The sequence below is a fragment of the Mesorhizobium sp. P3_A2 genome, from assembly GCF_056403115.1.
The window spans coordinates 1-115,343 of the sequence record NZ_JBFUGC010000005.1; the positions used below are offsets into that span (position 1 = coordinate 1).

General features: G+C 63.2%; 96 protein-coding genes, 3 pseudogenes and 1 riboswitch (1 of these 100 running past the window's edge). Of the genes and pseudogenes, 59 read left to right on the forward strand and 40 right to left on the reverse strand.

All coding sequences use genetic code 11. The features are described 5' to 3' along the window. From AC1DXM_RS12965 to AC1DXM_RS12985, 5 genes and pseudogenes are all read right to left on the reverse strand, one after another. On the reverse strand, nucleotides 1-1,229 hold a 1,229-nt coding region (locus AC1DXM_RS12965; protein ID WP_477233410.1), incomplete at its 3' end, for an NAD(P)-binding domain-containing protein. Further along, nucleotides 1,229-1,795, reverse strand: a complete 567-nt coding sequence (locus AC1DXM_RS12970) for an OsmC family protein (RefSeq protein ID WP_142867679.1) — start codon at nucleotides 1,793-1,795, stop codon at nucleotides 1,229-1,231. The genes AC1DXM_RS12970 and AC1DXM_RS12965, both read right to left, overlap by 1 nt. 492 nt (nucleotides 1,796-2,287) lie before the next feature. After that, nucleotides 2,288-3,634, reverse strand: a complete 1,347-nt coding sequence (locus AC1DXM_RS12975) for an NAD(P)/FAD-dependent oxidoreductase (protein ID WP_477233411.1) — start codon at nucleotides 3,632-3,634, stop codon at nucleotides 2,288-2,290. Between the two features lie 126 nt (nucleotides 3,635-3,760). Then, nucleotides 3,761-4,868, reverse strand: a pseudogene (locus tag AC1DXM_RS12980) (amidohydrolase). 103 nt (nucleotides 4,869-4,971) lie between these two features. Further along, a complete protein-coding gene (locus tag AC1DXM_RS12985) occupies nucleotides 4,972-5,994 on the reverse strand; it encodes a substrate-binding domain-containing protein (protein ID WP_455856921.1) in 1,023 nt (340 codons plus the stop codon). Nucleotides 5,995-6,358: 364 nt separating this feature from the next. Here AC1DXM_RS12985 and AC1DXM_RS12990 point away from each other — a divergent pair, with 364 nt between their 5' ends. The 5 genes from AC1DXM_RS12990 to AC1DXM_RS13010 all read left to right on the forward strand — a co-directional run bounded on the left by AC1DXM_RS12990 (nucleotide 6,359) and on the right by AC1DXM_RS13010 (nucleotide 12,948). Beyond that, complete coding sequence (locus AC1DXM_RS12990; protein WP_192249306.1) at nucleotides 6,359-7,714, forward strand: ABC transporter substrate-binding protein; 1,356 nt, start codon at nucleotides 6,359-6,361, stop codon at nucleotides 7,712-7,714. Between the two features lie 219 nt (nucleotides 7,715-7,933). Continuing rightward, nucleotides 7,934-8,947: a carbohydrate ABC transporter permease gene (locus tag AC1DXM_RS12995; protein WP_023668891.1), complete on the forward strand. Its 1,014-nt coding sequence runs from the start codon at nucleotides 7,934-7,936 to the stop codon at nucleotides 8,945-8,947. A gap of 1 nt (nucleotide 8,948) precedes the next feature. After that, a complete protein-coding gene (locus AC1DXM_RS13000) occupies nucleotides 8,949-10,103 on the forward strand; it encodes a carbohydrate ABC transporter permease (RefSeq protein ID WP_477233412.1) in 1,155 nt (384 codons plus the stop codon). Between the two features lie 5 nt (nucleotides 10,104-10,108). Continuing rightward, on the forward strand, nucleotides 10,109-11,770 hold the full coding sequence (bglA, locus tag AC1DXM_RS13005; protein ID WP_477233413.1) for a beta-galactosidase BglA: 1,662 nt from the start codon (nucleotides 10,109-10,111) through the stop codon (nucleotides 11,768-11,770). A gap of 65 nt (nucleotides 11,771-11,835) precedes the next feature. Then, entirely contained in the window at nucleotides 11,836-12,948 is a 1,113-nt protein-coding gene (locus AC1DXM_RS13010; RefSeq protein ID WP_477233414.1) for an ABC transporter ATP-binding protein, read from the forward strand. Between the two features lie 173 nt (nucleotides 12,949-13,121). On the opposite strand, the gene AC1DXM_RS13015 is transcribed toward AC1DXM_RS13010, so the two are convergent. From AC1DXM_RS13015 to AC1DXM_RS13025, 3 genes are all read right to left on the reverse strand, one after another. Beyond that, a complete protein-coding gene (locus tag AC1DXM_RS13015) occupies nucleotides 13,122-13,361 on the reverse strand; it encodes a DUF680 domain-containing protein (RefSeq protein ID WP_477233415.1) in 240 nt (79 codons plus the stop codon). A 123-nt stretch (nucleotides 13,362-13,484) separates the two neighbouring features. Beyond that, entirely contained in the window at nucleotides 13,485-13,688 is a 204-nt protein-coding gene (locus tag AC1DXM_RS13020) for a DUF680 domain-containing protein (RefSeq protein WP_192249324.1), read from the reverse strand. 80 nt (nucleotides 13,689-13,768) lie between these two features. Then, nucleotides 13,769-13,972 carry a DUF680 domain-containing protein gene (locus AC1DXM_RS13025; protein ID WP_112565560.1) on the reverse strand — a complete coding sequence of 68 codons (204 nt, stop codon included), beginning with the start codon at nucleotides 13,970-13,972 and terminating at the stop codon, nucleotides 13,769-13,771. Between the two features lie 501 nt (nucleotides 13,973-14,473). Beyond that, nucleotides 14,474-14,676, forward strand: a riboswitch (cobalamin riboswitch). Nucleotides 14,677-14,793: 117 nt separating this feature from the next. Here AC1DXM_RS13025 and AC1DXM_RS13030 point away from each other — a divergent pair. The 8 genes from AC1DXM_RS13030 (at nucleotide 14,794) to AC1DXM_RS13065 (ending at nucleotide 22,587) form a co-directional block, all read left to right on the forward strand. Continuing rightward, a complete protein-coding gene (locus AC1DXM_RS13030; protein WP_477233416.1) occupies nucleotides 14,794-16,041 on the forward strand; it encodes an aromatic ring-hydroxylating oxygenase subunit alpha in 1,248 nt (415 codons plus the stop codon). 78 nt (nucleotides 16,042-16,119) lie between these two features. Next, nucleotides 16,120-17,220, forward strand: a complete 1,101-nt coding sequence (locus AC1DXM_RS13035) for an FAD-binding oxidoreductase (protein ID WP_477233734.1) — start codon at nucleotides 16,120-16,122, stop codon at nucleotides 17,218-17,220. 161 nt (nucleotides 17,221-17,381) lie between these two features. Then, nucleotides 17,382-17,807: a PqqD family protein gene (locus AC1DXM_RS13040; protein WP_477233417.1), complete on the forward strand. Its 426-nt coding sequence runs from the start codon at nucleotides 17,382-17,384 to the stop codon at nucleotides 17,805-17,807. 58 nt (nucleotides 17,808-17,865) lie between these two features. Next, on the forward strand, nucleotides 17,866-18,915 hold the full coding sequence (locus AC1DXM_RS13045; RefSeq protein ID WP_477233418.1) for a serine kinase: 1,050 nt from the start codon (nucleotides 17,866-17,868) through the stop codon (nucleotides 18,913-18,915). Further along, nucleotides 18,912-19,655 carry a glycosyltransferase family 2 protein gene (locus AC1DXM_RS13050; RefSeq protein WP_477233419.1) on the forward strand — a complete coding sequence of 248 codons (744 nt, stop codon included), beginning with the start codon at nucleotides 18,912-18,914 and terminating at the stop codon, nucleotides 19,653-19,655. Before AC1DXM_RS13045 ends, AC1DXM_RS13050 begins: the two co-directional genes overlap by 4 nt. A 33-nt stretch (nucleotides 19,656-19,688) precedes the next feature. Next, entirely contained in the window at nucleotides 19,689-20,441 is a 753-nt protein-coding gene (locus tag AC1DXM_RS13055; protein WP_477233420.1) for a glycosyltransferase family 2 protein, read from the forward strand. Then, nucleotides 20,441-21,118, forward strand: coding sequence for a glycosyltransferase family 2 protein (locus AC1DXM_RS13060; protein ID WP_477233421.1), 678 nt, complete (start codon nucleotides 20,441-20,443; stop codon nucleotides 21,116-21,118). Before AC1DXM_RS13055 ends, AC1DXM_RS13060 begins: the two co-directional genes overlap by 1 nt. Then, on the forward strand, nucleotides 21,118-22,587 hold the full coding sequence (locus tag AC1DXM_RS13065; protein ID WP_477233422.1) for a nucleotidyltransferase family protein: 1,470 nt from the start codon (nucleotides 21,118-21,120) through the stop codon (nucleotides 22,585-22,587). Before AC1DXM_RS13060 ends, AC1DXM_RS13065 begins: the two co-directional genes overlap by 1 nt. Nucleotides 22,588-22,611: 24 nt before the next feature. On the opposite strand, the gene AC1DXM_RS13070 is transcribed toward AC1DXM_RS13065, so the two are convergent. From AC1DXM_RS13070 to AC1DXM_RS13095, 6 genes and pseudogenes are all read right to left on the reverse strand, one after another. Then, nucleotides 22,612-23,352: an FAD-binding oxidoreductase gene (locus tag AC1DXM_RS13070; protein ID WP_477233423.1), complete on the reverse strand. Its 741-nt coding sequence runs from the start codon at nucleotides 23,350-23,352 to the stop codon at nucleotides 22,612-22,614. Continuing rightward, nucleotides 23,349-23,960 (reverse strand): molybdopterin-dependent oxidoreductase, encoded by a 612-nt coding sequence (locus AC1DXM_RS13075; RefSeq protein ID WP_477233424.1) that lies wholly within the window; start codon nucleotides 23,958-23,960, stop codon nucleotides 23,349-23,351. The genes AC1DXM_RS13070 and AC1DXM_RS13075 overlap by 4 nt, the downstream gene beginning before the upstream one ends. Nucleotides 23,961-24,095: 135 nt before the next feature. Next, nucleotides 24,096-25,617: pseudogene (locus tag AC1DXM_RS13080) on the reverse strand (DegQ family serine endoprotease). A gap of 227 nt (nucleotides 25,618-25,844) precedes the next feature. Beyond that, a complete protein-coding gene (locus AC1DXM_RS13085; RefSeq protein ID WP_477233425.1) occupies nucleotides 25,845-26,594 on the reverse strand; it encodes an MBL fold metallo-hydrolase in 750 nt (249 codons plus the stop codon). Beyond that, a complete protein-coding gene (locus AC1DXM_RS13090; protein ID WP_477233426.1) occupies nucleotides 26,594-27,760 on the reverse strand; it encodes a diphosphate--fructose-6-phosphate 1-phosphotransferase in 1,167 nt (388 codons plus the stop codon). Before AC1DXM_RS13090 ends, AC1DXM_RS13085 begins: the two co-directional genes overlap by 1 nt. A 99-nt stretch (nucleotides 27,761-27,859) precedes the next feature. Next, nucleotides 27,860-28,624 (reverse strand): L,D-transpeptidase, encoded by a 765-nt coding sequence (locus AC1DXM_RS13095; protein ID WP_477233427.1) that lies wholly within the window; start codon nucleotides 28,622-28,624, stop codon nucleotides 27,860-27,862. Nucleotides 28,625-28,851: 227 nt separating this feature from the next. Here AC1DXM_RS13095 and AC1DXM_RS13100 point away from each other — a divergent pair, with 227 nt between their 5' ends. Further along, nucleotides 28,852-29,475, forward strand: coding sequence for a LysE family translocator (locus AC1DXM_RS13100; RefSeq protein ID WP_477233428.1), 624 nt, complete (start codon nucleotides 28,852-28,854; stop codon nucleotides 29,473-29,475). 33 nt (nucleotides 29,476-29,508) lie between these two features. Here the strand turns inward: AC1DXM_RS13100 and AC1DXM_RS13105 are convergent, their stop codons facing one another. Further along, on the reverse strand, nucleotides 29,509-32,175 hold the full coding sequence (locus AC1DXM_RS13105; protein WP_477233429.1) for an autotransporter family protein: 2,667 nt from the start codon (nucleotides 32,173-32,175) through the stop codon (nucleotides 29,509-29,511). A gap of 348 nt (nucleotides 32,176-32,523) precedes the next feature. Here AC1DXM_RS13105 and AC1DXM_RS13110 point away from each other — a divergent pair, with 348 nt between their 5' ends. Both AC1DXM_RS13110 and xylB read left to right on the forward strand, forming a co-directional pair. Further along, nucleotides 32,524-33,846, forward strand: coding sequence for a tetratricopeptide repeat protein (locus AC1DXM_RS13110; protein ID WP_477233430.1), 1,323 nt, complete (start codon nucleotides 32,524-32,526; stop codon nucleotides 33,844-33,846). Between the two features lie 82 nt (nucleotides 33,847-33,928). After that, nucleotides 33,929-35,383: a xylulokinase gene (gene xylB / locus AC1DXM_RS13115; protein WP_477233431.1), complete on the forward strand. Its 1,455-nt coding sequence runs from the start codon at nucleotides 33,929-33,931 to the stop codon at nucleotides 35,381-35,383. 197 nt (nucleotides 35,384-35,580) lie between these two features. Here xylB and AC1DXM_RS13120 read toward each other — a convergent pair whose 3' ends face one another. Further along, nucleotides 35,581-35,943, reverse strand: a complete 363-nt coding sequence (locus AC1DXM_RS13120; protein ID WP_477233432.1) for a nuclear transport factor 2 family protein — start codon at nucleotides 35,941-35,943, stop codon at nucleotides 35,581-35,583. A gap of 113 nt (nucleotides 35,944-36,056) precedes the next feature. On the opposite strand from AC1DXM_RS13120, the gene xylA reads away from it, so the two are divergent. Then, entirely contained in the window at nucleotides 36,057-37,382 is a 1,326-nt protein-coding gene (xylA, locus tag AC1DXM_RS13125; RefSeq protein WP_477233433.1) for a xylose isomerase, read from the forward strand. A gap of 205 nt (nucleotides 37,383-37,587) precedes the next feature. Beyond that, entirely contained in the window at nucleotides 37,588-37,791 is a 204-nt protein-coding gene (locus tag AC1DXM_RS13130) for a hypothetical protein (protein ID WP_475454560.1), read from the forward strand. 61 nt (nucleotides 37,792-37,852) lie between these two features. Here AC1DXM_RS13130 and AC1DXM_RS13135 read toward each other — a convergent pair whose 3' ends face one another. Then, nucleotides 37,853-38,833, reverse strand: coding sequence for a GlxA family transcriptional regulator (locus AC1DXM_RS13135; protein WP_181056733.1), 981 nt, complete (start codon nucleotides 38,831-38,833; stop codon nucleotides 37,853-37,855). 79 nt (nucleotides 38,834-38,912) lie between these two features. Here AC1DXM_RS13135 and bcoG point away from each other — a divergent pair, with 79 nt between their 5' ends. From bcoG to AC1DXM_RS13180, 9 genes are all read left to right on the forward strand, one after another. Further along, the gene (bcoG, locus tag AC1DXM_RS13140) at nucleotides 38,913-39,836 is read left to right on the forward strand and encodes a 3-dehydrocarnitine:acetyl-CoA trimethylamine transferase BcoG (RefSeq protein ID WP_203277694.1); all 924 of its coding nucleotides are present in this window, start codon (nucleotides 38,913-38,915) and stop codon (nucleotides 39,834-39,836) included. Between the two features lie 14 nt (nucleotides 39,837-39,850). After that, entirely contained in the window at nucleotides 39,851-40,477 is a 627-nt protein-coding gene (locus tag AC1DXM_RS13145; RefSeq protein WP_203277695.1) for an HD domain-containing protein, read from the forward strand. Nucleotides 40,478-40,479: 2 nt separating this feature from the next. Beyond that, nucleotides 40,480-41,574, forward strand: coding sequence for a carnitine 3-dehydrogenase (locus tag AC1DXM_RS13150; protein ID WP_477233434.1), 1,095 nt, complete (start codon nucleotides 40,480-40,482; stop codon nucleotides 41,572-41,574). A gap of 5 nt (nucleotides 41,575-41,579) precedes the next feature. After that, on the forward strand, nucleotides 41,580-42,743 hold the full coding sequence (locus AC1DXM_RS13155) for an acyl-CoA dehydrogenase family protein (protein ID WP_477233435.1): 1,164 nt from the start codon (nucleotides 41,580-41,582) through the stop codon (nucleotides 42,741-42,743). Between the two features lie 67 nt (nucleotides 42,744-42,810). Beyond that, nucleotides 42,811-44,889, forward strand: coding sequence for an acetate--CoA ligase family protein (locus AC1DXM_RS13160; RefSeq protein WP_477233436.1), 2,079 nt, complete (start codon nucleotides 42,811-42,813; stop codon nucleotides 44,887-44,889). Beyond that, nucleotides 44,882-45,664 (forward strand): carnitinyl-CoA dehydratase, encoded by a 783-nt coding sequence (locus AC1DXM_RS13165; RefSeq protein ID WP_477233437.1) that lies wholly within the window; start codon nucleotides 44,882-44,884, stop codon nucleotides 45,662-45,664. The genes AC1DXM_RS13160 and AC1DXM_RS13165 overlap by 8 nt, the downstream gene beginning before the upstream one ends. Nucleotides 45,665-45,881: 217 nt before the next feature. After that, the gene (locus tag AC1DXM_RS13170) at nucleotides 45,882-46,817 is read left to right on the forward strand and encodes an alpha/beta hydrolase (RefSeq protein WP_477233438.1); all 936 of its coding nucleotides are present in this window, start codon (nucleotides 45,882-45,884) and stop codon (nucleotides 46,815-46,817) included. A 457-nt stretch (nucleotides 46,818-47,274) separates the two neighbouring features. After that, entirely contained in the window at nucleotides 47,275-49,236 is a 1,962-nt protein-coding gene (locus tag AC1DXM_RS13175; protein ID WP_477233439.1) for a YncE family protein, read from the forward strand. Between the two features lie 10 nt (nucleotides 49,237-49,246). Beyond that, nucleotides 49,247-53,086, forward strand: a complete 3,840-nt coding sequence (locus tag AC1DXM_RS13180) for a DUF7929 domain-containing protein (RefSeq protein WP_477233440.1) — start codon at nucleotides 49,247-49,249, stop codon at nucleotides 53,084-53,086. A gap of 97 nt (nucleotides 53,087-53,183) precedes the next feature. Here AC1DXM_RS13180 and AC1DXM_RS13185 read toward each other — a convergent pair whose 3' ends face one another. Further along, on the reverse strand, nucleotides 53,184-53,738 hold the full coding sequence (locus tag AC1DXM_RS13185; protein ID WP_477233441.1) for a dihydrofolate reductase family protein: 555 nt from the start codon (nucleotides 53,736-53,738) through the stop codon (nucleotides 53,184-53,186). Between the two features lie 189 nt (nucleotides 53,739-53,927). Here AC1DXM_RS13185 and AC1DXM_RS13190 point away from each other — a divergent pair, with 189 nt between their 5' ends. From AC1DXM_RS13190 to AC1DXM_RS13205, 4 genes are all read left to right on the forward strand, one after another. After that, nucleotides 53,928-55,886: a hypothetical protein gene (locus AC1DXM_RS13190; RefSeq protein ID WP_477233442.1), complete on the forward strand. Its 1,959-nt coding sequence runs from the start codon at nucleotides 53,928-53,930 to the stop codon at nucleotides 55,884-55,886. Nucleotides 55,887-56,026: 140 nt separating this feature from the next. Then, the gene (gene rpe, locus AC1DXM_RS13195; protein ID WP_477233443.1) at nucleotides 56,027-56,704 is read left to right on the forward strand and encodes a ribulose-phosphate 3-epimerase; all 678 of its coding nucleotides are present in this window, start codon (nucleotides 56,027-56,029) and stop codon (nucleotides 56,702-56,704) included. Between the two features lie 368 nt (nucleotides 56,705-57,072). Then, the gene (locus AC1DXM_RS13200; protein ID WP_477233444.1) at nucleotides 57,073-57,804 is read left to right on the forward strand and encodes a GntR family transcriptional regulator; all 732 of its coding nucleotides are present in this window, start codon (nucleotides 57,073-57,075) and stop codon (nucleotides 57,802-57,804) included. Between the two features lie 92 nt (nucleotides 57,805-57,896). Further along, on the forward strand, nucleotides 57,897-59,411 hold the full coding sequence (locus AC1DXM_RS13205) for a malonate--CoA ligase (protein WP_477233445.1): 1,515 nt from the start codon (nucleotides 57,897-57,899) through the stop codon (nucleotides 59,409-59,411). A gap of 62 nt (nucleotides 59,412-59,473) precedes the next feature. Here AC1DXM_RS13205 and AC1DXM_RS13210 read toward each other — a convergent pair whose 3' ends face one another. The 6 genes from AC1DXM_RS13210 to AC1DXM_RS13235 form a co-directional block, all read right to left on the reverse strand. Further along, the gene (locus AC1DXM_RS13210; RefSeq protein ID WP_477233446.1) at nucleotides 59,474-61,525 is read right to left on the reverse strand and encodes an ABC transporter ATP-binding protein/permease; all 2,052 of its coding nucleotides are present in this window, start codon (nucleotides 61,523-61,525) and stop codon (nucleotides 59,474-59,476) included. A 66-nt stretch (nucleotides 61,526-61,591) separates the two neighbouring features. Then, entirely contained in the window at nucleotides 61,592-62,704 is a 1,113-nt protein-coding gene (locus tag AC1DXM_RS13215; protein WP_477233447.1) for an NAD(P)/FAD-dependent oxidoreductase, read from the reverse strand. 9 nt (nucleotides 62,705-62,713) lie between these two features. Beyond that, complete coding sequence (gene nagA / locus AC1DXM_RS13220; protein WP_477233448.1) at nucleotides 62,714-63,889, reverse strand: N-acetylglucosamine-6-phosphate deacetylase; 1,176 nt, start codon at nucleotides 63,887-63,889, stop codon at nucleotides 62,714-62,716. Next, nucleotides 63,886-64,917 (reverse strand): SIS domain-containing protein, encoded by a 1,032-nt coding sequence (locus AC1DXM_RS13225; protein ID WP_477233449.1) that lies wholly within the window; start codon nucleotides 64,915-64,917, stop codon nucleotides 63,886-63,888. Before AC1DXM_RS13225 ends, nagA begins: the two co-directional genes overlap by 4 nt. After that, complete coding sequence (locus AC1DXM_RS13230; RefSeq protein ID WP_477233450.1) at nucleotides 64,914-65,696, reverse strand: GntR family transcriptional regulator; 783 nt, start codon at nucleotides 65,694-65,696, stop codon at nucleotides 64,914-64,916. Before AC1DXM_RS13230 ends, AC1DXM_RS13225 begins: the two co-directional genes overlap by 4 nt. After that, nucleotides 65,693-66,571 (reverse strand): glucosamine kinase nucleotide-binding domain-containing protein, encoded by an 879-nt coding sequence (locus tag AC1DXM_RS13235; RefSeq protein ID WP_477233451.1) that lies wholly within the window; start codon nucleotides 66,569-66,571, stop codon nucleotides 65,693-65,695. The genes AC1DXM_RS13230 and AC1DXM_RS13235 overlap by 4 nt, the downstream gene beginning before the upstream one ends. Nucleotides 66,572-66,769: 198 nt before the next feature. On the opposite strand from AC1DXM_RS13235, the gene AC1DXM_RS13240 reads away from it, so the two are divergent. The 6 genes from AC1DXM_RS13240 (at nucleotide 66,770) to AC1DXM_RS13265 (ending at nucleotide 73,313) form a co-directional block, all read left to right on the forward strand. After that, complete coding sequence (locus tag AC1DXM_RS13240) at nucleotides 66,770-67,726, forward strand: N-acetylmuramic acid 6-phosphate etherase (protein WP_477233452.1); 957 nt, start codon at nucleotides 66,770-66,772, stop codon at nucleotides 67,724-67,726. A gap of 1 nt (nucleotide 67,727) precedes the next feature. Then, nucleotides 67,728-68,987, forward strand: coding sequence for an ABC transporter substrate-binding protein (locus AC1DXM_RS13245; RefSeq protein WP_436257783.1), 1,260 nt, complete (start codon nucleotides 67,728-67,730; stop codon nucleotides 68,985-68,987). A gap of 229 nt (nucleotides 68,988-69,216) precedes the next feature. Next, nucleotides 69,217-70,146: a carbohydrate ABC transporter permease gene (locus tag AC1DXM_RS13250; protein ID WP_477233453.1), complete on the forward strand. Its 930-nt coding sequence runs from the start codon at nucleotides 69,217-69,219 to the stop codon at nucleotides 70,144-70,146. A gap of 10 nt (nucleotides 70,147-70,156) precedes the next feature. Further along, complete coding sequence (locus AC1DXM_RS13255; RefSeq protein ID WP_454575885.1) at nucleotides 70,157-70,996, forward strand: carbohydrate ABC transporter permease; 840 nt, start codon at nucleotides 70,157-70,159, stop codon at nucleotides 70,994-70,996. A 240-nt stretch (nucleotides 70,997-71,236) separates the two neighbouring features. Then, nucleotides 71,237-72,298, forward strand: a complete 1,062-nt coding sequence (locus AC1DXM_RS13260) for a Gfo/Idh/MocA family protein (protein WP_477233454.1) — start codon at nucleotides 71,237-71,239, stop codon at nucleotides 72,296-72,298. 16 nt (nucleotides 72,299-72,314) lie between these two features. Beyond that, nucleotides 72,315-73,313, forward strand: a complete 999-nt coding sequence (locus AC1DXM_RS13265; RefSeq protein ID WP_477233455.1) for an ABC transporter ATP-binding protein — start codon at nucleotides 72,315-72,317, stop codon at nucleotides 73,311-73,313. Between the two features lie 19 nt (nucleotides 73,314-73,332). Here AC1DXM_RS13265 and AC1DXM_RS13270 read toward each other — a convergent pair whose 3' ends face one another. Genes AC1DXM_RS13270 through AC1DXM_RS13290 form a run of 5 tightly spaced genes read right to left on the reverse strand, consistent with a single transcriptional unit; the run spans nucleotide 73,333 to nucleotide 78,189 of the window. Then, the gene (locus tag AC1DXM_RS13270; RefSeq protein WP_477233456.1) at nucleotides 73,333-74,226 is read right to left on the reverse strand and encodes an ROK family protein; all 894 of its coding nucleotides are present in this window, start codon (nucleotides 74,224-74,226) and stop codon (nucleotides 73,333-73,335) included. After that, nucleotides 74,223-75,026: an alpha/beta fold hydrolase gene (locus AC1DXM_RS13275; RefSeq protein WP_477233457.1), complete on the reverse strand. Its 804-nt coding sequence runs from the start codon at nucleotides 75,024-75,026 to the stop codon at nucleotides 74,223-74,225. Before AC1DXM_RS13275 ends, AC1DXM_RS13270 begins: the two co-directional genes overlap by 4 nt. Beyond that, nucleotides 75,023-75,859, reverse strand: a complete 837-nt coding sequence (locus AC1DXM_RS13280) for a sugar phosphate isomerase/epimerase family protein (RefSeq protein WP_477233458.1) — start codon at nucleotides 75,857-75,859, stop codon at nucleotides 75,023-75,025. Before AC1DXM_RS13280 ends, AC1DXM_RS13275 begins: the two co-directional genes overlap by 4 nt. After that, nucleotides 75,859-76,938 carry a Gfo/Idh/MocA family protein gene (locus tag AC1DXM_RS13285; protein WP_477233459.1) on the reverse strand — a complete coding sequence of 360 codons (1,080 nt, stop codon included), beginning with the start codon at nucleotides 76,936-76,938 and terminating at the stop codon, nucleotides 75,859-75,861. The genes AC1DXM_RS13280 and AC1DXM_RS13285 overlap by 1 nt, the downstream gene beginning before the upstream one ends. 15 nt (nucleotides 76,939-76,953) lie before the next feature. Beyond that, nucleotides 76,954-78,189 (reverse strand): ROK family transcriptional regulator, encoded by a 1,236-nt coding sequence (locus AC1DXM_RS13290; RefSeq protein ID WP_477233460.1) that lies wholly within the window; start codon nucleotides 78,187-78,189, stop codon nucleotides 76,954-76,956. Between the two features lie 139 nt (nucleotides 78,190-78,328). Here AC1DXM_RS13290 and AC1DXM_RS13295 point away from each other — a divergent pair, with 139 nt between their 5' ends. The 7 genes from AC1DXM_RS13295 (at nucleotide 78,329) to AC1DXM_RS13325 (ending at nucleotide 84,481) form a co-directional block, all read left to right on the forward strand. Beyond that, complete coding sequence (locus AC1DXM_RS13295) at nucleotides 78,329-79,072, forward strand: ATP-binding cassette domain-containing protein (protein ID WP_477233461.1); 744 nt, start codon at nucleotides 78,329-78,331, stop codon at nucleotides 79,070-79,072. Between the two features lie 52 nt (nucleotides 79,073-79,124). Continuing rightward, entirely contained in the window at nucleotides 79,125-80,105 is a 981-nt protein-coding gene (locus AC1DXM_RS13300) for an ABC transporter permease (RefSeq protein WP_477233735.1), read from the forward strand. Nucleotides 80,106-80,182: 77 nt separating this feature from the next. Further along, a complete protein-coding gene (locus tag AC1DXM_RS13305) occupies nucleotides 80,183-81,193 on the forward strand; it encodes a sugar-binding protein (RefSeq protein WP_477233462.1) in 1,011 nt (336 codons plus the stop codon). 116 nt (nucleotides 81,194-81,309) lie between these two features. After that, nucleotides 81,310-81,696: a hypothetical protein gene (locus tag AC1DXM_RS13310; protein WP_477233463.1), complete on the forward strand. Its 387-nt coding sequence runs from the start codon at nucleotides 81,310-81,312 to the stop codon at nucleotides 81,694-81,696. A 105-nt stretch (nucleotides 81,697-81,801) separates the two neighbouring features. Continuing rightward, a complete protein-coding gene (locus tag AC1DXM_RS13315) occupies nucleotides 81,802-82,287 on the forward strand; it encodes a hypothetical protein (protein WP_477233464.1) in 486 nt (161 codons plus the stop codon). A gap of 164 nt (nucleotides 82,288-82,451) precedes the next feature. After that, on the forward strand, nucleotides 82,452-83,891 hold the full coding sequence (locus AC1DXM_RS13320) for an aldehyde dehydrogenase family protein (protein WP_477233465.1): 1,440 nt from the start codon (nucleotides 82,452-82,454) through the stop codon (nucleotides 83,889-83,891). A gap of 8 nt (nucleotides 83,892-83,899) precedes the next feature. Then, entirely contained in the window at nucleotides 83,900-84,481 is a 582-nt protein-coding gene (locus AC1DXM_RS13325; protein ID WP_477233466.1) for a DUF1349 domain-containing protein, read from the forward strand. A 20-nt stretch (nucleotides 84,482-84,501) separates the two neighbouring features. Here the strand turns inward: AC1DXM_RS13325 and AC1DXM_RS13330 are convergent, their stop codons facing one another. Beyond that, nucleotides 84,502-85,281, reverse strand: coding sequence for a helix-turn-helix transcriptional regulator (locus AC1DXM_RS13330; protein WP_477233467.1), 780 nt, complete (start codon nucleotides 85,279-85,281; stop codon nucleotides 84,502-84,504). Nucleotides 85,282-85,391: 110 nt separating this feature from the next. On the opposite strand from AC1DXM_RS13330, the gene AC1DXM_RS13335 reads away from it, so the two are divergent. The 5 genes from AC1DXM_RS13335 to AC1DXM_RS13355 all read left to right on the forward strand — a co-directional run bounded on the left by AC1DXM_RS13335 (nucleotide 85,392) and on the right by AC1DXM_RS13355 (nucleotide 92,737). Continuing rightward, entirely contained in the window at nucleotides 85,392-87,533 is a 2,142-nt protein-coding gene (locus tag AC1DXM_RS13335; protein ID WP_477233468.1) for a hydantoinase/oxoprolinase family protein, read from the forward strand. Nucleotides 87,534-87,545: 12 nt separating this feature from the next. Beyond that, nucleotides 87,546-89,750, forward strand: a complete 2,205-nt coding sequence (locus AC1DXM_RS13340; RefSeq protein ID WP_477233469.1) for a hydantoinase B/oxoprolinase family protein — start codon at nucleotides 87,546-87,548, stop codon at nucleotides 89,748-89,750. After that, entirely contained in the window at nucleotides 89,747-90,232 is a 486-nt protein-coding gene (locus tag AC1DXM_RS13345; RefSeq protein WP_477233470.1) for an acetone carboxylase subunit gamma, read from the forward strand. Before AC1DXM_RS13340 ends, AC1DXM_RS13345 begins: the two co-directional genes overlap by 4 nt. Before the next feature lie 96 nt (nucleotides 90,233-90,328). After that, on the forward strand, nucleotides 90,329-91,156 hold the full coding sequence (locus AC1DXM_RS13350) for an SDR family NAD(P)-dependent oxidoreductase (RefSeq protein ID WP_477233471.1): 828 nt from the start codon (nucleotides 90,329-90,331) through the stop codon (nucleotides 91,154-91,156). Nucleotides 91,157-91,453: 297 nt separating this feature from the next. Further along, nucleotides 91,454-92,737 carry an O-antigen ligase family protein gene (locus AC1DXM_RS13355; protein WP_477233472.1) on the forward strand — a complete coding sequence of 428 codons (1,284 nt, stop codon included), beginning with the start codon at nucleotides 91,454-91,456 and terminating at the stop codon, nucleotides 92,735-92,737. A gap of 650 nt (nucleotides 92,738-93,387) precedes the next feature. Here AC1DXM_RS13355 and AC1DXM_RS13360 read toward each other — a convergent pair. The 3 genes from AC1DXM_RS13360 to AC1DXM_RS13370 form a co-directional block, all read right to left on the reverse strand. Then, nucleotides 93,388-94,479 carry an acyltransferase family protein gene (locus AC1DXM_RS13360; protein WP_477233473.1) on the reverse strand — a complete coding sequence of 364 codons (1,092 nt, stop codon included), beginning with the start codon at nucleotides 94,477-94,479 and terminating at the stop codon, nucleotides 93,388-93,390. Nucleotides 94,480-94,595: 116 nt separating this feature from the next. Next, on the reverse strand, nucleotides 94,596-95,846 hold the full coding sequence (locus tag AC1DXM_RS13365; RefSeq protein WP_477233474.1) for a polysaccharide biosynthesis/export family protein: 1,251 nt from the start codon (nucleotides 95,844-95,846) through the stop codon (nucleotides 94,596-94,598). A 175-nt stretch (nucleotides 95,847-96,021) separates the two neighbouring features. Then, entirely contained in the window at nucleotides 96,022-96,699 is a 678-nt protein-coding gene (locus AC1DXM_RS13370) for a sugar transferase (protein ID WP_477233475.1), read from the reverse strand. Between the two features lie 532 nt (nucleotides 96,700-97,231). On the opposite strand from AC1DXM_RS13370, the gene AC1DXM_RS13375 reads away from it, so the two are divergent. Further along, a complete protein-coding gene (locus AC1DXM_RS13375; protein WP_477233476.1) occupies nucleotides 97,232-97,579 on the forward strand; it encodes an exopolysaccharide production repressor exox in 348 nt (115 codons plus the stop codon). A 46-nt stretch (nucleotides 97,580-97,625) separates the two neighbouring features. Here AC1DXM_RS13375 and AC1DXM_RS13380 read toward each other — a convergent pair whose 3' ends face one another. The 6 genes from AC1DXM_RS13380 to AC1DXM_RS13405 form a co-directional block, all read right to left on the reverse strand. Further along, entirely contained in the window at nucleotides 97,626-99,461 is a 1,836-nt protein-coding gene (locus tag AC1DXM_RS13380; protein ID WP_477233477.1) for an ABC transporter ATP-binding protein, read from the reverse strand. Nucleotides 99,462-99,466: 5 nt separating this feature from the next. Further along, on the reverse strand, nucleotides 99,467-100,444 hold the full coding sequence (locus AC1DXM_RS13385; RefSeq protein WP_477233478.1) for a phosphoenolpyruvate carboxykinase (ATP): 978 nt from the start codon (nucleotides 100,442-100,444) through the stop codon (nucleotides 99,467-99,469). Next, a complete protein-coding gene (locus AC1DXM_RS13390) occupies nucleotides 100,441-102,360 on the reverse strand; it encodes a lasso peptide isopeptide bond-forming cyclase (RefSeq protein WP_477233479.1) in 1,920 nt (639 codons plus the stop codon). The genes AC1DXM_RS13385 and AC1DXM_RS13390 overlap by 4 nt, the downstream gene beginning before the upstream one ends. A 3-nt stretch (nucleotides 102,361-102,363) precedes the next feature. Beyond that, complete coding sequence (locus AC1DXM_RS13395) at nucleotides 102,364-102,783, reverse strand: lasso peptide biosynthesis B2 protein (RefSeq protein WP_477233480.1); 420 nt, start codon at nucleotides 102,781-102,783, stop codon at nucleotides 102,364-102,366. Continuing rightward, nucleotides 102,764-103,033 (reverse strand): PqqD family protein, encoded by a 270-nt coding sequence (locus AC1DXM_RS13400; protein ID WP_352582279.1) that lies wholly within the window; start codon nucleotides 103,031-103,033, stop codon nucleotides 102,764-102,766. Before AC1DXM_RS13400 ends, AC1DXM_RS13395 begins: the two co-directional genes overlap by 20 nt. A gap of 176 nt (nucleotides 103,034-103,209) precedes the next feature. Continuing rightward, nucleotides 103,210-103,362 carry a lasso RiPP family leader peptide-containing protein gene (locus AC1DXM_RS13405; protein ID WP_023684233.1) on the reverse strand — a complete coding sequence of 51 codons (153 nt, stop codon included), beginning with the start codon at nucleotides 103,360-103,362 and terminating at the stop codon, nucleotides 103,210-103,212. Between the two features lie 497 nt (nucleotides 103,363-103,859). Between AC1DXM_RS13405 and AC1DXM_RS13410 the strand changes: the two genes are divergently transcribed. The 9 genes from AC1DXM_RS13410 (at nucleotide 103,860) to AC1DXM_RS13450 (ending at nucleotide 114,510) form a co-directional block, all read left to right on the forward strand. Continuing rightward, nucleotides 103,860-104,987 (forward strand): nucleotidyltransferase family protein, encoded by a 1,128-nt coding sequence (locus AC1DXM_RS13410; protein ID WP_477233481.1) that lies wholly within the window; start codon nucleotides 103,860-103,862, stop codon nucleotides 104,985-104,987. Between the two features lie 145 nt (nucleotides 104,988-105,132). Beyond that, a complete protein-coding gene (locus AC1DXM_RS13415; protein WP_477233482.1) occupies nucleotides 105,133-106,155 on the forward strand; it encodes a glycosyltransferase family 2 protein in 1,023 nt (340 codons plus the stop codon). 127 nt (nucleotides 106,156-106,282) lie between these two features. Next, a complete protein-coding gene (locus tag AC1DXM_RS13420; RefSeq protein WP_477233736.1) occupies nucleotides 106,283-106,678 on the forward strand; it encodes a hypothetical protein in 396 nt (131 codons plus the stop codon). A gap of 122 nt (nucleotides 106,679-106,800) precedes the next feature. Then, on the forward strand, nucleotides 106,801-107,682 hold the full coding sequence (gene exoK / locus AC1DXM_RS13425; RefSeq protein ID WP_477233483.1) for an endo-1,3-1,4-beta-glycanase ExoK: 882 nt from the start codon (nucleotides 106,801-106,803) through the stop codon (nucleotides 107,680-107,682). 55 nt (nucleotides 107,683-107,737) lie between these two features. Beyond that, nucleotides 107,738-109,069 (forward strand): UDP-glucose dehydrogenase family protein, encoded by a 1,332-nt coding sequence (locus AC1DXM_RS13430; RefSeq protein WP_477233484.1) that lies wholly within the window; start codon nucleotides 107,738-107,740, stop codon nucleotides 109,067-109,069. Nucleotides 109,070-109,100: 31 nt separating this feature from the next. Beyond that, on the forward strand, nucleotides 109,101-110,180 hold the full coding sequence (locus AC1DXM_RS13435; RefSeq protein ID WP_352582270.1) for a glycosyltransferase: 1,080 nt from the start codon (nucleotides 109,101-109,103) through the stop codon (nucleotides 110,178-110,180). Nucleotides 110,181-110,417: 237 nt separating this feature from the next. After that, the gene (locus AC1DXM_RS13440) at nucleotides 110,418-111,659 is read left to right on the forward strand and encodes a glycosyltransferase (protein ID WP_477233485.1); all 1,242 of its coding nucleotides are present in this window, start codon (nucleotides 110,418-110,420) and stop codon (nucleotides 111,657-111,659) included. Between the two features lie 107 nt (nucleotides 111,660-111,766). Beyond that, complete coding sequence (locus tag AC1DXM_RS13445) at nucleotides 111,767-113,050, forward strand: glycosyltransferase (protein ID WP_477233486.1); 1,284 nt, start codon at nucleotides 111,767-111,769, stop codon at nucleotides 113,048-113,050. Further along, entirely contained in the window at nucleotides 113,047-114,510 is a 1,464-nt protein-coding gene (locus AC1DXM_RS13450) for a lipopolysaccharide biosynthesis protein (RefSeq protein ID WP_477233487.1), read from the forward strand. Before AC1DXM_RS13445 ends, AC1DXM_RS13450 begins: the two co-directional genes overlap by 4 nt. Before the next feature lie 225 nt (nucleotides 114,511-114,735). Here AC1DXM_RS13450 and AC1DXM_RS13455 read toward each other — a convergent pair. Then, nucleotides 114,736-115,343, reverse strand: a pseudogene (locus AC1DXM_RS13455) (polysaccharide pyruvyl transferase family protein) (its annotated part continues 442 nt past the right edge of the window); the annotation flags it as partial.

The window sequence follows — 115,343 nt, forward strand, 5'->3', positions numbered from 1 at the left end:
TGCGCTGTGAGTTCGCGCGCGTCATCCTCGGCGCCGTGGATGAAGCTCGATTTCCGGCGACGCAGATATGGCAGACCCACCACATAGACCCCGGGAACGTCAGCAACGCCTCGATCGTGCTTCAGGTCGCCCTTGCGATCGAAGATCGGCAAATCCAGCCATGAAAAATCCGGCCGAAAACCGGTGGCCCATAGCACCGTGCGAACGTCTTCGCCGAGTTTGAGTTTCAGTTGCGGCGCCGCGTCGATTGCAGTGGGGGCAAAACGCTCGATGGGACCGACGCCGGACGGTGCATTCGCCTCTGCCCATTCGTCGATCGATGCGAGCAGCCGGTTCATCTTCAGGTCGGCAAGCGCGCAGACGTTGCGAAGCGTTCCTGAAAACTGGGCTGTTGCGTCGCGAATGCCCATCAGGCGTCCGACGATTTTAACGCCTTGCCCCTTCAGGACATTGAGGTCGAGCGTGGTCCGGTCTGATCCGCCGATAAGCTGCGGCGACGGTACTCTTCGAGCGCGGTCGGGGTCGTCTGCCTCTTCGATACGTTGGTCAAGCACGCCCGTTGCAAGCATCCACCATTGAATATCGCGACCTCGATAGACGCGCGGCAGCCGGACGTGTTCGCCCACCGCGAGCGTGACAGGCCGGCCGCTRAGCTGGATYTCCTGCGCCAATTGCAGACCTGTCGCCGATGCCCCRACCACCAGCACCCCGCCAGGGACAAGCTGCCCGGGATTGCGGTAGGAGTGAGCCGASAGCTGTTCGAKGGYSGCTGGCATGGCATCGGCCAATCGCGGTATGRCCGGCTTGTTGAAGCCGCCAGTGGCGAGCACCACGGCTCGGCACAGCCAGTCCCCATTTTGGGTTTCCACCCGAAASCCGTGGCTGCTCTGCGCAACTCTGTTGACTGCGGTGCGCGTTAGAACCGGTGCTGATGTGTATGTGGCGTAATCGGAAATGAAATCGGCGATCTGCCCGGCGCTCATGTAGCCGTCMGGRTCGTCGCCCTGGTATGGGTAGTCGGGGAGCCGCGCCATCCAGTTGGGCGTGAGCAAGCGCAGCGAATCCCAACGTTCCGTGCGCCAGCTATTCGCGACCTCGCCTCGCTCGAGAACCACATGTCTGAGCGAGTGCTGCCCCAGCAGATAGCTTATCGCCAGGCCTGAGTGACCGGCACCGATGACGACGACGTCAACGGTGCCGGCGATCCCGCGCGATGCGCTTTTGCTCATCAGGACTTGCTCGAGGTGACCGTTACATCGGTCGGGTTGGTGATCACGTCAAAGACGGCTGAGCGCTTCTGCGACTGCGCGACGAGAGCGGCGATGTCTTCCGCGCTGGCGTCCGCGTCAATATCGTAGTGCACTTTGATGCCGTCGAAGCCGTTGCGCACGTCCGGATCGATGCCGAGGATGCCCTGGATATTCATGCCCGCTTCGAGCGTGGCCTTGACCGAGTGGAGCTGGATGTTGCGATTTTGCGCAACAGCCGCGATGCCCGCGGTCAGGCAGCCTGCCAGGCCGACCAGCACAAACTCGACGGGTGTCGCCCCCTTGTCCTCGGACGCAAAGATTTCCGGATGATCGGACTCGAACTTGTAGGTCTGGCGATGCTTCTGTTCTGCGCCCAGGCCGAAGAATCCGTCCACGGTAGCTCGGTTGTGGGTTCCCTTGACCCACTCACTCGTCGCGCGCCACTTGAACCCTGCGGCCTCGGGGGCATCCTTCAGTGCCTCGCGGGCGCCAAGCAGGGCGGCTACGTTGACACCATTGGTAACGGTTTCCGTGTGTTTGGTCATATGTCGTACTCCTGTTGATAAATGAGGGTCCGACTTTTCAGCGGACGCATTGTCTTCCCACGGACGTATTGTACGCAGCATGGGAGTGGGCGTGGGATCGCCTGGCTTCGCTCAGAGAATCCGGCCCCAGCTGTTGGATGAGAGCCTTTTTTGGCGCGGTGTAACCGGCCAGCCAATGTCCTTTTGAATTTCCAATGGCAGGCTGTTCAGAACGCGTTCGGATTTTCGTGCTTCCGGGCGTTTTTGATGGCCGCCCCATAGCGCGCGACCGTTTCAAGCATTGACATCTTCTTCTCCTGTAGAGCTTTGGGCGCCTCGGGATATACCCAAGGAGCCACTCAACAGTCTGTTAAATGCTCCACATTTGTATCTGCAAGGTTGCACCAAAACCAACGTTCGGTAACAAAATCGCAGATGACCTACGCGAGGAATTTCGGCTACGGGTGGCTGGACACGAAAGCGGCGACGAAGAGGCGGATACGCGCGACCAATTCAGAGGGCCGGACCCAACCGAACAGGACTTCCATCATAAAAGCGCGACAGCCGGAAGCGGCTGAGGTCGTGTCCGGTCTCGTTTCCCGCGATCAGGTCGGCAACGACGCGACCTATGCCGGGCCCGATACCGAAGCCGTGGCCGCTCATTCCCGTCGCGACGAAAAGGCCGCCGACTGCCTCTACTCGATCCACGACAGGGACGACGTCGGGCATGGCGTCGATCATGCCGCCCCAGCCTGCCTTCAGGCGAACCGTCTCGAACTGCGGAAAGAGGTGCTTGAACTTGCGTTCTATCGAACGCAGACGGGCCCGTTCAGGGGCCGGGCTGAGCACACGCATTCTCTCGAAAGGGCTGCGCGAATCCGGCGCCCAATCGCGCGGCGTCGACCAGGCATCGGGGTAACCTGACGGCGCGAACGGAAAGTAGCGTGTTCCCAGCGGATTGTCCCTGAGGGCCGGAAGGTATTTGGTGGCGTGACGGAATGCGTCCGGCCCCACGTAGTGCAAATGGCTGCCGCCCGCGGCGAGCGTGTAGCCGCCATCCTGCCGGCGCCTGAAAGCGATGTGTTCGTCAGTCGCCGCACCTGCATAGATCTCGGGCAAGGGTTCCGTTGCGGCTACGGTTACCCTGACGCTGAGCTGGGGGATGGAGACGCCGTGTCTTCTTAGGAACAGGGACGACCAGGCGCCTCCGGCGACCAGTACGGTTGAGGCCTCGATATACCCCGCCTCGGTCCACAACCCTTTGACCCTGCCGGCCGAGATCTCGAGGGTTCGCGCTGCGCAATTCTCTACGATTTTGACACCCTTTCGGACGGCAAGCCGGGCAAGCGCCGGCACCGCCAGCCAGGGCTCAGCACGCATGTCGGACGGCGTCGTCATCGCGCCCTTGAATGTGCGCGACATGCCTTTGATGAGCTTCGCGGTTTCGCCACCGTCCAGGAGGCGCGTGTCGAGCGCATGGATCGCGGCGATCCTCATGAACGCTTCAAAGCCGGCCATGTCCTTGTCGGTGTTCGCCAGATAGGTCACGCCTGTCCGGGTCAACCCGATGTCTTCGCCGCACTCCTCAGCCAACTGCCGCCACAGGCGAATAGCCTCGATGACGATGGGTAACTCGTCGGCATCTCGTCCCTGCTTCCTGATCCAGCCCCAGTTGCGGGACGATTGCTCTGCCGCAATGCGTCCTTTTTCCAGCAGCGTCACCGGGATGTTCCGCGCCGCAAGGAAAAGCGCTGTCGTTACGCCGATAACACCGCCACCAATGACCACCACCTCCGAACTCTTCGGCGGTGGACCTGGATGCTGGATTGGATCCGTTTCGGAGAACGGGAATGTGGGCAAGTGGCGCACCTGTAGGCTGGTCGATGGCTCTGGCTTACTCGTTGCCACCCCCTAGAAGCCAAATCAAGGACAGGGCCAGGCAGACCGTTGTCCCACGGCCCACAGCTCCGAACTTTCACAGGCCTTCTATGCGGAGTTTATCGACATTGCCGTCTCGACCAGACGCGTCCAGTACGAGACCCCATAGGGAATTGTCGCGTCGTTGAAATCGTATGACGCGTCATGCAAGCTGGCAGTGTCGCCATTGCCGATGAGCGCGATGTTGCCGGGCCGCTCTTCAAGCATGAACGCGAAATCCTCGGACCCCATGAGCTGAGGATGCTCGGCATCAACGGCTTCCATGATGTCGTGCGCGACAGACCACTGGATAGAGGCTCCTGAACTTGACCGTCGCGGCCGCCCCGTAGGACGCGGCAATGCCTTCCGAGATTTCGGTGATGCGCTGCTGCATCATGTCCCTGACCTCGGGATCGAACCAGCGCGCGGTGCCGCGCATCAGCGTTGATTGCGGGATCACCGCTCCTGAACCGCCGCCATTCAATAAGCCGATGTTTATGACCCCGCTCTTCAGCGGATGGACGTTGCGCGCGATGATGGTTTGCAGAGCTATCAAAATGTTGGCAGCGGGGAGTAGCGTGTCGGCGCCCGCCTGCGGACTGGCCGCGTGAGCGCTCTTGCCTTCGATGGTGATGCGAAAGCTGGCCACGGCAGCGCCGAACGGCCCGGTGCGGGTGGCGAAATGGCCGATCGGCAGCCCGGGCTCGTTGTGAAGGGCGAACACTTTCTCGATGCCCCAGCGGCTCATCAACCCGTCATCGCACATGGCTTTCGCGCCGGCGCCGCCCTCTTCCGCAGGCTGAAAGATCAACACCGCCGTGCCATCGAAATTGCGCGTATCCGCGAGCGCCCTCGCGGCGCCCAGCAGCATCGCCGTGTGTCCGTCATGGCCGCACGCATGCATCCTGCCAGGGATCTGCGATGCGTAGGAAAGGCCGGTCGTTTCCTCGATCGGCAGCGCGTCCATGTCGGCGCGCAAACCGATCACTTTGCCGGAGGGCCGGCTTTTTCCCGCAATGACCCCGACGACACCGCTGATGCCGACACCCTCGGTGACGCTGTCGCAGCCAAACGCCCTCAGCTTGTCGGCTACGAACGACGAGGTGCGCGGTAGCTCATATCGGAGTTCGGGATGTGCGTGCAGATCACGGCGCCACGCAATGATCTCGTCGTACATGATCCGCAATCCTTTCGACGGCCTATCGCGTCCTTCGATAATCGCACAGAAGAAGCGGTCCATGAAGGCGTCAGCGGCCGTTGAGACTGTTGGATCTTTAACCCTAACCCGGCGCGCCCGCCACCGAGCCCCTGACCACCAGGTCGACCGGCCAGACCTCGCCTCGCGCGCCTTCCTCCAGGCCGGAAATGCGGGCCGCCAACCGCTCGGCGACGCGGGCGCCGGCAAGGCGGATCGACGAGCGTGTCGTCGACAGCGGAACGGAAAAATTTTCCGGCTTCAGCCATGGAAAAACGTCGTCATGGGCAATCAACGACAGGTCGCCGGGAATGGTCAGGCCAAGGTCGCGCACCGCGCGCACGACGCCGAGCGACATGATCAGGCTGGAGCAGGCGATCGCGGTTGGCGGTTCGCTCTGCTCGAGCAGGCGCCGCGCGGCGCGATAGCCGTTCTCCTCGGTCATCGTCACCGAGCAGACATGGCGCTCGCCGAGTGTCAGGCCGCTGGCGGCCAGCGCGCGGCGCATGCCGCGCTCGCGGTGGATGGCGAAGGTCTCGCGGTCGTCGCCATTGATCAGCGCCAGCCGGCGGTGACCTAGCTGGACCAGCAGCCGGGCCGCCTCGTGGAAGGCGCCCTCATTGTCGATGTCAGTGAACGGATAGTCGAAATCGAAGCCGTCGCTGCGGCCATGGACGATGAAGGGGATGCCCAGCGTGTTGACCAGCGCCACCCGCCGGTCGGCCGGCCGCGGCGAGGAGATGTAGACGGCGTCGACCTGGCGATTGGCGACGATGCGGCGATAGGTGGTCTCCTGGTCGTCGGCGTCCGCCGGCGACAGAACGAGGTCGAGTTCGTGCGAGCGGGCATAGTCGCCCAGGCCGGAGAGGAACTCGACAAAATGCGGATCGATATCGACCGAGGCGCCGGTCGGCAGGACATAGCCGATCATGCCGGTCTTGCCGGTCGCCAGCCGGCGCGCGCTCGGGTTGGGCCGGTAGCCGTGGCGCTTGGCGGCATCCACCACGCGCCGGCGGGTTTCCTCGTTGACCTCCGGATAGCCGTTCAGCGCACGGCTGACCGTTGTCTGCGACAGAGCCAGCATATGGGAGAGCTGTTTCAGGTTCACTGGGAGGCCTCCAAGCCTCAAAGCGCTTTTAATTTTGGATCCGCACGGGCGCCATGACGGGCGCTGCCGAACCATGGGACCATACGCACTGGTCCGGCCAGTTTGAAGCATAATACGCTGCTGCATCGCCAAAAAACTATGCTGCAGTGCACTTTATCAAGTGTTGCAGCCCGAAATTAAATCGGTTAGCCCGCTACCCTCTTGACTTCCGTCGGATTCAATGGCGAGATCAAAAGGACCAAAGCGCTTTGGAAGACTCTTTCGAAAGGTTGCGGTTCCTTTCCGAGTGAGTCACAGTCCTGCGGCGTCGGCGGACGGAATGGAGGTTCCGTCCGGGTGTATGTGACCACTGGGAGGAATACCGATGAAGAAGATGCTTCTGCTTGGCGCCGCGTTTGCAACGCTCGCCCTGAGCCTGCCGGCGCAAGCCGAACTGAAATTCAAGCCGGGTGAAGACAAGCGCTTCAACTGGGCCAACTACGAAGAGCTGAAAAAGGTCGATCTCAAGGGCGAGACGCTGACCATCTTCGGACCCTGGCGCGGCGAGGACGAAGGTCTCATCCGCACGGTTCTCGAATATTTCCAGGAAGCCACCGGCGCCGAGATCAAATACTCCTCGTCGGAGAATTACGAACAACAGATCGTCATCGACACTCAGGCCGGCAGCCCGCCCAACATCGCCGTGCTGCCGCAGCCGGGCCTGATCCAGGATCTGGCCTCCAAGGGCCTGCTGACGCCGCTCGGCGACGACACCGCCAAATGGGTCAAGGACAATTACGGCGCCGGCCAGTCATGGGTCGACCTCGGCACCTTCAAGGACAAGGACGGCAAGCCGGGCTTCTTCGCCTTCCCCTACAAGGCCGACGTGAAATCGCTGGTCTGGTACTCGCCGGACAATTTCGAGGAAGCCGGCTACAAGGTTCCCAAGACCCAGGAAGAGCTTGCCGACCTCGAGAAGAAGATCATCGCCGACGGCGGCACGCCGTGGTGCATCGGCCTCGGCTCGGGCGGCGCCACCGGCTGGCCGGCGACCGACTGGGTCGAAGACATCATGCTGCGCACCCAGGCGCCTGACGTCTACGACAAGTGGGTGAAGAACGAGATTCCGTTCAACGACCCGGCGGTGGTCAACGCCATCGACATCTTCGGCAAGATCGCCACCGACGACAAGATGGTCGATGGCGGCGCCAAGGCGGTTGCCGCGACCGACTTCCGCGACAGCCCCAAGGGCCTCTTCTCGGTTCCGCCGAAATGCTACCTGCACCATCAGGCCTCGTTCATCCCGACCTTCTTCCCGGAAGGCACCAAGGTGGGGCAGGACGCCGACTTCTTCTACTTCCCGCCCTATGCCTCGAAGCCCGAGCTCGGCACGCCTGTGCTCGGCGCCGGTACGCTCGCCATGATCACGAAAGATAGCAAGGGTGCACGCGCCTTCATCGAATTCCTGAAGATGCCGCTGGCGCATGAAATCTGGATGGCCCAGGGCGGCTTCGTGACGCCGCTCAAGTCGGTCAACAAGGATGCCTATGCCAGCGACGCGTTGAAGAAGCAGGGCGAAATCCTCGCCAATGCCTCGACCTTCCGCTTCGACGGTTCGGACCTGATGCCGGGCAAGATCGGCGCAGGCGCCTTCTGGACCGGCATGATCGACCTCGTCGGCGGCAAGTCGGCCCAGGATGTCGCCACCGACATCCAGAAGAGCTGGGACGCGATCAAGTAATCAGCGGCCAAGCAAACAGCGGCGAGTCAGCAGCCGCTCAGGCTGCAGTTTTTAGGACGTCCTCCACAGACTGGATCCGGGCCTTGTTGGCCCGGATCCGACCGGCGCCGTACGCCGGACCGATTTGCGTTCGTTCGTTCCGAATAACTTAAATCGGCGCATTGCCACATCGCCAGGGCTGTTCAAGGCCCGGCCGATCATGCGCAGGGAGAGGGACCCATGGCTGCTCAGATATTATCGGCCATTTTTGTCATCATCATCGGCGTCGGCGGCTGCGTCGCCTATTTCTGGGGCGCCAACAAGCTGGTCGACCTGATTTTCCCGTCGCGCGGCGTCGCCGGGGCAGCGGCCATCGACAATCTGCGCCGGCAAGGGCTGGTCCGTCCGTGGCTGTTCGTCGGCCCGGCGATGATCATCCTCACCGTCTATCTGATCTATCCTGTGGTGGCGACGCTCTGGCTGTCCTTCCTCGACCGCGGCGGTCAGCATTTTGTCGGCTTCGCCAATTATGAATGGGCGTTCGGCGACCGCGAGTTCCGCAACTCGATCCTCAACAACATCATCTGGCTGGCGGTGGTGCCGGCGGCGTGTACCTTCCTCGGGCTGATCATCGCCGTGCTCACCGACAAGATCTGGTGGGGCACGATCGCCAAGAGCCTGATCTTCCTGCCGCTGGCGATCTCCTTCGTCGGCGCCAGCGTGATCTGGAAATTCATCTACGAGTATCGCGGCGAGGGCCAGACGCAGATCGGCCTGCTCAACGCCATCATCCAGTATTTCGGCGGCCAGCCGCAGGTCTGGATATCGCTGCCGTTCTGGAACAATTTCTTCCTGATGATCATCCTGATCTGGATCCAGACCGGCTTTGCCATGGTCATCCTGTCTTCGGCGCTGCGCGGCATCCCCGAGGAGACGCTCGAAGCCGCGGTCATCGACGGCGCCAATCCGTTCCAGATCTTCTGGAAGATCATGGTGCCGCAGATCTGGGGCACCATTGCCGTGGTCTGGACGACGATCACCATCCTGGTGCTGAAGGTGTTCGACATCGTGCTGACCATGACCAACGGCCAATGGAACAGCCAGGTGCTGGCCAATCTGATGTTCGACTGGATGTTCCGCGGTGGCGGTGATTTCGGCCGCGGCGCCACCATCGCCATCATCATCATGATCGCGGTCATCCCGATCATGGTCTGGAACATCCGTCAGGCGAACAAAGAGACGGGAGGACATTGAGATGGCCGTCGCGACCGGAAAATCCTTTGCCAGCCGTTTCGGCGTCCACATCGCCGTGCTCATCTTCGTCGCCATCTGGACCGTGCCGACGCTCGGCATCCTGGTCTCCTCGCTGCGCGACAAGGATCAGATCATCGCCTCGGGCTGGTGGAATTCGTTCTCCAGTTCCACCCAGACCGAAGCCGGCCGGTTGCCGCCTGCCTCGGCGCAGGTCGAGAAGGACGGCAAGTTCGTGCTTGCCGGCAACATCTTTGGCGACGCCGCCGCCCGCAACATCAGCGCTTTCGGCGTCAAGTCGGCGGCGCCGACGCAATATCCGGCCGGCACGACTGCCGATCTCGGCGATGGCGTAACCTTGCAGGTCAATGCCGACGGCACCTTCGTCATGTCGTCGCCGAAAGCCTTTGAAGGCGACCGCGGCCAGCGCGTCTATTATGCCTCGTCGGCGCCGCCGAAATTCACCACCGACAATTACAACACGGTGCTGTTTTCGGAAGGTATCGGCCGCTCCTTCATGAACTCGCTGACCGTCACCATCCCGGCGACCGTCATCCCGATCCTGATCGCGGCCTTCGCCGCCTATGCGCTGGCCTGGATGCGCTTTCCCGGCCGTGCGCTGCTGATCGCCGTCATCATCGGCTTGCTGGTTGTGCCGCTGCAGATGTCGCTGATCCCGTTGCTCAAACTCTACAACGGTGTCGGCACTTTCTTCGGCGTGCCGTCGAAAACCTATCTCGGCATCTGGCTGGCGCATACCGGCTTCGGCCTGCCCTTCGCCATCTATCTCTTGCGCAGCTATATTGCCGGTCTGCCGCGCGAGATCATGGAATCGGCGCGCATCGACGGCGCCAGCGATTTCGAGATCTTCGTCAAGATCGTGCTGCCGCTGTCGTTCCCGGTGCTGGCCTCCTTCGCCATCTTCCAGTTCCTGTGGGTGTGGAACGATTTGTTGGTGGCGATGGTTTTCCTCGGCACCGAGGGCGATCAGATCGTGCTGACCGCCAAGCTCAATGCCTTGCTCGGTTCGCGCGGCGGCGACTGGGAGATCCTGACGACATCGGCCTTCGTCACCATCATCGTGCCGCTGATCGTGTTCTTCTCCCTGCAGCGCTATTTCGTCCGCGGGCTGCTGGCCGGCTCGGTCAAAGGAGGTTGAGACTGATGCAATCCGCTTTGAAGGCGACCTCGAAGCCAGATCTCGCCGTCGATCGCGACTGGTGGCGGGGCGCGGTGATCTACCAGATCTATCCACGCTCCTACCAGGACTCCGATGGCGACGGCATAGGCGATCTCAAGGGCATCATCCGCAGGCTGCCCTACATCGCCTCGCTGGGTGTCGATGCCATCTGGATTTCGCCCTTCTTCAAGTCGCCGATGAAGGATTTCGGCTACGACGTCTCGGACTATTGCGACGTCGATCCGATGTTCGGCACGCTCGCCGATTTCGACGCGCTGGTGGCGGAAGCCCATCACCTCGGTCTCAAGGTGATGATCGACGAAGTGTTGTCGCACACCGCCGACATACATCCATGGTTCAAGGAAAGCCGCGCCAATCGGGCCAACCCGAAGGCCGACTGGTATGTCTGGGCCGACGCCCGGCCGGACGGCACGCCGCCCAACAACTGGCTGTCGATCTTCGGCGGCTCGGCCTGGCAGTGGGACACCAGCCGCCAGCAATATTACCTGCATAATTTCCTGTCCGAGCAGCCGGACCTCAACTTCCACAATCTGGAAGTCCAGGACGCGCTGCTCGATGTCACCCGCTTCTGGCTGGAGCGCGGCGTCGACGGCTTTCGCCTCGACACCATCAATTTCTACTTCCACAGCCAGGGGCTGGAGAACAACCCGCCGCTGCCGCCGGAAGAGCGCAACGACCAGACCGCACCCGCCGTCAATCCGTACAACTACCAGAACCATCTCTACGACAAGAGCCGGCCGGAGAACCTGGCCTTCCTCGAACGGTTCCGGGCGCTGCTCGACGAATATCCGGCGACCGCCGCCGTCGGCGAAGTCGGCGATTCGCAGCGTGGGCTGGAAGTGGTGGCCGCCTACACGGCCGGCGGCAAGCGCGTCCATATGTGCTATTCCTTCGACTTCCTGGCGCCGGAAAAGATCAGCGCCGCCAAGGTGCGTCAGGTGCTGGAGGCCTTCGGCAAGGTCGCCAGCGACGGCTGGTCATGCTGGGCTTTCTCCAACCATGACGTGATGCGTCCGGCTTCGCGCTGGGCTGCCGATGAAGCCGATCCGGCGGCCTATCTCAAGGTCATCTCGGCGCTGCTGATGTCGCTGCGTGGCTCGGTCTGCCTCTATCAGGGCGAGGAGCTTGGGCTGGGCGAAGCCGAGCTTAAGTTCGAGGATCTGCAGGACCCCTATGGCATCCGCTTCTGGCCCGAATTCAAGGGCCGCGACGGCTGCCGCACGCCGATGGTGTGGGATGCAACCGCCAGCAATGCCGGCTTCTCGACGGCCAAGCCCTGGCTGCCGGTACCGGGCAAGCATTTGTCGCAGGCGGTCAACGTGCAGCAGGGCGACGCCGCCTCGCTGCTTGAGCACTACCGGCGCTTTCTCGGCTTCCGCCGCCAGCATCCGGCGCTGGCCAAAGGCGACATCGAGTTCATCGAAAGCGAGGGCGACACCGTCGCCTTCACCCGCCGCGAGGGCAATGAGCAGATCGTCTGCGTCTTCAATCTAGGCAGCAGGCCGGCCGAGGTCGATCTCGGCCAGGCGCTGCAGCCCTTGGCCGGGCACGGTTTTTCGGGACAATCCGGCACCGGCTCCATCCGCCTCGGCGGCTACGGCGCCTGGTTCGGGCGCATCGACTGAGTTTTGACGAAACTGAATTTCTTGAGGAAATCTAGGTTCTCTAGGGAAATCACTGGGAGGAAATCATGGCCGATGTCACGCTGAGACAGGTGAAGAAATCATACGGCAATCTGCACATTCTCCACGGCATCGACCTCGACATTAAGTCGGGCGAGTTCATCGTCTTTGTCGGCCCGTCGGGCTGCGGCAAGTCGACCTTGCTGCGCTCGATCGCCGGACTTGAGGAGATCACCTCTGGCGAGTTGAAGATCGCCGGCGAGGTCGTGAACGATGTGCCGCCTTCGAAGCGCGGCATCGCCATGGTGTTCCAGTCCTATGCGCTTTATCCGCACATGACGGTCTACGACAACATGGCGTTCTCGATGAAGATCGGCAAGGAAAGCAAGGCCGAGATCGACAAAAGGGTGCGGCAGGCAGCGGAGATCCTGCAGCTGACCAAATATCTCGACCGTTTGCCCAAGGCGATGTCGGGCGGCCAGCGCCAGCGCGTCGCCATCGGCCGCGCCATCGTGCGCAACCCGAAAGTGTTTCTGTTCGACGAGCCGCTGTCGAACCTGGACGCGGCACTGCGCGTCGCCACCCGCATCGAGATCGCCAAGCTCAAGGAATCGATGCCCAACACAACGATGATCTACGTCACCCACGACCAGGTCGAGGCGATGACGCTGGCCGACCGCATCGTGGTGCTGAAGGACGGCCATATCGAGCAGGTCGGCACGCCGATGGACCTCTACAAGAAGCCCGGCAATCTGTTCGTCGCCCAGTTCATCGGCTCGCCGGCCATGAATATCCTGCCGGCGACCATCGACAAGACCGGCGACCCGACCATCGTCAGCCATGTCGGCGGCCGCAAGGCCACGGTGCCGATCGCGACGCCGGCGTCCGCCAAGGGCGCGGCGGTCAGCTTCGGCGTGCGGCCGGAGGATCTGTCGGTCGCCACCGGCACGGAATATCTTTTCGAGGGCGTGGTGGACTATGTCGAGCAGCTCGGCGAGGTCCAACTGGTCTATGTCGACATCGGCCGCGCCGACCTGCCGCTGGTGACCAAGCTGCCCGGCAATGTCGAGGTCAAGCGCGGGGCGAAGCTGCGGCTGACCGCGGATGCCGGCGACCTGCACATATTTGACGCCGAGGGACATTCCTTCTCGCTCAAGCCCGTGGAAGTGAAGGCGGCCTGAGACCGGCGCGTCGTATCGGCATAAAAAAAGCGGCGGGCCAGGCCCGCCGCTCTTTTTTGCAAACTTCGGCTGTTAGAGCAATTCCAGGAAAAGTGTAGGCGGTTTCCGTCCGGGAATTGCGTAAAAACAAAGAGATAGAGCGGTTCGCCGTTTCCGTGAAACGGTGAAACGTTCTAGCGGTTGCCGAAGAGGTTCCGGTCGCTGCCTTGCGAGGCGGGCTTCTGCACGTCACCCGACGAGTTCAACAGCTTGTAGACCGGCGAACCGGTGTTCGGTACCGACGACGTCCGGGTGTTGTCGACGTTGACGGTCGCCTGGTTGTCGACGGCGCTAGAGCCGACATTGTCGTTGCGGGCATAAGCACTGCCGGCGGCAACCAAAAGCGCAGCGGCAGCAAGAGCGATCTTCTTCATGTCAAGTCTCCTGAATTTTCATCATGTGGCAGAGCGGTTGGTGATCACGCCGCTCTGCAGCTTGTTCGATGTTCGACTGGGATCGTTGTCCGAAAAACTCTGAGGTCAGATCCCGATCGTCTGTTAGCGACCGAAGAGGTTACGGTCGGCGCCCTGTGCGGGGGCCTGAGCAGCCGAATCCGACTTCGCAACCGAAGCCGTGTGGCCACTATCGGTCGACGTAACCGCAGGCTGGTTGGCGCCGTTCGAACCATAGTTGTCACTGGCGGCGAAAGCGCTGCCGGAAACGGCCAGAACGGCGGCGGCAGCAACGATGATCTTTTTCATTTTAAATACTCCTGAATTTCTTCGAGATCCCAAGACCGGCGGATAGGCCGCTACGCTTTTGTTTGGATCGGGATCAGCTGTTAACGGCCGAAGAGGTTGCGGTCGCTGCCCTGAACGACGGGCTGCTTGTCAGCGGGCGCCGACTTCTGAATGGAAGCCGTATACGAGCTGTCAACCGCGGCAGCGGGCTGGTTCGCACCATTGGAACCATAATTGTCGCTACCAGCGAAGGCGCTGCCGGTGATGGCCAAAACGGCCGCGGCAGTAAGGATGATCTTTTTCATTTTTAGTACTCCAGTTTTGCTGTCCGTCTAGCGGCGTGTGGTGGGAGCAATTCGCGTCGTTCGGACAGCCCCGATGTGGGAAAGCCATAGGCTGGTTTCCAATCACGAAGTTGTTCCGGCTGGGCCATGATTTCACCTCTTGTAATTTTCATAAGCATGCCTACCATCTTACTTTATGTAAATAATACAAAGGCTTATGTGGCCATGCCATCCGGCTCACCGAGTGTGTCCGGGCGTCAGCGTTCACACTGTCCTGCACGCATTGTCAACAGAAACGAACCGTTCGGTTCGATTTTAGAAACTGCTAATAGTCACTTTTCGATACCGTTGACGTGTTTTTCCTTAGTCGGCAGTCTGATTCGAAGTGAGTTGCGAGGGCCGCGATCCGCCCCGAAAACAACACCGTCAGCCCCACGATCGTCTGCCGCCGCGTTTGTCGTGCGTGTCGCGCCGCATGGAGACGATGTCGCTTTCATGCCGATGTCGCGATCGCTGCCGTGATTAGATGATCGCATCTCAGGTGCCGCTTCGTGACGACGGAGCGGAGAATTGGGAAGCCGGTCAGAATCCGGCGCTGCCCCCGCAACGGTGGTGGAGTTCAAGTCGCAACGGGAGACCACTGGGCGAGAAGCCTGGGAAGGTGTCGCGATGGTCCGCAAGGACAACTCCAGAGCCCGGAAACCAGCCCGAGATGCTTGAACTCGACTGATCGCGGTGGGCGGTCAAGAGGTGGATAGCGCATGCCCGGCGTGTTGCCGGCCTGCGGCCGATCCTTCCTCCATCACCACCAAGTTCAGTCCTTAAACCACGAGGACAGAACTATGGATGCGCGCAACGATATGCTGAGGCTCTTGAACGGCCGCAAGCAAGGCTTTTCGCTCGAGCAACCCTTCTACACCGACCCGGACTATTTCAAGCTCGACATGGAGCTGATCTGGTATCGCGACTGGCTGTTCGTCGGCCATGATTGCGAACTGCCGAAGCCCGGCAGTTATATCACTGTGCAGATCGGCGACTATCCGGTGGTGCTCGTCCGCGACCAGAAGGGCAACATCAACGCCTTTCACAATTCCTGCCGCCATCGCGGCAGTCGCGTCTGCAACACCGACAAAGGCACGGCGGCAAAGCTCGTCTGCCCCTATCACCAGTGGACCTACGAGCTCGATGGCCGCCTGCTCTTCGCCCGCCAGATGGCCGAGGGTTTCGACAAGAGCCAGTTCGGCCTGAAGCCGGTCGCCTGCGAAAGCGTGGCCGGGTACGTCTTCATCTGCCTGGCGAAAGAACCCGCAGACTTCGCGCCGATGCGGGCCATGATCGAGCCCTACCTCAAGCCGCACCGGCTGAGCGAAGCCAAGATCGCTTTCGAATCGACCATCGTCGAGAAGGGCAACTGGAAGCTGGTCTGGGAAAACAACCGCGAGTGCTACCACTGCGCCGGCAACCATCCGGAACTCTGCAAGACCTTCCCGGAAGCGCCGACGGTAACCGGCGTGCAGGGCGCCGACAGCGATCCGGAGATGCTGGCGCATTGGGCGAAATGCGAAGCGGCGGGCCTGCCGAGCAAATTCCGCATCGATCCGGCCGGACAATACCGCGCCACCCGCGCGCCGCTGCTGCGCGATGCCGTCAGCTACACGATGACGGGAAAGCGCGCGGTGACGAAGAACCTCTCAGACACTGTTGCCGCCGACCGCATCGGCACCTTGATGCACTACCACTATCCGACGACCTGGAATCACATCCTGATCGACCATGCAGTGACCTTCCGGGTGCTGCCGATCAGCGCCACCGAAACCGCAGTGACGACCAAGTGGCTGGTGCACAAGGATGCGGTCGAGGGCGTCGACTACAATCTTGAAGAGCTCACCCATGTCTGGACCGAAACCAACGACCAGGACCGCCGCATCGTTGAGGAAAACGCCTTCGGCATCCTGTCGCCGGCCTATGAGCCTGGCCCCTATTCGGAGCTGCATGAGGGCGGCGTGATCCAGTTCGTCGAATGGTATGCAGCCTTCATCGGTCCGCGCCTCGCCGAAGGCGGCCGGCCGGCGCTGCGCAGCGTCGCGTGAGCTCATGTCGCCCAAAAGTGTATCGCGGTTTTGGGATCACGACATGAGCAGAGCAAAAAGGACAGAGGGATGAATGCGATGACGGATCTTGGGCTCTATCGCCATCTCGACCAGATGGCGCCGTGGAACGACAGGCTGCAGGTGCTGGAAGTGATCGGCGTCAGCGACGAGGCGCCTGACGTCAAGACCTTCACCTTCCGCTCCGACAACCAGACCTGGTTCCGCTACAAGCCGGGCCAGTTCGTGACGCTGGAGCTGCCGACACCGGACGGGCCGCTGATGCGCACCTACACGCTGTCGTCGTCGCCGTCGCGGCCGTTCTCGATCGCGGTGACCGTGAAGGCGCAGGCCGGCAGCATAGGCACGCGATGGATGTTCGACCATCTGACGCCCGGCTCGCACGTCAAGGCCTACGGACCGGCCGGCGACTTCTCGTTGCACAGCCACCCCGCGGCCAAATATCTGTTCATCTCGGCCGGCTCCGGCGTGACGCCGATGATGTCGATGCTGCGCTGGCTGAACGACTGCGCGCCATGGACAGATGTCGGCTTCGTCAATTGCGCGCGGCGTGCGGAAGAGATCATCTTCCGCAAGGAACTTGAACTGCTCGGCGGTCATATGCCCGGCCTGTCGCTCGGCTTCATGATCGAGGAGCGCTCGAGCCGTGAAGGCTGGTACGGCCATATGGGCCGCATCGACGCGATCCGGCTGCCCTTGCTGGCGCCCGATTTCCGCGAGCGCGAAATCTTCTGCTGCGGCCCCGATCCATTCATGCGCGCCGTGCGCGGCATGCTCGATGCCGCGGGCTTTGACATGACGAAGTATCATCAGGAGAGCTTTGCCGCGCCCGCGGTGGAGGAAGTCCCGGCGCCGTTTGCCTCACCCGCTGAAGACGGCACTGCTGTCCCTGTCGAAGCCGTCACGCCGATCCGCTTCTCGCTTTCGGCGGTCGACGCCGACTGCGTCGCCGGCCAGACCGTGCTGCAGACGGCGCGCAGCTCGGGCGTGCGGATACCAGCCGCCTGCGAGTTCGGCCTGTGCGGCACCTGCAAGGTGAAGAAGGTCTCCGGCGATGTCGAGATGAGCCACAATGGCGGCATCCTCGACCATGAGATCGATGACGGTTTCATCCTTGCCTGCTGCTCGAAACCGCTGTCGGCGCTCGAAATCGAGGCCTGAGCCGGCCTGCGTCACCGCAACCGACCGCCCCGCCCGGACACGATGCCCGCGGACTTTGTCTTGCCAAAGAAAGGCCAACTGGTTAGAGGCCTTTTCAGCGGAGCTTGGCAGACCGCGAACCGGCGCGATTTCTTCCAGGGGTCTGAAAGGGGAATGGAGCGATGCAGCAACGGGTCTACGCTATAGCAAGCAAAGACATCGTTTTCGAGTCTTTCGATGGCGAGGCCGTCGTTCTCGACCTTTCGAATGGCAAATATTTCGGCTTTTCCGATTCCGGCAGCCGGGTCTGGCAGGCGCTGGCGTCGGGTGTTGATGCCCAGGCAGTGGCCAGGGCGACGGCTGGTGGCGGTACAACCATAGCGCTGGCCGACCTCGAACGCTTCATCGCACGACTGCTCGACTTCGGGCTCATCGTTCCGGCCGAGACGCCGGCGCAACCGCTTCCAGACGATCTCAAGGCTGAATTGGCCGCCACCAGCGAGCCGCTCAAGGTCGATGTCCATGACGACCTTGCCGATCTCATCATCGTCGACCCGATCCACGAGGTCGAGGAACCCCTCGGCTGGCCGGCGGTCAAACAGGCGTAGACGTTTCTCCAAGGTGAACCGGAGCATTCGCCACACCGGAGGCCGAAATAGCCAGGCCATGCCCTCGATCACGCTGCAAACCCTGCCGGATTATGCTCGCCATGTGCTGGCTGCCGCGGAAAGCGCTGCGACGGACTATCCGGTCACCGCCAAGGTTCGGCTGCCAGGGCTTTACCTGAGCGTGCATCTCGACCATGGCTCGTTGGCGGAGGCCATGGGCCATGCCTTCATACCGGCTCCGGATGATCCGTCTGCATCTGGCGACTGCGGCATTTTCGTCGTCCATCCGGGTATCGGTGGCGTCGCCGCTCCGGCGAGCTGGGGCCGTGGCGAGTACAACCATCATGCCTTTGCCAACAGGCTGGCCGAAGCTGGGCTGCGCGGCAGCTACTATCATGACCTGGATTTCTGGCAGTTCTACGATCCGCAACGCCATGTCGGGGCGCAGCTGATGGTGTCGGCCGACGCCTTTCCGCCGTGGGAGCAGGCGGCGCCGCTGCGCGCGTTCCTGCATTGGGAATATGCGGCGCGCGGCATGCGGCTGACCCATGCCGGCACGCTGGGCACTGGCGGCAAGGGCGTGCTGCTGGCCGGCTCCGGTGGGGCCGGCAAATCGGGAACCGTCGTTGCCGGCCTCATCAACGGCCTCGACAGCGTCGGAGACGACTATGTGCTGATCGACAGGACCGATCGCGTGACGGCGCGGCCGCTCTTTGCCACGCTCAAGCAGGACCCGGAAGGGTTTAGGCGGCTGACGCTGAAAGACCGGCTGAAATCCTACCAACCGCTGAACTGGCAGGGCAAACATGCCTTTCACATTAACGAGATTGCCCCCCGGCCGATCCCTGCAAGTGTGGACATTGTTGCGTTGATGGTGCCCCATATCAGCGGAGGAGAGAGAAGTTCGATCATGCCCATATCGCGCAAGGATGCCATGATCGCCCTGGCGCCTTCCGGCATCGTGCAGATGCCGGGCGAGCGAGAGTCAGGCTTTCGTTTTTTCAGCGAGCTCACCCGCGATCTGCCATGCTACCGGCTATCGCTGGGGGCTGAGCCGCGGGAGATCGCCGGCAGGATCGCCGATTTTATAGGGCGAAGCAGTGTATGAGACTGAGCATCATCATGCCTGTCTGCAACCGCGAACTCCATGTCGTTCCGGCCCTGCGTTCGCTGCTCAGGCAACACGAGGCCGCCGATCTCGACATTATCGTCGTCGACGACGGCTCAACCGATGGCTCCGCTGACGCCGTCCGTACCCTGATGAGGGAAGCACCGTGTATCCGGCTCTTCCAGCAGGCCAATCAGGGTGTAGCCAAGGCCCGCAATGCGGGCCTGAGGCAGTTGCTGCCGCAGACCGAGTTCGTGTCGTTCCTGGACTCCGACGACATCTCGCCAGCCGGGCGGTTCAAGGCCGACCTTGCCCTGTTCGAGTTCGATCCGGCTCTCGAGCTAACCTACTCGCTGATGACCAAAGTCATTGTCATGGACGACGAGGCGCTTCAGCCGGCGCCGGGCGCCGACAGCGTCACCATGCGCGGTATCAGCCTGAGCGCGGCCATATTCCGCAAAGCGCTCATCGACCGAATTGGCACTTTCGACGAGGATTTCACGCAAAGCGAAGACACCGACTATCTGTTGCGCATCTTCGAAACCGGCCCAAGGCATGTTCTGCTCGATACCATTGCCGTCTACTACAGGCGGCATCCCGGCAATCTGACCAAGCAGAATGACGTCGCGGTGCGCGAATATCTGCGTGTGATCCTGAAATCCATGCGCCGGCGAAAGGCCGATCCATCGCTGCGCCCGGTCGAGGGGCTTTTCGAGATCGGGCGCACGGCAGAATGGTGATAGGATGAATAGGTCACAGTCCGGGATGCGTGCATGAAGCTGAGCGTGATCATGCCGGTGTATAACCGCGAACGCTATGTCGGCTCTGCGCTGCGCTCGCTGCTCAGGCAGCGCGACGCCGCCGATCTCGACATCATTGTCATCGATGACGGCTCGACCGATGGCTCTGCAGAAGTGGTGCGCTCGATTATGGACGAGAATTCGTGCATCCGCCTGTTCCGGCAGTCCAACATGGGCGTGACCCGCACGCGCAACACCGGTCTCGGCCTGCTTCTGCCGGAAACGAAATTGGTGTCTTTCCTCGATTCGGACGACATTTCGCCGGCCGGCCGCTTCAGGAACGATCTCGCCTTTTTCGAAACCGACCCCAGCCTTGACCTGACCTATTCGTGCATGACACTGGTCGATCATCTCGACGACGCGACGCTGGAGCCAGCCGCCGACAGCCATAGCATCACGGTTCGCGGCATTCATCTGTCGGCAGGAGTCTTCACGCGTCGACTTGTCGAACGGATCGGCGGCTTCGATACGGATTTCAACCAGGCCGAGGACACCGACTACCTGTTGCGCATCTTCGAAAGCGGACCGAACTACGTCATGCCTGATACAGTGGCGCTTTACTACCGGCGCCATCCCGGTAACATGACCAGGGAAGCCGATGTCCAGTCTCGTGAATTTATGCGCGCCGTCTTCAAATCGATGAAGCGCCGCGAGGCCGACCCCTCGCTGCGGCCGATCGAAGGCATCTTCGATCTCAGGCCACTCGCGGATTGGCGGTTCATGTGATGGCCAGCTACGGCGTCGTGATTCCGGCCTTCAACGCGGTCGGCACCATCGCCGAGACGCTGCGCTCGGTTGCGGCACAGACGGTCAAGCCCGACGCCATTGTCGTCGTCGATGACGGCTCGACCGACGATATTGCAGCGGTTATCGCTCCGCTAAACATACCGGTCACGCTGCTGCGCCAGGAAAACGCAGGCCCCGGCAGCGCTACCACCAGGGGCATCACCGCGCTGTCGACGCCGCTGGTCGCGACGCTCGACGCCGACGATCTGTGGCTGCCGACCAAGATTGAAAAACAGCTGGCGCATTTTGCTCGGTTTCCGGCGACGGCAGGCGTCTTTACCCATATGGACACTTTCCGCAATGACCGGCCGGACATGCCGGACGCCGCCGCTGGACCCGGCTGGTCACGCACGACGATGATGATCCGCCACGAGGTGGCCGACACCGTCGGCCCTATCATCGATCCGCAAGGTGGCCGCGGCGAGATGATCGATTGGATTGCCCGAATGCGCGAGGCAGGCTTTGTGCTGGCCATGCTCGACGAGGTCCTGGCCTTGCGCCGCATCCGGCCCGGCAGCATGTCCTACGGACGCGACCCAGTGCGTGATCGAGGCTATCTCGAAGTTGTAAGGCTGGCCATGCAAAGGCGAGCAGGAAAGAAGACGGGCGCCGAATGATGGCCAGCGATCTTCGCAGCATCGGCCGCCGGTTCCCCGACTATGGCTGGTCATGGCCGACCGGCGGGCTCGACCAGCTTTTGAAGGCAGCGCTGCTGCCCGATGAAGAGGCGGCCGGCCGCCATGCTGCGCGCTGGCTCGATGAGAACGATATCGACCACGTCGCCTTCCGCGAGCACCGGTTGCTGGCCGCGATTTCCGACAGGTTCGGCCGCAAGCTCGCCGGCCACCCGGCGCATCCACGCCTTGTCGGCTTGCAAAAAATGCTGTGGACCAAGTCGCGGCTGGCGATGCGCGAGGCCGAGCCGGCGCTGCAGGCCATGATCGATGCCGGCAGCGCGGTCATGCTGATCAAGGGCGCCAGCCGCATCGCCGTCAACGCATCCGCGCAACGCGGCCGGGTGGCGCACGACATCGATATATTGGTGCGCCCGCAAGATATGGTTGCTGCATTCGACGTGCTGCGCGACCGCGACTGGCAGATCGCCACCGGCGTCAGCCCGCAATATCTGCGCACCCGGCTGGCATCCTTGCGTTCGATGAATTTCTTCAAGGGCAGTTTCGGCGACATCGACTTGCATCAGCAGGCCTATGACGGATCGCAACAAAGCGCAGAAGACGATTTGGCGATATGGCAACGGGCGCAGTCCGCCGAGTTCAACGGCGTCAGCCTGCTTGTGCCCTCGCCCGCCGACCGCATGGCGCTCGCTATTGCGCATGGTGGCCTCGATGCCCACACCCACAGCGACTGGCTGGTCGACTGTGCGGTTGCCATCCAGAGCGGCGAAGTCGACTGGGAGGTGTTCGCCAACATCGTCGCCAGGCGCCGTCTCGCCGTCGCTGCGGCGGTGGCGCTCTCCTATCTTCGTCTGGAAATCGGCATCGAGGTGCCGCCGGCCGAATTCGCACGGACGGTGGCGCTGGCTGATCGCGCCGGCCTGTCGCGCTGGTCGTCGGTTCTGCAAGCCAAGCCGCGCACTGATTTCGGCGGCCTTGTCTGGCTGTCGCGGGGCGTTGCCAAGCAGCTGCGCCTGAAACGCAAGAAAGGTCGCCTGCAGCAGACGGCCCCCGAAGTGGTCTGGCGCGGCAGGTCGATGTCACGCAAGGCAAAGCCGGCGCTGGCGCCGTTCGCGCTTTCGCAGCCCCTTCCTCGCCCGGATAGTGCCGGGGACATGATGCTGGACGTGACCGTCAGGATCGTCGTTCCGCCAGTCCGCCGCCGCATCGAGATGGAGATTAATGTCGGCGGCAGCCATATCGCCCGCCTGCGCTCGCTGGTGATCAGCCGCGCCGGTGGCGAAAAAGTACTGCATTTTCGCGGCCGCGTCAGCCTGGAGGAAGCACGGCAGACGCTGGTGCTCGAAGCCCGGCCGTCTCGCCAGTTCCGAACCTGGGACAATGAGGCCGATGTCGCCGCCTATGGCGCGCTGCCGTTCCAGTTGATGTCGGCACGGTTTTCACCGGCCTGATAACAGTAACTGCTCAGAAACTGCTCAGACACCGTAGCGCTCGGTGCGGATGATGTCCGCTGATATGCCCGCGTCGATCAGCGCCTGGGCGGCCGCCGAGACGAAGGCGTTCGAGCCGCAGACGAAAGCGAGCGCCGGCGGCAGCGGCAGCCGCGCGAGCGCCTGCATCACCATTGCCGTGTCGATGCGCCTTGAATAGTCGGACGGGCGGTGTGCGGCCTCGCGAGTCAGCGTCAGCACCAGGTCGAAACCGTCACGGCGATCGTCGAGACCGATCAGCTCGTCGCGAAAGATCACCTCGTCCCAGATCCGCACCGAAAACATCAGCGCGACCGGCGCCACGGATTTGCGCAAGGTCCGGTGACGCACCATCGCCATCAGCGGCACCACGCCGGAGCCGCCGCCGACCAGAAGCAGCGGCCCGCCATCGCTGTCGGACCAGACAAAATGGCCGCCAAGCGGTCCGCGCAGCTCGATCTCGTCGCCGACCGCCGCCACCTCGTGGAAAAATGGCGAAACCTCGCCGTCGTCGAGCTTTTCGATCGCCAGCTCGATCGTGGCGCCGCTCTCCGGTGCCGAGGCGATGGAATAGGAGCGGCGCGCCTGGTAGCCATCAGGCGCCGTCAGCCGGACGTCGACATGCTGTCCGGCGCGGTATGCAAAAGGCCGCGACAGCGCGAAGAAGAAACTGGTGACGCGCGGAGTGCGCTTTTCGATCCGGGTGATTTTCGCCGTCTGCCAGGGAGATTGCGGCGCTTCGCTCATGGATCGCCGCTATAGCGCTGCTCGCGCCACGGATCGCCATAGATGTGATAGCCGCGCAATTCCCAGAAACCCGGCTCATCGCGTTCTGTAAATTGCAGCCCGTTCAGCCATTTGGCCGACTTCCAGAAATAGAGATGCGGCACCAGAAGCCGCGCCGGACCGCCATGGTCGGGTGTGATCGGCTTGCCTTCATAAAGCAGCGCCACCATCGCCTTGCCGGTGGTGAGATCCTTGGCCGGCACGTTGGTGGTGTAGCCGTCATATCCATGCGCCAGCAGGAAATTGGTTGGCGCTTCGATGCCGGCATCGGCGAGAATGTCGTCGACCAGAACGCCTTGCCAGGCCGTGTCGAACTTGGTCCAGGCGGTGACGCAATGGATGTCGCGCGTCATCTTGGTCAAGGGCAGCGCGTTGAACTCGGCCCAGTTCCATTTCTTGATGGGGCGCGGCCCGTGCTTGAGCGTGAACGACCAGTCCTCGGTGCGCACGCGCGGCGTCGGTCCGGCCGACAGCACCGGAAAACCCTGTTCGAGATATTGCCCGGGCGGGATGCGCGCGTCGGTCTCGGTTGGAGGCTTTCGACCGGAGGAAAAACCGCGAGTGACCATCTCAGACTATCCGTTTGCAGTAGGCCATTACCGACCTGCCGCAGTGTTCTCGAAGATGTGCTAGCGGGCAACAGGAATCTTGGGCGGCGTGGCAGGCCCGCCAGGATCACCTCGGGGGGCCTGCCGCATCGTGCTTCAGCCGGCGGCGAAGGGCACGGCGACGAAGATCTGCGCGTCGCCACGGTCGACCAGAAGCAGCACCGACTTCCGGCCCGACCTGCCCGCCTCGGCGATCGCCTGGTTGGCCTGCCTTGCGTTGCGCACCGGAGACTGGTCGACGGCGACAATGACATCGCCCGGTTGCAGGCCGGCATTGGCGGCCGCCTTGTCCGGATTGACGCGCTCGACCACGGCGCCGCGTTGGTTGGACGCCAAGTTTAGCTCCTCGCGGATATCAGGCGTAAGGTCGGTCAGGCCGAGGCCCAGCGAGGGAACGCGAAGCGCCTGGCCGGCCGAAGGCTTTTGATTGTCGTCCTCGGTCGAGGCCGACTTCACATCGTCGCTGTTGCGGCCAACATCGGCGGAGATCTGCACCGTCTTGCCGCCGCGCCAGACGTCGAGCGTTTCCTTCGCGCCGGGCGCGACATCAGCGACGGCGCGCGACAGGTCCTTGGGATCCTTGATCGGCTCGCCGGCAAAGCTGGTGATGACGTCGCCGGTCTTGATGCCGGCCTTTGCCGCCGGCGATCCTTCCGTGACCTCGGAAACCAGCGCACCGCCCGGATGATCGAGGCCGACCGCACCCGCCACATCCGGCGTCACCGGCTGGATCTGCACGCCGAGATAGCCGTACTGGATGTTGCCGCCCTTCATCAGCTTGGCGACGACCTTTTGCGCCTGGTCCGACGGAATGGCGAAGCCGACGCCGACACTGCCGCCATTGGGCGAATAGATCGCCGTGTTGATGCCGACGACATTGCCGGCGACATCGACCAGCGGGCCGCCGGAATTGCCGTGGTTGATCGGCGCGTCGATCTGGATGAAATCGTCGAACGGACCGCTGTTGAGGTCGCGGCCGCGCGCCGAAACGATGCCTGCGGTGACCGTGGTGCCGATGCCGAACGGATTGCCGATGGCGAGCACCTGATCGCCCGGCATGAGCTTGTCGGAATCGCCCCATTTGACCGTCGGCAGCGGCTTGTCCGCCTTGATCTTGAGCACCGCGAGGTCGTTCTTGGCGTCGTGGCCGACCAGCTTGGCGGGAAGCTCGGTGCCGTCGTCCAAGGTGACCTTGATCGACGTGGCGCCGTCAATGACGTGGTTGTTGGTGACGATGGTGCCGTCGGCGTCGACAATGAAGCCGGAGCCCAGCGCCTCGGCGCGCTGCGCCTGCTGTGGCGGCGTCTTCGGCATCGGGATGCCCTGGTCACCGAAGGAACTGGCGGAAATAGTCGTCGAAGGGCGAATTGCCGCCGAGCTCCTCGCTCATGTCTTGCGGCTGTGCCTTCATGACGGTGGTGACGGTCACCACCGCCGGCTTGTCGACGGCCACGATTGGGGCGAAGGAGCCGTTGGGGGCCGTTATGCCGGCGACAGGGGTCTGGGTCGTGGCAACTGTGGAGCCAGCACTTTGCGCGAAAGACGCAATGAAGGGGCTGACGATCAGCGCAGCGCCCAGCAAGGCCGCGACGCGATGTCTGCGAAGTATGTCTGACATGGTCGTTTGTCCGGGCGAGAGATGATCCGGCGCCGTGGCCGTTCCGGGAGAGAATCGGCCATCAGCGTGTCGGCGGTCGCGGTTGCCCGTCTCGCCTGGCATGGCAGCCGGCCGGATCGACAGCCCTGCATCTAGGGTACGGATCGGCCCGATTTAGGGTTTTTGCGCCACCTTACGAAGATTTAATTTCCGCTCACATTTTCGTTAGACGGCAGCGGAGCCAGCCTTCAACGGCCTTCTGTGCGTCTGAGATAAGCGGTAGCGATCTCGCGCATTCGATCGCCGTCGAAGCTCGGCCCGTGGCCGCCATGGCCGAGGCGAACAGGCAGGTCGAGCAGCCTTTGCATGGTTCGGCGATAGTCTGATCGGGACGAATCCGGCAAATCGTCGATCAGCATGGAATCGTAGATGGCGTCGCCGGCAAAGAACAGGCCGTCCGCCTCGTCGAACAGCGCGATCGAATCCGGAGAATGTCCGGGCAGGTGCAGGACACGGAATTGCCTGTCGCCGAGGTCGACGATGTCGCCTTCGTCCAGTGTGCGCGTCAACGGCGCCGGCGGAATCTTGTAATCGGCCGCAGTCCAGCCTGGCCCCGGCAATTTCGAGACCGCACCGTCGAGATTGGTGAACATGTAGGCGTAGGTCACTGTCTCGTTCATGGTCTCGAAATGCTCGGCACTGTGCCGGGGCCCGGCGCGCAGCGGAAACTCGTGCAGCGAGCCGACATGGTCGAGATGGATGTGGGTGGCCACAGCGATGAGCGGCTTGCCCTGCGGCGTATCGATCTCAGGTGCCAGTGGACAGATGCCCATGCCGGTATCGACGAGCAGGTCGGCGTCGAGTCCCCTAAAATGCCAGATGTTGGCGCGCACGAAATCATGCACGAACGGTTCGGTCAGCATCGTTGTGCTGGCATCGATGACGGTCTTGCCAAACCAGTCGCCGATCACCCGTTCCCCGCCAAAACGGTCGCCCATCAGACGAAGGGCTTCCCGACCTTGTATTTTTCCGGCACCAGGCGCTTCAAATAGGCCATGCCGGCTTCCGACAGCTGGTTGACGTCGGGCTTCATGAAATCGTCTGGCATATGGCGCGTCTTGCCGGCGACGTTCTTCAGCGGCACCTTCTTCAGCACGGTTTTGCTGCCGTCATATTGCAGCGCCACCGAGCCGCCGCCTTCCCCGGCAACGGCAACCGCGAAGGCGCCGGCATCGAAGGCCTCCTGCGCGTCGACAGCGCTGATCGCGCCGATATAGCCGCGCGGCATGTAGCCCAATGCGTCGACCCGCGCACGCTTGCCCGGCAGGCCTTCGGCGAGCGCCCGTTCGAGCGCCGCCGGCAGGTCGCTGCCCGACAGCTTGACGTTGCCATGCGCGTCGCGCTCCAACTTGTCCGGCGGCACCAGGCTTTCGACGAGCGCCTTGCCGTCGGCGGTGCTGACGCCTTCGGAGACGGCGACGATGCAGCGCTTGTGGCGGTCGAGCGAGGCGCGCACGTCGTCGATGAAGCCGGCGGCCGAGAATGGCCGCTCCGGCACGTAGACGAGATGCGGGCCGCTGTCGGGATCGAGCTGCCAGGCGGCGGCTGCGGCGGTGAGGAAGCCGGCATGCCGGCCCATGACGATGCCGACATAGATGCCGGGCAGGGCGCGGAAATCGAGATCGACGGACAGGAAGGCGCCGGCAACGAACTCGGCCGCCGAGATGAAGCCCGGCGTGTGGTCGTTCTCCTCGAGATCGTTGTCGATGGTTTTTGGCGCATGCACGAATGCGATGCTGCCGCCGGCGGCGTCGGTCAGGATCTGCTGCGTGCCCGACGTGTCGTTGCCACCGATGTAGATGAAGGCGTCGGCGCCCGCCTTCTTCAGGCCATTGAGGATGACGTCGCAATAGGCGGCATCCGGCTTGTCGCGCGTCGAGCCGAGGGCGGCGCTCGGCGTTCCGGCGATCAGCCGCAGCCGATCCTCGGGGATGGCCGACAGGTCGACATAGTTGCCGTCACGAATGCCGCGCACGCCATGGATGGAGCCCAGCACCTTGGCGCCGGGATGGCGCTTGCGGATTTCCAGCGTGGCGCCGACGACCGTCTGGTTGATGACGGCAGTCGGGCCGCCGCCCTGTGCGATGACAAACGTTCCAGCCATGCTTGATGTCTCCCGGCGCGATGGTTTTCAGGCACCTTGGCCTAGCTTGCCGCATCGCGCAACGAGAGTTTCGAGTGGCGCCAAACCGCCGCAGAAGGATCAGACGACGACGACCGGGTTCTTCTTGGAAACGCGGCTGTAGAGGTCGATGATGTCCTGGTTGATCAGGCGCACGCAGCCCGACGACATCGCCTGGCCGATGCTCGCCCATTCGGGCGAACCGTGGATGCGATAGCCGGTGTCCTTGCCGTCCTGGTAGATGTAAAGCGCACGCGCGCCGAGCGGATTGGTGAGGCCGCCGGGCTGGCCGTTTTGCCACTTCACCAGTTCCGGCTTGCGCTGGATCATTTCCGGCGGCGGCGTCCAGGTCGGCCATTCCTTGCCGTACTGGATGTTGGCGCGGCCGGACCAGCGGAAGCCGTCCTTGCCGATGCCGACGCCGTAGCGGATGGCGTCGCCGCCCTCCTGCACGAGATAGAGCTTTCGCTCCTGCAGATGGACGACAATGGTGCCTGGCGCCTCGCCGGTCTCGTTGACGACGATCTGGCGGCGGAACTCCGGCTTGACCTTCTGGTAAGGCACCGCCGGCACTTCGAAATCGCCATCGGTGAGCGCGGCATACATGACGTCAGGGCCGGTGATGTTCTTGTCGACGCTGATTGCGGGGCGGACCGGCCGCACCGAGCCGGTGACCGTGTCGTCCAGCTGCAGCTGCGGCAGTTCGAGCGTCGCGGTGCTGCAGCCGGCCATGCCGAGCAGCGCCATGGCGCCGGCGCCCGAAAGGACGAAGCGGCGGGAATAAAGATGTTCGGTTTCGACTGCGTCGCCATTCGGCGGCGTCAGATTCTGCGGCAACTCACGCATGCACCCAAACCCTACGCTGTCGGCGGGAAACACGGTCCGGCCGGATAGCAGGCAGTTTCGCCAAACATGGTTGAAAAAGGGTGAAGGTCTTCAGGCTTGCCTTAACCCTATACCCTGTATGCCAACGTCGCTGCGCGAAATGGCACGCAGCGCATTTTTGGAGATGGCTCTTTACATTCCCGCGTACCCGAGGATTTATCCTTTTCTTTGCGCTCAAGGAGACAAAGATGTCGTTCGAAAACTGGGCTGCCTTCGCCGCTGCCTCCACCGTTCTGCTCGTCATTCCCGGCCCGACCATTCTTCTGGTCGTGTCCTATGCGCTGGGCCAGGGCTGGCGTACCGCTCTGCCAATGGCGGTCGGCGTGGCGCTGGGCGACTTCACCGCCATGACATTGTCGATGCTCGGCATCGGCGCCCTGCTGGCCGCATCGGCGACTGTGTTCACCATCCTGAAGCTGATCGGTGCCTGCTATCTGATCTATCTCGGCATAAAACTGTTTCGCGCCGGCGGCGCGCTGAAAGCCGAACCGCGCACCGACGCCGTGTCGGCGGCCAAGATGATGGCGCATGCCTGGCTGGTCACTGCGCTCAACCCGAAAAGCATCACCTTCTTCGTCGCCTTCCTGCCGCAGTTCCTCAACCGCGAGGCCGATTTCTGGCCGCAGATGCTGATTTTTGAAACGACCTTCCTGGCGCTCGCCTTCGCCAATGCCTTCGGCTACGCGCTGATCGCGGCACGTGCCCGCAATGTCGTGCGCAACCCCAAGGCGATCCGCATCTTCAATCGCACCGGCGGCACGCTGCTGGTCGGCGCGGGGATTGCCACGGTGGCGATGCGTTCGGGGAATTGAGGTCTTCGACGATGCGGGTGAGGCCTACGGGCCTCACCATTTGACGCTGAAGCCGAGATTGCCTTCCAGCACACGCCGTTTGTCGCCGCCGAGATTGGTGGTGTAGTCGCCGGTGGCGAAGAGGCTGACCTTGTCGGTCACCTTGGCGACCACGCCGCCGCCGAATTCCAGCGACGTCGACTTGCCTTCCGTCGAGATATCGGTTGCGCCGAAATTGACGTCGTCAGTGCCGCCGAAGTCGTGCCAGAGATTGGCCTTGAGGTAGGGCTGCAGCGCGATGCCGTTCAGCACCGTCTCGCCCTGCAGCCGCAACCCCAGCCTGCCGCTCACTTGATCGTCGAGATCGAAGGAGACCGACGAAAAACGGTCCGCGGCGTCGTCGAGCGACAGATGCTGCCAGACCAGTTGCGCCTGCGGCTCCAATGTCCAGCCTTGCGCCAGCGCTATGGGATAGCCGCCCTCCAGGGAAGCCGTGATGCCGGTCCCATCGATGTCGATGCCGATGTCGCGCGACGAGGTTGCCGAGCCGCTGAAGAAAGTCGCCATGAGTACGCCGTCGAGATACCAGCCGCCTTGGCCGATGCGCGTCCAGTAGCCACCGACGCTGGTGCCACCAAGATCGATGCCGCCGACGGAAAGGCCGTCCTGACCCAGCGCCTGGCCGTGCACATCGCCATTCATGCTGCCATAGCCGATGAACAGGCCGGCGCGATCGACGCTGCCTGACGCGGTCTCGCGTCCGAACAGATCGAAGCCGGCCTGCAAGCCGAACAGCGTGCCATCGAACGACGGGGACACCGTTCCCGACCAGGCCATTTCGGTGTCCTGGCCGAAAATGCGGCCCCAGACCGGCGATATCTCGGTGTTCGACAGCAGGCTCTGTTCACCGCGCCGTTCATGGAAGGTGCCGAGCATGCTCATTGCCAGGTGCTCGGCCACTGGAGGCAAGGCCGAATAGACCGGCACCTCGATGCGGTAGAGCAGGATTTCCTCGCCCGGCGCCGGGGTTGGCAGAGCAGGGGAATCGGTCGGCACCGGTGGTGGCGGCGGCGGTGGGTCGGCAGGCGGCGCCAGCGGCGGGGGCGGCGGCGGTTCCGGCTCGGGGTCGCTGGCCTGCACCGGCGGTGTCGGATCGACGGGCGGGTCGTTGATGTCGCCTTCGGTCGGCACCGGCACCGGCGGCAGGTCGGACGGGGGTGGCGGCGCTTCGGTCTCGGGCGGTTCCGGCTCGGGCAGTGGCGCTGGCTCGAGTGCCGGCGGCGCGGCTGCCGGTGATGTCGGCGTGATCAGCGATGAGCGCAGATACCAGTTCTCCTCGCTACCGGCGCTGACGCCGCCCTTGAACAGGTAATATTCGAAAGCGCCGGCCGCGACCGGCGCATCGAGCGCGAAGGCGCCGTCAGCCGTTGTCGCGCCATTGATTGCCTGGATGACCATGATGCCATCGGCATTCGTTTCGGCACCCGCACCGCCGACATTGACCACCGCAATGCCGGTCGAGCCGGAGGCTGTGCCGCCCGACAAGACGAGCCTGTCCGACGCGGAAGAGTCGTCGCCCAGCTCGGTCTGGATCAGCAGCAGGCCGCCGAGGTCGGTATAGTTGCCGTTGATCGTCAGCCGGTCGGTGGCGCCGGTGCCGCCATTGGTCAGATCAATACGGCCGGCGTTGACGACATTGGCCAGCTGGCCAGCCGTGAAGGCCTGGATCGACGCGTTGAAGCCGCCGCCATAGAGCGTGCTTGCCTGGTCGACATTGAGCGTCCCGGTGCCCGTGCCGCTGTCGCCTAGCACCAGATTGCCGTCCAGCGTCAGTTCGGTGTCGTCGGTGGCGTTGATCGTTTCCCAGTTCTGGACCCTGGAGATCCCGTCCAGCGAGACATTGTCGAAGGTGAGCGTGTCGGTGCCGAGACCGCCCGATATGGCATCGGTGCCGCCGAGATTGGCGTTGGTGAGGTTGCTGAGCCTGGCGGTGTCGTTGTCGCCGCCGAGATCGACCATGCCATAGATGATGCCGCCACCATCCCAGACGAAACTGTCGGTGCCGAAACTCATCAGCACGTCGCCGCCGACCGTGCCACCGGTCACCGTTACGCTGTCGGTACCGCCGCTGACGCTGATGTTGCCGCCGATGGTGCCGCCCGAGAGAATGATCGTGTCGTTGCCGAAACCGGTGACGAGGTTGCGGTCGATGGTACCGCCGGACATGTCGAAGTAATTGTCGTCGAGCTTCATGTTGACGCGGCCGATGCGGCCTCCGGTCATCACCGCACGGTCGCCGTCATCGAAGAAGTCGACAATGCGCCCGCCGCTCATGAAGAAGGTGTCGAGTGCGTCGCCCTGGTTCAGCGAACCGATCTGGCCGCCGCTCATATTGAAATCGTCGATGCCGGCGCCTTGCTGGACATTGCCGGTGACAGTGCCGGCGCCGATGGTGAAGAAATCCGTGCCGCCGTCCTGGTCGACGCCGCCGGTAATGATGCCGGACTGCATGTCGATGCGGTCGATGCCGGTGCCGAAGGTGACGCTGCCGATGATCTGCCCGGTGCCGGCGGTGGGGAAGGTCAGCGTGTTGTCACCGCTGGTGTCGGTGAGGCTGCCGCCGGAATCGCCGCTGTCGCAGATGTAGGCGGTATTTCCGGCCGGTGGAACCAGCGCGCAGGCGGCAAAGGCCATAGAATTGGGCAGCAACGTCAGCGCCATAGTTGAGAGAATGCTAATTAAGCATGGATGCGGCTGACGCCGTTTTCGCGGCGGCAAAGCAACTGTTCCCTCCGCAGCCTGCGAACAACTGTCCGCAGGCTTGTTCTTCAGGTGCCGCATCGCGTCCCTCTCGATTCGCGATTTCAAGCTCCCCGCCCGACGCCGCAATGAAGACACAATTCGCCAGCTTTTACAAAGCCTATTCTGTGCCGCATGGTTGACGAACTGCGAAATTAGTTGAACTGGACTCCGGTATTGATTGGTCCAGACTTCGCTTGGCGCGCCCGCCGCCGATGCTCTAGGATCGGCCGCGCAGCTGGAATTTTATGATCACCGGAGGGGCCGGGCATGGCAGTCAGGGACGCATTCGGCCTGACATTTTCGGGCGCGAGCGAGGCCGGGTTTTCGCCCTACAGCCAGGCCGTTCATGAATTGCAATGCTTTATCGGCGACCCCGTCGCTTCCGTCGATCGCGCCATTGCGGCCGACCCGGGCTTCGTCATGGCACATGTGTTCAAGGGCTACCTGTTCGGCCTCGCCACCGAGCGCGAGGCAACGGCGGTGGCCAAGGCATGCCATGAAACGGCGCTGCCGCTTGCCGCGACCGCGCGCGAGCGGGCGCATGTCGCTGCCCTTGGCCATCTCGCCGCCGGCCGCTGGCACGAGGCCTCGCGCTTGCTCGAAGATATCGCCATCGATTTCCCGCTCGACGCGGTGGCGCTGCAGACCGGGCACCAGGTCGACTTCTTCACCGGCAACGCCCGCATGCTGCGTGACCGTATCGGCCGCGCACTGCCATCCTGGCAAAAGGACATGCCTGGATATCATGCCATTCTTGGCATGCAGGCATTCGGGCTGGAGGAAATGGGCGACTATGCGCGCGCCGAGAGACTGGGCCGGCAGGCTGTCGATATCGAGCCGCGCGACGGCTGGGCGCAGCATGCTGTCGCCCATGTCATGGAAATGCAAAGCCGGCAAAGGGACGGCATCGCCTGGATGCGCGCCAATCCCGAGGCGTGGACGAAAGAGAGTTTCCTGCAGGTGCACAATTGGTGGCACCTGGCGCTGTTCCACTACGATCTCGGCGAGACCGAAGAGGTGTTGGCCCTGTATGACGGGCCGATCTACGGCGCGCCGTCGACGATGGCGCTCAATATGGTCGATGCCTCGGCGATCCTGTGGCGGCTTTATCTCGGCGGCGTCGATGTCGGCGACCGCTGGATAGCACTCGCCGCCAACTGGCCCAAGGTCGGTGCCGGCAATTACGCTTTCAACGACGCCCATGCCATGATGGCCTTCGTCGGCGCAGGGCTCGAGGCGCCAGCCAAGACCTTGCTCGAGGCACAGCGCGAGGCGATGCGCGGCAGCGACGACAACGGTGCCTTCACCAGGGATGTCGGCCATCCGTTGACATTGGCGATCAAGGCTTTTGGCGAGGGCGACTACAACGAGGCGGTGCGCCTGATCCGGCCGATTCGCTCGATTGCTCATCGCTTCGGCGGCAGCCACGCCCAGCGCGACGTGATCGACCTGACGCTGATCGAGGCGGCGTTGCGCGCCGGCGACACAGCATTGGCACGGGCGCTGACGGCTGAGCGTCAGCTGGCTCGGCCGGACAGCCCGCTGTCGGCGCTGTTTTCTCGACGGGCCGCCAATTTGTCAGAGAATTGACCCGCAGCGGATCTTGTTTTAAAAACTGGCCAAGCCAGATTTTTTCGAGGCCCGAAAAAATTAATGGCAGTGGGAGGAATGCATGTATCTCGGCCTCGATCTCGGTACGTCGGGCGTCAAGGCGCTGTTGATCGATGCCGGGCAAACCGTCATCGGCTCCGGCCATGCTTCACTTGACGTATCGCGGCCACATCCCGGCTGGTCCGAGCAGAATCCGGCCGACTGGGTCCGAGCCTGCGAGACCGCTATTGCCGACCTGAAATCAGCGCATCCGAAAGACCTTGCCGCCGTCAAAGGCATCGGCCTCTCCGGCCACATGCACGGCGCAACCTTGCTCGACGCCGGCGACCAGGTGCTGCGCCCCTGCATATTGTGGAACGATACGCGCAGCCATGCCGAGGCGGCCACGCTCGATGCCGACCCACGCTTCCGCAAGCTGACCGGCAACATCGTCTTCCCCGGCTTCACCGCGCCAAAACTCGCCTGGGTGAAGAACAACGAGCCGGCTGTCTTCGCCAAGGTGGCGAAGGTGCTGCTGCCCAAGGATTTCCTGCGGTTCTGGCTGACCGGCGAGCATATGTCGGAAATGTCCGACTCGGCCGGCACCTCATGGCTCGATGTCGGCAAGCGGCGCTGGTCGCCGGAACTGCTTGCAGCCACCTCGCTCGACGAGAAGCAGATGCCATCGCTGGTCGAAGGCACTGAAAAGGCTGGCGCCTTGCGCGCCGATCTCGCCTCCAAATGGGGCGTCCAGGCTGGCATCCCGATTGCCGGTGGCGCCGGCGACAATGCGGCTTCGGCCTGCGGCATGGGCACGGTCGGCGCCGGCCATGCCTTCGTTTCGCTAGGCACTTCCGGCGTGCTGTTTGCTGCCAATGCCTCCTACCTGCCGAACCCGGCCAGTGCGGTCCACACTTTCTGTCACGCGCTGCCCAACACCTGGCACCAGATGGGCGTCATCCTGTCGGCGACGGATTCGCTGAACTGGCTGTCGGAGGTATCGGGGAAGAAGGCCGGCGAACTGACCGCCGAACTCGGCGAGGCGCTGAAGGCGCCGAGCGGTGTGTCATTCCTGCCTTACCTCTCGGGTGAGCGCACGCCTTACAATGATTCCGCCATCCGCGGGTCCTTCACCGGGCTGGCGCATGAATCGAGCCGTGCGGTGCTGACGCAGGCCGTGCTTGAAGGTGTCGCCTTCGCCTTCCGCGACAGCCTCGAAGCGCTGAAGACAGCCGGCACGATCTTGACCAGGGTGACGGCGATCGGCGGCGGCTCGCGCTCGCACTACTGGCTGAAGGCGATCGCCACCGCGCTGCAGGTGCCGGTGGATATTCCCGCCGACGGCGACTTCGGCGCCGCGTTTGGTGCTGCAAGGCTTGGGCTGATTGCGGCGACGGGGGCGGATCCGCTGGCTGTTTGCACGGCACCGAGGACCGATGCGACGATCGAACCGGATGCCGCGCTTGGTGGGGCGTATGCCGATGCCTATCAGCGCTATCGGGCGCTGTATCCCGCGATCAAGGCGGCAACCACGTGAGTCAGTGCGAGGCACCCCCCTCTGCCCTGCCGGGCATCTCCCCCTCAAGGGGGGAGATCAGCAGCTTGGGTGCCTCGCTCATTGTTGCAGCGTTGGAGATTGGCGAAGGCCAACGCGACAGCCAATCTCTCCCCTTGAGGGGGAGATGGCCAGCAGGCCAGAGGGGGGTGCCTCGCATCACCCTTGCCCAGTTAGCCTCACTGCGCCGGAACCTTGTCCAGAAACCCGGTGACGCTCTTCAAACGTCCATTCTCGATGACACCGATATCAGTGCCTTCGATAACCGACGGAACACCCTCCGGTCCGAGGTTCCACGAGAAGCGGATCTTGTCGCCAAACCCGTCCGGCGAGCCCTTCAGCGAGAATCGGAAGCCGGCAAATCGTTGCTGCACGCCGTCGATAAGAGCGGCCACACCCGCATGGCCGTCGCCCTGCATCAGCGGATCGCGGTAGCTGACGTCTTCGGTGAAGGTAGCCTTGAGCAGTTCGGCGCGGCGATCCGCATCGGCCTCGTTCCAGGCGGTGATGTAGTTTTGAGCGATCGTGTTGAGGTCGGTCATGGTTTGTCTCCTTCGTTGAGTGGCTTTGACACGAGCCTTTTCACCCCTTGGCAGAACGAAACCAATTACGCCTGAGGTAATCAGGGCGAACTATTCGAGAGAGGACAGAAATCATGAGCAGCGGATTTTTCGGCGACATCAAAGCAATCAAGTATGAGGGGCCGGATTCGACCAATCCGCTGGCCTACCGGTTCTACAACCCGGACGAGGTCGTCGCCGGCAAGCGGCTGGAAGATCATCTGCGCTTCGCCGTCGCCTACTGGCATTCCTTTGCCTGGCCGGGCGGCGATCCGTTCGGCGGCCAGACCTTCGACCGTCCCTGGTTCCCCAAAGCGGGCGGCGTCGACACGATGGAACTGGCGAAGCTCAAGGCCGATGTGGCCTTCGAGATGTTCTCGCTGCTTGGTGCGCCATATTTCTGCTTCCACGACGCGGATGTGCGCCCGGAAGGCAAGGATTTCTCCGAAAGTGCCGCGCGGCTTGACGAGATCGCCGACTATTTCGCGGCCAAGATGAAGAAGACCGGCGTCAAGCTGCTCTGGGGTACGGCCAACCTCTTCTCCAACCGCCGATTCATGTCGGGCGCCGCCACCAATCCAGATCCCGACGTGTTTGCCTATGCGGCGGCGACGGTGAAGAGCTGCATCGACGTCACCAAGCGGCTGAAGGGCGAGAATTATGTGCTGTGGGGCGGGCGCGAGGGCTATGAGACGCTGCTCAATACCGACCTTGCCCGCGAGCAGGAGCAGGCCGGACGCTTCCTCAGCCTGGTCGTCGACTACAAGCACAAGATTGGCTTCAAGGGCACGATCCTGATCGAGCCGAAGCCGCAGGAGCCGACCAAGCACCAATACGACTACGACGTCGCCACGGTCTACGGCTTCCTCAAGCGCTTTGGGCTGGAGAAGGAAGTAAAACTCAACATCGAACAGGGCCACGCCATCCTGGCCGGCCATTCCTTCGAGCACGAGCTGGCGTTGGCAAATGCGCTCGGCGTCTTCGGTTCGATCGACATGAACCGCAACGACTACCAGTCGGGCTGGGACACCGACCAGTTCCCCAACAACGTACCGGAAATGGCGCTCGCCTATTACCAGGTCCTGCAGGCCGGTGGCTTCAAGACCGGCGGCACCAATTTCGACGCGAAGCTGCGTCGCCAGTCGCTCGATCCGCAGGACCTGCTGATCGGCCATATTGGCGGCATGGATTCGTGCGCACGCGGTCTCAAGGCAGCCGCGAAGATGATCGAGGACAAGGCACTGTCGGGTCCGCTGGCCGAACGCTATGCCGGCTGGAACAGCGCCGAAGCCAAGGCGATGCTGTCGGGCAAGCGCACGCTGGAAGACATCGCCGAGCGTGTGGTCAAGAAGAAGATCGAACCGCAGCCGCGCTCCGGCCGCCAGGAACTGCTGGAGAACATCGTCAATCGCTACGTCTGAGGACGAAAGCCGATTCGCACTGCTTAAGGAGCGGCGGGATGAACATCCCGCCGTCTTGGAATGCTTTGTGCGGCAGCCTTCATCCGGCGACATGCTTTTGCCCTTTGCCGCCCCTCAATGACCTCGCTCTTGCCTTCAAACTGCCGTCACGTATCTCGTATAAGGATGCCGTTGTGGCGGGTGAAAAGGAAGGAGGCGAACCGATATGCAGCACGAACGCGAAATCGACGCCCTGCTCTCATCCGGCGAGACCGGATCGATCATCGACCGGCTGATGGCACTGCCGCGGCCGACCGACAATGTGAAAAACGAATGGGATCGCGCTGTCAGCAGCCGTTTCGAAGTCCGACTGGCGAGGCAGATGCGCTCGCAGATGGACGCCGGCAGCGATCGACAGAACGCAGCCTGATCTCTCTTTGTCTGTGCATGTCGTTATCCCAAAACTGCGACGCACGTTTGGGCGATATGCATCAACCTCGGCGGAGTCGCACCGGCGCTTCGCCGAACGCTCTTGAAAACGCTCTGGAAAATGCCGCGGCGGACGAAAATCCCGTCCGCCCGGCAATATCCGCCATGGCGATCCGCGTGTCGACCACCAGCCGCCGCGCCGCGCCCAGCCGCAGCCTGAGATAATAGGCGCCGGGCGTCTCGCCGATCGACTTGCGAAAAATGCTTTCCAGCGTCCGCGCCGTCACCCCGGCGCGTTTTGCCACCGCGTCGATCGTCAGCGGCTGGTCGACATGCGATTCCATCAGCCTAATCGCCTGCGCCAAGCGCGGGTCGTAGCCATCGAGCCGGCCGAGTGAGACCAGCGGCTGCGCGTCGGTGGCGGCGCGGGCCTGATCGTAGATGAAGACGCTGGCGACATCGAGCGCCACGGCCATGCCGAGCCGGGTGCGGATCAGATGCAGCATCAGGTCGAAGGTCGGCGACGCTCCGCCGGAGGTGAAGACCGGTCCGTCGATAACATAGCGGTCCGGACGGACATCGACGCCAGGGAAGGCCGAGGAAAAATCCTCCATGTCCTCCCAATGGGTGGTGGCGCTGCGCCCTTCCAGCAGACCGGCGCGGGCCACCAGCCAGGTGCCGGCCTCGACGCCGCCGCAGGCGCGGGCGGCCCGAGCCGCGCGGCGCAAGCCCGAAAGCAAAGCCGATGTCGCATAATTCTGGGTGCCGAAGCCGGCAACGACCACCAGAACGTCGGTTGGCTCGGCGGCATCGAAACGGCCGCTGACCGCCACTGGCAGGCCGCATGTCGTCACCGGCGCCTCGCCGGTGACTGAGACCAGTTTGAAATCGAACAGCGTCTCGCCGGAAATGCGATTGGCGGCGCGCAGCGGGTCGACGGCCGAAGCCACGCACATGATGGACGAGCCGGAAAACACCAGCAGCGTCACCTTGAGCGGCGAGCGTTCCGAGCGAAAGATGGTCGGCTTTTCGCTTTTGATCATGGAAGCTTCGTAAATCGCAAAACAGTTCCCCGCAAGTCGGACCATTGTTAGGACCTCTGACGATTGGGAGGAAATTGCCATGCCGCTCGCGATGAACCGTGAGGTCTTCATTACCTGTGCCGTCACCGGCTCCGGCGGCACGCAGGACCGCTCGCCGCATGTGCCGCGCTCGCCCAAGCAGATCGCCGATTCGGCCATCGACGCGGCCAAGGCCGGTGCGGCCATCGTCCACTGCCATGTCCGCGACCCCGAGACCGGCAAGCCGCGCCGCGATGTCCATCTCTACCGCGAAGTGACCGAGCGCATCCGTGACGCCAATGTCGACGTGGTGCTCAACCTCACCGCCGGTATGGGCGGCGACATGGTGTTCGGTTCGCCGGAGGCGCCATTGCCGCTCAACGAAAAAGGCACCGACATGGGCGGCGCCACCAACCGCATGGAACATGTGCGCCAGTGTCTGCCGGAAATCTGCACGCTGGATTGCGGCACCATGAACTTCGCGGAAGCCGACTACGTCATGACCAACACGCCCGGCATGCTGCGCGCCATGGGCGGCATGATGACGGCACTCGGCGTCAAGCCGGAGATCGAGGCCTTCGACACCGGCCATCTCTGGTTCGCCAAGCAGCTGGTCGAGGAAAAGGTGCTGAACCCCGATGCGCTGGTGCAGCTCTGCATGGGCGTACCATGGGGCGCGCCCGACGACCTCAACACCTTCATGGCGATGGTCAACAATGTGCCGTCGACCTGGAACTGGTCGGCCTTCGCCATCGGCCGCAACCAGATGGCCTATGCCGCAGCGGCGGTGCTCGCCGGCGGCAATGTCCGCGTCGGGCTTGAAGACAATCTCTGGCTCGACAAGGGCGTGCTGGCGACCAACGCACAGCTGGTCGAGCGCGCCGCCAGCATCGTCACCAATCTCGGCGCCCGTATCCTCGGGCCGGAGGAAGTGCGCAAGAAGCTCAACCTGACCAAGCGGGCGCCGATCGCAGCAGCTGCGTAAGGCGGGAGTTGGCGATGGCTGATACCGTCAAATTCACCGCGATGAAGGATGGCGACAAGGACGATTACGAGTTCCTGACCGCCCATGAAATCGACTATGCCGCCAAGACCGGCGAGCGGCTGCTCGACGCGCTGGTCCAGCTCGACGAAGGCCTGTCCGGCTACAAGATCACCCGGCTCGGCCATTCGCTGCAGGCGGCGACGCGGGCGTGGCGCGACGGCGCCGACACCGACTGGATCGCCTGCGCGCTGCTGCACGACATTGGCGACATCTACGCGCCCTACAATCACGACGAATACGCCGCTTCGATCCTGAAACCTTTCGTGCGCGAGCAATGCACCTGGGTGGTGGAAAAGCATGGGGATTTCCAGCGCCTCTATTACGCGCATCATCTCGGCGGCAACCGCCATGCGCGCGACCGCTTCGCCGGCCATATGTATTTCGACGATTGCGACCAGTTCTGCGAACGCTGGGATCAGTCGAGCTTCGACCCCGACTACGAGACGCTGCCGATCGAATTCTTCCGGCCCTTCGTGCTCGAAGTCTTTGCCCGCAAGGCCTACGACGCCTCTGTGATCCGCGCCGGCGAGCGCATCCCTCTCATCGACCCTCAAACAGCCAAGACAAGAACCGGAGCCTGACCATGAGCATCATCAACAAGGCGGCCGCCATCGGCGGCGGTGTCATCGGCGCCGGCTGGGTGGCGCGGCTTTTGCTCAACGGCATCGACGTGTCGATCTTCGATCCGGACCCGGAAGCGTCGCGCAAGGTCTCGGAAGTGATGAAGGGCGCGCGCCGCGCCTACAAGCAGATGGTTCCCGGCGGCCTGCCCAAGGAGGGCAAGCTGACCTTCGCCAAGACGATTGCCGAAGCGGTGGCCGATGCCGACTTCATCCAGGAGAGCGTGCCGGAACGGCTCGACCTGAAGCACCGTGTGCTGGCCGAGATCGACCTTTATGCGCCGGCCAACGCCATCGTCGGCTCGTCCACCTCCGGCATCAAGCCGACCGACATGCAGGTGGCGATGAAGAAGCATCCGGAGCGGCTGGTTGTCGGACATCCCTTCAACCCGGTCTATCTCCTGCCGCTGGTCGAGATCGTCGGCGGCGAGCAGACATTCCCCGAGGCGATCGAGGTTGCGAAAGAAATCTATGCCTCGATCGGAATGAAGCCGGTGGTGATCCGCAAGGAGATCGAGGCCTTTGTCGGCGACCGCTTGCTGGAAGCAGCCTGGCGCGAGGCGCTGTGGCTGATCAAGGACGGCATCTGCACCGTCGAGGAGCTCGACGACATCATGCGCTACGGCTTCGGCCTGCGCTGGGCGCAGATGGGCATGTTCCAGGTCTATCGCGTCGCCGGCGGCGAGGCCGGCATGCGCCACTTCATGGCGCAGTTCGGGCCGTGCCTGAAATGGCCGTGGACCAAGCTTATGGACGTGCCGGAGTTCAACGACGAACTGGTCGACCTGATCGCCACCCAGTCGGACGACCAGGCGCATGGCCTGTCGATCCGCGAGCTGGAAAAGATCCGCGACGACAATCTGGTCGCCATCATGGACGCTCTGTCGAAGCAGAACAAAGGCAAGGGCTGGGGCGCCGGCGCGCTGCACAAGGACTATACCAGGCAGCTGGCCAAGCTGGCGGCGAAGAAACCCACGGCTTCCAAGGCTGCCGAAAAGGCCAAGGCGTCGAAGCCGGTGAAGAAGGTGGAAAAGCCGAAGAAAAAGAACAAGGGCTGAAGACCATGGATTTCGGGCTGTCGGAGGAACAGAAGCTCATTGTCGAGACGACGCGCGCCTTCGTCGAGAATGAGCTTTACCCGCATGAACGCGAGGTCGAGCGCACCGGCGTGCTGCGCCGCGAGCTGATCGAGGAGATCAAGGTCAAGGCGATCGAGGCCGGGCTCTACGCCGCCAACATGCCAGCCGATGTCGGTGGCGCCGGCCTCGATACGGTGACCTGGCTGCTCTACGAGAAGGAGCTCGGCCGCGCCAATTACGCGCTGCACTGGACTTGCGTGGCGCGCCCCTCCAACATCCTTCTGGCCGGCACGCCGGAACAGCGCGAAAAATACCTGTTCCCTTGCATCCGTGGCGAAAAGTGGGACTGCCTGGCGATGACCGAGCCCGGCGCCGGCTCCGACCTGCGCGGCATGAAAGCGACCGCCGTGCAGGACGGTGACGACTGGGTGCTCAACGGCACCAAGCATTTTATCAGCCATGCCGATCTGGCCGACTTTGCCATCGTCTTCATGGCTTCGGGCGAGGAAGAAACCGCGCGCGGCAAGCGCAAGAAGATCACCGCCTTCTTCGTCGACAAGGGCACCAAGGGTTTCACCGTGCGCGACGGCTACCGCAACGTCTCGCATCGCGGCTACACCAACGCCATCCTTGAATTCGACGATTGCCGCTTGCCGGCAAGCCAGGTTCTGGGTGAAGTGCACAAGGGTTTTGAGGTCGCCAATTCCTGGCTCGGCGCCACCCGCCTGCAGGTCGGCGCCACCTGCCTCGGCCGCGCCGAGCGGGCGCTCGGCCATGCCATCGAATATTCCGCGCAGCGCCAGCAATTCGGCCAGCAGATCGGCAAGTTCCAGGGCGTGTCGTTCAAGCTCGCCGACATGGCGACCGAACTGAAGGCCGCCGACCTCATGGTGTTCGAAGCCGGGTGGAAGTACGATCAGGGCACTGTCACCGATCAGGACATGGCGATGGCCAAGCTGAAGGCGACCGAAATGCTGGCTTACGTTGCCGACGAAGCCATCCAGATCCATGGCGGCATGGGGCTGATGGACGACCTGCCGCTGGAGCGCATCTGGCGCGATGCGCGCGTCGAGCGCATCTGGGAAGGCACTTCGGAGATTCAGCGACATATTATTTCGCGGGCGCTGCTGCGTCCGTTCGGAGCATAGAGCATGATGTACCCAAAACCGGGGTCCGGTTTTGGGGAGAAGATCATGCTCAAACGAAAAGATGGCCATGCATAAACTCGAACGTCTCCTGCGCCCGAAGTCGATTGCCGTGTTTGGCGGGGCGCAGGCCGCTGCCGTCGTCGCGCAATCGATCAAGATGGGCTTTGCCGGCGAAATCTGGCCGGTGCATCCGACCAAGGACGAGGTGGCTGGCCGCAAGGCCTATCGCTCCGTTGCCGACTTGCCCGACGCGCCAGATGCCGCCTTCGTGGGCGTCAACCGGCATCTGACCATCGAGGTGGTCAAGGCGCTGGCCGAACGTGGCGCCGGCGGCGCCGTCTGTTTTGCCGCGGGCTTTCTCGAGACCGAGGCTTATGATGACGATGGCGAGCGGCTGCAGGCCGAACTGGTCGCTGCTGCCGGCCAGATGCCGATCATCGGCCCGAACTGCTATGGGCTGATCAACTATGCCGACGGCGCGTTGCTGTGGCCCGACCAGCATGGCGGCATCAGGCTGCCCGAAGGCGCCAAGGGCGTCGCCATCATCACCCAGTCGTCCAACATCGCCATCAACATGACGATGCAGAAGCGCGGCCTGCCGATCGCTTTCCTGATGACCGCCGGCAACCAGGCGCAGACCGGCCTGTCTGAAATGGCGCTTGGCCTGGTCGAGGATGACCGCGTCACATCGCTTGGCTTGCACATCGAGGCCTTCGATTCGGTAGCCGGCTTCGAGAAACTGGCCGCGCGAGCCCGCGAACTGAAAAAACCGATCATCGCCATGAAAGTCGGCCGCTCCGAACAGGCGCGGCAAGCGACAGTCTCGCACACCGCCTCGCTCGCCGGCTCGGACGCCGCTTCCGGCGCTTTCCTGAGGCGGCTCGGCATTGCGCGCGTCGATTCCATCCCCGCCTTCATCGAGGCGCTGAAGCTGCTGCACGTCACCGGTCCGCTGCCCGGCTATCGCCTGTCGTCGATGAGCTGTTCGGGCGGCGAGGCCTCGGTGATGGCCGACAGTGCCGAGGGCCGCTGGGTCAACTTCCCAGAGCTCACCAGCAAGCACCGCGCCCATGTCAAATCGACGCTCGGGCCGCTGGTCGCTGTCGCCAACCCGTTGGACTACCACACCTTCATCTGGAACAACGAGCCGGCGATGACCGCCACCTTCACCGCCATGGTCTCGGGCGGTTTCGACCTCAACATGCTGGTGCTCGACTTTCCGCGCCCCGATCGTTGCTCGGTCACCGACTGGTGGGCGACGCTGCGCGCCTTCGAATCGGCGCTGAAGACCAACAAGGCGCATGGCGCGATCGTCTCGTCGCTGCCGGAGAACCTGCCGGAGGAATACACCGCCGAGCTGATGGCGCGCGGCATGGTGCCGTTGTTCGGCATCTCCGAAGCCATGGACGCGGCAGGCGCAGCAGCCTTCATCGGCTGGGCCTGGGCCGAGCCGCAGGCGCAGCCGATCGACACGACGGCTGCCGGTGCCGCCGAAGGCGGCCATGTGACGCCTGACGAGGCCGAAGCCAAGGAGCGGCTGATCAAGGCCGGCTTGCCGGTGCCGAAGGGCGAACGCGCCGCCAATGCGGTCGACGCCGTCATCTCGTCGATGGCGCTCGGCTTCCCGGTGGCGCTGAAGGCGCTCGGCGTCACCCACAAGTCGGAAGTCGGCGCTGTCAGGCTGAGCCTCAAGGACGCCGAATCCGTCAGCACGGCGGCGCATGATCTGCTGCCGCTCGGCACCGGCCTCTATGTCGAGCGCATGGTGCGCGACGGCGTCGCCGAACTGATCGTCGGCTTCACCCGCGACCCGATGTTCGGCGCCGTGATGACGCTGGGCACCGGCGGCGTGCTGGTCGAGTTGTTGCGCGACAGCGTCACCCTGATGCTGCCGGCGACGCGCGACGATATCGAGGCGGCCCTGCGCCGGCTGAAACTGTTCCCCCTGCTCGAGGGCTATCGCGGCCGGCCGAAAGCCGATGTCGCCGCCGCCATCGAGGCCATCGCGGGCATTGCCGACTTCGTCCAGAAGAATGCCGGCGAGATCGAGGAACTCGACATCAACCCGCTCATCGTCTGCGCCGAGGGCAAGGGCGCCTGGATCGCCGACGCGCTGCTGGTGCTGGGAGAGAAGAAAAATGTCTGACGTCATTTCGACCCGCCGCGAGGGCACTATCCTCGAGGTCACGCTTGACCGGCCGAAGGCCAATGCCATCGACCTGAAGACCTCGCGGCTGATGGGCGAGACGTTCAAGGCGTTCCGTGATGATCCGGAGCTTCGCGTCGCCATCGTCAAGACCGCCGGCGACAAGTTTTTCTGCGCCGGCTGGGATTTGAAGGCCGCAGCCGGCGGCGACGCGGTCGATGGCGACTATGGCGTCGGCGGCTTTGCCGGCCTGCAGGAGCTGCGCGACATGAACAAGCCGGTCATCGCCTGCGTCAACGGCATGGCGGTGGGCGGCGGCTTCGAACTGGCGCTGTCCTGCGACCTCATCTACGCCTCCGACCATTCCTCCTTCGCGCTGCCCGAAATCCGCGCCGGCACGCTGGCCGACGCCGCGACGATCAAGCTGCCGAAGCGCATTCCCTACCATGTCGCCATGGACCTTTTGCTCACCGGCCGCTGGATGGATGTCGCCGAAGCGCATCGCTGGGGTCTGGTCAACGAAGTGCTGCCCAAGGAAAAGCTCGAAGACCGTGTCTGGGAGATTGCAAGGCTGCTGGCCAGCGGGCCGCCGCTGGTCTTTGCCGCGATCAAGGAGACGGCGCGGGTTGCCGAAGCCCTGACCTTCCAGGATGCGATGAACCGCGTGACGCGGCGGCAACTGGCGACCGTCGATGCGCTGTATGGCTCGGAAGACAATATGGAAGGGTTTCGCGCATTCGCCGAGAAGCGCGATCCGGTGTGGAAGGGGAAGTAGCCTAGCGGACGATGGCGTTCCTTCACACCCCCCTCTGCCCTACCGGGCATCTCCCCCTCAAGGGGGGAGATTGGCTGCTCGGACCTCGACGCCCACCCACCAACGTTGACGATTGGCGAAACCATTCGCGACATCCGATCTCCCCCCTTGAGGGGGAGATGGCCGGCAGGCCAGAGGGGGGTGCCTGGGCGCCATCATCCAAAGTTGGTCTTCCCGCATGACCGATTACAAAACCCTCATCGACGCCGAGACCTGGGCCTTCATCGAGCGGACCAATTCCTTCTACCCGCCCGACACGATCGACTACACCATTGCCCAGCAGCGCGCGATTTATGACCGGATGTGTCGCGAATTCTTTGCCGGCTATCCCGATGGTGTGACGGCGGAAACGACCATCATTGCCGCGCACGATATCCCGATCCGCATCTATCGCAGCGCTACCCCGAACAAGGCGGCGATGGTGCTCTACATCCATGGTGGCGGCTTTATCCTCGGCGGGCTCGACAGCCATGACGATGTCTGCGCCGAATTGTGCGCCCGCACGGGCTTCGAGGTGGTCTCCGTCGACTACCGCCTGGCCCCTGAGCATCTGCACCCGGCCGCCTTCGACGATGCGCGGCATGCCTTCGAATGGGCTGCCAAAACCTACGACCGTTCCGTCCTGCTCTGCGGCGACAGCGCCGGCGGCAATCTCTGCGCGGCCGTTGCCCACGCAACGCGCGGTCATGCGAAAAAACCAATCGGTCAGGTGCTGATCTATCCCGGCCTGGGCGGCGACCGCTCGAGGGGTTCCTACGTGAGGCATGCGGAAGCGCCGATGCTAACGGTGCGCGATCTCGACTTCTACAAGCACATCCGCACCGGCGGCGCTGACGGCTCCGGTGACATCGCTTTGTCGCCGCTCGCCGACACGGATTTCACCGGCCTGCCGCCAACCGTGCTCATCACCGCGCAATGCGACCCGCTGTCGTCCGATGGTGAAGCCTATCGCGACCGCGTCCTCGCCGCAGGCGGCCGCGCCACCTGGTTCGAGGAGCCGGGGCTGGTGCATAGCTATCTCCGGGCCAGGCACACGGTCGGCCGGGCGCGCGCCAGCTTCAGCCGTATCGTTGAGGCGGTCTCGGTGCTGGGCAAGGGCGACTGGGCTTGGTGATCATTCGCCGACAATCTGCCTGAGCAACCCTCCCAGGAGGAGCAAGCACCAAGCTGTCTCCCATCCTGAGTTGACTGACACAAGAATTAGTCGCCGCTTCTGTGAAATGGCGAACAGTCCCAGCCGCCGTTTTGCATGAACCTTTCCACTTCCGCCTGCGACTGACGCTCAGGCGCCGCATGGTGCGGGGCCGGAAAGGATGCCCCCAATGACCAGGACCCCAGAGACTCGCAGGTCTCCGGGAACAACGGGAGCTCAGCGCGACCATCGCCTTCGGGATGGGGTCGATGCGCTGGGCTTCCGGCTGATTCCGTTGACCCTGCGCAGGAGCAAGCGTATCGTGAGGATGAGGAAAGCAGACAATTCGATCAGGGACGAACGTGCCGGAACGACGCGCCTTGCCCTGATTCGCACGGCCGGACCGGACGTTCCTCCCGAAAACTTCGGGGGGAGTTTTATGTCCTGCGATCGCGGCACGTCCATGCCATCTCCACGCGGCGGTTTGCGTCGTTCGCTCCATCTGGCCGGCGGTTTGCTTGCCCTGGCGCTGAGCGCCACGCTCTGGTTGGGCACAGCTGCCCGGGCGCAGGAAACTCAGATCATCTATCCCGGCTCGATGGCCGTGACCGGATTTTCCGGCACCGTCATTCCCAATTTCGAAGAAGGGCTGCCGCCCGGCGTCGACCCGGTCGACGAAACCTTCATCGACACGACACGCGCCACCTTGCGCGTTTTCGACGTTTCGGCGCTGGGCGGACCTGCCTCCGGCCAACTCGTCTACACGCCGCCGCCTTTCGAAGTAACGGCCGAACAGATCGGCCAGGTGTTCGCCGTCACCTATGATGACGGCGTGCGCGACGGCGTCCCATCAGGCATCCCCAACCTCTATGCCGGCGCCACCTCGCTGCACGGCATCCGCATCGTCACCCCTGACGAAGACGCCGACGGCCGCCCTGAGCGGCAGCGCCGCGGCACGGCCGGCGCCGTCTTCATGGACGGCCAATTCGGCACCGAAAACGGCGGTGGTCCCGGCACGATCTGGAAGATCGACGGCATCACCGGCGCCGTCTCCAGATTCGCCGACATCGACACCAACAGCGGTCCCGGCATCGGCGACGTCAGCTTCGACAGCAATCACCGCGAGTTTTTCGCCAGCGACCTCGACACCGGCCTCATCCATCGCATCGCGGCCGACGGTACGCTGATCGACACGTTCGACCACGGCGTTGCCGGCCGACCGGCGCATGGGCTCGCGCCCGTCGCCGACGACGGCGCGGTGATGGACATACAAGGTGCTGCCTTCGATAGCGAAGACCCTGATACCTGGGGCTACACGCAGGATGAACGCCGCGTCTGGGCGGTCGCCTATCATGGCGGCCGGGTCTACTACTCGGTCGGCGAAAAGTCTGAAATCTGGTCGGTGGGCATTGCCCGCGACGGCCGCTTTGCCGGCGATCCGCGCTGGGAGCTGACGGTCAAGGCCGACAAGGACTACGCCGTCACCGACATCGCCTTCGACAATCAAGGCTTCATGTACCTGGCGCAGCGCGGCCCGGTGGAAAACCGCTACGATTACAGCCAGTTCGCCGATTCCGGCAAAGGCGAGGTCATCCGCTACTGGCGTGAAAACCCCGACGATCCGGCGACGGAATCGGAGTGGGTGGAAGAGCCGCAGGAATATGCGGCCGGTTTCCCGCAGGGCAACCGGCAGTCGGCCGGCGGCCTCGACCTGCAATATGGCTACGACGCCGAAGGCAATCTCAACACCGGCGTCTGCACCGATACGCTGGTCAACACCGGCGACAAGTTGCGCGACAACCCCACACTGGCCGACCAGCTCGCCGCCGGCGGGCCGCTTGCCGTGCACGGCGTGCAGATCACGCCGACGCCGCTGGTCAAGCCGGCCAACGTGCCGCCCTTCGGCTCGTGGTTCGTCGATTTCGACGGCTATTTCGAAGACCCCGAAGTGGAAGGCCATGTCGGCGATGTCGAGGTCTGGCACCCCTGCGAAGGCCGTGCCGGCTACTATGAAGAAATCCCCGGCGGTTACCTGCCGCCCTTCTATCCGCCTGATTTCCCACCGCCCGGCGATCTGCCGCCGTGCATCGATGTCGAGGATGTCCAGTTCTACTGTACGCCTCGCGGCCTCCAGGCCGACCTCTATCTCCATGACCATGCCGGCTTCGGCGGCGATTCGATCAAGGCCCAGTCCAGGACGCCAGGCGTCGGGGTAACATCACCCCAGTCGCATGCGCCCGGCAAGCCTTACACGATCGACATCACCGGCCACTCTCCGGGCGACACAGTCGATGTCGGGCTTTGCTTCTACAGGCAATCCGACAAGGACAAGGGTGGCTACTACCCTTGCTGCAAGATGACTTTGCCGCTCAGAACCCCAGCCGTCAGCTGCGAACGTTGAGGAGGGGAAGATGAAAAATCTCATGCTTTCCCCGATCGCGACGAGCAGTCAATCCACCGTCATGGAGACCATCATGAAACCCCTGTCATACGCCAGGCGCGGCGCGCGCTGGCTGATGGCGGCCGGTGTCGCGGTCGCCATGTTCACGCCTGTGGCAAGCCACGCCGAAGACGCCGTCCCGATCACTCCGGAACTGCGGCTCGACCTCGACAATTCGAAAATCATCACTCCGAGGCCGGAACGGGTCGTGCCGTTCTTCACCAAGAAAGGCACCCAGCGAGGTTGCGACTACGTCGTCTACTCCCTGAGCTTCGGCCTTCGCGGCGACCCGCAAGGCTTTGCCGACCCAAGCTTCGTGGCCAGGCTGAAGAAACTCCAGCTCGACTTCAAGGATCAGCTTCCGCACGGTCTTGCGATCGTCAACGTCAACGTGTCCGGCGACGGCACCGATGCGTCCGGCGGACCATTGCCGGGCGCGACGATCAGCACCTCGGCCAATCCGAACGACACGGCGACGGTGTCCGATTTCCGGATTTCCGCCACCGATCTCGACGGCGCAGGCGCCGCCAACGAACGCGTCATCAATTTCAAGATCACGGCCAAGATCGACCATGCGGCGTTTCCTTCGCCGACCATCGTCGACAACCAAGGTATGATCAAGGTGACACCGGGCGTCGGCACGGGGGTCATCATCCCGTCGCAGGATCCGGGCAAGCCCGACGATGGCGACTTCAAGACCGGCGTGAAGACCTCGATCAAGATCGACCTCACCAAATGCGACCGACCGCCACCGCCTGACAAGGAATGCTTCAAGGTGGAGCGCGGCACGGTCGATTGCGTGCCCGGCGGCGGCGCCTTCATCTACCACATGCCTGTCGGCCCCGAGATGGGCGGCAAATGGGTGCAGGTGTCGACGACGACCCCCGGCATCACCATCATCCCCGACACCCAATTGGTGCCGGCAGGCGGCGGTGTGCTCAACTGGAAGATCGTCGGCGCATCGCCCGGCGATGTCATCCACCTCATCGTCACCGGCATCGAGACCTATGCCGGCCCGAAGGAGGGTTGGGGGCTGTGCTGCACGCAAACCATCGACATCGTCATCCCGCGTGACCTGAGATGTCCGCCCAAGGACAAGGAACCGGACCTCAAGGTCGAGAAACGCGCCGACGTGACGCGTTGCACGATGGGTGGCGGCTGCGACTTCACCATTCGGGTCACCAATGTCGGCGACGGGCCGTATCACGGCAAGATCGTGCTCGACGAGGTGACGCTGCCGGCCGGCTCGACGCTGGATTCAGGGCCCAACCCGCCCTGGGTCTGCGTGCCCGGCGCGACCCCGATGACGTGCGCCTATCCGGTGACCACGCTCAATCCGGGCGCCTCCGTCGACCTCAAGCTCGGCTTCAAGCCGGCCGGTGGCTGGCAAGGCAGCACGCTGCGCAACTGCGCCACCTACAATTACGGCGCCAGCGGCAAGCCGCTGTTCGGCAGCCAGCAGAACGATCGTGGCTGCGCCTCGATCCCGATCTGCCGGCGTGGCGACCGCGACCGAGATTGCCGACCGCCGGTCGACAAGAAGGTCGACCTGATCCTGAAGAAGCGTGCCCGCATTCCGGTCTGTACGCCTGACGGCATCTGCTACTTCGTGATCGACATCATCAACAACGGCAGCGTCCCCTACAATGGGCCGCTGACGGTCATCGACAATTACCCGGGCGGCGCGCCGGCTTCTTCGACCTTCGGCCCGTCTCCGCCCTGGACATGCGGACCCAACGGCCCCGGCCAGTTCCGCTGCGACAATGCCGGCATCGTGCTGATGCCGGGCGCCTCGACGCCGATCGTCGTCAAGGCGGTGATGCCGGCCGGCTACCAGTTGGACTCGGTGGAAAACTGCGCGGCGCTGAAGCCCGTTCCCGGTGAGGTCGACCTCACCAACAACAAGGCCTGCGCCAAGGAACGCTTCCGGCATCCCAATGGCGGCAAGCCAAACTTGCGCATTACCAAGGCGTGCAACGGCTCGCTGGCCGGCGCGGCGGTGGTTTCCTGCCGCATCACCGTCGTCAGCCTTGGCACCTCTGCCCCCACCGGTCCGGTGCGGGTCAACGATGCCGCCACGCTGATCGCGGGTGGCGCGCCGGTCCAGATCCAGACCGTCACACCCGACGGCGCGGAATGGGCCTGCGGAGCGGTTCCGGCCAACGCGCTGTCGTGCCAGATTCCCGGCGCCGTGATGACGCCCGGAACATCCAGGCACTTCGACGTGACGGTCTCCGCCAATGGCGCGTTCGAGAACTGCGCACGCGGCTCGTACGGCCCGGCTCCGGGAGACGACGTTGTCTACCCGTTCGGCCAGGCCTGCGCCAAGGGTGGCGGCACCTCCACCATCAGCGTCAAGAAGACCGGCGATGCCGAGTGCCAGCCGGGACAGCCCTGCTCGTTCGAGATCACCATCACCAATGACGGCCAGACCCCATTCTCGGGTCCGGTCCGCATCGGCGATGCGATCGGCGTGGACGGGCTCGGCCGGCTGGAAGGCGTTGCGATCACCTCGATCGAACCACCCTTCGGCTGCTCGCCAGAACCGACGACGCTGCCTCTGTCCTGCATCGCCAACCTGACGCTCGGCGCCGGGGAAAGCCACGTGCACACTGTCACCGTGGTCCTTCCCGACGCCCCGCTGGCCAACCTGCAGGGCAATGTCAGCGGCCAGAACTGCGTCGGTGTCTTGTCTCCTGATACCAGGGTGCAAGGCGGCGACATGCTGTCCGGCGATCAGACCAACATCCAGGGCGATCGCGGCAAGGCCTATGCGTGCCATCCCTTCACCATCAAGCGTGAGGTGAAGAAAGAGTGCTCGCCGGGCTTTGTGATGAACGACGCCGGCCGGTGCGTGTGTCCGGAAGGCACAACCTTCCGCAACGGCCAGTGCTCGGCCGACGGTGGCGTCATCATCGAGCCAAAGCCAAGGCCCTGTGTGCTGCTCAAGGGCCAGATCCGCACCGAGGACGGACGCTGTGTCTGCCCACGCGGAACCGAGCTCGAGAACGGCGCCTGCGTCAAGATCGACAAGCCGGGCTGCACCATCCCCGGTTCGGTCCCGACGTCGGACGGCAATGGCTGCTACTGCCCGGACGGCACGCATCTCGACCGACAGGCAAATGCCTGCGTGCGCGACAAGCAGAAGCCCGACCAGTGCACGATACGCGGCCAGGTTCATGACGCCGACGGCGACTGTGTCTGCCCGCGTGGCACCGAGGTGCGCAATGGAGCCTGCCGGCCGATCCGGCCGAAGCCAGAGCAGTGCACCATCCGCGGCCAGGTTCATGACGCCGATGGCGATTGTGTCTGCCCGCGTGGGACCGAGGTGCGCAATGGAGCCTGCCGGCCGATCCGGCCGAAGCCAGAGCAGTGCACCATCCGCGGCCAGGTTCATGACGCCAATGGCAATTGCGTCTGCCCACGGGGCACCGAGGTGCGGGACGGTGCCTGCCGGCAGAAGCGGCCTGTGCTGGAACAGTGCGACATACGCGGCCAGGTCCACAACAAGCGCGGCGAGTGCGTTTGCCCGCGCGGCACCCAGGTGATCGACGGCGCATGCCGCAAGCCGAGGCCGGAAGAATGTGCCCCGGGCTCGGTGATGATCAACGGCCAGTGCCAACCGATCAGGCGGCGCTGCCCGGAAGGCACCGTTGGACGGTATCCGAACTGCCGGCCCATTCGCCCACAGCCATCGCTCGATCCGAGCCTGTTGCTCAATCCGGGGATCCTCCAGCAGTTCGTGCCGAAGCGCACGCAGCAGCCGCAGGTACAGCCGCAGAGAGATCCGACGGCCAACTTCAAGCCGTAGGTTCTGGATACGAGCCAGAAACCCCCGCCGGAGCGATCCGGCGGGGGTTCTTTCAGGCGGCAGAGTTGTCGATCCTCACACTGTTCCAGGCCGAATCTCAGCTGGCGGGCGCGTAGCGCAGCAGCGTCACGCCCTGGGCAAGGCTTTGCGTGCCGAGCGGCTGCAAGGTCAGCGACAGGCCGGACTGGAAATACGGCTTGCCGCCGCCCAGCACGACCGGCTGCATGTAGAGCCGGTATTCGTCGATCAGGCCCGCGCGCGCAAATTGTGCGGCAAGATCGGCGCCGCTGACGGAGATTTCGCCCTCCGTCTGCGATTTGAACTGACTTGCAACGGTTTCGACATCCCCACTCACCAGCCGGGCATTGGGTCCGACGTCGCTAAGCGTGGTCGAAAACACAATCTTCGGGGTCTTTTGCCAGGCATCGGCAAAATCCCGCTCTACCTCGTCCCCGGTCTCGCGCTCCGGACTGTCCCAGAAGCGCATCGCCTCATACATCCGGCGTCCGCAGAGCGCGATCGCGGTCCGCCGCATCTCGCCGTTGAAATGCCGGTGCAAGTCTTCTTCGGGTGCCGGCAAGCCGATGTCGCCGGACGGCCCTTCGATGTAGCCGTCCAGCGACGTCAGCATGGAATAGACGATCTTTCCCACGTGTACCTCCGTTCGATGCCTATAGGCTATATATCTGATTGCGATTTGCAATCAGATATCAAAGAGCGAACGGACTCCGGTGGATCACCGGGGCCAACACTCGGACCAGCAATTATGTTCTGTCGCTGTGAACCTTCGCGCCGGCCGGGATGACCCACTCCTGAAGGAAACACTTTCAGGAGAGAGAAAATGTCTTCACCCCGTTATATCTTTCGCAACACGGCGACCACTGTTGCCTTAATCGCAGCCGCGCTCGCCAGCACGTCGGCCTTCGCCGAACAGGCCAACATCAAGTCGATGTCCTTCGACACGCAGAGCGCCAACACCACGCTTCACGTCGTTTCGAGCGACAAGCAGAAATGGGACAGGCTGAAGAGCGGCACCGTCCAGTTCTGGGGCCACATGAAGATCGATACACGCTGGCCCGGCTACGTTCAGGATGTCGGTGTCGCACTCGGCGTCTGCGGACCCGGCCAATGCGGCCCGTTTCCGCCGATCTGGAGCGCGGCACCGGTCAGCCGTGACTACGACCACCAGGAAAACTTCGCCTTTGATCCGGCCAATATACCCCTGTCGTCGAACACCGGCATTGCCGTCGTGCCCTATGGCGACCAGATCATCGCCAGGTGCAACCAGCACCTGCAGGCCGACGGTCCGACGAAATCCTATTCGTTCAGCCACACATTCGACGCCAGCTTCACGGCACTTACCGACAAAGCGCTCGACATGGGCAATGCCGTCGCCGAGACCCAGCAGGGCAGCTGGCCCTATCCGCTTTTCGATTCGAACTACGCCGCGCATGGCACCTTCCAGGTGCAGGTTGTCTGCGACCCGGTGATCAAGCCCGATGTCCAGGACATCGCTGCCGATTTCGGCAAGTTCGAGGTCGAGAACGTCAAGCTGTTCTTGACCACCTACCAGTCGAACCAACCGGGCTCGACTCCTGGCACTGTCTGTCCCTCGCTCAAGGTTACCAGCCGGGCGCAGGCCAACCAGGCCGGACCGGTCTCGATGCGCATCTGGCGACAGAAGGACGGCGGACCGATCACCTCCGAGTTCAAGCAGGCGTGGGCATCGTATGACGCAAGCAAGAATGGTTATTACGCCAACTATGAGAAGTGGGAGAACGTCGGCGCCACGGCCTATTTCCAGTACAAGACCGAGATTGTCGGCAATGGACCGTTCGAACCCTTCGACGGCTGGAAGGACATCACGGTGCATTGTACCGGCGCCGGCGGCGGTGGCTTCACCGACGCACCGCAGACCGATCCCGACAACCCGCCGGCAAAGGCCGACTGGCAAGGTGAAGTGACCGTTTCCGACAGCGCAGGAGCGAGAAAACTCTGCCCTCGCAAGGGCCAGGTCGCATTCGAGGTGAGCCGCGACGAGCCCGGCGCGTTTCACTACCGGATCGGCTGTTCGAACGGCGCCTTCTTCACCGGCACCACGGTCGCCTTCAACGATGGCGGCGTCTTCAAAGCCAGCGCGGCACATGATCTCAGCATCGTCAGAACCCGCTCGATCCAGTGCACGCTGCAGGAGATCAAGCAGAACGGCTCCATCGCCACCGTCGATACGGACAAGGAGGATTTCACCTGCATCAAGCGCACCTCCGAACCGGAGGCTGACGATCTCGTCTCCAGCACGCGTCCGGACTTCGGCAAGCCGAGACTGCCGCCGGTCGTCGTCGATCCCGGCCGCAAATGCCTGCCCAGCCAGACATTGCGGCGCGGCAAATGCATCGACAAGCCGATCGTTGCCGCGTGCAAGAGCACCGAAAAGCTTGTCAACGGCAGGTGCATCGGCGTCAGCATTCACTGTCTGCCAGGCTATCGTCAGGTCGGCTTGAAATGCGTGAGGAACCCTGTAGTCGCCGACCAGTGCAGGCGCGACGAATTGCGCATCAACGGCAAATGCGTGCGCAAGCCTCCCGTCATCATCGACTGCAAACGCGGTTACCACCCGGTCGGCAAGGCATGCGTGAAGGACGCCATCATCACCACTGGCTGCCAGACGACCGAAAAGCTGGTGCGTGGACATTGCGTGCCGAAGCAACCCGTCAAGACGTTCAATCTGCAGAGAGTGAAGCAAGGCAGCGGCAAGCTGTTTGCGCCGGGATTGGCCAAGCCGCGGCGTCACGTGAACTGAAATTTGACGCTACAGACCTGGAGAGGCGGCCCACTGCCGCCTCTCTGCATTGTGTGGATCAGTCGCCCACACCGGATTCCTGTCGACAAGCGGCGCCGAGACGATTAGGGCGGAAGCAAGCTCAACAACGGGAAGCGGACATGGCCAGGAAGACCCTGATTGCGCCATCGGTGCTGGCGTCGGATTTCTCGAGGCTTGGCGACGAGGTCGAGGCGGTGGCCGCGGCCGGCGCCGACTGGATCCATCTCGACGTCATGGACGGGCATTTCGTGCCCAACATCACCTTCGGCCCGCCGGTGATCAAGGCCATCCGCAACCGCACCAAGGCCTTCTTCGACTGCCATCTGATGATTGCGCCTGCCGATCCCTATCTGGCCGCCTTTGCCGATGCCGGCTGCGACGGCATGACCGTGCATGCCGAGGCTGGACCGCATCTCGACCGTTCGTTGCAGACCATCAAGGGTCTCGGCAAGAAGGCTGGCGTGTCGCTCAATCCGGCGACTCCGGAAAGCGCGATCGAATATGTGCTCGACCGGCTCGACCTGATCCTGATCATGACCGTCAATCCGGGCTTTGGCGGCCAGGCCTTCATCCCGGCCATGATCGACAAGGTCAAGCGGGTCAAGGCGCTGATCGGCAACCGGCCGATCCGCATCGAGATCGACGGCGGCGTGTCGCCGGAGACGGCTCCCCTGGTCACATCGGCCGGCGCCGACGTGCTGGTGGCGGGCGCCGCCGTCTTCAAAGGCGGCAGCGTTGAAGCCTATAGGGCCAATATCGAAGCCATCCGAACCGCGGCCGACCGGGCTGCCGGCTGACATCAGCTTCAAGACAAATTCTCGGCGGTTCTGATCAATTGGTCCGATCCTCCAAGGCGCCCCTGTTACGGGAGGGCGCAGCTCGCCAATCTGACGCGCGTTAAGGAAAAATTACCCGTATTCCTGATCTCACAACCATGTCGCGAAGACGCGGGCCACACCGTTGGACAAAGTTTCTTCATAAGAACAAGTTTTTCACGATATTCGTTACTTCCTCGGAGTAAGATGCGTACAACCTTCCTCTTTAAGTCGAATATCGTGACCTTCCCCTTGAGCCATGGATGCCTCAAGGCATATAGTACAAGTACGGGCGAATCGTTTGCTTCGAGAACGGGCTGGCGGAGCATGGGAGAGCGACAGGAGCCATATTGACCTACGGATCTTCCGATATGATTGAAGGCGCGGGGGCCAAGAGCACACTCGCCAGTACGGTCTATCAACAGCTTCGCGACGATCTCCTGCGCGGCGTGTTTGAAAGTGAAAGCAAGCTTCGTGTCGAATGGGTGGTTTCCCGTTACGGCGCCGGCGCCTCGCCGGTTCGCGAGGCTCTCAACCGGCTTGCTTCGGAAGGCCTGCTTGGCCGGCACGACCAGCGCGGTTTCTTCATCATGCCGGTCAGTGCCCCGGAACTCGAGGAATTGACACGCACCCGATGCTGGCTGGAAGAGCGGGCGCTGCGTGAATCCATTGCCAACCGCACCGGCGAATGGGAAGAGCAGTTGGTGCTGGCCTTGCATCGGCTGGCGCGCGCGCAGCGCCGTTTGCCGGAGGATCCGTCCTCGAACAATCCGGAATGGGAAAAGCTGCATCGCGCCTTCCATCGGGCACTTATCGCAGGCTGCCGGTCGCACTGGTTGACCGGCTTTTGCGACCAGCTTTCCGATCAGGCCTCCCGCTACCGGCTGATCTCCCAGGACGGGGCCGAGCGCGACGATATCGGCGAACATCGCCTGATTGCCGAGCGCACCGTGGATGGCGATGCCGATGGCGCCGTCGAAGCGCTGCTCAACCACTACCGTTTGACGGCAGCCATGTGCATGGAGCGCTTCAACGAGAGCGGCGATCTCGGGGCAAGCAAGGCGTTGCGCGGCCGCAGATAGCAACACTTGCGGTTTTTCGATCCGAAATCTGCTTGCAGGGGTGTTCCGAAAAGCGGTTGTTTTTTTTCGAGACCATGCGCTAGGGAAGACGTATGAGCAATCATCTGTTCGACGCCTTTCGCGACTCCATGCCTGCGCCCGAGCGCACCTTGATGGAGACCGATGACGGGCGTTCGATCCGCTATGGCGACATGCTGGCGCGGTCGGCGCAATTGGCGCAGGCGCTGAAGCATTTGGGCGTCGAGCCCGGCGACCGCGTCGCGGTGCAGGTCGAAAAAAGCCCCGAATGCATTTTCCTTTATCTGGCCTGCCTGCGCGCCGGTGCGGTCTTCCTGCCGCTCAACACCGCCTACACGTTGACGGAGCTCGGCTATTTCTTCGGCGATGCCGAGCCGCGGCTGGTCGTCTGCGACCCGGCGCGGGCCGGCGATATCGCGCCGCTGGCAAAGACTTCGGGCGCAGTTACCGCCACACTCGGCAGCAACGGTGAAGGCTCGCTGACCGAACTGGCCGCGCAACAGCCCGCGGATTCTGACGATATGGCGCGCGGGCCGGACGACCTCGCGGCGATCCTCTACACATCGGGCACCACCGGCCGTTCGAAGGGCGCCATGCTCAGCCACGAAAACCTGGCCTCCAACGCGCGCGTGCTGGTCGAGCAATGGCGCTTCACCAGGGACGACGTGCTGATCCATGCGCTGCCGATCTTCCACACGCATGGCCTGTTCGTCGCCACCAACGTCGCCCTGATGGCCGGCGCCTCGATGCTGTTCGAGCAGAAATTCGACGCCAGCCGCATCGTCTCGCTTCTGCCGCGCGCCACGGTGTTGATGGGCGTGCCGACCTTCTATACCAGGCTCTTGCAGCAACAGGGACTCGACGCGCAGGCGGCGAAGAATATCCGCCTGTTCGTTTCCGGCTCGGCGCCGCTGCTCTCAGAAACGCACAAGGCCTGGCGCGAGCGCACCGGCCACGCGATCCTCGAGCGCTACGGCATGACCGAGACCAACATGAACACCTCGAACCCGTACGAGGGCGAGCGCCGCGCTGGCACGGTCGGCTTCCCGCTCCCCGGCGTTTCGCTGCGCATAGCCGATCCCGACAGTGGTGCTGCGCTAGCCCAGGGTGAAGTCGGCATGATTGAGGTGAAGGGGCCGAATGTCTTTTCCGGCTATTGGCGCATGCCGGAGAAAACCAAGGCGGAATTCCGCGCCGACGGCTTTTTCATCACCGGCGATCTCGGCTTCATCGATTCCGATGGCTACGTCCACATTGTCGGGCGCGGCAAGGACCTGATCATTTCCGGCGGCTACAACATCTACCCGAAGGAAATCGAGAGCGAGATCGACGCGCTGGCCGGCGTCGTGGAAAGTGCGGTCATCGGTCTTACACATCCCGATTTCGGCGAAGGCGTCACCGCTGTCGTGGTGCGGGCGCCTGCCTCGCAGATTACCGGCGCGGAGATCGTTGGCGCCATTGCCGGCCAGTTGGCGAAATACAAGCACCCGAAGCAGGTCATCTTCGTCGATGAATTGCCGCGCAACACGATGGGCAAGGTGCAAAAGAACCTGCTGCGCGAAACCTACAAGGGCCTCTACGGCCGTTAAGAAGCCGGCTAATCACTTGGCTTCAGGCACTCCACGGTCACCTGTTCGCGGTAGTACCGTCCCTACCTGCGCGGCTTTGGAGTGCCGGAACCCCATAGGGCGCGGTTCAGCAGGCTGCGTTTGCGCTTGCGCGGGATGAGGTCGACATCGCTGACGAGCTTGGCGCCGCCCTCACGCCTTTCCAGGGTGATCTTGCGGCTGTGGAAGGCTTCGAGCTCCGCGCGGTGCGCCACGCTGATGATGGTGACATCAGGCAGTTCGCGGATCACCGTCTTCATCATCGTGTCCTGGCTCTTCTCATCGAGCGCCGAAGTCGCTTCATCCAGCACCACGATATCGGGGCGATGCAGCAGCAGGCGCGCGAAGGCGAGGCGTTGCTTTTCGCCACCCGACAGCGTCTGGTCCCATGGCGCGTCTTCCCTGATCCTGTCGGTGAGATAGCCAAGCCCCACCTTGTCGAGGGCAGCCTTGATCTGCTTGATCGTCCACTTGTCCGCCGCCGCGGGATAGGCGACCGCGCGGCGAAGCGTGCCGGTGGGGATGTAGGGGCGTTGCGGCAGCATGAACAGGCGCCTGTCGGCGTGGAAATTGACGCTGCCGCCGCCCCATGGCCACAGGCCCGCGACGGCCCGCACTAGCGTCGACTTGCCTGAACCAGATTCGCCAGCCACCAGCACCCGCTCGCCCGGCTCGATCACGACCTCGGTTTCCTTGACCACGGAGGTGCCGTCGTCGAGTGTCACGGAAAGATTGTCGAGGCTGAGGATGGCGCCGTCTTCGGTTTCGCCCCGGTTGATGCGTCCGAGCGCATCGCTCTGCTCGGCGCGCTCGAGCCCGTCGAGCGACATCATCAGCGAGGCAATGCGCCGCGCGGAGGCGTTCCAGTCGGCGAGACGCGGATAGTTGTCGACCAGCCAGCCGAACGCGCCTTGCACGATGCCAAAGGCAGACGCCGCCTGCATCACCTCGCCAAGCGTCATCGAGCCTTCGAGGAATTTTGGCGCGCACAGCAGGATCGGCACGACCGGCGCAAACAGGCTCGATCCCTGCGACACCGCCGCCGTGCGCATGTGCTGTCCGGTCAGCAGCGCCCATTGCCTCAGCACATGGCCGAAATTCCTGTCGATGCCGCCGCGCTCCTCCTCCTCGCCGCCCAGCAAGGCGATGCTCTCGCCGTTTTCGCGCACGCGCGTCAGCGTGTAGCGCAGCTCGGCCTCCGCCTGGTTCTTCCGCTCGGAGAGCTGGACGAAATTGCGGCCGATGACCACCATCGAGGTCGAGGTGATGGCGGCATAGATGATCGCGGTGATGACCAGGAAGCCGGGAATGGTGATGCTCTCGCCGCCGATCGGCAGGGTGAGCGCGCCGCCGATGGTCCACAGCACGACAATAAAGGTCGAGGCCGACAGGAACGCGTTGAGGACGCCGGCGATGAAATCGACCGGCGACTCGGTGGCGATGCGCAGATCATCGGTCATGCGGGCCTCGGGGTTCTGGTGGTCGCCGCCCACGAGGTTCAGCTGGTAGTAGCGGCCGTTTGCCAGCCAGCGCGCGACGACCCCGGTGGTCAACCAGGAACGCCAGCGGCGTTGGATCGTCATGCGCAGGTAGACCTGCGCGACGACAAGGCTGCCGCTGCAGATCACCAGCGGCACGAATACGGCGCTGAGGAAATAGACTGTGCGGGCGTTGCGCTGCTCGAGGGCATCGAACATCGAGCGGTTCCAGACATTGATGCCATACTGGAAACCGATGTTGGTGCAGATCAGCAGCAGCACTCCGATCGTGAATGGCCAGGCGAGCCGGTCGCCGCGTCGGCTCCAGTAGCCGCGCGCGCTGATCCAGAAACGCCGCAGCAGGTATTTCTTGCGCGCCTGCTCGGCCTCTTCGGGCGTCAGCTGCGGATCGGGTTCGATAGCTTCCGGCGGCGGCCCCGCCTGGCCGTCGACCTCCGGCGCTGCGTCGGCGGGCGTCGGCTTCTTTTCGCGCGGCTTCTCCTCGCCCGTTCGTCGGTCGCGCGGCTTTTGTCGTGATGGCTTTTCCCGGCGCGACTTCGGGGCATCGCTCGGTCTGATGCCGTCGGTCGGTTTCGATTTGGGTTTCGCCTCGGACATACGCCCCGACAACGGCCTCGAAATCAAAAGGTTTCATAGCTTGAGACGACAACAGCCGCAGCCCTGTCATTTCAGGCTGAGCAGCTCCACAACATGGTCGGCGATTGCCAGGCTCGCCGTCAGGCCGGGGCTCTCGATGCCGAACAGATTGACGATCGGCCCAGCGCCGTGCTCGGCCGGGCCCTGGATGATGAAATCTGCCGCCGGCTGGCCTGGACCGGAAAGTTTTGGCCTGACGCCGGCATAGGCGGGCTGCAATGCGCCATCGGCAAGGCCGGGCCAGTAGCGCCGGATCTCCTCGTAGAAGGCGGCGCTTCGGCCGGGATCGACGGTATAGTCGACGCGATCGATCCATTCGACATCAGGGCCAAAGCGCGCGCTGCCGCCCAGGTCGAGGGTCAGGTGAACGCCAAGACCGCCATGGACTGGCACCGGATAGATCAGCCGCGAAAAGGGCGAGCGGCCCGACAGCGCGAAATAGTTGCCCCGCGCCAGCCTTAGCGGCGGAACGAGGTCTTGCGGAAAACCCACGATGCGGCCGGCCAATGCCTGTGCGTCGAGGCCGGCGGAGTTGATGAAGGCACCGGCCTTGAGACGGAACCCCTCACCATCGGCGTCACGCGTGTCGATCCGGATGCCGTCGGCTTCGATGGCCGCGCCGGTAACAGTCGTGAGCAGCGCGAAGGATACGCCAGCGGCCTCCGCGTCGCCACGCAGCGACAGCATCAGCGCCTGGCTGTCGACGATGCCGGTCGATGGTGACAGCAACGCACCGGCGCAGGTCAGCGCGGGTTCGAGGTTTTCGGCCTCTGCGCGCGTCAAAAGCGTGAGGTCACCCACTCCGCATTGCGCCGCGTTGATCTGGATCGCCTGCAGCCTGTCCAACTGGTCGGGTTCGACGGCAACGATCAGCTTGCCGGTGCGCCGGTGAGCGACGCCGTGTTCGCGGCAATAGGCATAGAGGCGCTCGCGACCCGCGACGCAGAGCCGGGCCTTCAGGCTGCCCGGCGCATAGTGGAGCCCGGCATGGATGACTTCCGAATTGCGCGAACTGGTGCCCGTGCCGATGGCTGCGGCCTTCTCGACCACCAGCACCTCGCGGCCCGCCAGCGCCAGCGCACGGGCAATGGCGATGCCGACAACACCCGCCCCGGCAACAACGCAATCGACATCATGCATGGATGGACTTTAGCGCCGACTGTCCGCGCGTGCAAAAACCCTGTCGCCGCCGATCCACACGGCCTTGACGTCGAGATCGTCCGACAGCGCGACGATATCGGCCGCGGTGCCGTTGGCGAAGCGGCCAAGCCGGTGCGCCTGGCCGACGGCTTGCGCCGGATAGAGCGAGGCCATGCGCAAGGCCTCCGACAGGTCCAGCCCGACAACCCGGTGCACATAACGGACGGCCGAGATCATATCGAGATCGGCTCCGGCCAGCGTGCCGTCGGCCAACCGCAGGCTGCCGTCCTTGCGGTAGATGATGCGGCCGTTGAGGGTAAACGAGGTCATGTCGGTGCCGATCGTCGCCATGGCGTCTGTGACCAGCACGATCCTGCCCGGTCCCTGCTTGGCGCGCAGCGCGATTGCCATGGTCGCCGGGTCGACATGGATGCCGTCGGCGATGATCCCGGCCGACAGGCCGCCTATGTCGATGGCCGCCCCCGCCAGCCCCGGCTCGCGGTTACCGATCTGGCTCATGGCGTTGAACAGATGCGTGACCACGCTGGCGCCGGCCTCGGCAAAGGCTTTGGCCGTGGTGTAGCCGGTGTCGGAATGGCCGAGACTGACGATTATGCCGGCCTTGGCGAGTGCGGCGACGCGGGCAGGCTCGACGGATTCGGGCGCGATCGTCGTCAGCAGTACCGGCAGGTTTTTGCGCGCCGCGATCAGGGCCGTCTGGTCGGCATCCGTCATCGGCCGGATCAGGGCCGGGTCATGCGCACCCTTGCGGGCGACGGACAGATGCGGTCCTTCGAGATGCAGGCCCAGAAACCCCGGCAGATTTTGCCGCGCCGCCTCGGTACCGGCGGCAATCGCCGCGGCCGTGATTGCGGGCGTGTCGGTGATCAGCGTCGGCAGCAGCGCCGTGGTGCCGAACGGCGCGTGCGCCCGACAAATGGTTGCAAGCGAGGCGACATCGGGATGGTCGTTGAGCATGACGCCGCCGCCGCCATTGACCTGCAGGTCGACGAAGCCCGGCGCAAGCATGCCGCCGCCGGTGTCGATGCGGGCAACGTCGGAAGGAATGGCACCGACACGATGAATGCCTTCGACCACATCGCCGTGCACGAGCAGGGCGGCATCATCATGCCAGTCGTCGCCGTCGAAAATCCGGGCGCCAGTCAGGGCAAAACGGTCGCTCATACGGTTTCCGTCACCTTGCGCAGATTGCGCGGTACATCCGGATCGAGGCCGCGATGGCGTGCGAAGGCCTCGACGAAGCCGTAGAAGGAGACGATCAGCGTCAGCGGGTCGGTCAAGGGATGCCCCGTGGCGACATGCGGCAATGGCCGTGCGCTCCTGGACTTGTCCGAGGTGATGAAGACGGCGGCGCCCTTGCCCGCAAGGTTGTCGGCGGCCTCGGCCACGGAAGGCTCCGAGGCATCGCGGGCGGCCAGCGCCAGCACCGGGAAGCCCGGCCCGACCAGCGCCAGCGGGCCGTGCATGACCTCGGCCGCGCTATAGGCCTCGGCATGCATGCCGCAGGTCTCCTTGAATTTCAGCGCCGCCTCGTTGGCCATCGCTGCGGACGGACCACGGCCGAGGATGAACAGCGACTGCGGCGTCTCCAGTGCGCCGGCCAGCGCCATCCAGTCGCAGGCGATCGCCTTGCTGAAATGCTCGGGCAGCCGGGCAAGGGCGGCGAGCAGCTTGTCGTCGCCGGTGCAATGCGCCATCAGCGCCAGCCCGGCGACCGCCGAATTGACGAAGGTTTTCGTTGCCGCGACGCTGCGTTCGGGCCCGGCCAGGATGTCGATGGCAAAATCCGAGGCGCGCGCCAGCGGCGAATCGGCGGTGTTGGTGATGGCGACGGTTAGCGATCCGCCTGCCCGCGCCGTCTCCGCCATGGCGACGATGTCCGGACTCTTGCCCGATTGCGAGATCGCCAGGCAGGCCGATCCCGCGAGCTTGAGCTTGGCGCCATAGATCGAGGCGATTGACGGGCCGACCGATGCCACGGCCAGACCGGCGGTCAATTCGACGGCATATTTCATGAAGGTGGCCGCATGGTCGGACGAGCCGCGCGCAACGGTGACGACGAAGCTCGGGTCGCGCTCGCGAATGCCACGCCCGGCCTCGGTCAGCACCGCCGCTGAGCCGTCGAGCAGGCGCGCCACGGCTTCGGGAATTTCGTCGATCTCGCGCCGCATATGGGTGGTGTTGGGGATCATGGTCGGCCCTCTTCGCTCGGCCCTGTCAGGCGCAGTTCGGCGACGAAATCATAGGCGTCGCCCCGGTAGATGGAGCGGGTGAATTCGATCACCTTGCCGCTCGCCAGATAGGAAATGCGTTCGATGTGCAGTCCGGCAATGCCCGGCGGCACTTCGAGCAGGCGTGCGTCGTCGTCGCCGAGATTGGCGGCCGAAATGCGCTGCACCGCCCGCACTGGCCGGTTGCCGGTCAACTCCAGCGCCGCATAAAGGGAAGAACCTATTCCTGCCGGATCCGGCAGCACGCTGGCCGACAGCGAGGCGCGCTCGATGGCCAGCGGCGTATCGTTGGCGATGCGCAGGCGCGCCACACGCGCCACCAGTTCGCTGGAGGACAGGCCGAGCACCATCATCTCGTCGGGCGAGGGCGCATAGAGGCCACGGTCGAGCCAGGCCGAACGCACCGCCATGCCGCGCCGGGCCATGTCCTCGGTGAAGGAGGTCAGCCGCGACAGCGACTGCTCGACGCGCTCCATGCGTGGCGCAACGAAGGTGCCGGAACCGTGGCGCTGCACCAGGATGCCGCCCTTGACCAGATCCTGCACCGCCTTGCGCACGGTGACGCGCGAAATGTCGGCCTTGGTCGCGATGTCGCGCTCGGAAGGCAGCGCGTCGCCCGGCCCGATCAGGCCGCGATTGACAGCGTCCTCGATGCTTTTCCTGAGCTGCAGATAGAGCGGCGCGCCACTTTGCGACGATTGCTTCAGCGTGGCGAAAATCTGGTCGGCGGCCTCGCTCATCGCGCGGCCTCCGCTTTGGCGAAGATGCGAGCCGCCATCTGCACGGCGCCACCCAGCGCATCGTCGAGCGGCGCCTTGAGCAGCGCCTGGTAGCGCCGGGAAAGGCGCGGCGCATAGAGTGGCGCCAGCCCGCCGAGCAGGCAGAGCGGGGCGCTATCGGAAAGGTCGAGCGCGCCGAGCGATGCCTCGACATCGGCGACCGCCTTGTCGACGATCCAGTTGGCGACGGCGTCGCCCTTCTCGGCATGCTCGAACACCTTGGGCGCGAAGCCGCCGAAATCGCCGGGCTTGGCGTTGGTGGTGAATTCGACCACGTCTTCGGGATTGTTGCGGAAAGTGGCCATCATGCTGTCGGTCAGGGCTGAGCGCGGGCGGACACCGTCATGGGCAAGCAGCGTCTGTTCAAGCAAATCGCGGCCGATACGGGCGCCGCTGCCTTGGTCGCCGACCTGGAAACCCCAGCCGCCAATGGCCCGCGATACCCCGCTCTTGCGTGCCATATAGGCAGTGCCGGTGCCGAGAATGGCCATGGCGCCGTCGCCCGAGCCGACAGCGCCTTCCAGCGCGATCTCGGCGTCGGTCTCGACGCGGCTGATGCTGAACGGCAGGATCGCTTCGAGCTGCTGCCGGTAGGTGCCGACATTGGCGCCGGCGAGGCCGAGAATGGCTGGGGTCTGCGGGATCAGGTCCGGGTTTTGCCCAGCAGCGATGAAGGCCTGCCGCGCCGACTCGACGATATGAGTGCGAGCGCCGGTGAGATCGGTGCGGATGTTGGCGGCGCCGCTTTTGGCGCGGCCGATGACAGAGCCATCGCCTGTCGCAAGGGCTGCCCTGCAGCTGGTGCCGCCGCCATCGATACCGAGCACGAAATTCACGCGATTTCTCCTCCGGGCGGATAATACCAATAAAATACCAATAGCCAAGGATTAATTTCCGTTTCAAAAAGATTAAGGTGTATTTTATTGAAAAACCTAGACATTTCGCCGGCTCAGAGATTTCTGCCAGTCAAATCCGTTAATGCGTGTGGACAAGTGGTATTTTTTTGGTATTGTTCGCCCATCGGAGGAAATGGGATGGCCGAACCGCGCACGGAAGCGCTCCACCAGAATGCCGAGGGACTGGACATCCAGGCCCCGGACACCATCCTGTCTTCGCTCGCCAATGCGCAGATCGAGGCCGCCAAGGCCGTCCGCGACGCCATTCCCGCCATCGCTGCCGCAGCCGAGATCATCGCCGGCCGGCTGAACGGCGGCGGCAAGCTTGCCTATGCGGCGGCCGGCAGCTCCGGCTTGATGGCGCTGGCCGACGCGCTGGAATTGCCCGGTACGTTCGGCATCAAGCGCGAGCGCATCGTCATCCTCATCGCCGGTGGCGACGAGGCCTTCAAGACGCTGGCCGGCGGGCCGGAAGACGACACCGACGAAGCCTCGGCGGCTATTGCCGGCGCCGGCATCGGCAAGAGCGACTGCCTGATCGCAATTTCGGCCAGCGGCTCGACGCCCTATGCGGTGCAGGCGCTGAAGGATGCACGCGGCAGGGGTGCCGCGACAATTGCCATTGCCAACAACAAGGACACGCCGCTGCTCAGGCTGGCCGACGTCGCCATCCTGCTGGAGACACCGCCGGAGGTGATTGCCGGCTCGACGCGCATGGGCGCCGGCACCGCGCAGAAGATCGCGCTCAACATGCTGTCGACGCTCACCGCCATCCATCTCGGCCACGTCCATGACGGCTACATGGTCAATCTCACCGCCGACAACATCAAGCTGCGCGACCGCGCGGCACGCATCGTCGCCGCCATCAGCGGCCACGACCGGCAAGATGCCGCGCGCCTGCTCGAGCAGAGCGGCGGCGTTGTCAAAACCGCCATTCTGCTCGCCGCCGGCGCTGCCAACGCCGATGTGGCCGAGAAGATACTGGAAGGGACCGGCCACAAGCTCAGGCCAGCCCTTTCCGCGATCGAGGGGAACAAGGGCGCGAAGGCCCCTGTTCTCAAAACCGAACCTGAAAAAGGTCAACAGGGAGACTAGCATGACAACGAAACTACTGACGGCACTGCTTCTCGGCACAAGCATTCTCGGCACTGCCGGGTTGGCTCACGCCGCCGACGTTACCCTCAACATCGAAAGCTGGCGCGGCGACGACCTCACCATCTGGAAGGACAAGCTGATCCCGGCCTTCGAAGCCAAGAACCCCGGCATCAAGGTGGTGTTCGCACCCTCGGCTCCGACCGAATATGACGCCGCCCTCGGCGCCAAGCTCGCAGCCGGCTCGGCTGGCGACCTGATCACCTGCCGCCCGTTCGACAAGTCGCTCGAACTGTTCAAGAAGGGCAACCTCGCCGATCTGTCGGCGCTGCCCGGCATGGAAAACTTCTCGCCTGTCGCCAAGGCTGCCTGGCAGACCGACGACGGCAAGTCGAGCTTCTGCGTGCCGATGGCTTCGGTCATCCACGGCTTCATCTACAACAAGGACGCCTTCGACAAGCTCGGCATCAAGGTGCCGACGACGCGTGACGAGTTCTTCGCCGCGCTCGACAAGATCAAGGCCGACGGCACCTACATCCCGATGGCGATGGGCACCAAGGATCTCTGGGAAGCCGCGACCATGGGCTATCAGAACATCGGCCCGAACTACTGGAAGGGTGAGGAAGGCCGCGCTGCGCTGATCAAGGGCGAGCAGAAGCTGACCGATGCCGACTGGGTCGCGCCCTATGCCGAGTTGGCCAAGTGGAAGCCCTATCTCGGCGACGGCTTCGAAGCCCAGACCTACCCGGACAGCCAGAACCTGTTCACGCTCGGCCGCGCCGCCATCTACCCGGCCGGGTCGTGGGAGATCGGCCTGTTCAACACCCAGGCGCAGTTCAAGATGGGCGCCTTCCCGCCGCCGGTCGAGAAGGCCGGCGACACCTGCTACATCTCCGACCATACCGATATCGGCATGGGCCTGAATGCGGCGTCGAAGAACGCCGATGCGGCCAAGACCTTCCTGTCCTGGGTCGCCTCGCCGGACTTCGCCACCATCTACGCCAACGCGCTGCCGGGCTTCTTCAGCCTGAACTCCAGCCCGGTGAAGATGGAAGATCCGCTGGCGCAGGAATTCGTCTCCTGGCGCGACAAGTGCAAGTCGACGATCCGCTCGACGTACCAGATTTTGTCGCGCGGCACGCCGAACCTGGAAAACGAGACCTGGGTCGAATCGGCCAACGTCATCAACGGCACCGACACGCCGGAAGCTGCCGCCAAGAAGCTGCAGGACGGCCTCGACAGCTGGTACAAGCCGGGCAAGTAAGGCTCAGAGAAAGACCGGCCGGGCACGTGCCCGGCCGGCCTTCACTTTACAGATAGCGATTGTCGGCACTGCCTCTCGGCCTTACCCTCTTGTCTTGTGGGGAAAGGCTGGCTGACCAGTCGCAGGCCTTCGTCCTGCCCATGCCGGGGCAAGGACATCGGGGCCGTGCATCGAGGCATCATCTGGCATCGACACCCTTTGGAACCGAGAGACGGCGGGGACCGCACTCATGGCCGCAGAAACACGACCGAAACGACCGTTCCGCTGGCATATCGGCGTCTTCCTGGCGCCGGCGCTGCTGGTGTATACGGCGATCATGATCCTGCCGCTGGCAGGCACCCTGCAGCTGTCGCTGTTCCGCAACATCGAGCAGCACCAGGTCTTCGTCGGCTTCGACAATTTCCGCACCTTGTTCGGCGACCCCAACTGGTCGGTCAATTTCTGGAACGCGCTGAGGAACAATGTCTGGTTCTTCATCATTCACATGCTGGTACAGAACCCGATCGGCGTCATGCTGGCGGCATTGCTGTCCAGCCCGCGGCTGAGGTTCGCCGCCTTCTACCGCACGGCGATCTTCGTACCGACCATCCTGTCCTTCGTCATTGTCGGTTTCGCCTGGAAGCTGATCCTGTCGCCGCTCTGGGGCGTGGCGCCGCATCTGATGGACCTGGTCGGCCTGAAAAGCTTTTTCACGCCATGGCTCGGCAAGGAAGAATACGCGCTGACCGCGCTCAGCCTGATCTCGGTGTGGCAGTTCGTCGGCATTCCGATGATGCTGATCTATGCAGCACTCCTGTCAATCCCCGAAGAGGTGATCGAAGCCGCCGAATGCGATGGCATTACCGGTATGTCGCAGTTCTGGAAGATCAAGCTGCCGCTCATCCTGCCATCGATCGGCATCATCTCGATCCTGACCTTCGTCGGCAATTTCAACGCCTTCGACTTGATCTACACCGCGCAAGGGGCGCTGGCCGGGCCGAACTATTCGACCGATATTCTGGGCACCTTCCTCTACCGCGCCTTCTTCGGCTTCCAGCTGCAGGTCGGCGATCCCAATATGGGGGCGGCGATCGCCACGATGATGTTCCTGATCATCCTCGGCGGCGTCTGCGTCTACCTGTTCCTCGTCCAGACGCGCCTGCGTCGCTACCAGTTCTGAGGGGCAAGAGATGAGCACCGCCACCCGTTCCCTGCCTCGCACCATCGGCGCCCACGCGATCCTGCTGACCTATACGGTGATCGCGCTGTTTCCGGTGATCCTGGTCATCATGAATTCGTTCAAGTCGCGCGCCGGCATCTTCAGCGAACCGCTGACGCCGCCGACGCCGAAGACATTCGACCTGATCGGCTACAACACGGTGATCGGCCAGGGCGACTTCATCCACTATTTCCAGAACAGCCTCGTTGTCACCGTCGCCTCGCTCTTCTTCGTGCTTCTGTTCGGCGCCATGGCGGCGTTTGCGCTGTCGGAATACCGCTTCCGCGGCAACACGCTGATGGGGCTTTATCTCGCGCTCGGCATCATGATCCCGATCCGGCTCGGCACCGTCGCCATCCTGCAATTGATGGTGGCGAGCGGGCTGGTCAACACGCTGACGGCGCTGATCCTGGTCTACACCGCGCAAGGCCTGCCACTGGCCGTCTTCATCCTGTCCGAATTTATGAAGCAGGTGTCCGATGATCTGAAGAATGCCGGCCGCATCGACGGCCTGTCGGAATACACGATCTTCTTCCGGCTGGTGCTGCCGCTGGTGCGGCCCTCGATGGCGACGGTCGCCGTCTTCACCATGATCCCGATCTGGAACGATCTGTGGTTCCCGCTGATCCTGGCGCCGTCTGAAGAGACCAAGACGGTGACGCTCGGCGCGCAGCTCTTCCTCGGCCAGTTCGTCACCAACTGGAACGCCATCCTGGCAGCGCTCTCGCTGGCGATCATGCCGGTGCTGATCCTCTATGTCATCTTCTCGCGGCAGCTGATCCGCGGCATCACGTCCGGGGCCGTCAAGTGAGCCGTAACAGTCAATTCTCCATAGGGTTGCGCTTCACCCCACCCGGCGCTTCGCGCCGACCTCCCCATCGAGGGGAGGTAGCAGGTCGCCGCTTTATTCTCGGCCGCCCCCCGTTTCAGCCCCGATCTGCACCTTCGGCGATGGGCATATTCACGCCAACACCCTACCTCCCCTTGATGGGGAGGTCGGCGCGAAGCGCCGGGTGGGGTGACACCCTCTCAAGAAAAAGTGGAGTAGTCGGTGAGCGATAAAACACCCCTTCGCGTCGTCGTCGCCGGCCTCGGCAATATGGGCCGCAGCCATGCGCTGGCTTACCACACCAATCCGGGCTTCGAGATCGCCGCACTCATCAACCGCTCCGACGTGCCGCTGCCGGACGGGCTGTCGGGCTATGGCATCAGGCGCTCTTTCGACGACGCCTTGCGCGACGAAAAGCCCGATGTCGCCTGCATCGCCACCTATTCCGACAGCCATGCCGACTATGCGGTGAAGGCGTTCGAGTCCGGCTGCCATGTCTTTGTCGAAAAGCCGCTGGCAACGACGGTGGCGGATGCAAAACGCGTCGTCGCCGCCGCCAAGGCCAATGGCAAGAAGCTGGTGATCGGCTACATCCTGCGCCATCATCCGTCCTGGGTCAGGCTGATCGCCGAGGCGCGCAAGCTCGGCGGCCCTTACGTCTTCCGCATGAACCTCAACCAGCAATCGTCGGGCCCGACCTGGCAGACGCACAAGCAGCTGATGCAGACGACGTCGCCGATCGTCGATTGCGGCGTGCACTATCTCGACGTGATGCTGCAGATCACCGACGCCAAGCCCGTCGAGGTGCGCGGCATGGGGCTGCGGCTGACCGAGGAGATCGCGCCGACCATGTACAATTACGGCCATCTGCAGGTGCTGTTCGATGACGGGTCGGTCGGCTGGTACGAGGCCGCCTGGGGACCGATGATCTCGGAAACGGCGTTCTTCGTGAAGGACGTTATTTCGCCCAATGGCTGCGTGTCGATCGTCATGAAGGAAGGCGTAAAGTCCGATGACATCGACACCCATACCAAGACCTCGACCATCCGCCTGCACAGTGCGGCGACCGGCGCCGACGGCAAATTCGCCAGGCCGGACGAGATGCTGTCGATGGAAGGCGAACCCGGCCATCAGGATCTCTGCGATCTCGAACAGGCTTTTGTGCTGAAGGCGATCCGGGAAGACATCGACCTGACCCGCCACATGGACGACGCCGTAAAATCGCTCGCCGTCTGCCTTGCTGCCGATGAGAGCGTGCGCAGCGGCGCCGCCGTCAAACTCTAACGACAGGAACGAAGCCGTGGGTTCGCTGGTAATCGAAAATGTGAAGAAGGCTTTCGGGCCGGTCGAGGTGCTGAAAGGCATCAACCTCGAAGTGAACGATGGCGAATTCGTCGTCTTCGTCGGCCCGTCGGGCTGTGGCAAGTCTACCTTGCTCAGGGTCATTGCAGGACTGGAGGATTCGACCTCGGGCCGGGTGGTGATCGACGGCGCGGATGTTTCGGCGACACCGCCAGCAAAACGCGGCATCGCCATGGTGTTCCAGACCTATGCGCTCTACCCGCATCTGACGGTGAAGAACAATATGGGCCTTGGCCTGAAACAGGCCGGCACGCCGGCAGCCGAGATCGATCGCCGCATCGGCATCGCATCGTCGATGCTGTCGCTGGAGCCCTATCTCGAAAGGCGGCCGGCGGAACTGTCGGGCGGCCAGCGCCAACGCGTCGCCATCGGCCGCGCCGTGGTGCGCGAGCCGAAACTGTTCCTGTTCGACGAGCCGCTGTCGAATCTTGATGCAGCACTTCGTGTCAACACGCGGTTGGAGATCGCGCAGTTGCACCGCCGGCTGAAGGCGACGATGATCTACGTCACCCACGACCAGGTCGAGGCGATGACGCTGGCCGACAAGATCGTCGTGCTCAACGCTGGGAAGATCGAGCAGATCGGCGGACCGATGGAGCTCTACAATTCGCCGGCAAACGAGTTTGTCGCCGGCTTCATCGGCTCGCCGAAGATGAACTTCATCGATGGCGCACGGCTGGGCGAGACGGCCAAGACCATTGGCGTGCGGCCGGAGCATCTGACGGTCGATGCAAAGGCTGGCGCCTGGAAAGGAACAGTGGTGCACGCCGAGCATCTCGGCGCCGACACCAACCTCTATCTCGACTGCGAAAAAGCCGGGCTGATCACGGTGCGGATTTTCGGCGTCTATGATGCGGAGCCGGGCGCGACGCTCTATGCGACGCCGGAGCCGGGCAAGACATACCGGTTCGGAGCGGACGGGAAGACGATCAAGTAGGTCGGGAGCACCAGAGCGATCACGCCGCGCCGAGCAGCACCGCGCCGTGAATGGCCGCCTGCCAGCCCAGGGCCGCCCAGCGTGTGTCCAGGGGCTGGACAAGAAGCGAGTGCGGCAGGCTGTCGGCGATGCGCTGCTTGAGCGTCTGCCGGGGATAGGATTTCATGTCGACGATCCCGCCGCCGATCAGGATCGTCTGCGGGGAAAACAGGGCGGCTGCCGTTGCGATGGTCACCGCCTGCTGCCAGACGATCTCGTCGAGCCATTCGCGCAGTGACGGCGGCTGTCCGGTCGCCGAAAACAGATCGGCCACGGGGATATCGTAATCCGTCGCAAGGTCGACGAGCGTTGCCCCCGAAGCGTAGGTCTCGACCCGGTTCGGCGGTCCGCTCTCGTCGGGCCGGTAGATCGGCATATGGCCGATTTCGAGCGCCCAGCCACCGCCCCTGAAAATGCCGTCCTTGCCGAGATAGGCCGCACCGATGCCGGTGCCGAGATAGACCGCCAGAACCTCCTTTTGCCGCTTCACCGCGCCGGCAACGCTCTCGCCCAGCAATTGCAGCACGACGTCGCGTTCGAGCCGGACAGGAATGCCGAGCCGCGATGCCAGTTCGGTGCCCAGCCGGATGCCGTTCAGTTCAGGAATGTTGGCCGTGTGTAGCACCGTGTCGAAATCGGGGCCGATGAAACCAGGCACGGTCGCAACGACGCGCGCAGGCTTGAGGCCGGCATCGCGGCAGGCCGCGGTGACAGCGTCGGCCAGTCCCGCCACCGGCGCGCCTTGGCGCAGCTGCGCGGTGGGGTAGGTGCGGGCAAAATCCACCGGGTTGCCGTGGTCGGCAAAGCCAACCTTGACCGATGTGCCACCAATCTCGACCACCGCGATCGTGTCATCCGCTATTTGATCGGTCATGCCAGCGTTTCCAGAAACTCTGAAAGCCAGGCGCGAAATTCCTGTCGGTAGGCGACGCGATCCTGCGACTTGGCGGTGATGGTGCGAAGCGTGGCGGACGGAATGAGCCCGGCCAGCGCCTGCGCGTCGGCCAGTCGATGGACGAGGTCATGGTCGTGACCGATGACCAGGGTCGGCACCGCAATGGCGCGGATATCGGCCTCGCTCACGCCGGGGCCATCGCCCGCGATTGCCAAAAGCAGCCTGCCGAACAGAGCCGGGCTCGGGCGAGTGAAGAAGCCTTGCAGGCTGCTGAGATTGTCCGGCGCGAGCCTCGCCAGTTCGGCGGCCGTGCTGCTTTCGTCAAACAGACGCCTGGCGTCTTCAGGCGAATGGCGCATCAAGAGGTCGCCGACCACGGCATAGGGTTTCATATTGGCCGGTGCAGCCTCCGATACCCAGGCAGGCCGGGCGAGCACCAAGGCCCTCACACGGGCCGGCTTGTGCACCGCCAGACGCAGCGCGAGCGCGGCGCCCATCGAGATGCCGCCGACGACAGCCGGACCGATTCCGATAGCCTCGGCCAGCGCTTCGACGTCCTCGGCAAACGTCGCGATCGAAAGCCGCTCGACCGGCCCGTAGCCGGATCCACCCTGACCCCGGCATTCGAGCGTCATGCGCCGTGTCCGCGGCAGATCGGGAAACACGTCGGCGACCTGCGCTTCATCGCCGCCCAGCCCATGCTGGAAGATGACGGGAAGGCCGACGCCGACATCCCGATAGGCAAGGTCGACACCGTCGCGGCTGAAGGTCTGTTTCACGCGTTTCCGCTTTCTTCGAGGACGCCGCGCAGAAAGGCGCCGACATCAGGCGCCTCGGCTTCCGTCAGACCATGCGTGATCAAGGGGCCGTCGAACCCGGCGGCCTTCAGGCGACCTATGAAATGCGGGAAGTCGACAACGCCGTATCCGGCGGCGGCAAAGCTGCCATCGGCATGGCGGTCCTTGGCATGAGCCATGCCGATCTCCGCGGCCAGCAGATCGACAGCCTCGTCGATCAGGCGATGACGCTCGGCTCCATCGGCTACTTCGAACAGGTTGGCCGGGTCGAGCACGATGCGCAGGCGCTTGCTGTTCATCTCGTCGAGCAAGCGGCGTGCGGACCGCGCGCTGGACACGACATTGGCGAGTTCAGGCTCGATGCCAAGCTCGATGTCGAAGCGTTCGGCAATCGCGACCGCCGCTTCCATCTCCGCGCGAAGATCGCTCCACGCCGCCTCGCTGGCATTGTCTGGGTGCCAGCGCCATTGGTCCTCAGCATCCCTGGTGCCGGTGCACAGTGTGATCAGCCTTGTGCCCATATCGGCGCATGAGGCGGCGAGCACTTCAAGCCGGGCAAGACCTGACACACGAACCGAGCAATCCGGATGGATCATGTTGTAGGTTCCCGACACGGCCGCGATCGAAACCCTGGTCTCGCCGCTCGCCGCGGCGACGGATCGAGCCGCATCGGGCTCGATGCCGTCCGGCATCGACGGCAGGCCAAGGCACGCCATGTTGAACTGCGCCGCCGCGTAGCCGGCATCCGCAACCGCGCGCAACACCGGCAAGGCGCCGGTGGCGGCAAAGGTCTTGGCGAAGATGCCGAGCCGCATCACACCACCCCGTCGACATCGGTGAGGTTGACGGCGCGGCCGCCGGCAGCGGCGGAGCGGGCGATTGCCGCCATTCCCCTGACGGATGCTATGCCGTCGTCGATGCCGGCGCCGACCATCGGCGCGCCATTCAGCACAACATCGGCAAAGCCTTCGAGCTGGCGGCGATAGAAATGGCCGTCCGCGCCGAGCGTGCGATGCCAGCCGCCATCGGCCTCGCGGAAGATGTCGACCTCGCTGCTCCTGTAGTACCAGGGGTTATAGGTCTTCGCGAGAACGCTGCCGTTCTGGCCGTAGATCTGGAACCCTTCGTGCCAGTCCATGCGCACGGCGACCGTCAGGTCGAGATGGCCGACCGAACCGTCGGCAAAAATGGTGGTGACGAACCAGCAATAGGCGCCGTAGCGCTCGGTGAGCCGGGCCTCGACAGCCTCGATCGGCCCATGCAGATGGCGTGCCGTGTCGAGCAGATGGCTGCCATGCGCCAGCATGTAGTATTGGCGCAAATTCGCCTTGGGATTGACGGAGGGCTTGCGCGCCTTGGCGCTGGTGATGATCAGCGGCTGTACCGCGTCGGTCATGGGATAACGGTGGGTGCTGTCGCAATACCAGCCCTTGAAGGCCAGCCGCTCGCCCATCTCGTCGTCGACGAAGGCCTTTGCCGCCTGGATGCCAGGATCGAAGCGCTTCATATGGCCGACCTGAAGCACCTTGCCGCTCTTGTCGAGCGCGGACCGCAAGCCTTCGACTTCCTCGACCGAAACACCAAGCGGCTTTTCGCACAGCACATGTTTGCCGGCATCGAGCGCAAGTTCCGCAGCCTTGACGTGAAACGTGTCCGACGTCGCGATGATGACGGCATCGAGGTCGGGATCGGCCAGCATCTGGCCATAGTCGGCATAGGATTTTTCCGGCGCGTAGGTCGCCGCCATCCTGTCGCGCAGATCGTCGGCGACATCGCAGATGGCATAGAGATCGGCATTGCGCGCCTTGGTGCAGGATTCGAAATGCGCGGCCTGCGCAATCGGGCCGCAGCCGAGCACGCCGACACGCAGCCGCTTTTCGTCTTTGCGAGGCATGGAATTCTCTCCTGATTAGCGCGCGGCGAGGCCGCGAAGTTGAAATTGCGGATCGCCCGACAAAGCTGCCTGATGCAGCAGGCAGGCAGCGCCCAGGGCCGGGCCGTCGGCGCCGACGCGCGACAGTTCGACCGTGGGAACGGGATAACCTTCGGCGAGGAAGTCCGACAGGAAAGCTTCCACCTGTTCGGCGACAAAGGGATAGACGGCATTGACCGAGCCGGAGAGAATGATGCGCTCCGGCTGCAAGGTGCAGGCGAGCGTCGCCAGGCCACGGCCGAACCAGAGCGCCCAGTCGCGCGCGGTGGCGACAGCCGCCGGATCGCCGCCGGCAAGCGCCGCCACAAACTCATCCACGCCGGCGCGCCGCCCGCTTATGTGGAGATAGCGCGCGAGCAAAGCATCCTTGCCGACATAGGATTCCAGCCGGCCCGGGCGCTTGGCGTCGAAGACGAAACCTTCGTCGCCAATGCGTAAGTGCCCGATTTCGCCGGCGCCGCCGAGCCGGCCGCGATGCAGCCTGCCGGCATTGATGATGCCGCCGCCGACGCCGTTCTCGATCAGGATGACCAGGGCGTCTTCATCGTCCTTTCCCGGCTGCGCCCGGTATGTCTCGGCCACGGCGACAGCATTGGCATCGTTTTCCAAGAGGATCGGAAAATCGTCGCCAAAGGCGTTGCCCAAGAGCTCCGCCAAATTGACCCCGTGCCAGCCAAGGATGGTGGCATGGTATGAAACGCCGTCGGCGGCGGGGAAGCCGGGCACGGCGACATTGAGCCCGTAGGGGCGCGCGCCGTCGGGCAATTGCGCCCGGATCTCTCCGACAAGCTCCTTGATGATGGCGACAGCGGCTTCAGGCGTGCTGCCAGGGCCGGCAAAGGCCCGCGAGGCGCTGGCACGCTGCGCGCCGGCAAGATCGACGGCCACCGCCGCGATCCAGTTCACGCCGATATAGGCGCCAAGGAAAAAGCCGCCATTGCCGTCGATTTCGACCAGGATACCGGGGCGGCCGACCCGGCCTTCGCCATCCTGCTCGTCATCCGCTCCATCCGACCGTTCACGCGCCAGACCGGCTTCGGTCAGGCCGAGCACCAGGGCGCCGGTGGTCGACCGGGTCAGGCCGAGGTCGCGCGCAAGCGCTGCCCGGCTCAACGCGCCGGCTCGAAACAGCGCCGCAAGGGCCCGCGTTTCATTCGGCCGAAGATCGGTCGACACCAGCACATTTTCCTCCGCGATTTGTTTGATTGACATACTAATCGACTTCCTCCGCGATTTGAAAGGGCCAAAATAGAGTGCAATGCAACAAAATATTTGGCCTTCCGAGCCTATTGACCGGCGTTTCGATCGGTGATTTGTATCCAAAACTTACAAATTGGCATGGGAGGATGCGATGCCGGTTCTAGCGCGTCTCGAACATATCGTGAAGGATTTCGGTGCCGTCCGCGCGCTGGACAATGTCTCGCTCGACATCAATGAGGGCGAGGTTCTCGGCCTAATGGGCGACAATGGCGCCGGCAAGTCGACGCTGGTCAAAACCATCGCCGGCAATTTCCAGCCGACGTCCGGCACCTATGTGCTGGAAGGCAAACCGGTGCTGCTGTCGGGGCCAGCGGATGCGCGCAGGCACGGCATCGAGGTCGTCTACCAGGACCTGGCGATTTGCGACAATCTGACGGCGTCGGCCAATGTCTTCCTTGGCCGCGAGATCATGAGGCAGCTTGGGCCGCTGAAGGTGCTCGACCACAAGAGCATGAACCAGCGCTCGGCCGAGATCTTCCGCGAGCTGAAGTCGGAGACGCGGCCCGCCGATCTGGTCGTGCGCATGTCGGGTGGCCAGCGGCAGGCGGTTGCCATCGCCAGGACCCGGCTGGCCAAATCCAAGATCGTGCTGATGGACGAGCCGACCGCGGCGATCAGCGTCAGGCAGGTCGCCGAAGTGCTGGCCCTGATCCGCCGCATGAAGGACCAGGGCCTGTCGGTCATCCTGATCAGCCACCGCATGCCCGACGTGTTCGAGGTTTGCGACCGCGTGGTGGTGATGCGCCGCGGCCGCAAGGTCGCCGACAAGCCGATCGCCCAATCGAGCCCCGAAGAAGTGACCGGCCTGATCACCGGCGCCATCCAGACCGCCTGAAACAGCCTCGCCACGGAGCCATGCCATGAGCGCCCCCGACGACCATCCCGGAATGGAGATCGACCTTCTGAAAGGGTCGGGCCGCACGCTTTTGAACCGCGTGCTTCTGGCGCAGGAAACCTGGATCGCGCTTGCTATACTGGTGCTCGGTCTCGTCGTGTCGATGATCGCACCGAAATTCGCAACGCCCGGCAACCTGCTCAACATCTTCCAGAACGCCTGCTTCATCGGCATCATGGCGATCGGCATGACGCCGGTCATCATCAGCGGCGGCATCGACATTTCGGTCGGTTCGATCCTGGGCATGTGCGGCGTCACGCTGGGCATCGTGCTCAACGCCGACATGCCGCTGGTCGTCGGCATCGTGGCGACGCTGGCGATGGGCGTGCTGTGCGGCACCGTCAACGGCACGATCATAGCCTACGTAAAGCTGCCGCCTTTCATCGTCACCTTGGCGACGCTGTCGATCGGCCGCAGCCTGGCGCTGGTGCTGACCAACAACCAGGTGTTCTACGAATTTGGCCGGGCAAGCGATGCGATCGTCGCGCTCGGCGGCGGCTACACACTCGGCCTTCCCAACGTGGTCTACGCCCTGGTCATCGGCGTGATCGTCCTGCATTTCCTGCTGACCATGTCGCGCTGGGGCCGCTATCTCTTCGCTATCGGCGGCAACGAACCGGCGGCGCGGCTGTCGGGCATCCCGGTCGATCTGATCAAGATCTCGGCCTATGCATTCAGCGGCTTCATGGTTGCGGTAACCGCCATCTTCCTCGTCGGCTGGCTGGGCGCGGTCACCAACTCCATTGGCACCGGTTACGAGCTGCAGGTCATCGCGTCGACCGTCATCGGTGGCGCTTCGCTGACCGGCGGCTTCGGTTCGGCGCTCGGCGCCGGCATCGGCGCCATTCTCGTCGAAACCATTCGCAACGCGCTGCTTCTGGCAGGCGTCAACCCGTTCTGGCAGGGCACGTTTGTGGGGTGCTTCATCCTTGCAGCCGTCCTCCTGGAAAGAATCCGCTCTGTGCGACGCTAGGAGCATGGTCTCGAAAAGATCGTGCTCCAAGAAAAACCCGAGCGGACACGTCACGGCGAACCCAAATGGAGGAAACAATGTCGCTGTCGAAAACGCTTAGAACCACGCTTTCCATCGCCTGCCTTGCAATCGGTATGACGGCGGTCCAGGCCAAGGCCGAAGAGCGGGAATTCGCGCTCGTCTTCAAGGTCCTCAACAACGCCTTCAGCCCGCCGATCCAGGCCGGTTGCGAAGCCGCCGCCAAGAAGCTCGGCGACGTCAAATGCACCTATATCGGGCCGACCGAATATGACGAGGCCAAGGAAGTGCAGCTGGCGCAGGACATGGTGACGCGCGGCGTCGCTGGGCTCGGCATTTCGGCCGGCAATCCGAAAGCCATGGCCCGTATCATGAAGATGGCCAAGGACAAGGGCATTCCGGTCGTCACCTACGACACCGACGTGCTGCCGGAAGATGCCGGCCTGCGCTCGACCTATATCGGCACCGACAATTACGAATTCGGCGTGGCGCTGGCGCAGAAGGTGCTGGCCCACAAGAAGAACGGCACCGTCTGCATCCAGTCCGGCGCGCCGGCTTCCGAAAACCTCAAGGCGCGCGTGCAAGGCATTCGCGATACGCTGGCCGGCATCACCAAGGACAAGGGTGTCGAGACGCTGACCGGCCAGAATGGCTGGACCGAGCCGGCAGGCTGCCCGGTCTACAACAATGACGACATCACGCTTGCCGCCCAGCAGGTGCGCGACGTCATGACCAACAACCCCGAACTCAGCGCCTTCGTAGCGGTCGGCGGTTGGGCGCAATACGCGCCGGAAGCCTACAAGCAGGCGATGACGCCGCTCAAGGCGCGTCTCGACAGCAAGGATCTGGTCGTTGTCTTCGGCGACAATTTCGGTCCGCAGCTGCCGCTGCTCGCCGCCGGCCTCAGCCACTACAATATCGGCCAGCGCCCCTATGACATGGGCTTCGAGACCATCATGGCGTTGGACAAGCTGAGCAAAGGCGGCACGGTCGAACCGTTCATCAAGACCGGCACCGAAGTCTGCACACCGGAAGACGCGCTGACCACCTGCGGCAAGGTCGCCAACTGATCGGGCCTCCCAAGCCTGTCCCTCGGCCGCATCGGCCGGGGGACATCTCTTCGAAGGCGGTTGGCCTGGCCGGTTCGCAATCAGAGATCGCTTGCGTCTCTCCAGCAGGCGATCCGATGACCGTCGCCGGCGTGCCTATCGGCGGCTGCGCCTTTCGGCAATCGGGCAAGGCCACAGGACAGCATCGTCGTCGGCTCGCGCGACATCCTGCTGGTCGCGCCGGCAGCAACCCTGCTCGGAGTCGCCGCCGGCAGCGTGCTTGGCCTCGTGCTCGGCTATTTCGACGGACTGGTCGATTTTCGATCGCCACGCTGAGCTTTCTCGGCCTGGGCATCCAGCCACCTTCCGCCGATTGGGGACTGGCGGTCGCCGACGGCTACGGCTTCCTGACCGGCGGCAAATGGTGGGTGGTGATCTTCAATTCCGCGGCCATCGTCTCGCTGGTCATGGCAACCAATCTGATCGCGCAAGGCATGGGCGCCTTCGAAAACAGCGACAGGTGAAGGGTGGACTAGGGCGCTCAGCAAAGCTGACGCGCAATTTTTGACCGTGCGCTAAAATCGTCCCTTGTGATTCGGTCCCGATAGGGCCTCAAGACAAGGAACGGCATGAGCAAGGCTCTTAGTACATTCGCATTGGTTGCAGTATTCACCGCATTGCTGATGGCGCTCAGCCTGGCGGTCGCCAGGCACGGCTATCCCTATGGCGCGATCGGGGTGCGGCGGCTGGACGGCATTGCCGATGCCGGTTCGTTCCTGCCGCTCGCCGCCGTCTACTTCTTCAGCGCCATGCTGATGATGATCCTGCCCATTCGAGCCGCCGGCATCGTCTTGACCCATGCTGCGGACGCGCTGTTCTGGGCGGTGATCGCCCTGTTCGCTACCATTGTCGGCTGCCTCGTCGCCCGCTGGGCCTTCGGCCAGAGCAGCGTGCTGTGGGCACTGGTCAACTGGCGCTTCCTGTTCGCCGCGGCAATCGTCGGCAGCCATTTCACCATGAACGAGCTGCGCCGCAACATCCTGCTCAGAAGCCTGTTCTTCGTCATCTTCGCCGCGGCAACGCTGGCCTGCCTGTTCTGGACTTTTCCGACCTGACAGGGGCCGCTTCATATCGTCCATCTTGAGGTCGCGGCTTTCGTCGCGGCGCGTCATCGGCTATCCAGTCCGCAGCTAATCTCTGCCCTCACAGTGTCGTCATTTGTCTGATAAATGATTCAGGCATACGGCACCGCCACTGACAATTACAAGGAAACCGCGACATGACCCTGTTCCGCAAGAATCTGATCGATGGCGAGTGGGTCGGCGAAGCCGGCTCGCGCAACATCAACCCGTCCGACACCGGCGATGTCGTCGGCGAATATGCCTCGGCCGGTGCCGAACAGGCCAAGCAGGCGATCGCGGCGGCCAAAGCCGCCTTCCCGGCTTGGTCGCGCTCGGCGCCGCTCGCCCGTCACAGCGTGCTGAAAAAGGCCTCGGACGAGATCATGGCGCGCAAGGACGAGATTGGTCGCGCGCTGTCGCGCGAAGAGGGCAAGACGCTGGCTGAAGGGATTGGCGAGACCATCCGCGCAGCCCAGATCTTCGATTTCTTCGCCGGCGAGACGCTGCGCCTGTCGGGCGAACTGGTGCCCAGCGTGCGTCCGGGCGTCGGCGTCGAGATCACCCGCGAAGCCGTCGGCGTCGTCGGCATCATCACGCCGTGGAATTTCCCGATCGCCATTCCCACCTGGAAGATCGCCCCGGCGCTCGCCCACGGCAACACCATCGTCTTCAAGCCGGCCGAACTCGTCCCCGAAAGCGCCTGGACCATTGTCGACATCCTGCACCGCGCCGGCCTGCCGAAAGGCGTGCTGAACCTCGTCATGGGCAAGGGCTCGGTGGTCGGCCAGGCCATGCTCGACAGCCCCGACCTCAACGCCATCACCTTCACCGGCTCGGTCGGCACTGGCAAACGCGTCGCTGCCGCAAGCGTGGAACATATGCGAAAGTTCCAGCTCGAAATGGGCGGCAAGAACCCGCTCGTCGTGCTGGATGACGCCGACCTCGCGATCGCTGTCGATTGCGCCATCAACGGCGCCTATTTCTCGACCGGGCAGCGCTGCACGGCCTCGTCGCGCCTGGTGGTGACCGAAGGCATTCACGACCGCCTCGTTGCCGCGCTCAAGGAGCGCCTGGAAAAACTAGTCATCGGCGATGCGCTCGACGCCAAGACCCAGATCGGACCGGTCGTGGACGCGACCCAGCTGAAGCAGGACGAGGACTACATCGCCATCGGCAGCAAGGAAGGCGCCAACCTCGCTTTCGGCGGCGAGCGGCTCGATCGCGAAACGCCCGGCTTCTACCTCCGGCCGGCGCTGTTCACCGAGAGCACCAACGCCATGCGCATTTCGCGCGAGGAGATCTTCGGGCCGGTCGCCAACGTCATCCGCGTCAAGGACTATGACGAGGCGCTGGCGGTGGCCAACGACACGCCGTTCGGCCTGACCTCGGGCATCTGCACCTCGAGCCTCAAGCACGCCACGCATTTCCGGCGCAATTCCGAAGCCGGCATGGTGATGGTTAACCTGCCGACCGCCGGCGTCGATTTCCACGTTCCGTTCGGTGGCCGCAAGGGCTCGAGCTACGGCCCGCGCGAGCAGGGCCGCTATGCCGCGGAGTTCTACACCACGGTGAAGACAGCCTACACATTTGCCGGCTAATCGAACCGATGACATCGGTGAAAGAGGAGCTGACCTGGCTCAACCCGCCGCCCCACCATGTGTTCGGCGACGACACGGTGCACGTACGCACCGGCAAGGAAACCGATTTCTGGCGCGAAACCTTCTACGGCTTCTGGCGTGACAATGGTCATTTCCTCTATCGCCCGGTCGAGGGTGACTTCAGTGCTGAGGTCACCGTCAAGGGCGATTATAAGGTGCTTTACGACCAGGCCGGGCTGATGCTGCGGCTGAGCGAAACGCACTGGATCAAGGCCGGCATCGAATACACCGACGGGCTGGCCTATTTTTCCGTTGTCGTCACCAACGACACCTCCGACTGGTCGCTGGTCAGCATCCCCAACGACCCCGATGGTGTGCGCATCCGCCTGACCCGCCACGCCGAGGCGATCCGCATCCAGTATCTGGACTCCACCGACAGCCACTGGAAGCCGGTGCGGCTCGCCTATTTCCCGGTCTCGAAATCTGTCGATATCGGCATGATGTGCTGTTCGCCGCAGCGCGAAGGTTTTGAAGTCACATTCTCCGGCTTTACCGTCGGCCCGCCGATTTCCAGGCAATTGCACGACTGACGGCGATTTCCATCGCCGGACTAACCGTCGGCGCGGTGCTGGAAGAACTGCAAGAACAGTTCCCGTTCCGTGGTGATGTCGACCTTCTCGTAGATGCGGCGGCGGTGGTTCTTCACCGTGCCGACGGTGATGCCGAGCCGCTCGGCGATATTCGCCGTCGGATGCCCGGCGAGGATCAGTTGCACGAGTTCACGTTCGCGCAGCGAAAGCTCCGGCCACAGGCTCGTCGGGATGGTCGGCTTCTGCTGCGGCGAGGCGCCGGGCCCGGTCGGCGCCGAGGTGCGGGAGAACTCGGTGCCGCGCGCCTTGATGTCGAGCGCATGCAAGGCTTCGAACACCGGCAGGCGATCATCCAGCAGGGCGATCTCGCTGTCCTTGAACGATGAGGTCGAGCGGTCGAGAAAGATGCCGAGGCACCAGTCGCCGCCATCGGCCAGCATGATCCCGACCTCGTCGCAAATCTCCGACTGCGCCAGGAAACCGGCTATGTACTGGCCGCGCTTGGCCTCGTCATCGGCAAGCCGCTTCAGCGGCATGATTCCGAGCCTCCGCTCACGCCGCCACGAGGCATAGAAAGGGTCGAAGACATAGTAATTGTCGAGATAGCGCCGGACCATTTCGTCCGAGAAGCGCCGGTGCTTGACGAATTCCGGCGTCTGCGTCGCCGAATAGCGCGTCACGGTGACCAGGTCGTGATCGACGTCCGCGCCGATCAGGTCGATCAGGCAGTCGACATGCCTGTCCGTACCGGTGGCGGCAATCGCCTTTGCCAGCGGCCCCCAGATAGTGCTCATGCGCATGCCCTTTTCTCGGCGATGTCAGCCGCGCAGTCATTGTGTCTTTAGGCATATGGCGCGATCCGGCACCGAACCTCTAGCTTGCGGTCATTCTCGAAGAGGGAAGGCGACCCGTGGACCAGATCACTACCAACCCCATCGTTATCGGCATCGACGCCGGCGGCACCATGACCGACACCATCCTTGTCGATCAGGACGGCCACTTCAAGATCGGCAAATCGGCGACCACGCCCAAGAACGAAGCCGAGGGCTTCCTGGCCTCGGCCGAAGACGCGGCGGATGCCTGGGGCATCTCGCTGGAGTCGCTCTTCTCAGGCGTCAACGTCGTGCTCTATTCCGGCACCGGAATGCTCAACACGCTGCTGTCGCGCACCGGCCGCCGACTCGGCCTGATCACCACCAAGGGTCTGGAAGACATGATTTTGATGGGCCGCGGCCTGCAGGCCTGGGCCGACTATTCCTATGCCGACCGGTTGCATGCGGTCACCCATCACCATCCCGATCCACTGGTGCCGCGCCGCCGCACCCATGGCGTCACCGAGCGCATCGACCAGTTCGGCGACATCGTGCTGCCGCTCTATGAGCATGAAGCCACTGCCGCCGCGAAAAAACTGATCGCCGACAAGGTCGAGGCGATCTGCATCATGACCATCTTCTCGCACGTCAATCCCGTGCACGAAAAGCGCATCGCCGAGATCTGCCGCGAGGAGGTGCAGAAAGCCGGCGCCGACATTCTCGTCTACACCAGCCACGAAGTCCGCCCGGTCATCCGTGAACAGTCGCGGCTGAACTCGGTTCTGATCGAGGCCTACGCCACATCGCGCGGCCGCAAGCAACTCAAGGGCATCGAGGACGTCTCGAAGAAATACGGCTTCAAATACGGCGTGCAGACGCTGCTGTCCTTCGGCGGCCTGACCTCGATCAACCATCCGCGCCTGCACGAAACCATGATCTCCGGCCCGATCGGCGGCATTCTCGGCGCCGCCTATGTCGGCAAACTGATCGGCAACGACTCACTGATCTGCTCGGATATGGGCGGCACCTCCTTCGACATGGGCGTCATTTCGCGCGGCCAGACCCGGATCGAGAACGAACCGCTGATGGACCGTTTCAAGCTCAACGTGCCGACGCTGCATCTCGACACGATCGGCGCCGGAGCCGGGATGATCCTCAAGGTCGACCCGCTGACCAAGAAGGTCTCGCTCGGGCCGGAAAGTGCGGGCTCGGATCCCGGCCCGATCTGCTTCGCCAAGGGCGGCACGGAACCGACCATCGCCGATTGCGACGCCATCCTCGGCCGTCTCAATCCGTATTATTTCCTCGGCGGCAAGGTCGTGCTGCAGGTCGAGAAGGCGCGCAAGGCGTTCGAGGAAAAATGCTCCAGCATCCTTGGCGTCGGCGTCGAAGAGGCGGCCGAAGGCATGATCGACATGCTGGAAGCCGACGCCAACAACGCACTGCGCCGCGTCATTTCCGGCCAGGGCATCCATCCCTCCGAATTCACCCTGCTGTCCTATGGTGGTTCGGGCCCGCTGCACTTGGCCGGCTGCTCCAGGGGCATCGGCTTCAAGGACATCATCACCTTCCAGTTCGCCGCCGCCTTCTCGGCCTTCGGCTGCACCACCGCCGACTTCATGCGCCGCCATTCGGTGTCGACGCAGCACGACATCGGCGCGCGGGCAAGCGATGACGAACTGCTCGCCTTCGGCAAAAAGGTCACCAATGTCTGGAACGATCTGACCAAGGCGGCGGTCGATGAAATGATCGAAGACGGCCACGCACGCGAAAAGATCAAGACCGTGCCGTTCCTGATGATGCGCTACACCGGCCAGCTCGAGGATGTCGAAGTCATGGCGCCGCTTGCCGAGGTCAATTCGGCTGACGACATGCGTAGGGTCATCGACGAGTTCGAGGCGGTCTACGCCAAGGTCAACCACCGCGTGTCGCGCTATGGCGAAGCCGGCTTCACCATCACCGAGCTTGGCCTCATCGCCACCGCCGACAAGGTCAAGCCGGTGCTGCTCAAGCGCCCGCTCGGCAAGTCCGACCCGGCAGCCGCCCACAAGGGCGTGCGGGAGGCCTATATTGGCGGGCGCTGGCACAAGGCCAATCTCTACGAGATGGATCTTCTCCAGCCCGGCCATGAAGTCATCGGCCCGGCCATCATCGAACACCCGGCGACGACGCTCGTCGTTCACCCGCAAGACCGTGTCCATGTCGATGAATGGACGCTGCTGCACTACACCCACGCTTGAGAGGGCACCGCCATGCTGGACAAACCCGCCTCCGCCCTGCGCCTTCGCGAACGACTGCTCGATTCCGAGCGGCTGATGGAAGAGACGGGCTGCTATGATGGCATCACGGAACTCCATCTGCGCAACCAGGATCCGCTGAAATTCGAGACTCTGCACACCAAGCTGCGCGCCTATTGCGTCTCGGCCCGCGAAATGGCCCGCCGCATCTCGGCCTCGCCTGGCGTGCGCGAAGTCGGCGAAATGGTGGTGGCGATCTACACACCCGAAGGTGACGCCATCGCGCTGTCCAACGGCATCATGGTGCATGTCCACACGATGAGCCGCTTCATCAAATGGATGATCAAGAACAATTACGAGGAAAACCCGAAGATCCGCGAAGGCGACATCTTCGCCAACAACGACGCCTTCATCGGCACCGTGCAGGTGCCTGATGTCATGGACGTGGTGCCGATCTTCCATGAAGGCACGCTGGTCGGCTGGGCCGGTGCCGTCTGCCACGAGCTGGAGGCCGGCGGCATCACGCCCGGCGGCGACGTCTGTCTTGCGCAGGAACGCTTCACTGAAGGCCTGTTCGTCTGCGCCGAAAAGATCGGCGAGAATGACGAGATCCGCCGCGACTATGTGATCCGCTGCGAGCGCAATCTCAGGATGCCGATCTATTGGGTGCTCGACGAGAAGGCCAAGGTCGCCTCCTGCATCGACATGCGCGAAAGCGTCAAGCAGCTCATCTCCGAGATCGGTTTGGACTACTGGATGAAGGTGTCGAAGGAATTCATCGAGGAAGGCCGCCGCGCCCAACTCGCCCGCACCCGGCAGCTCACCGTTCCCGGTATCTATCGCGGCCACACCTTCTATGGCCACGTCACGGCTGGAAAACCTGGCTTCCAGCTGCTCGGCGATCCGGACTGGCTCTACAACATCCCGATCGAGATGGAGATCACGACCGACGGCAAGATCACCATGGACTTCGAGGGCACCCAGCCCTGGGGCTACCATTCGATGAACTGCACGCCGGCCGGCATGGACGGCGGCATGTTCGTCACCTTGACCCAGCACATGAATTTCGAAGGCTTGGTCAATGATGGCGCCTGGATGGCGACCGAGCTGAAACTGCCGCATGGTACCTGGACCAACCCCGACAACGAGATGGTGGCGACCGCCACCTCATGGGCGCTGCTGCTGCCGGCCTACGGTGTGTTCCAGCGGCTGTTGTCGCGCGGCTTCGTCGCGCGCGGTTTCGTCGAGGAAGCTTTCGTCGGCCAGGTCAACAGCCCAATGATCGAGATGGGCGGCGAAAGTCAGTACGGTACGCCATTCGGCATGGCGCATTTCGAATGCGCCGCCGCCGGCTCCGGCGCGCTGGCCATCGCCGATGGCCTCGACACCGCCTATGTCGGCTGGAATCCGGAATCGGACATGGGCAATATCGAGGTCTGGGAACAGTCGATGCCGATGGTTTATATCGGCCGCTCGATCGTTCCCAACTCCGGCGGCGCCGGCAAATATCGCGGCGGCTGCTCCTTCGTCTCGACCTGGCTGATCAACAAGACCTCGCATCTGCGGCTCCACACCTCGGAGCATTCCTCCAGGGTGTTTGACAATGGCGGCATGTGCGGCGGCTATCCCGCGCCGACCTGCCAGAAGCATCGCGCGGTGCGCAATTCCAACATCCACGAACTGGCGGCAAAAGGCGAACCGCTGGCGCATGCGCCGGGCATCGACCCGCACGTCTCCGACTACGAGAAGAATATCGGCGGCGACCATGTTTTGGTCGAGGGCCCCTACATCACCTCGCCGCACAAGTCCGGCGACATCTTCAGCCATTCCTACAATGGCGGCGGCGGTTACGGCGACGTGTTGGAGCGCGATCCGATCAAGACCGCATGGGATGTCGAGAACGGCTACCTCACCCGCGAAGCGGCGATCCAGGTTTTCGGCATTGTGCTGAAGGACGACGCCGACGGCTATCCCCTTGCCGATATCGATGCCACCGTCGAACGCCGCGCCGCCATGCGCAGAGAGCGTCTGGCCAAGGCGATCCCGGTTTCAGACTGGATCGCCGCTGAGCGTGGTCGCGTCGAGAAAGCCGACTTCGCGCCGGAAGTGAAGAAAATGTACGCCAGTGCGATCAAGCTTTCGTCGCGCTTCACCAAAGACTTCAGTGATTTCTGGACCGTCGACGCCAAATCGATCTTCATGCCGGGAGCAAAGCCATGACCTCGTACAGCAAGGACGTCCTCGGCGATCTGGCCGCCGGCAAGCTGCCCTGGCCGCAGACGCGGCGCATCATGAGCGCCTACAAGGACGACGACCGCTTCTTCAAGATGGTCGCCGTCTATCAGGACCGTGTTGCCTGGAAGGATCCGATCCTGCTGCCGGTCTCGGATCATCTCTTCATCTGCCAGAGCGGCGACGAGCGGATCACCCGCTGCGAATGCGGCCACTCCTTCGGCGACTACCGCAAGAACTGGAAACTCAAGGCCGCGATCATCGTGCGCAACACCGAGGAGGCGCTGCGCGAAATCTACCCCAACAGCGATATCCCCGATCCGCAATGGATGGAAATTCGCGAGTTCATCTGCCCGGAATGCGGCACCATGCACGAGGTCGAAGCGGCGGCACCCGGCTATCCCATTGTTCACGATTTCGAGCCGGATCTAGAAGGCTTCTATCGCGAATGGCTGGGCAAACCGCTCTAGTGATGTCGTGGCCGGCGCCGCAGGCAAGGTAGCGCTCGTTGCCGGGCTGGGTCTAAGACTATCGCATCAGATTTCGGCGTCGGAGATCCATTGCCTATGACAGACCTTTCCGGCCGCAGCGCCATCGTCACGGGCGGGTTTTCCGGCATGGGCTTCGCCATTGCCACGGCATTGGCCGAGGCCGGCGCCAATGTCGCCGTCGGTTCCTACATCGCGCCCGCCGGCACCGACAGATCCGATGCCGCCTATTATCCCGGCGCCGACGAGATCGAGCGTGTGCGCTCCGCCCTCTCGGCCCATGGCACCAAGGTTCACGCGGCGCATCTCGATGTCCGCGACAGCGAGGTGACCAACCGGTTTGCGGCTGACGCCGAATCCGTCATCGGCCCGGCCGACATCCTGGTCAACGCCGCCGGCACCACCGCGGAGCAGCCGGTCTGCGGCCATTCCGACGCGCTGTGGGACAAGATCGTCGACACCAACCTGACCGGAGCCTTCCGCGCCACCCGTGCCATGCTGCCCGGCATGATCGAGCGCGGCTGGGGCCGGATCGTCAACATCGGCTCGACCGCCGCATCGGTCGGCTGGAAGGACAACCCGGCCTATTGCGCCTCCAAGGCTGGGCTGCTCGGCCTTACCCGCTGCGTGGCGCTGGAGGGCGCAGCGCACGGCGTCACCTGCGTCATGATCAGCCCGACCTGGGTCGAGACCGAACTGATGCGCCGCAACGTGGCGCAGGTCGTCGAGCGCGAGGGCAAGGGCCGCACGGCCGAGGAAGCGCTGGCCGAGATTGCCAAGGGCAATCCGCAGCAGCGCTTGCTACAGCCGCAGGAGATTGCGGCCCTGACCGTCTTCCTGTGTTCGGACCTCGCCAAGGGCATCACCATGGAAAACATCCAGATCACCGGCGGAGCGCTGTGGTAGCGGCCTGATCTTGCGCGAGGCCGCATTCGTGCCATCTGGCTGTTGCATGGTCGTTCTGGCCGGCGCACGTGCCCCGTGACAACTTTTCCATTGAGTGACAGGCGATACAGGTTATATTGCACTGCACAATGGATGCCCGTAGATCGGGCTCCCGCAATGGCAGCGGTCGCGTGCGCCCGCCGGCGAGCGTCACGCCCGAGGCCCGACGCGGAAAAGCCGGTTCATGGGCGCTTATGCGCGGCTGAAAGGCGGCGTGCCCAGTTGGAAGTTGGCAGGAATGAGAGATCCGGTACGGATATGAAGATTCCGAAATCCATTCTGATCGATCCGGAAAGCAACAAGGCCTATGCCGCCTTCGCCGTTGCCGTGTCGGTCTTTGCCTTCGCCTATTCCACCAATTTCGGCAAGATCCTGATCCTTGCCTATTATCTGGTGTGGCTGCCGCTGCTGTTCGTCGACTACAGGCGCTTCACGCGCGATCTCTCCAGCACCTGGCTGCCGCTTGTCTTCGTGGCCTATATCTGCCTCTCGGTCTTCTGGTCGCAAGCGGCCGGCACCAGTGCGCGGGCGGGGCTGCAATATTTCTCGCACATCCTGTGCGCCTACGTCGCCGCGCGCACCATAAGCGTGCGCACGCTGGTGCTGGGCTCGCTGATCGGCATCTTCGTCGTGCTGCTTTATTCGCTGAAAGTCGGCGGCTATGCGCTCGACACCATCGACGGCACCACCAATTTCGTCGGCGCCTTCGGCTCCAAGAACCAGGTCGGCTTCTTCGCCTCGCTGGGCATCTTCTTTTGCCTTGCCTTTCTCGTCTTTTACCGGCGCAACTGGATGAGCTTCGTCTGGACCGCGCCGATCATGCTGTTGTCGGTCTACATGCTGGCGATTGCCCATTCGGCGACCTCGGTCGCTTCACTGCCGGCGGTGATCGGCATCGTTGCCTTGCTCACCATGAGCAAAATCCTGTCGCGCGCCTATCGGCGCGTCATGTTTGTCGTCGGCGCCGTCGCGCTTGTCACGGGTGTGGTGGCCGCGCTCAACCTCGGCCTGCTCGACTTCGTGCTCGGCATCTTCGGCAAGGATTCGACGCTGACGGGCCGCACCTATCTCTGGGAACAGGGCTGGCTGGCGGCGCAGCAGCATCCAGTGCTCGGCTATGGCTACGCCGCCTACTGGATACAGGGCTTTGCCGATCCGGAACGGCTCTGGGCGGAGTTCTACATCTCGACCCGCACCGGCTTCCATTTCCACAACACCTACATCGAGACGTTGGTCGAGCTTGGCTTCATCGGCATGACCATACTGGCGCTGATCATCCTGCGCTCCTTCTGGGGCCATGTCTCGAAAGTGGTGTTCGGCGATTGGAGTGCCGATTCGGTGGTGCTTGCCGGCGCGGTCGGCTTGATGCTGATCCGCTCCTTCTTCGAGGTCGAGATACTCGGCCCCTATTTCACGGCCTCGTTCATCGTCTATTACGGCTTGTTCAAGCTGCGCCCGGTGCCGGTTGTCCGGGCAAGGCGGGCCTATGTTCCCGTGCAGGACGAGAAGGCCGTCGGCGGCCGCATGCCGGCACGAGTCTGACAGGTCAGCCGCACAATAGATTCTTGCGAAGAGGGACCCCCACCCTGACCCTCCCCACAAGGGGGAGGGACCGCTGCCGCGCGCCTTTGCTGATCAGGTTCAGCTGAACGCGCTAATGGAAGTCTCCCTCCCCCTTGTGGGCAGGGCAATCGCATATGAGTTTTTACGAAGAGGACCCCCACCCTAACCCTCCCCACAAGGGCAGGGCAATCGCATATGAGTTTTTACGAAGAGGACCCCCACCCTAACCCTCCCCACAAGGGGGAGGGAACGCTGCCGCATGCCACCCCTTTTTGGCATCGAACCTAGGTGGTTTGCGGAGATCAGCGCCTACCAAGTCTCCCTCCCCCTTGTGGGGAGGGACTAAGGGTGGGGGTATTCGTAGAGCGAAAACCTGGCATATGCGATTGCCCTGCCCACAAGGGGGAGGGAACGCTACCGCATGCCACCCCTTTTTGGCATCGAACCTAGGTGGTTTGCGGAGATCAGCGCCTACCAAGTCTCCCTCCCCCTTGTGGGGAGGGATTAAGGGTGGGGGTATTCGTAGAGCGAAAACCTGGCATATGCGATTGCCCTGCCCTTGTGGGGAGGGTCGGGGTGGGGGTACTCCTAGGGCGAAAGCCTCCGCTATATGCGGCCGTCCTGGAGGATTAGGCGACGGCCCGCTTGCGCTGCATCAGGCGCTGCAGGAAGCGGCGCAACGGTTCGTCATAGATGCGCGTGGCGATATCGGCGATGACGATGACCGCAACCGCCATGACGATGCCGAACCAGGGATGATGCGCGAACGGGTCGATCGACGCGGCCTTGCCTGCGCCGGCGATGATCATCAGCATTGGCGTGTGTATGATGTAGATCGGGTAGGAAATCCGCCCGAGCCAGCCATAGAAGCCTGACAGGCGGGGTGCCGTCGGCGCTATGGCACCGACCACCACCAGGGCCGGGAAGATGAAGATGATGCAGGCGAGATCGTAGGCGATGCGCGCCCCGCCGGCCGGCGCGATGGCGAACACGACAAGCGTCAGAGCGATCGCAGCCTCGACCCACCAGCCGCGCCGCAGCAAGCCGAGGCTGCCTTGATAGCGCGCCATGGATCGGCAAAGCAGCACGCCGAGAAAGAATGAGAAACAGACGCGCGGCAGCCCGCTGATGATGGTCTTGCCAGTCATGCCGAAGTCGAGCGTGCCGGCAACGATCGAGGCGACCACCAGCAGCGCCAGGCTGACGGCGATGAGGACTGTCAGCACGCGCTTCGACAGCAGGAAAAAGACAGCGACATAGGCGATGTTGACGATCAGTTCGAAGAACAGCGACCACGACGCCGGATTGAGCGGAAAGATCGTGTGATAGGCATCGCTGACCAGCGGGATGAAGAACATGCCGGTCGTCAGCATCGTGCCGATCTCCGAGAGGGGCATGTATTCCGCCGGGATCAGCCGGTTCTTGACCAGCAAATAGAAGAAGCCGAGCAACGTGCCGGCAAGGTAAAGCGGGTAAAGGCGGATCAGGCGGATCGCCACGAACGTGCCGAAGCCCATGCCGTTTTCGATCTTGCGATCATAAGCATGCGCGATCACGAAGCCGCTGAGCAGGAAGAACAGGTCGACCGCGAGATAACTCGACGGCAGCACCTTGCCGTCGGCCAGGAACGGCGAGAAATGGTAGAGCATCACGCTGATCGCCGCCACGCCGCGGATGGCGTCGAGATTGAGGTAGACATGGCGCGGGGCGGCGGGCTGCATTGTATGCCTTCAAGCGGTCGGGATAGAATTGCTCGCCCGCGCCTGGGCGCGAACGAGCCGAAATTGTTCCTCCCGCCTCCGCCGTGCCGGTCTCACGGAACGAGCCCTGCGCGAAACTACTGGCTAGCCGTCGGCGCCAGCTTCACCTTGATGACGTCGCCCGGCAGCACCGGCGTGTCTTCCTTGGCCTCGATCTCGCTCGTCTTGCCGTCGGCAACGCGCACCAGCGAGTAGAGAAGCGTCGGCTCCTCACCGCTTGTGATGGCGGCGGTCGTGGCGGGATCCGATGCCTGGGCTATCAGGCCTTTCTGCATGCCCACCCTGAGCGCTGCCTCGTTCAGGTCGGCTTCGACCTGCTGGCGGCTGGAGGCAAGGTTCGAGTTCAAGGTGTTCTGGACATCAATGGCATCCTGCGACGCCTTGCTGATCGACTGCTTGGCGGTCAGGATGGCCGTCTCATAGTCGAGAATCTGGCCTTGCAGATTGGCGACGGACTGTTCCGAGCTTAGTACGCGCGTGTTGACGACCAGGCCCTTCTGCACCAGCGGGCCGATGCTTTCGAGCTGTTGCTTGGCAAGGTCGACCTGCCGCTGCTGGTTGACGATCTTCTTCTGAAGCGCTTCGATTTCGGCCTGCAGGACACCCTTCAACTCGTCGAGCGCCTGCAGCTTCAGCTTCAGCGCCTTCTGATCGGCCGTCAGGATCTGCATCTCGTCGGCGACGATGGCTGGCAAGCGCGGATCGCCCTCGACATCCTTCGGCACGTCGAAACTAGCCTTGCCGGCGAGATCCGCATCGATGCGGGCACGCTTGACGATCAGCCGCACGCGCTGGTCGTCATAGATATCGAAATTGCCCTTGGCGGTGACCAGGTCCTTGCCGATCTGCGGGCCATAGTCGGCGTTGCGCCGGATCCCGCCGGCGATGCTGACCGCCTTGAGCACGGTCAGGTCGGGCACATAGGGAAACTGGCCAGGCGTCTGGATCTCGCCCGAGATGTAGAACGGCCGGAACTGCACCATTTCCACCGAGGCTTCCGGCTTGTCCGACAGGGCAAGCTTGCGCTGCAGGGCAGCGCTGATGGCGGCCGCAACCTCCGACGTGGTCTTGCCGGCGGCCGGCAATTCGCCGACGAACGGCACCGACAAATTGCCGGCCGGGCCGACCGAATATTCGCCGTTCACGGCCGCCCAGTCACGGAACGTGCCTTCGACGGTCTGCCATTCGGCAACGCGGATGTTGAGCTTGTCCTGCGAGCCGAGCCGGTACTCGTCGGCCATGGCCGGAACCGTGAGCGACAGAGCGAGGCATGTGGCGACGAGCCGTGCTGGCCGCATCGGGCCGGCAAGGCGAAAATAGGCTGACATATCTGTTTTCAACTGAACGTTTCCGATCCGTTTTGGCCCCATCCGCCCGATAGGCCTGCTGCCGAATGCCGGTTGAGCACCTTGACTGCAATGCAAGGCCGGCCCATCGCCGAATGGCTTTGGGCCGGATTGGCTTCGGGCCGGACCGGCCCGATTGCTGACCAGTTGCGGTCGGTCAGTAGGAACCGCGCGACATCCACACCGCAGGCACAGTCTTGAGGATGATGCGAACGTCTTCGAACAGCGACCAGTTCTCGACATAGTGACGGTCGAACGCGACGCGGCTGTCATAGGAGACATCGTTGCGTCCGCTGACCTGCCAGAGCCCGGTCAGGCCCGGCCGCGACTTCAAATAGTAGACTGCGGCGCTGCCATAGATCTCAAGTTCGTCGCGCACCACGGGACGAGGTCCGACAAGGCTCATGTCGCCCTGCAGGATGTTGATGATCTGCGGCAGCTCATCGAGGCTGAGCTTGCGCAGAACGGCGCCGACGCGGGTGACGCGCGGATCGTTCTTCAGCTTGCGGGTCGCGGTCCATTCGGCGTTGGCTTCCGGATTGGCCGCGAGATAAGCGGTCAGCACGCGTTCGCCGTCTTCGACCATGGTGCGGAACTTGAGGCAGGGGAAAATCCGTCCGCCGCGTCCGATTCGCTTGTGTCCGTAGAAGATCGAGCCACCGTCGGAAAGCTTGACCAGAAGGGCCACCATCAGGAACAGTGGGCTGAGCGCCACCAGGCCGACAAGTGAACCGAAAATATCGAAACTGCGCTTTAGCAGCCCGCCGATCGGTGGCGGAAAATCTACGCCGACCTGCGAAAATGCCGCATTGGCCGACTTGGCAACGTCCCTCATGCAAAAGCTCCATACGTTGAACGGATGGTTTATGTCACGATATCAAAAAAATGCTGCAGCGCAACACACAATTTCCCATACGAGTGAAATAGTCACGTCATGAATTGACTAAATAATAAACGCGCCCTGCCCAAATTTTGCCCTTTATGGCAAGTTTGTGACGAATAATTAGCAACGGTAGGAAATGTAATGCCTTTTTCCGGCCAATTTTGGGCGAATCGTCCTTCGCCCCAGAGGGAATGGCTTTAGCTCGGTTTCGAATCCCTCGTTTTGCTGGATTAATCAAATAAAATACTAATCAAGATTGTAGATTCTACTGAAGTAAGAATCGTTTGACGAGTTAGGCCACCACCCCTGCGTGTGCATCGCAGCATGGCAGAGTCGAACGCGTTGGCAGACTGAAAATTATCGCTGGTTGCCCTTGCCGTCAGTTTCCCGCCTTAATAGAGTCGCAAATTATTTCTGTTAGAGTCTGAATGGGTTGGGAAGGCCGGAAGCAACCGGCCGAAAAAGAGCAGCTGAATAAGCTCGCATGGCGAATGGGGAGATACTCGGGTGGGTAAGTCATCGCTTTTGCATGCTCGGGCCGGTTGACGGGCCGCCGACCATGTCATTACCAAAATTCGTCATCGGAATGGTTTTCGCCCTCGCGATCGTGGTCGCGTGGTCGTACTTCGACGGCGCGTCGCTCTCCACAACGGTGCTTCGCGTCATTGGCTGTGCCGTCCTCATCCAGATCGGTTATTTCCTGCTGGTCTATGTGATGATCGCCAGGAGCGCGCCGACATCGGCTGACAGGGCTCGCGGCGCCGAACGAAGCCTCGGCGCGGAAAAGGCGTCCGAAGGTGAGAAACTCTCGGCAAGGCGCAGCATGCATTGAACACAGGCTGAGGTCGTACGCGACCTCGGACACATTGCAATCGGACTCAGCCTGCTTCGGCCGGCTCGGGTTTTGATTGCTCGCCTGAAAGCATCCTCGACAGGCGGCTGCCGGCCTTCGCCTTCAACCTCTGATATTGCCCGACTTCGACGATCCGGCCGGTTTCGATCGCAACCACCCAGTCGGCGAAGGCGATCATCGACGGCCTGTGCGCGATGGTCAGGATCGTCATCGATCCGCGCAAGCCGTCGATCGATTTGGCGATCAGGGACTGGTTCTGCCAGTCGAGCGCGCTGGTCGCCTCGTCGAGAATGAGCAGCAAGGGCTTGCGCAGCAACGCGCGCGCCAGTGCAATGCGCTGGCGTTCGCCGCCTGAGAGCCGCACGCCACGGTCGCCGACCACCGTGTCGAGCCGCAGTTCCAGCTTTTCGACAAAGTCAGCGCCGTGTGCCGCGCGAAGTGCAGTCCACAGCTCTTCGTCACTGGCTTGTGGCGCGGCAAGGCGCAGATTGGCGGCGATCGTGTCGTGGAGCAGGAACACATCCTGCGGCACATAGGCCACCCGATCGCGCCAGTGCCGGCGGTTCGTCGAATTGATCTCGACGCCATCGGCCAGGATCTTGCCTTCGCTGGGTTCCAGCAGGCCGAGCAACATGTCGGCAAGCGTGCTCTTGCCCGAGCCTGACGGGCCGATCAGTGCCGTTACCTTGCCGGCAGGCAGGCCGAAGGTGATGTCGCTCACCACCGGCTTGCCGCCGGCCTCATAGGCAAAGGAAACATTGCGGATGTTGAGCCCGATATCCAGCGACAGCTTGGCATCGGATTCGAGGTTCGCAGGCTCGCGCTCGGCGTCGAAACGTGCCTGCATGTCGCGCATCGAGGCATAGGCCGGCAGATTGATCAGCACCTGCTGCGCCTGCATCTGCATATCCATGAAGCGCGGCGCAATGCGCATGAACACCAGAAGTAGCACAACGATCTCGGCCAGCGAGAGGTTGAAGCGGACCAGGGCGACATAGATGAACAGGCTGAGGCCGATGACGCTGGCAACCTGGAACAAAGCGGTGCCGATGGTGCTGTTGCGCACATAGTTGATGTTGTCTGCCTTCATCTTCTCCAGTGTCGCGCGAAGCTGCGCGTAATAAGTCGCCTCGACATTCAGGCTCTTGGCCACCTTGATGCCGCCGAGGAACTCCGAGACCGTGCGGTACTGCTCCTGACGATTGGTGGTCAAAACCCGGCCGAAGGCGCTGGCCCGCGCGCGAAACGGTTGCAGCGCCAGGAAGGTGACGATGCCGACGACGATGGCGAAGGCCGTCATAACAGGGGAAATGAAGAGCGACACCACGAGATAGCCCGCCAGTAGCACGGCGATCTGCACCAGCATCAGCAGCGAGAAGGCGGCTGACTGAACGCGGTCGATGTCGCCGGTCAGCGCATGGTCGAGGTCGGAACTGCGCATGCGCGCAAAAATGCCCCACCGCGCTTTGCCGATGCTCTCGAACAGGTTCATGCGCAGGCGGTTGATGAAGTCGAGCAGCAGCCGTGCCATGTAGACGGATTTGTAGCGATTGAACGCTGCTTGCAGCGCGACAAGCCCGACCAGCAGGCAAAGCACCGTGGTCAACTGCAGCGTCCCGTCCGGCGCCAGCCAGCGCACGAAGTCGTTGTTCGGCAGCTTGACCGCAAAATTCTGCTCGGGCCGCCCGACCAGATGCAGCAGCGGCACCAGAAGCAGGATCGAGATGCCTTCCGTCAGGCTCCCCAGGATCAGGAACAGCAATGCCGTCAGCGTCCTGCGCCCGCCAATCCGGGCCATGGCGGCGCCGAACCCGGCGACATCCAGGTAAAACGAATAGCGAAGGATCTGCGATCCCGACATGTTGCTCACCGCGGTCCGTTGTCGGCGGCCAGATCGTTTTCGATCAGGGCGACGGCCTCGCCGATACGGTCGAGCCCGGTCGGCACTTCGAGGCGGCAGACGCCGATCTGGCTGGCGAGGGCTGCGCACTGGCGAAGATGCGTCGTGGCAAAATCGCCGACCAGGGCCGGGCGGCCGAACCGCGTCACATAGGAGAATTTGATGATAGCCGGCAGGGCGCCCCTGTTCGGCAGCGGCGTAATCGCTGCCTTTTCGCCGCGCTCGAGGATGTAGATCCGCGTTGCCGGCACCATCTCGCTTGAAAATCCGCCACGCAGGCGATGCTGCACCTTGTCGATCGCCGCATGCACCTGCGGGCGTATCTCTGCTTGCCGGATGGGAAACGCGGCGGCGGCATCCGCGGCGAGCTTCAACTGCGGAAAGCCCGGAACGATCATCGGCTGTTCGGTGAGATCGAGTGCTACGACATCGTCGGTCAGCAAGCGATGTCCGGCGCCGATCATAGCGCTTGCCGTCGTCGATTTGCCGGCGCCTTTGTCGCCCATGAAAACAGCGCTCTTGCCGCCGACGGCAATAGCGCTGGCATGCAGGATGAGCAGGCCGCGCTGGTGCAGGAGCAGCGCCATGACCGGGCCGAGCAGCGGAAACGCCAGCAGCGTATCGTCGACATCAGGCGCCGGCTCGACCTCGATGCGGCAGGCATCGGTGATCAGGAAGGCGCCGACGGTCTGCCATGCCAGATATTGCTGCCGCCGCTCGAAGCGGAAAGCAGTTCCGGTCTGGGGCGAAGGTTTTGGCGAGTCGATTGGGCCGACCGTGATTAGGACGTCGGCAGGAGCTGGTGCGCTCGGCTCCAGCTCGGGCAGCTCGATCTGCGAAGCGATCGTCAGGCCATAAGCCTTGTAGAAATGTCGCGCGCGAGCCTTGGGATGACCGGCCTCGCGGTTCGGATCGGTGGTGAGTGGCATGTTGACCGGCATCATGCGTGGCTCTCGCGCAGTTGCACCTGCCTTAGCCACAGCGACAGCGCGATCGAGCGCCAGACATACTGGACATCGGGCAAGGTGGCTTCGTCCGGTTGCCGCGAGATGCGGCCGTAGGCGGCGGTCACTTCGGGCAGGTTGACGTAAGGGGCAATCAGCGCCGCATCCGCCACCAGCACCTTGTCGAGGAGATCGCGGTGATTGCCGAGCATGCCTTTGACCAAATTGGAGGTGAAATCGATCTTGTCGCGCCGCCACTGCACCGCCGGCGGCAGAATTCCTTCCATGGCGCGCCGCAGCACCGAACGGCCAAAGCCCTGGTTGAGTTTCTCCGCACCGGGCAGCGCCAGGCAGAACTCGACCAGCGGCTTGTCCCAGAAGGGGTAGCGCGGCTCGACGCCGAAATTCGCCGCGGCCTTGTCGAGAACCTCGAAGGCGTGCGGCACCATCCCGTTCGACAGCAGCCAGCGATGGGTCAAGGTCTCACTGGCGCTGACCGCGGGCGGCATGTAGCCGGCCCGGCGAAACCGCTCGACGAGGTCCGTCCGCATCGCCAGATCCGGATTGATCAGGCCGCGCCAGCTTGTCGCTGGCCGCCCCGTGGGACGGCGTCGCAATTTGCTCAGCGCGCGGTTGGCGAACCGTTTGACTTTGGCGATGCGCCAGGCCGGCCCGTAAAGGGTGAGGAATTGATAATAGAGGCCGAGCATGCTGTCGCCATAAGTGTTGGAAGCGCTGCGCAGCTCGCGCCAAAGCTCCATCCATTTGCCGGCATCGGCGAGTTCGTGCAGATGGCCGTGGCCCTGCGAAACCACCTCGTCGCCGCCATGGCCGTCCAGCAGCACCTTCATGCCCTTGGCGCCGGCGGTTCTGTAGATGTCGCGTGTCAGCGACAGGCCAGGCGCCAGGAACGTTTCTTCCTGCTCTTCCAGGATGCGCTCGAACTCGGCGAAGGGCGCATAGTTGCCGACGGAAATCAGGGTCCCGTCGACCTTCTGCTGTGCCAGCACCGCCTCGATGAAAGGCCGCTCGTCCATCGGCGAACCCTTTTCGAACACCAGCGAGAAGGTCGGCAGCCTCGGCTTTCGCTGCGCCGCATTCTGCAGGCCGGCCACGCAAGCGATCGAGGAGGAATCGAGCCCTCCGCTCAGCATCGCGCCGACCGCCGGCGTGCCGCGCATGCGGTTGCGCACCGATTGCGAAAACAGATGGCGGAATTCCTCGGCCGCGTCCGCCCGCATCGGCCTTGGTGATGGCTCGATCTGCCAGTAGCGGCGCAACACTACCTGATTGCCGGTCACGGTCAGGCTGTGGCGCGCCGGCAGGCGGAAAATGTCGGCGTAGGCTGTTGACTGCGGATCGTCGGGCAGCCCAGCGAGAAATCCGGAAATCTGGTGTTCGCGGATGCGCATGTCGACGCCGCCGACATCGAGGATCGGCCCGATCTCCGAGGCAAAGACGAAGCACCGGTCGCTCGAATGGTAGTAGAAGGGTTTGACGCCGAAATGGTCGCGCACGCAAAACAGCTGCCGGCGCTCGCCATCCCAGAGGGCGAAGGCGAAGTCGCCCTGCAGATGTTCGGGGCAGGCTTCGCCCCAGCGCAGATAGGCGCGCATCAACAGCACGGCGTCAGCGACCGAACTGTCCCTGATGCCGAGCCTGGCCAGCAATTCGTCGCGATTGTCCAGCCGGCAGTCGGCGGTGATCGCGAGCTTGCCGCCGGCCATCGTCAGCGGGCCGGGGCCGGCTTCATCGGTGGTGTTGAGCCAGGCGTGGCCAAGAACGACGCTTGCGTCCATCCACCACGAACTGCCGTCAGGCGCGCGATGCTGCATGCGGGCAAGCATGCGCTGGATGTCAGCCGCAGCGGCCGGCTTGCCTTCCTGCCTGAGCAGAATTCCGGCGACGCCGCTCATCGGTCACTGGCCGTGATCGACGAGATGGGTAAACCTGCCAAGCGAGCCGCCAAGAACGATGTGGTCGCCGCTCACCAGCCAGGCATGCGCCTTCAACTCAGTGCCGGTATCGCGCTCGATGCCGATGCGGATCTTCGAAGCGTTGCCCTGGCGGGCAAGCAAATACTGGCCGGAAAGCGCCTGGGTGAGGCAGCTTGCGCCCGGCACCAGCCGCGCCGCGGCCGCGACGCCCCAGGCGACGCGCCTTAGATCGCCGATGCCGGCCGGCTCGCTAGCGTCGAGCCGCGTCACTATGCTGCGAACTCTGTTGTAGGAAAGCAGCGTCAGCCCCAGTCTCACCGCTGCAACCACCGCAAGGCAGTGGGCGAGGAAGAGCATCTCCGGCCCGCTCAGCGAGAAAACTCTAGACAAGTTCCTCATCATGGAGCCTCGCAAGCCCGGCGTCCGCCAGGCCTTTCAACAATCCGTCGACATCGGCTTTGCAGCGTTCGGGCTCGACATTGTAGCGTTCGAGCACGGCGCTGCGGATTTCCACAATCGGCTTCGGCTCCTGGATCAGTTCCCAAATGTAGGCCCCGACGCTGTTCAGGCTGTAATAGATGTTGGACCGCATATCGAGCAGCGCCAGGCCGTTGCCGAATTCGCAGGCAACCGCATCCTTGCTCGCGCTCACCCGATCATGCTCCGAGGGGTTCCAGTCCATCCTAAACCTCGCTCATACGGCACTGCTCACTACACCAACGCTTCGGCAATTCCGGACAAGGCACAAGAGCCGGGGCCTGAGCCCCGACTCTCCTTAGTGCGCTCTGTTTTCAGAGTCCGGACTTTGTCACCCCAACGAGAAGAGTCTCAGGAGAAGGTGAGTTCGCCGACCGGCGTATGTGCCGGAAACGAGGCGTCGAGTGCCGTGGTACCGCTACCGCCTTGCGTGATGGTCTCGATCGAGCCGTGGACCGTCAGGCTTGGGGTTTCGTACTCATGCTTTTCAACATTCTGTTCCATTTTACTCTCCAATACGGACTGGAAGCGGCCTGTCGATTGCCGGCAGCGATCTATTGCTGCACCGCAATAGCTGCATGGCAGCATTTATGAGTCAAGTCTGATTTACCTGCCGTTAATCAATTCTCGGTTGCGGCTGCCGTCAATGGTGATCAAAACGCTTGCATCTGCACTTTAGCCGCGCATTCCAGGTGAATTCAACAATGTATCCGTGGCCATTAATTAAGCATATGATTTAATTATACTAAATTTTCCACTTGGAATGCCCCGCGTTTTAGGCTCGAGCGAAGTCGCACGGAAGTTGCTGCAGGCGTGCCGTCGGCGGATCCGATTCCGGTGGCGCCTGTGCTGCGTTGCACAATTGTGCCGCTAAACGCTATGGTTGTGGTAAAACTGGTCCCGAAGGAAAAACTGGACGCGGCAGCTGAATTTGACGATGCTTTGCTTCGCACTTGCAATATAACGCCCCTCACAAATTTTTTGCGGAGATGCTGCAGCATATGGCCTTGCAGGAAGGGACCTTCGAGAGGTTGCGCGCCGCCGGCTGCGCCGACGAAGTGGCCTATGTGCAGGCGTGCCTGCGGCTGTTCTTCAACCCGGAGGCGAGCGCCAGCGCAGCACCTGCACCGGCCATCTCCGTTGCCGATGTCTGCGACATCGCGCGGCTGAACAAGGTCGCGACCTTTGTACTGAAGGCGCTGTCGCGCCCACCCGTGGGCGAGACCCCGCCTGGGCTGCTCGAGTGGCTCGACACCTACCGCCGGCGCACGATCGCGATGAACTCGTCCGGCATCATGGATTCGATGGCCATCGACAAGGCGCTGCGCGACAGCAAGATCGATTTCGTCTTCCTGAAGGGACCGTTCCAGCAGCAACTGCTCTATGGCGACCATTTCATGAAGCCGTCCGGCGATGTCGACATATTGGTGTCGCCAGCCGGCTTCTTCAAAGCCCGCGATGCGCTGCGCTCGATCGGCTACGAGGTCGCCGGCAAGTCCCGCTCCGTCTGGTGGGTGCGGTTTTTGGGCGAACAGCATATGGTTCGCAGCCAGGGTCCGAAATTGTCCACCGTCGATCTCCACTACCGGCTGCAGCAGCCGGGATCGCCAAGCCCACGCGACACGGACGGCTTTCTGCGCCGCAAGCGCGCACTTGCGATCGCCGGCTCCAGCGTACCTTTCATCTCGGCTTCCGACACCTTGCTCTTGTCCTGCATCAGCGTCGCCAAGGCGCTGTTCAACCGCGAGCCATGCGCGGGCTATGTCTGCGACATCAGGGCCGCGGCCAGCCGCCTGAGCGAGGCCGAGCAGCAGAATGTGCTCGACTACGCGGCCGAGCAGGGGCTGGCCGACACGCTGCTCCTGGGCTTGCGCGCCGCCGACGTGCTGCTTGGCGGCGCCGGCACGCTGCTCTCGGATCGGGCCACCAGGATCCTGTCACGCATCGGCAATGAAGACCTGTTCCACATGGTTATCGCGCCGTGGCTGTCGTCGCTGAGATGGCCGCAGCGGCGCACCGTTTTGTGGGAACTATGCGGCCGCGAACCTGTCCGCTATTTGACCGAAGCCGGCTGGGCCGCGTCCGCCGACCTCAGCCGGCGGATCTTTGAGCGACCGGAAGGCCGGTGATGATGAGGGTCGTCAGACAGCAGGCAGAGAAAGTTCCGTCCCGATTCGCTGGCGATGGATCACGGGAGGATGGATCGGGATCCGGCGCCGCGCGCCGGAAGGGCGAGGGGCCTCGCAACAATTTATGCAATCGAAAGGCCACCCTATGTCCATGACAGTACCCCAGGTCTGCGTGATCATCGCGGCCCGCAACGCGGCCCGGACTATTCCGGCGGCCATTGCGTCTGCGCTGCGCGAGCCGGAGGTGGCGGAAGTCGTCGTCGTCGACGATGCCTCCACCGACGACACCGCAAAAGTCGCCACTGCCGCCGATGATGGCAGCGGCCGGCTGTCGGTCATCCGCCTCGACGTCAATCGCGGACCGTCCTTTGCCCGCAATGCCGCCATTGCCGGCTCGAAATCGCCCTTTCTCAGCATTCTCGACGCCGACGACTTCTTCCTCGAGGGCCGGTTCCGCCAGCTGTTTGCCAGCACTGACTGGGATTTTGCCGCCGACAACATCATGCTGATCCGCGACGATACGGCGACCGATGTTTCCAAGATCGTCGCCCCGGCCTTTTCGGCGGATCCGGAGTTCCTCGACTTCGAGCGTTTCATCGAAGGCAACATCTCCAGCCGGCGCGTCCAGCGCGGCGAGCTCGGCTTTCTCAAGCCGGTGATATCAAGGGCTTTCCTCGACAGGCATGAGCTGCGCTACGATGAAAACCTTCGTCTGGGCGAAGATTACGAACTCTATGCCCGTGCCTTTGCCCTCGGCGCGCGGTTCAAGGTCATCCGGTCCTGCGGCTACGGCGCGATCGTGCGCGCCGATTCGCTGAGCGGCCGGCACAAGACGCAGGATCTGAAGCGTCTGGCCGATGCCGATCTTGCGCTTCTCAGGATCGACAGCCTGCCGGAAGGCTCCAAGGCCGTGCTGCGCAAGCACGAGCGGCACGTGCGCGACAAATACCGGCTGCGCAATTTCCTCGATGTGAAGGCCGAGCGCGGCATGGCGTCGGCTGCCGCCTATGCGCTGGCCAGCCAGTCGAACCTCATTCCCATCGTTCGCGGCGTGGCCTCGGACAAGCTCGATGCGTTGTTTCGTCACGTCGGTCTATCACCGAGACAGCAGCCAGTGCCGCCCTTGCGGTACTTGATGGCGGGGACCAGCACGGCCCCGAACAAGTAGGCCTCTCCAGTGCGCGGCAACGAGCACGGAAGCTGAAAAAATTGCCTTTCTGAAACTCGGAGGTTGCCTCCGCGTCCCGACGATGGCACTGTATGTTGCGGTGCAGCAATTTTGGAAGGCCAACCGGATGGCTTCAATTTTCGGCTTCAGGTCCAGGGACCCGGCCCGGGACAAGCAGACCGATCTGGCGCGTTTCGACCGTCTGGCAAAGTTGCTGGATCAGATCACGGCCGAGATCGCGGCTGAGAAAACCGGGCTGGAGAATCGCTATCGTTCGAAGTCCACCAACGCGGCCTTCCTGGTCGAGTCGATGGAGAATGGCTCGGCGTCGGCAAGCAGGATGTCTGAGGTCGGCGAGTTGACGAAATCGATCCTGAACTGCGAACAGCGCATCGCCGAATTGGTGCGCCAGACCAGCCGGATGAAGGAACTGCGTCATTCACTCGACGCGATTGTCAACGAGAATGCCCTGGGTCCTGATTCTCAGGCCGAATACGTCAAATCCGCAGGCCGCTCCGGCTGAAGCCGGTCATACGAGGCACAAACGAGAAAGTTCGAGGGGACGGAGGATCGGGATCGGCCCGTTGGGATGTGGGCCAGTCGGTGACTTTGGGTTGGGGCGGAACAGCACAAAGGTGAATTGATATGAACGTAGATCCGAAGACGACCCCTATCGTGGCAGTCGATGCCATGATTTCGGCGCAGCCAAATTGGCCGTTGCGTCTTCTGTCCGTTGGTGCGCTTCTGCTGGCGGCAGCCGCAGCTCTGTTCGGCGCCGCGCAGCCCTCCCGTGCCCAGGACGCCTCGCCGGAGATGAAAAGCGCACCGTCCTTCGTCGACGATTTCAAGAGTTTCGATCGATCGCGCTGGTTTGTCTCCGACGGCTGGTCGAACGGCAACCACCAGAACTGCACCTGGTCGAAAAGCCTGGTCAAACTTTCCGACGACATGCTGACGCTCGGCTTCGAAAAGCGCAAATTGAAGGATCGCGAGTTCGCCTGCGCCGAGATCCAGACCAAGCAGCGCTTTGGCTACGGAACCTATGAAGCGCGGATGAAGACGGACACCGGTTCCGGCCTCAACGCCGCGTTCTTCACCTATATCGGCCCCGCCGACAAACAGCCCTGGTACGAGATCGACTTCGAGGTCCTGACCAAGGACACCTCCAAGGTGCAGGTCAACAGCTACATCGCCGGCAAACCCAAGAACGAGAAGCTGGCCGAGGTCGAAGGTGGCACCGACAAGGGCTTCAACGACTATGCCTTCATCTGGGAAAAGGACCGGCTGCGCTGGTACGTCAACGGCAAGCTGGTCCAGGAAGTGACCAATCCCGAGCAACTGCCGACCCATTCGCAGAAGATATTCTTCAGCCTGTGGGGCAGCGACACGCTGACCAACTGGATGGGCGCTTTTTCGGATCCCGGCCGCCGGGTGTCGATGCAGGTGCAACGCGTCGCCTTCACCGCGCTCGGCCAGCCGTGCCAGTTTCCGGAATCGCTGGCATGTAGTGTAAGCAGCATAAAGTAGATCTGAACCGGCTCGGCCGTATCAGGCCAAAGGGCATGAACAGGAATTAACCCGAATGAATTTGACGGTCTTTGGAATTGGCTATGTCGGTCTCGTGCAGGCCGCGGTGTTGGCGGAAGTCGGGCACCAGGTGGTGTGCGTCGATGTCGACGAAAAGAAAGTCGAACGGCTCAACCAGGGCTTCGTGCCGATTTTCGAGCCCGGACTGGAGGCCCTGGTCAAGGAGAACCACGCCGCCGGCCGCATCAAATTCACCACCGATGCCGTCGCCGCCGTCAAGCATGGCGAAATCCAGATGATCGCGGTCGGCACGCCACCCGGCGAGGACGGGTCGGCCGACCTCAAATATGTGCTGGCGGTGGCCGAGACCATCGGCCGCGAGATGGACAGCCCCAAGATCGTGGTCGGCAAGTCGACAGTGCCGGTCGGGACCTGCGAGAAGGTCAAGGCCAAAATCGCCGAGACGCTGAAGGCGCGCGGCCGCCAGGATCTGGCTTTCGACGTCGCCTCCAATCCGGAATTCCTCAAGGAAGGCTCCGCCGTCTCCGACTGCATGAAGCCCGACCGCATCATCGTCGGTACCAACAGCGAGGACACCGAGGCGGTGATGCGCGAGCTTTATGCGCCGTTCAACCGCAACCACGAGAAGATGATCGTGATGGACGTGCGCAGCGCCGAATTCACGAAGTACGCCGCCAATTGCATGCTGGCGACCAAGATCTCCTTCATGAACGAGATGGCCAATCTGGCCGAGCAGCTCGGCGCCGACATCGAGGAGGTGCGCAAGGGCATCGGCTCGGACCCGCGCATTGGCTACCACTTCATCTATCCTGGCCTCGGCTATGGCGGCTCGTGCTTCCCCAAGGATGTCCGCGCGCTGATCAAGACCGCCGAAGGCGTCAAGTTCGACGCCAAGCTGCTGCGCGCCGTCGAGGAGCGCAACAACGAGCAGAAATCCGTTCTGTTCGACAAGGTCCACCGCTATTTCAAGGGTAGCCTCAAAGGCAAGACCTTCGCGCTCTGGGGCCTCGCCTTCAAGCCCAACACCGACGACATGCGCGAGGCGCCGGCACGCGTCCTGATGGAAGCGCTGTGGAAGGCCGGCGCCAAGGTGCAAGCCTATGATCCCGAGGCGATGCAGGAATGCCAGGCCATCTACGGCCTGCGCGACGATCTTCTGTTGTGCGGCACCAAGGAGGCGGCACTGCGCGGCGCCGACGCGCTTTTGATCGCCACCGAGTGGAAGAGTTTCCGCGCCCCGTCCTTCGACGCGGTCAAGGATGCGCTGACCACGCCGGTCATCTTCGACGGCCGCAACCTCTACGATCCCAAGGTCATCGCCCGCCACGGCATCGAGTATTTCTCGATCGGCAGGATGGCCGCGTGAGGGCAGGGCGGCACAACGAGGAGCCAGGTTCATGAAAGTTCTGTTTGCAGGCGGCACCGGCTACACGCCGCAATTCAGCGGCGGCGTTCAGTCGAGCACCCACCACCTGGTCGAGCAATTGCGTGAGAACGGTCACGAGGCATCCGTGCTGGCAGCGCTGTTCGGCGACGGCATGTTCGGCTTCAGGGCGCGCGCCAAGATGAAGCTCCTTCGTCAGCGCGCGGTCATCGACAATTTCCCGGGCTATCCGGTGGTGCGGGCGTGGTTTCCCTGGGAGGCGGCCGGCTTCGCCGTCGAAAAGTTGAGGCCGGATGTCGCGGTCGTGCAGTGCCACAATTCGGTTCCGATCGGCAAGGCGCTGCAGGCCAAAGGCGTGCCTGTCGTCGTCTACCTCAGGAACGTCGAATTCCACGAACTGGCCGGTGATCTGCGCGAACTGCATTCAGCGCTCTATATTGCCAATTCCGAGTTCACGGCGCGTACCTACAAGGCAAAATTCGATATCGATTCGACGGTCATTCCGCCGACCATCAATCCCGCGTTCTACAGCACACCGACGACCGGTGAATTTGTCACCCTCATCAATCCCTATGAGGAAAAAGGCTTCGATCTTGCGGTGCGCATTGCCGCCGCCTGTCCCGAGATCCCGTTCCTGTTCGTCGAAAGCTGGAAGCTCGACGACGATCATCGAGCCCGGATCGAAGCAACAATCTCTCCCCTCCGAAACGTCAAGCTGGAAGGCCGCACCAGCGACATGAAGACGGTCTACGGCCGCACGAAAATCCTGCTTGCGCCCAGCAAATGGGAAGAGGCCTGGGGCCGGGTGGCGTCGGAAGCGCATTGCAGCGGCATTCCTGTGGTCGGCTCGCGGCGCGGCGGGCTGCCGGAAGCGATCGGCTCCGGTGGCGTGGTGCTGGACTACGATGCCCCGCTCGCCGACTGGGTCGCAGCGGTCAGACGGCTGTGGAGCGATGAGGCCGAGTACAAGCGGCTGTCAGCGGCAGCACGTCAGTTTTCGGAGCGGCCGCAAATGAACCCGGACCGTCAGTTTGCCACGTTCATGGGCGTGCTCGACAGCGCAAGGCGTCTCGGCCTGGAGCGCGCAGCCTAACGCGTCGCGCTGGAATTCATCTGACACGCTGCGGCGCCGGGCGATGGCAGTCGCGCAAGGCTCCATGAGCCAGTTCCAGGTGTCGCGTGCCGATGCTTCCTGATCACTTTTGATTGCTGCAGTGCAATATTTTTGTGGCACCGCAACAATCAACGTGTATTCTGCCTGTCTACATTAGGGCTTGTGCGATATGGACCGCTTGGGGGTCCGGGCAAGCCCCAACCTTATGGGCGGGTCATGCGCGTGGGCTTTGTTGTCGGCGAATTCCCCCTCCTTTCGGAAACCTTCGTCGCAGACCAGATGGCTGGGCTGCTGGCGCGGGGCTTCGACGTGGAGGTCATATGCGACAGGACGAAAGGTGACGACCGAATCGACCGGCAGAGCGAGCCGATGGCGACGCTGGTCGCCAGAACTCAACATTGGTGGCGATGGGCCGCTGGACTTAGCGAATTCGTACGGCGGCTGCCGCCGCGCCTGCGATACAAGGCTTCGACCGCTCTTGATGCTGTTTTTGCACGCCGCCTGAACCGCTGTGACGTGATTGTCGCTCACTTCGGACAGAACGGCGAGAGAGCAGCCGCGCTGAAGAAATGGAAGGTTCTCAAACCACCGGTCATAACCATCTTTCACGGCGCGGACGTGGCGATCCCGGCGCGGCAGGCAGTGCTCTCGACGCAATACGCTGGACTGATCAAGCATGGGACCCTGAACCTGCCCGTCAACGATTACTTCCGCACGATGTTGCTGGAGGCCGGCCTGTCCCAGTCGAGCACGACGGTTCATCATATGGGAATTGATTCCCTCGAAATCGGCTATCGCTGGGAATCGTGGGAAGGCACCCAATTGGTCGTGACGACGGTTTGCCGCCTGGTCGAAAAGAAAGGCGTCGAGTTCGCCTTGCGCGCCCTGGCTTCCCTCAAGGCCTCCCATCCTGAGATAGACTGGCGCTACGACATTATCGGCGATGGCCCACTGCGGATGGATCTGGAGAAGCTGGCGCTGGAACTGGGCTTGACCGGGCGCGTAACATTCCTCGGCAGTCTCCCTCACGCGGAGGTGAAACAGCGGCTTCGCAAGGCGCATCTCTTCTTGCTGCCGAGTATCACCGCCAGTGATGGCGACATGGAAGGCATTCCGGTCGCGCTCATGGAAGCGATGGCCGCCGGGTTGATTGCAGTGAGCACGTATCATTCCGGAATCCCGGAGCTCATCGAGGATCGTGAGACAGGGTTGCTTGCGCCCGAGCGAGACGTTTCACTGCTTGCCGGCAAGCTTGCCTGGGCCGCGGAGCATCCGGCGGAATGCGAGCGTATCGCGCTTGCCGCACGCCGCAAGGTCGAGGAGGACTTCAACGCAGATGCACTGAACGAACGTTTTGCGCAGATCGTTATCCAACTGGCCGCGCAAGGCTTTGCACCTGAACCTGCCAGGCATGTCGGTGTTGCCGAGGGCTGGGCGGATCCTTCGTCTGCCGGCTGACACCGCCCTTGAGCGATTGATCGGCAGAGACGCCAAATCGAGGGAATCTTGCTACGCTGCACCAAAAATGTTGCAGTGCAGCAAGACCTGTACTAACGTCTGCGCGGGTGGGCCAAACAGCGGTCGAATTTCATGCTGCATGTCTTGTGCCTCGCGCACGACGTTTTCCGCCCGGCTGTCGTCAGGGGCACACCAGCTCCCCGCACGGGCGCATCCTGCCGATGAAGATTTGCTTCGTAGTCGACAAGTTTCCCTCATTGTCCGAGACTTTCGTTCTCGACCAGATAGCCGGGTGCCTTGAGCGCGGCATGGAAGTCGGTGTGGTTTGCAACGAGACGTCCTTCGGCAAGGACCGCAATATCGACGATCCGCGCTGGCAGGCGCTGCCAGGAAAGGTCGTATGCTGGTGGGGCGGTCTGGGTCGCTATCGCCCGCTGCTCAGGAAGTGGTCCGGCAGGTTCTGGGACAAGCTCTCGACGGCCATCGACATTGCTCACGCGCGAAAATTGCAGGGCGCCGACGTCATCGTCGCCCACTTTGGCAACAACGGCATGCGTGTGGCGCGCGCCATCAAGCGCGGCAGGATTTCCGCTCCCCTGGTGACGATATTTCACGGCCGCGATGTCGGCGAGCCGCTGCATGACAATACGCTCGCGCGCTACAAAATCGTGTTCGAAAAGGGCGTTCTTCAACTGCCGGTAAACGCATTTTTCCGCGATGCCTTGATTGAGGTCGGTGCATCGCCCGAGCAGGTTGTGGTTCATCATATGGGGGTGCGGCCAAATGAGATCGACTACCAATGGCGCTCGTGGGAGCAGGCCACGCTCTCTTTCATCTCGGTCTGCCGCCTGACCGAAAAGAAGGGCATCGAATATGCGCTTCGCGCGCTTGCCGGCCTGCCGCGCCGCGACTGGGTCTATTCGGTGATCGGCGGCGGCGAACTTCTTGAGGAGTTGAAGGCGATCGCTACAAATCTCGGCATTGCCGACAGGGTGAGTTTTCTTGGGTCCCGCCCGCACAGCGAAGTCAAGCAGCGTCTGCGCGATGCGCATGTGTTCCTGCTGCCCAGCGTCGGCGCGCGCGATGGCGATCTGGAAGGCATTCCGGTTTCGCTGATGGAAGCGATGGCCGCCGGCCTGACAGTGGTCAGCACATATCATTCCGGGATTCCCGAACTGATCGATGATCACAAGACAGGCTTTCTCGTGCCTGAGCGGGACGTTGCGGCGCTGACCGGGAAACTTGCCTGGATCGCTGAGAACCCGAAGCCGTGTGAAGAGATCGCCCTCGCTGCGCGCAAGAAGATCGAGGCGGAATTCAACTCCGATCTGCTGAACCAACATTTCGTGGAAATCGCCATGCAGCTTGGCGAAACGAGGTCGCTTGCATGAACGCCAATCCACCCCCCCAGTTCGGTCGTGTCGCCCTGCGCGGCGGGCTGGTTACCATCGGCGCCCAGGGCTTCAAGATGGCGATCCAGTTTCTCTCCGTCATCGTGCTCGCCCGTCTGCTCGTTCCCGAGGATTTCGGTCTGGTGGCTTCCGTCGGGCCGATCGTGGCCTTTGTCGGACTGCTTCAGAATCTGGGCCTGCAGCAGGCTGTGGTTCAGCGCAAGGACATCACCAACCAGCAGCTCAACCAGGTGTTCTGGATCAGCGCGCTCGTCGGGCTGGGCAGTGCCGTGGTGGTCGTCGGCCTGGCGCCTGCCATCGCCGCGTTCTATGGCGATCAACGGATGACCGGCATCACTCTTGGCTCCGCCCTGCCGCTGCTTCTCGGCAGTCTGGCCGCGGTGCCGCTGGCGTTGATGAATCGCCACCTGCAGTTCGGCCAGCTCGCACTGAACGACGTGATAAGCGCCGCCGCCGGACTTCTGGCCGCCGCGATCGCGGCCTATGCGGGGCTCGGCTACTGGTCGCTGGTCATCGGTCCGGCGGTTTCGGCGGTTGTCGCCCTGGCCGCCGCCTGGCGGGTGGCGCGATGGACGCCGTTGCGGCCGGACCTGAAAGTCGACGCCGACATATTGTCGTTCGGCGCCAACCTGACCGGCTTCAACCTCGCCAACTTCTTCTCGCGCAATCTCGACAACATTCTCATCGGAAAATATTCCGGCGCGATCGAGCTCGGCTATTACGACCGCGCCTACAAGCTCTTGCTGTTCCCGCTGCAGAACATCAACCAGCCGCTGACGCGGGTGATGGTGCCGCTGCTCAGCCGCATCCACGACGACAAGGCGCGCTTTCGCGATATCTATGTGCGCACCAACTGGATGCTGGCGGCCGTTACCATGCCGGGCATCGCCGCGTTGACGCTGACCTCCGATCAGATCGTCGGACTTCTCTTCGGTGCGGGCTGGGCACCGGTCGCGCCGATCTTTGCCTGGCTTGGCATCGCCAGCCTGGTCCAGTCCGTTTCAAGCACGACGGGGTGGATATTCATCTGTCAGGGCAAGACGAAGACCATGTTCCACTGGGGCATCTACTCGTCGCTGACGACCGTCGCTGCCTTCGTCGTCGGCCTGCACTGGGGCGCCGTCGGCGTTGCCGCGGCCTATGCCATCAGCGGTTACGTGCTGCGCGTTCCGGTGCTCGCGGTACTGGTCCATCGCGTCGGTCCGGTGACAGCCACCGACTTCCTGCTCATGCAGGGGCTTTTCATCGCCTCGTCCCTGCTTGCCTGGTTCTTGTACCTGTGGTTGCCAGCGTCGCTGACCGGCCAGTCAGACCTGCTCGCGGTCTTTCTGGCGCTTGCCCTCAACTACGGCATCGGTCTCGTTTTCATGCTTGCCGTCCCGCAGTCGCGACGCGCTTTGTTCACCACCCTGTCCAACGCCGCGCGCAACATCCGCTGAGCGACTACCGATCAGCGACGCCAGCAGGTTTGTGGCCGACATAGCCGAAGCGTGTTCCTCAAGCACGGCCTGAAGGCTTGTCTTGCGATAGCGGTCGAGATTTCCCGCAAACCGGCCGAGCTTTTCGCGCGCCTCTGCGGGCGTCACGGTGTCGATGTCGAGCAGCACATCGTCGACGCCTATGCGCTTGGCCACTTCCTTGGTCTTGAACTCATAGGCGATCGGCAGCACCGGCGTGCCGACGCAAAGCGACATGATCATCATGTGCATGCGCGTCGCGACGACGAAGTCGAAGCCCTTCACCAGCGCCATCAACTGGTCCGGCGTGTGGAACTCTGCGTCGACGGTCACATGCCTGGCGATCTCAGGATCGAGCTCCGCGACGATCGCCCGCGCGGTCTTGGAATCGTCATGGGCATATTCCGGCACGCCCTGACACGTGGAGACAAAGGTCACCTCCTTGCCAAGGTCCCTGACAAGAATTGTGGCGATCTCGCGGATCGAATCGAGATAGCGGCGCATGCCGCCTTCGCCATCGCTGACGTAGTTCCAGTGGCGTACGGAAATGCCGACACGGCCAGCCGGCGCCGGCGACTGGCTGGAAGCGAGTGACTTGCCGATCCTGTCGGTATCGGCCAGGGCGAATACGGCATCGGCCACCACGTGGCACTTGCCGAGATCCTTCACCAGATCCTGGATATGGGTCCGCGACCGTTCATCGCGCAGCAGGATGAGCGGGCTGCGGTCAAAGATCGGGCCAAGCTCCTGGCGGTTGTAACTTTTGTTGAACGGGCCGAGGGACTGCGTGAAGAAGACCGGATCCTTGCCAAATA

Coding starts and splice junctions, on each gene's coding strand:
- AC1DXM_RS12970 (WP_142867679.1), bottom strand. CDS start 1,795: ATGACCAAACACACGGAAACCGTTACCAATGGTGTCAACGTAGCCGCC.
- AC1DXM_RS12990 (WP_192249306.1), top strand. CDS start 6,359: ATGAAGAAGATGCTTCTGCTTGGCGCCGCGTTTGCAACGCTCGCCCTG.
- AC1DXM_RS12995 (WP_023668891.1), top strand. CDS start 7,934: ATGGCTGCTCAGATATTATCGGCCATTTTTGTCATCATCATCGGCGTC.
- AC1DXM_RS13000 (WP_477233412.1), top strand. CDS start 8,949: ATGGCCGTCGCGACCGGAAAATCCTTTGCCAGCCGTTTCGGCGTCCAC.
- bglA (WP_477233413.1), top strand. CDS start 10,109: ATGCAATCCGCTTTGAAGGCGACCTCGAAGCCAGATCTCGCCGTCGAT.
- AC1DXM_RS13010 (WP_477233414.1), top strand. CDS start 11,836: ATGGCCGATGTCACGCTGAGACAGGTGAAGAAATCATACGGCAATCTG.
- AC1DXM_RS13015 (WP_477233415.1), bottom strand. CDS start 13,361: ATGAAGAAGATCGCTCTTGCTGCCGCTGCGCTTTTGGTTGCCGCCGGC.
- AC1DXM_RS13020 (WP_192249324.1), bottom strand. CDS start 13,688: ATGAAAAAGATCATCGTTGCTGCCGCCGCCGTTCTGGCCGTTTCCGGC.
- AC1DXM_RS13025 (WP_112565560.1), bottom strand. CDS start 13,972: ATGAAAAAGATCATCCTTACTGCCGCGGCCGTTTTGGCCATCACCGGC.
- AC1DXM_RS13030 (WP_477233416.1), top strand. CDS start 14,794: ATGGATGCGCGCAACGATATGCTGAGGCTCTTGAACGGCCGCAAGCAA.
- AC1DXM_RS13035 (WP_477233734.1), top strand. CDS start 16,120: ATGACGGATCTTGGGCTCTATCGCCATCTCGACCAGATGGCGCCGTGG.
- AC1DXM_RS13040 (WP_477233417.1), top strand. CDS start 17,382: ATGCAGCAACGGGTCTACGCTATAGCAAGCAAAGACATCGTTTTCGAG.
- AC1DXM_RS13045 (WP_477233418.1), top strand. CDS start 17,866: ATGCCCTCGATCACGCTGCAAACCCTGCCGGATTATGCTCGCCATGTG.
- AC1DXM_RS13050 (WP_477233419.1), top strand. CDS start 18,912: ATGAGACTGAGCATCATCATGCCTGTCTGCAACCGCGAACTCCATGTC.
- AC1DXM_RS13055 (WP_477233420.1), top strand. CDS start 19,689: ATGAAGCTGAGCGTGATCATGCCGGTGTATAACCGCGAACGCTATGTC.
- AC1DXM_RS13060 (WP_477233421.1), top strand. CDS start 20,441: ATGGCCAGCTACGGCGTCGTGATTCCGGCCTTCAACGCGGTCGGCACC.
- AC1DXM_RS13065 (WP_477233422.1), top strand. CDS start 21,118: ATGGCCAGCGATCTTCGCAGCATCGGCCGCCGGTTCCCCGACTATGGC.
- AC1DXM_RS13070 (WP_477233423.1), bottom strand. CDS start 23,352: ATGAGCGAAGCGCCGCAATCTCCCTGGCAGACGGCGAAAATCACCCGG.
- AC1DXM_RS13075 (WP_477233424.1), bottom strand. CDS start 23,960: ATGGTCACTCGCGGTTTTTCCTCCGGTCGAAAGCCTCCAACCGAGACC.
- AC1DXM_RS13085 (WP_477233425.1), bottom strand. CDS start 26,594: ATGGGCGACCGTTTTGGCGGGGAACGGGTGATCGGCGACTGGTTTGGC.
- AC1DXM_RS13090 (WP_477233426.1), bottom strand. CDS start 27,760: ATGGCTGGAACGTTTGTCATCGCACAGGGCGGCGGCCCGACTGCCGTC.
- AC1DXM_RS13095 (WP_477233427.1), bottom strand. CDS start 28,624: ATGCGTGAGTTGCCGCAGAATCTGACGCCGCCGAATGGCGACGCAGTC.
- AC1DXM_RS13100 (WP_477233428.1), top strand. CDS start 28,852: ATGTCGTTCGAAAACTGGGCTGCCTTCGCCGCTGCCTCCACCGTTCTG.
- AC1DXM_RS13105 (WP_477233429.1), bottom strand. CDS start 32,175: ATGGCGCTGACGTTGCTGCCCAATTCTATGGCCTTTGCCGCCTGCGCG.
- AC1DXM_RS13110 (WP_477233430.1), top strand. CDS start 32,524: ATGGCAGTCAGGGACGCATTCGGCCTGACATTTTCGGGCGCGAGCGAG.
- xylB (WP_477233431.1), top strand. CDS start 33,929: ATGTATCTCGGCCTCGATCTCGGTACGTCGGGCGTCAAGGCGCTGTTG.
- AC1DXM_RS13120 (WP_477233432.1), bottom strand. CDS start 35,943: ATGACCGACCTCAACACGATCGCTCAAAACTACATCACCGCCTGGAAC.
- xylA (WP_477233433.1), top strand. CDS start 36,057: ATGAGCAGCGGATTTTTCGGCGACATCAAAGCAATCAAGTATGAGGGG.
- AC1DXM_RS13130 (WP_475454560.1), top strand. CDS start 37,588: ATGCAGCACGAACGCGAAATCGACGCCCTGCTCTCATCCGGCGAGACC.
- AC1DXM_RS13135 (WP_181056733.1), bottom strand. CDS start 38,833: ATGATCAAAAGCGAAAAGCCGACCATCTTTCGCTCGGAACGCTCGCCG.
- bcoG (WP_203277694.1), top strand. CDS start 38,913: ATGCCGCTCGCGATGAACCGTGAGGTCTTCATTACCTGTGCCGTCACC.
- AC1DXM_RS13145 (WP_203277695.1), top strand. CDS start 39,851: ATGGCTGATACCGTCAAATTCACCGCGATGAAGGATGGCGACAAGGAC.
- AC1DXM_RS13150 (WP_477233434.1), top strand. CDS start 40,480: ATGAGCATCATCAACAAGGCGGCCGCCATCGGCGGCGGTGTCATCGGC.
- AC1DXM_RS13155 (WP_477233435.1), top strand. CDS start 41,580: ATGGATTTCGGGCTGTCGGAGGAACAGAAGCTCATTGTCGAGACGACG.
- AC1DXM_RS13160 (WP_477233436.1), top strand. CDS start 42,811: ATGCATAAACTCGAACGTCTCCTGCGCCCGAAGTCGATTGCCGTGTTT.
- AC1DXM_RS13165 (WP_477233437.1), top strand. CDS start 44,882: ATGTCTGACGTCATTTCGACCCGCCGCGAGGGCACTATCCTCGAGGTC.
- AC1DXM_RS13170 (WP_477233438.1), top strand. CDS start 45,882: ATGACCGATTACAAAACCCTCATCGACGCCGAGACCTGGGCCTTCATC.
- AC1DXM_RS13175 (WP_477233439.1), top strand. CDS start 47,275: ATGTCCTGCGATCGCGGCACGTCCATGCCATCTCCACGCGGCGGTTTG.
- AC1DXM_RS13180 (WP_477233440.1), top strand. CDS start 49,247: ATGAAAAATCTCATGCTTTCCCCGATCGCGACGAGCAGTCAATCCACC.
- AC1DXM_RS13190 (WP_477233442.1), top strand. CDS start 53,928: ATGTCTTCACCCCGTTATATCTTTCGCAACACGGCGACCACTGTTGCC.
- rpe (WP_477233443.1), top strand. CDS start 56,027: ATGGCCAGGAAGACCCTGATTGCGCCATCGGTGCTGGCGTCGGATTTC.
- AC1DXM_RS13205 (WP_477233445.1), top strand. CDS start 57,897: ATGAGCAATCATCTGTTCGACGCCTTTCGCGACTCCATGCCTGCGCCC.
- AC1DXM_RS13210 (WP_477233446.1), bottom strand. CDS start 61,525: ATGTCCGAGGCGAAACCCAAATCGAAACCGACCGACGGCATCAGACCG.
- AC1DXM_RS13215 (WP_477233447.1), bottom strand. CDS start 62,704: ATGCATGATGTCGATTGCGTTGTTGCCGGGGCGGGTGTTGTCGGCATC.
- nagA (WP_477233448.1), bottom strand. CDS start 63,889: ATGAGCGACCGTTTTGCCCTGACTGGCGCCCGGATTTTCGACGGCGAC.
- AC1DXM_RS13225 (WP_477233449.1), bottom strand. CDS start 64,917: ATGATCCCCAACACCACCCATATGCGGCGCGAGATCGACGAAATTCCC.
- AC1DXM_RS13230 (WP_477233450.1), bottom strand. CDS start 65,696: ATGAGCGAGGCCGCCGACCAGATTTTCGCCACGCTGAAGCAATCGTCG.
- AC1DXM_RS13240 (WP_477233452.1), top strand. CDS start 66,770: ATGGCCGAACCGCGCACGGAAGCGCTCCACCAGAATGCCGAGGGACTG.
- AC1DXM_RS13245 (WP_436257783.1), top strand. CDS start 67,728: ATGACAACGAAACTACTGACGGCACTGCTTCTCGGCACAAGCATTCTC.
- AC1DXM_RS13250 (WP_477233453.1), top strand. CDS start 69,217: ATGGCCGCAGAAACACGACCGAAACGACCGTTCCGCTGGCATATCGGC.
- AC1DXM_RS13255 (WP_454575885.1), top strand. CDS start 70,157: ATGAGCACCGCCACCCGTTCCCTGCCTCGCACCATCGGCGCCCACGCG.
- AC1DXM_RS13270 (WP_477233456.1), bottom strand. CDS start 74,226: ATGACCGATCAAATAGCGGATGACACGATCGCGGTGGTCGAGATTGGT.
- AC1DXM_RS13280 (WP_477233458.1), bottom strand. CDS start 75,859: ATGCGGCTCGGCATCTTCGCCAAGACCTTTGCCGCCACCGGCGCCTTG.
- AC1DXM_RS13285 (WP_477233459.1), bottom strand. CDS start 76,938: ATGCCTCGCAAAGACGAAAAGCGGCTGCGTGTCGGCGTGCTCGGCTGC.
- AC1DXM_RS13290 (WP_477233460.1), bottom strand. CDS start 78,189: ATGTCAATCAAACAAATCGCGGAGGAAAATGTGCTGGTGTCGACCGAT.
- AC1DXM_RS13295 (WP_477233461.1), top strand. CDS start 78,329: ATGCCGGTTCTAGCGCGTCTCGAACATATCGTGAAGGATTTCGGTGCC.
- AC1DXM_RS13300 (WP_477233735.1), top strand. CDS start 79,125: ATGGAGATCGACCTTCTGAAAGGGTCGGGCCGCACGCTTTTGAACCGC.
- AC1DXM_RS13305 (WP_477233462.1), top strand. CDS start 80,183: ATGTCGCTGTCGAAAACGCTTAGAACCACGCTTTCCATCGCCTGCCTT.
- AC1DXM_RS13310 (WP_477233463.1), top strand. CDS start 81,310: ATGACCGTCGCCGGCGTGCCTATCGGCGGCTGCGCCTTTCGGCAATCG.
- AC1DXM_RS13315 (WP_477233464.1), top strand. CDS start 81,802: ATGAGCAAGGCTCTTAGTACATTCGCATTGGTTGCAGTATTCACCGCA.
- AC1DXM_RS13320 (WP_477233465.1), top strand. CDS start 82,452: ATGACCCTGTTCCGCAAGAATCTGATCGATGGCGAGTGGGTCGGCGAA.
- AC1DXM_RS13325 (WP_477233466.1), top strand. CDS start 83,900: ATGACATCGGTGAAAGAGGAGCTGACCTGGCTCAACCCGCCGCCCCAC.
- AC1DXM_RS13330 (WP_477233467.1), bottom strand. CDS start 85,281: ATGCGCATGAGCACTATCTGGGGGCCGCTGGCAAAGGCGATTGCCGCC.
- AC1DXM_RS13340 (WP_477233469.1), top strand. CDS start 87,546: ATGCTGGACAAACCCGCCTCCGCCCTGCGCCTTCGCGAACGACTGCTC.
- AC1DXM_RS13345 (WP_477233470.1), top strand. CDS start 89,747: ATGACCTCGTACAGCAAGGACGTCCTCGGCGATCTGGCCGCCGGCAAG.
- AC1DXM_RS13350 (WP_477233471.1), top strand. CDS start 90,329: ATGACAGACCTTTCCGGCCGCAGCGCCATCGTCACGGGCGGGTTTTCC.
- AC1DXM_RS13355 (WP_477233472.1), top strand. CDS start 91,454: ATGAAGATTCCGAAATCCATTCTGATCGATCCGGAAAGCAACAAGGCC.
- AC1DXM_RS13360 (WP_477233473.1), bottom strand. CDS start 94,479: ATGCAGCCCGCCGCCCCGCGCCATGTCTACCTCAATCTCGACGCCATC.
- AC1DXM_RS13365 (WP_477233474.1), bottom strand. CDS start 95,846: ATGTCAGCCTATTTTCGCCTTGCCGGCCCGATGCGGCCAGCACGGCTC.
- AC1DXM_RS13370 (WP_477233475.1), bottom strand. CDS start 96,699: ATGAGGGACGTTGCCAAGTCGGCCAATGCGGCATTTTCGCAGGTCGGC.
- AC1DXM_RS13375 (WP_477233476.1), top strand. CDS start 97,232: ATGGCGAATGGGGAGATACTCGGGTGGGTAAGTCATCGCTTTTGCATG.
- AC1DXM_RS13380 (WP_477233477.1), bottom strand. CDS start 99,461: ATGTCGGGATCGCAGATCCTTCGCTATTCGTTTTACCTGGATGTCGCC.
- AC1DXM_RS13385 (WP_477233478.1), bottom strand. CDS start 100,444: ATGATGCCGGTCAACATGCCACTCACCACCGATCCGAACCGCGAGGCC.
- AC1DXM_RS13390 (WP_477233479.1), bottom strand. CDS start 102,360: ATGAGCGGCGTCGCCGGAATTCTGCTCAGGCAGGAAGGCAAGCCGGCC.
- AC1DXM_RS13395 (WP_477233480.1), bottom strand. CDS start 102,783: ATGATGAGGAACTTGTCTAGAGTTTTCTCGCTGAGCGGGCCGGAGATG.
- AC1DXM_RS13405 (WP_023684233.1), bottom strand. CDS start 103,362: ATGGAACAGAATGTTGAAAAGCATGAGTACGAAACCCCAAGCCTGACG.
- AC1DXM_RS13410 (WP_477233481.1), top strand. CDS start 103,860: ATGGCCTTGCAGGAAGGGACCTTCGAGAGGTTGCGCGCCGCCGGCTGC.
- AC1DXM_RS13415 (WP_477233482.1), top strand. CDS start 105,133: ATGTCCATGACAGTACCCCAGGTCTGCGTGATCATCGCGGCCCGCAAC.
- AC1DXM_RS13420 (WP_477233736.1), top strand. CDS start 106,283: ATGGCTTCAATTTTCGGCTTCAGGTCCAGGGACCCGGCCCGGGACAAG.
- exoK (WP_477233483.1), top strand. CDS start 106,801: ATGAACGTAGATCCGAAGACGACCCCTATCGTGGCAGTCGATGCCATG.
- AC1DXM_RS13430 (WP_477233484.1), top strand. CDS start 107,738: ATGAATTTGACGGTCTTTGGAATTGGCTATGTCGGTCTCGTGCAGGCC.
- AC1DXM_RS13435 (WP_352582270.1), top strand. CDS start 109,101: ATGAAAGTTCTGTTTGCAGGCGGCACCGGCTACACGCCGCAATTCAGC.
- AC1DXM_RS13440 (WP_477233485.1), top strand. CDS start 110,418: ATGCGCGTGGGCTTTGTTGTCGGCGAATTCCCCCTCCTTTCGGAAACC.
- AC1DXM_RS13450 (WP_477233487.1), top strand. CDS start 113,047: ATGAACGCCAATCCACCCCCCCAGTTCGGTCGTGTCGCCCTGCGCGGC.